The sequence below is a fragment of the Robiginitalea rubriflava genome, assembly GCF_052540725.1.
In genome coordinates this window covers 1,174,830-1,289,599 of the sequence record NZ_CP199309.1, presented here as the reverse complement: position 1 = coordinate 1,289,599, position 114,770 = coordinate 1,174,830, and the positions used below count along the sequence as shown (strand labels likewise).

Genomic DNA, 114,770 nt, shown 5'->3' with positions numbered 1-114,770 from the left:
GTTTTTAGGTTATTCCTGTTCAGCACAGGAAAAAGAGGTTTGGCTCGATGAGCTGGACCTGAGCAGTATGAGTTCTGGTTGGGGAAAGCCCAATAAGGGGAAATCCGTACTGGGATACCCGATTCAAATGGGTAATAAAAGATATGCCAGGGGTGTTGGGGTACACGCCGAGAGTAAATACATGCTTACATTAAATGGGCAGGCAACCGAATTTAGTGCGATCGTAGGGGTAGATGATACGGGAAAACCAGTCAGTTCTGTGCGATTTTATCTGATAGGGGACCAAAAGATTCTTTGGCAAAGCGACCTGCTTGGCAAAGGGGAATACCGGGAGGTCCGTATTGATCTTAAGGGAATAGAAGTTTTCGCAATGTATGTGTCGGATGGTGGCGATGGATACAACAGGGATTATGCCAATTACGCGATGGCAAAATTTAAAACGCGTGGCGAAATTAAGGTGTTCCTCCCGGAAAAGCCCATTTGTAATTCGGGTACACAAACAGAACTGAAAACCCCCCGAATTAATGGTCCTGAAGTAGTTGGATTTCGCCCTGGCTCTCCAGTATTATATCGAATTCCTACTTCTGGGGAAAGGCCAATAAAATTTAAGGTTAAAAAGCTACCCCCCGGGTTGCAAATCAATCGGGAAAAAGGAATTCTGTATGGGGCGATTTTAAAAAGAGGAGTATACAGATTAGAACTTACTGCCAATAATAAATGGGGTACGGCCAGTAGAACTATAGAATTTAAAGTAGGCGATCAAATTGCCTTAACTCCACCTATGGGCTGGAATTCATGGAACGTTTGGGGAGAACATATCGACCAAAGTAAAATACAAAATGCAGCAAATGCTCTTATTAAAAGTGGGTTGGCTGATTACGGGTGGAACCATGTCCTAATTGACGATGGGTGGCAGGGAGACCGTGCAAATTTGCGGAAGGCCCTCTCTGCGAACAGCAAATTTCCCGACATGAAAGAGTTGGTCTCCAATATTCACGAGATGGGACTGAAATTTGGATTGTATTCCACTCCCTGGATTACCTCTTTTGCCGGATATTGTGGGGGTTCCAGTGCTGACCCCGACGGGAATTGGGAACGGGAGGTTCATGGGAATCGTTCCTACACCAAAATGGGGACATACACCTTTGAAAAACAAGATGTCTCTCAATTTACAGATTGGGGGATCGATTATCTCAAATACGACTGGAATCCCATTGATAGCCTTGCACTAATTCGTATGGGACAAGAAATAAAGGCAGCTTCACGGGACATTGTTTTATCCATTTCGAATTCCGGCAATCTGGAAGATGCGGAGCTTTATCGCAAATGGTCAAACCTCTGGAGAACCACTTCAGATATACGGGACATCTGGGACAACGGTCATGCAAATGGGCGTAATGCGCAAGGCATCATGGATATTTTCAGATACCACCCTAAATGGAGTCAATTCAATGGGCCTGGCAACTGGAACGACCCGGATATGCTGGTGCTTGGCAAGGTCGGGTGGGGCAGCCCCAGGCCAAATCGCCTGAATTGCCACGAATTGAGGACACATTTCAGTTTGTGGGCAATTTGGTCGGCTCCAATGATCCTTGGATGTGATCTGCAGGATTTAGACTCAGACCTCAAATCAATCTTGATGAATCCGGAGGTTATACAGATTAACCAGGATCGTTTGGGGAAACAGGGAGAACTAATTTTCGACCAGGAAGGAATTAGTGTTATCAAAAAAGAACTTTCTGATGGCAGTACGGCTGTAGCCGTTTTAAATCGCGGGAAATATGCAGATCAGGTGGTTGATCGCTTTGATTGGGGCCCACAACCCGAGAGGACTTTTACACTTTCGTTTGAATTATTGGACTTGAAGGGATCATTAATAATCAGAGACTTATGGAAGCAGGTAAATATAGGAAAACAGAAGCATGGAATAACCTTACGCATTCCGCACCATGGTGTATCTTTACTAAAATTTACCAAAACCGAATAGGAAATAGTTGCTCCATTCTTTAGTTTTAATGGCCAGCTCACTGGTAAACCTGTTCTCATGAAATGGCAATAAGGAGAGGTTTTTCATGAGATAAGGGCCATATATTTTATGTATGAAATTCAATCTGAATTATTATGGATTTGTGTCCCTGTTGCTGGTTTTTCTATACTACTGCCATGGGGATGCCTATCTCATTATATGGGTTGGAATTCCTTCAGTTATTTTCTTCCCGCTGATAGCTCTGCTAATAGCACCTGTACTGACAAAAAAAAATAGTCTTGCGCAACTTTCACGTAATCAGCTATTGCTGTTTTTTTTGGTTTTTACCGGTCTAATGCTCCTTTGGGTTGGGTTAGCGAGCCTCCCGGCTACCGAAATGGAGAACAATTATGCCTTTGTAAAAAAACAACTGCTCAATTTGGCCATTTTATTGGTTTGTTTAGTATGGCTGACAAGTGAAAAAGCAGTTATTCGGGTCAGGCATTTTTTATTTTGGGGGCTCATTCTGGGGATAGTACTAAATCTATACGATGCCACCCATATTGGTTCATATGACCTTATGAATGACCCTGTAGCCCGTTCAACATTTTCTATGATTTATGCGCGTGCAGCCGGGTTTTATCTGGATCCAAATGTTTCAGCCATTACTTTAACCTTTGGCCTGATTTTGACTGAGAAGACAATCGAGAATAAAACATGTAATCTAATCTATGTCTTAACCGCCGGTTTAGCTGTTTTATTAACTTTATCAATCTCCGGCGCACTGGCCTTTGGTATTTTTATTTACAGAAAATACTTTCTGGGACGACTTAAGTTAGGATCAGTCCTTACAATCCTTATGGCTTTTGTGATCCTTTCTTTTTCCATTAAGGAATTGATGCAGCGCAAGATTATTGAGTTTGGCCCCGGGATCACCCAAAGGATAATGGCAGTCGTGGATCCGTTTAGCACAGAAGATGAGTTAGTAACAAAAAACAGTCGCGCAATCCTTCTAAAGAATGCAGTTAACAAGTTTTGGGACCATCCCATACTAGGAAATGGGATTGGGCAACATCAGTTTATTGAAACAGAACAGGCTGCTGATACACGCGCAGGAACCCACGCCGGTCCTCACAACCAATGGCTGGCATTTTTGATCGATTTTGGGTTGCTGGGCCTTTTGCTGTATGCTTCTTTATTTTTATTGCTTCTACCCAAGGTAAATTCCATGTACAGGGAAGAGGTAATGACGTTTCTTGTAGTATATTTCGTATACTCCCTTTTTTCTCATACAGCACTGATTAATCACTCTCTAATGCTCCTTCTGCCCCTGGTATATAGATTGGGCAGGATTGTAAAAACTGAAGAGGCCTATGGATAGTCTGAAAAAGATATATCCGATTTTGCTTGGTTTGCTTGCAGCATCAATTGCCTTACCAACAGCAATTTTCAATATAATACTTCCGCTAAGCCTATTGACAGCTTTATTGATAAGCTCCAGAGAGGAGCGCCTGGATATAATCAGAAATAAAGCGGCACAGCTGCTATGGGTTGCATTTGCAATCACCCTGATCGGATTGTTGTATACTAGCTCGCAAAACCTCGACAAAGGGCTGGATTTATGCTCGAGAAGACTTCCATTTTTACTTGTCCCCTTTCTTTTTGCCCCCAGGGGGATAGGTTATTTTAAACCAATTTTTTCTGGATTGCTGTTGGGCGTACTGCTTGGCTTCGCAATTTGCCTTTACAATGTAATTGCAACGCCGGGGGTATACGGACATTTAGAACAAATTTATATCAGTAACTGGTATTGGGCCGATATTTTACTGGATCCCATTGATAAACACCGTTCCTATTTTACCTTTTACTCGGTTTTATGTTTTTTTATTTCCTTTAAATATTTGCTAATGGCCAGCAGAAATAGGGAAAGAATATTGTATTTCCTGGCCATGATCTTGTATTGCGGGATAATATTGAGTTTGGAATCCCGGTTGTTTCTGATGGCTTTTCCCATCCTACTTCTGTTTTTTACATTGCTGTATTTCAGAAAAGTCAAAATCGCAATTCTGAGCGCCCTTTTGGCCATTTTAGCAGGAACTGTATTTTTCGTCCAGCATCCCGCCAGGTTTCACAATATCCGGTTGCTTCGTTTAGACGAAGCAGGTAGTGTCCGGATGTCTATTTACGGAAATACCTGGGAGGTTATAGAAGATAATTGGGCCTTCGGGACTGGAACGGGGGATTTTCACCAGGAATTGTATGCCAAATATGATGAAAATGAGTTTCAATACGGGAAAGAATTGGGGTACAACGCACACAACCAGTTTCTTGAAGAGTGGGCAAGGTCCGGTATTCCAGGATTATTGGCTTTAGTGGCGATATTGTGGGTGGGTTTATCCAACTCATTTACACGTAAACCAATATTTTTTGTATTTCTGGGCAGTGCTGTGCTTTTTTTCCTGGTGGAATCTGCTTTAAACAGACAACAGGGAATAAGCTTTTTTGTGCTGTTCTATTGCTTGTTTATTATCGGGGCATCCAGGATAAAACCAGAGACTACAGCAAAAAACCTCAATTCTATTTAAAAATCGTACATGCAAAACCTGTCTGAAATTAGTGCTGCTTTTTTACAATGGGAGGAAGAGGAAGGACTTTTAGGGGTGCTGCATAATGGATTTCCGATATACTTATTGATCCGGCCCCAAATTTATGAGGCTGTGCTATTGGGGACCGATCCTATTGAATTAATGACCAAAGATACCGGGCAGACCAAGGTTCAGCTCAATTATTTAAAATTGGGCCGGCAGGTGATTTCATTTTTTGTGAATTTTCGCAAACTATTTCGGGAGTTGCTGGTTATTTCACATACTGAAAACAGACGATTTGATGGACACAACTATTACGATATTTATTTCGACAGGATTACCGATACGCTGGACATCAGTGTCTGTATTGTTGAATTCCCGAAAATAGGATTGTACCATTATTCTGAAAACCATCGCAACGAAAAAGTGATAAAAGGCGATTTGTTTTATGTGTTGGAACGGATTATGAAATCAGGATTCGACAGTAAATTACTGGCGGTTCAAACAAGAGAAATTGTAGATAAATATTCCGTATTCTATCAGAGAGTCTTCAGGCGTAGTTTAGATGACAATACCTTGGAAGGTCTTTTTTACAAGAAGTTTGAACGCAACCTAAGGCGGATAGGCGTTTATGAAAGGCTTTTGAGGTTTTCAAAACCGAGGACCCTGATGCTGAAATCGTCATATTCACCAAAATCTCTGATTCTGATATTTCTGGCCAGGAAACTTGGAATCAGAAGCCTGGAGGTACAGCACGGGCACATCTATCCATATCATATAGGATACCTTCGCACCAGAAACCAGAATTCGCTATTTCCCGATCATATTTTTCTTTGGTCAGAACACTACAAAAAGACACTTTTGAGTAACGGGTGGAATGAAAAACAAATGACTGTTACAGGAGATTTCACACAATTGTCTCAGTTAAATACAAAAGATCGAGGGGATTTATCAGAGGCCCTGATGGATTTTATTGAAAGGCATGAGACGATCATTACTGTTATCGGCCAGCATTCAATTAACGAGGTTTTCGTTCGCTATCTGCTTGAAATCAGGAAACTACCAAAGGACGCAGGAATCATTTTTAAGTTCCACCCGAAGTTTGCGAAGCAACAACAAGCTTTTTTTGAAAAACATCTGGGATTGAACGATAATTTATTCTATCTATCTGAGGGCAACATCAGGCTATGTTTTGAGAAAAGTAATTTGGTAGTTGGAGTTTATTCTACTGCCGTTATAGAGGCAATCGAACTAAAAAAACCGGTCCACCTGATCGATTGTCCACAGGCAGAAATCTTCCAGGATTTTGTGGACGGGGGATTACTGCTGAAAAGCAGGAGTGTTCAGGAGTCGATTAAGTTATTGAAGAGTATGCCTGACGCAAAAACACAGCCACCTATTGGGCAGGACTTTGATGAACACTGGAGAAAAAAACAAGATATTCTTTAAATGATGAAACCTGAAGTTTCTATAATTACTCCTGTCTTCAATGCAGAAAAGCATATTATTAAATGTTTAGAATCTGTGTTGAATCAGTCATTTGAAAACTTCGAGCATATACTCATTGATGATTATTCAACAGATCGCAGTGGGGCAATAATCAACGAAAAAGCGGCAAAAGACGATCGGATACGCTACATCAGAATGGCTCAAAATGCAGGGCCGGCAGTCAGTAGAAACAAAGGGATAGAATCAGCAAGAGGCAGGTTTATTGCCTTTCTGGACAGTGATGACATCTGGCATCCAGAAAAATTGACCCGGCAGATATCCTATATGAAGGAGAATGAATACCATTTTACTTTTACATCCTATAATACGATGAATGAAGAGGGGATAAAATTAGATCGTGTAATGGAGGCAGCATCAAAAGTCACCTATAAAAAGGCCCTGTATAAAAACCCTATTGGATGCTTAACGGCTATATATGACACCCAGTTTTTCGGAAAGCAATACATGCCCGAAATTCGAAAAAGACAGGACTTTGCTTTATGGTTGAAGCTGCTAAAAAAGACAGACGCCTATGGTCTTCAGGAAGTGCTGGCAACATATCGCATCCAAAGTAATTCAGTTTCTTCAAATAAATTGGGATTAATCAAATACGAGTGGAGAATCTATCGGAATATTGAAGGATTTGGTTATTTCAAATCAGCCTATTTTCTTATTTCCGCTATCTTTATAAAGCTGAAGAGCTATCTTTGACCCCGATCTTTTATATGCCCAATGGCCCAAAGAACCATTCTAAATACAGTTGAACGTAAGTTTATATTGCTGCTGGGCGATTTACTGATTATCGTTGCATCCCTGAATGTATTTATCAATTATGCCATTGACCGGGAGTTTACTTCCTTTAGACTGCAAGCTACTATATACGCTGTGGGTTTGCTGACCTATCTAGGGTTGGCGTACTCACTTGATTTTTATAACATCCAGAATACTACAAAGAGACGGTTTATAATTACCCAGTCCCTTTACATCACTTTTCTGTTCGTCTTTTTTATTTTTCTTTTCTCAGTCCTATATTTTGATGCCAGCTTCTGGAGGATTCCTTTAATTTCTTTTTTGGTTCTCACACCCTTGCAAATTGCTTTGTGGCGATTGCTATTCCGGAACTTGTTTCAATTAATCCCAATAACAAAAAACGTCTTTTATATCTACGATGAGGTTTCTACGGAAACCTTTAAAGACGACATTGATAAGATTAATGGGGAAGGCCTGAAAACATTTTACAAGGTTAAGTTGACTTATTCGGTCAATCAGCAGGTTTCACTTGATAAAAAGATCTTTAGGGACGCCACAGACAAAATCGACACCTGGATTATAAATACCAAGAGTTACGACCTTTTACCCGAACCTTTGGAGCGGATCCTTCTGAAGTCTATGATCAAAGGCAAAGAAATCATATCCTTTACCTCATTCTACGAAAACACCTATGAGGCACTGCCCATCCGTTCACACAACGACAGCTTCCAGGAAATACTTAAGTTTCGAAACAATAAGATCCGATATCTACAGCGAATCTTCAGCTTTGGCGTAAATTTTGTCCTGTCCACCCTGGTTGGTCTTGTCTTTGTGATATCCATACCGTTCGTAGTACTCGGCAACCTTTTTTTTAACAGGGGCCCTCTTTTTTACGTACAGAAAAGGGTCGGGCAATACGGAAAAGAATTTAAAATATACAAGTTCCGATCAATGATCGTGGATGCAGAAGAAGCTGGGGCAAAGATGGCGACGAAGGATGACTCCCGGATAACCCCGTTTGGTAAAATACTCAGAGTGTTCAGGATTGATGAACTACCCCAGATTATTTCTGTTATTAAGGGGGATATGCAATTTATTGGCCCGCGCCCAGAGCGAAAAGTTTTTGTGGATCAGCTAAAAAAGATATTACCCTTTTACAATGCGCGGCATTTGATTAAACCTGGAATTACAGGCTGGGCCCAGGTAAAATACAAGTATGGTGAGAATTTGGAAGATTCCATACGGAAGCTGGAATACGACCTGTATTACATCAAAAACAGGTCCATTACTCTGGACTTAAGAATTATATTCAAAACGATAACCACAATTTTATTCTCGAGGGGAGTCTGATATTGATGAACACCTGGATGGGCCGCTACGTATTCTCTAAAACAGGATTGCTTTTAAATAGTTTCAGTAATTACCGTTGTAATAGGGGTCATATTTATCTAATATTGCAGTGGCATTGAGTTAAAGCGCTTAGAATATGAAAATTACTGTTATTGGAACCGGATATGTTGGCCTGGTAACTGGCACCTGCCTGGCCGAAACAGGGAATGAGGTAGTCTGTGTGGACATAGACGAAAAAAAGGTCAGGAAGATGCAGTCCGGGGAGGTGCCTATTTATGAACCCCATTTGGATGTATTATTCGAAAGGAATATTAATGCGGGAAGATTGACCTTTACAACTTCCCTCAAAGAAGGTCTGGATCACGGAGACATCATTTTTCTGGCCTTGCCAACACCGGAGGATGAGGATGGCTCTGCCGACCTGAAATATGTCCTTGGAGTGGCTGACGAGATTGGGAAACTAATAACCGATTACAAGGTAATTGTCGATAAAAGTACTGTTCCTGTCGGGACATCGGAAAAGGTGCATGCAGCTATTGCCAAGCATGCCAAATGCGAATTTGATGTGGTCTCCAATCCGGAGTTTCTCCGGGAAGGGTTCGCGGTAGATGATTTTTTAAAGCCCGAACGCATTGTTGTGGGGGCTAGTTCACAGCGCGCTATTTCCATGATGCAAAAGCTTTTTAAGCCTTTTGTACGGTCGGGGAACCCGGTGATCATTATGGATGAAAAATCAGCAGAGCTAACCAAATACGCGGCAAACGCCTATCTGGCCACCAAGATTACTTTTATGAATGAAATCGCGAATTTTTGCGAAAGGGTGGGAGCAGATGTGGACAAGGTGCGTATCGGAATGGGAACGGATTCCCGAATCGGGAAGCGATTCCTGTTTCCCGGGATTGGTTATGGGGGGTCCTGTTTCCCTAAGGATGTAAAGGCCCTTCATAAGTCCGGAAAAGACCACGAATACAATTTTCAGATACTGGATTCAGTTATCAGCGTTAATAAAAGTCAGAAACTTGCCTTGATTCCCAAGATCAGGAAATATTTTCAGGACGATTTGAAAGGAAAACAAATTGGAATCTGGGGTCTGGCTTTCAAACCAGAGACAGATGACATTCGTGAGGCTCCTTCTCTTGACGTGATTGCGGAGCTGCTAAAATCCGGGGCCTCCATTACGGCATTTGATCCTGAGGCCATGGATAATGTAGAGCGAAAACTAGGGGATAAAATAAAATATGCCAATAGTATGTACGAGGCGGTTAGGGGGGCAGATGCCCTGGTAATTTGCACCGAATGGGGGGTCTTCAGGAACCCTAGTTTTGGAAAAGTGAAGCAGCTTCTGAATAATCCGGTAATCTTTGATGGCAGAAACCTCTATGACACCCAGGAAATGAGGCAGGAGGGGTTTCATTACGAGTCTATAGGCAGGGAATTGGTTCAAAATAATTAAATTTTTGTGGGAAAGCGTGTATTAATAACCGGGGCGGCAGGATTTTTAGGCTCGCATTTATGTGATCGTTTTATAAAGGAAGGTTACGAGGTTATCGGTATGGATAATCTAATAACCGGCGACCTTAAAAATATTGAGCACCTTTTTCGCCTGGAGCGTTTCGATTTTTACCATCATGACGTCACCAGGTTCGTTCATGTACCCGGCAAACTGGATTACATCCTTCATTTTGCGTCTCCCGCCAGCCCGATAGACTATCTGAAAATTCCCATTCAAACCTTAAAAGTTGGGGCGCTTGGAGTCCACAACCTTTTAGGATTGGCAAAGGAGAAGGGCGCCCGAATCCTGATCGCTTCAACTTCGGAAGTTTACGGGGACCCCCTGGTCCACCCGCAATCTGAATCCTATTTCGGGAATGTAAATACGATCAGCCCCAGAGGAGTATATGACGAAGCCAAACGCTTCCAGGAATCAATGACCATGGCCTATCATCGCTTTCATGGCCTGGAAACGCGTATTGCCAGGATATTTAACACCTACGGCCCCCGGATGCGACTCAATGACGGGCGGGTAATCCCTGCTTTTATGGGGCAGGCCCTGAGGGGTGAGAACCTTACGGTATTCGGAGACGGCACGCAAACGCGTTCTTTTTGCTATGTTGACGATCAGATAGAAGGGATCTACCGGCTATTGCTTTCGGATTACAGTTTACCTGTAAATATTGGTAACCCGGAAGAGATAACAATTAAGGAATTTGCAGAAGAGATTCTGGGACTTACCGGCGCGGAACAGAAAATCGTTTACAAACCACTTCCTGAAGACGATCCATTGCAGCGCCAACCGGATATTACCAAGGCAAGAGAAATTCTGGGATGGGAGCCCAGAGTGGGCAGGGCAGAGGGTATGCGGAAAACTTTTGACTATTTCAAGACCCTGTCTGAAGAGGAGCTCAAGAAAAAGGAACACCGCGACTTTTCCACACGTAACAGGCGCTGATAAAAATCTCTCCATTCACAGGCCACTTTCCCTTTCAAAAGCTATTTTTGCTGAAAAGCCAGTAGATGAATATTCTCATATTGGGCTCTGGGGGTCGTGAACACGCCCTGGCCTGGAAACTCAAGCAAAGCAGCAAACTCAAACAACTATATGTCGCCCCGGGAAATGCGGGGACGGCTGCGATAGCCCAGAACATTCCGGTAAGCGTTGAAGACTTTGACGGGATAAAAAAGGCCGTATTGGAACAATCCATCAACATGCTGCTTGTGGGGCCGGAAGTTCCTCTGGTGAAGGGGATCCACGATTTTTTTGAGAAAGACCCGGAACTTTCTGAGGTGATGGTGATAGGGCCTACTGCAGAAGGCGCCATGCTGGAGGGGAGCAAGGAGTACGCAAAGGAGTTTATGAAACGCCATGCCATTCCCACTGCAGCCTACCAAAGTTTTGGGGCCTCGGAACTACATGAGGCCTATAACTTCCTGGAAACCCTCAGCCCGCCTTATGTCCTGAAGGCAGACGGGTTGGCAGCCGGGAAGGGCGTACTAATCCTGCAAGACTTGCAGGAGGCCCGGGAGGCGTTACGGGAGATGTTGGTGGAGGCGAAGTTTGGAAAGGCCAGTGCAAGGGTAGTGATAGAGGAATTCCTCAGCGGAATTGAACTGAGCTGTTTTGTTCTTACCGATGGGGAGCATTATAAAATACTGCCAACTGCAAAGGACTACAAGCGGATAGGAGAAGGAGACACCGGGCTGAATACCGGTGGCATGGGAGCGGTATCCCCGGTCCCTTTTGCCAGTGAAGCCTTTATGAAAAAGGTTGAAGACAGGATAATTATCCCGACTGTAAACGGCTTAAAAGAAGAAGGCATCCCTTATGTAGGATTCATTTTTATCGGCCTGATAAAGGTTGGTGACGACCCTTTTGTTATTGAATACAATGTGCGAATGGGAGATCCGGAGACAGAAGTGGTGATTCCACGTCTTGAAAGTGACTTACTGGACCTTTTGGCGGCGGCGGCCCGTGGGCAGCTGGATGAGGCAGATTTAAAAATTAAAGAGGAGGCGTGTACCACGGTAGTTGTGGTTTCCGGGGGCTATCCGGAAGACTATAAAAAAGGATATCCTATTAGTGGTCTCGAAAACATTGAAGGATCTGTCGTTTTTCACGCCGGAACTACTCGCGACAAGGAAAAAGGAACCTTAAGTAACGGCGGACGGGTGCTGGCCGTAACTTCTTTTGGTAAAGATTTTAAGCAGGCCCTTGGCCAGTCTTACAGCAATCTGGAAAAGATCGGGTTTACGGATGCTTACTTCCGAAAAGATATAGGATTTGATCTGTAGCCTCAGGGTATTCAGGTAGTCGCTACAGCCTGTAGGTTTACATATAGGAGTGAGCGGTAATACTGGTATCTTCTTCTCCGCTGGCGTCAAAAATACGCAACTGGCGAAGCCAGTATACCATAGCGACAAAGCCGATTACAACAAATACCCAATTAACCGAATTGGCCGTCCACCAATTCTGCATTTCGCGTAATAAATCAAAAGGAGCGAACAGTCCGTTGACAAATAAATCTTCAATGCCTTCAAAAAAAGCTCTCATTGTACCTATATTTACGATACAAACATACGAAAACCAGTGATGATTTCAAGTGTTTTTGGCAAAACAAAACCTATCAATTATGTGCTGGTATTATCTTTCCTTTTTGTCTTATACTGGTTTGTAAATGCTATTCGGTTCGGGCAACCCGTAGACGTGGATAACCTGCCCGGGCATCTGCTGCGGGCCACCTGCCTGCTGTTTACTGTCCTGATCATAAACTTTGTGGTACAAAGGAATCAATTAACCGGGACGCACTCCTATAGCCTTTATATCTACAGCCTTTTTTTCCTGGTTTTCCCGGATATTTTACTGGATGGAGATTCCATTTACGCCAGTATATTTCTACTGCTGGCCATGCGCAGGCTTATCAGCTTAAAATCGTTGCGCAACAGTAAATTCAAGATTTTTGATGGGGCTTTATGGATAGTTACCGCAAGCCTGTTCATCGATTGGGCCTTGTTGTTTCTGTTATTGGTTTGGCTGTTTGTCTATTTCTATGAACCTGAAAACTTCAGAAATTGGCTGATTCCCCTGGCTGCTGTGATAGTTGTGGGAATAATTACCTGGAGTTTCTCAATTGTAATAGGGAATCCTGACTTTCTAACCGAACATTATCGCTTCCGATGGGATGGGCTTTTATCTTACTGGCAGGATTGGGGCAACAGTTTCAAATTAGGGTTGTTCCTTTTGTTGGTCCTCATTTCGGGCTTGGTGTCATTCTTAAGACTCGGGAAATCCGGTCACGGGAAAATAATCAGTATGCGGCTTATTGCCTTAGCCTTGATAATAGCCTTTGCAGTGGTCCTTTTAATGAGTAATGAAAGGGAGGGAGCAACAATCTTTTTATTTTTCCCGGCGGCTGTATTTATTTCCAAGTATATCGAAACCCTTAAGAAAGAAGCTGTAAAAGAAGCTATGCTGACGGGGCTGCTTCTTGTGGGTATTTTGGTATTTGCGGGGGAGTGGGTTGCCAAATAAGCGGTATCTTTGCCGAAAAGAATACAATATGTTCAGTGACTTTGCCTTTGACATCTTTGAAAAAAGCATTGAAACCTATCACGAAATAGACAAGGTAGATCAGACTTTTACCAATCCTTACCCTAAGGATGAGGTGGGTCACCTGCTCTATAAAAAGAACTGGATCGATACCGTGCAGTGGCATTACGAAGACTTAATACGGGACCCGCAGATAGAACCGAATGCGGCACTGGAACTCAAGCGTAAGATTGATGCGAGCAACCAGGAGCGAACGGATCTTGTGGAATATATCGATAGTTATTTTTTAAAAAAATACCAAGGGGTATCTGTTAAGGAAACGGCCGTTATCAATACTGAGAGCCCGGCCTGGGCTATTGACCGGTTGTCAATTCTTGCACTGAAAATTTACCATATGCGGGAAGAGGCCGAACGGGAAGATGCTTCTGAGGCACACCGATCTGCCTGTCAGGCCAAATTGGATATTTTACTGGAGCAACGAAAGGATTTGTCTCAGGCAATAGACCAGCTTTTGGAAGATATTGCCAATGGGGATAAGTATATGAAGGTGTACAAACAAATGAAAATGTACAATGACGAGGAGTTAAACCCGGTCCTTCGTGAAAAAAAGCAGTGAAAAAAAGGTTCTGATCCTTCGGTTTTCTGCTATGGGGGATGTGGCTATGACAATCCCTGTTATCCTCGCCCTTGTTACCCAATACCCGCAGCTCCAAATTACTGTAGTAAGCCGGAAAGCCTTTGCCGCGCTTTTTGAGCGAATTCCCGGGATTTCATTTTATGCTGCTGATTTAAAAGATCGCCATAAAGGCCTTGTGGGATTGTGGCGGCTCTACCGGGAATTGAAAGCCTTGCAGCCAGATTTTCTGGCCGACCTGCACAATGTGCTGCGAACCAAGGTTATAAGGCTTTATTTCAGGGCTACCAGGCTTGGGGTAGCTGTATTGAATAAAGGCAGGGCCGAAAAAAGGGCACTAACCCGAACCAGGAATAAAGATTTCAGACAATTACGCACCACCCATCAGCGATATGCCGGGGTCTTTTCCTCCCTTGGATTGCCAGTAACATTAACTGCAGAAGCGCTGCTGCCAACAGAGCCCTGGCCTCTTTCATTTAAAGAACACCAACCCGCTTCCGAAGTAAAATGCATAGGCCTGGCGCCCTTTGCCGCTCATAGCGGGAAATGCTATCCTGAAGACCGCATTAAAGAACTGATCGGATTGCTGGAAGCATCCTCAGAGTATAAAGTGTTGCTGTTTGGAGGGGGGAAAGAAGAGATTATGCATTTAAAATTCTGGGAATCCGAATTCAGCAACTGCATTTGTGTGGCAGGGGAGCTTAGTTTTTCAGACGAACTTGCACTCATCTCAAATCTGGACCTGATGATATCCATGGATAGCGGGAATGGGCATCTGGCAGCTCTTTTCGGGTTGGCGGTTATCACCGTTTGGGGGGTCACCCATCCCTATGCCGGCTTCGCGCCCTTTAACCAGCCCGAGGAAAACTGGATCTTGCCAGACCTGCAGCAATTTCCAGAAATCCCAACCTCGGTATATGGCAATAAGGTGCCCGAGGGATATGAAAGGGTTATGGAGACCATTGCCCCACAGACTATTTATAATCGTGTCAGGCAAATCCTCCATTCCCTCTGATTTTAGGCGTTAACTTTCTGACTTAAGGACCTGAAATAGTTACGCATCTGTTGCAGGTACTGGTATCGCAACATTTTTGCGTTGCCGTTTACCATGAGCGTTCGGATTCCAAAGTAAGATGCCATGATATAGGTGGCCAGCGCCTCACTGTCTACATGCCTTTCTACATATCCATTGGATTTCCCTCTCTGCAGTAAGGTAACCAGGTTTACCTCCCATACCTTACAGATGTCTGTCAGGTTTTTCATTATAGCCTCATTTCTGCCGTTGAATTCGTTGATAAAATTGTTCAGGATAAATCCAAAATCCATTTCATTGTATTCAGCGGTTTCAAGGGCGTTGTCCAGACATTTTTCAATGGCCTGAAAAGGATCCTGCTGCCCTTCGAGAGGTTCTATAAGCATACTGTAGACCTTTCGGAATACGAGATTCTGGATAATGCTGATAAAAAATTCCTCTTTGGATTGGAAGTGATGGTAAAATGCCCCTTTTGATAAATCAAGGCTTTTAAGGATATCGCCAACGCTGGTATTATAGTAGCCATTTGCGTAAAATAACTCCAGCCCGGTCATTTGCATTTTGTGCATGGTAGCCATGCTTTTGAGGTTCTTTTCCATTTGGGTAACATTTGGGGTTTACAGACCATGTGGTCTCAAACAAAGAACCTGCAGATTGTGTTTTGGGTCAGGATATTAAGATAAAGCCGGGTAAAAAATCGATGAGATGTCAAATATCCGATCAATGACGTTCAAATACAAAAGTTTAACCGACCGCCCGGTCGGTTAAACCGATGTAAATTTCGGATAAAAGGCAGGCCGTTTGTCAGTGAACACCCAAGGATTCCTAGGTAACGGTGCCCTGGCAACTACTTCCGGCCCCTGCCGTACACCCATAGCAGTGTTGTGAGATAATAATATTCCGATCCTGGAGTACCGCTTCATTATAATCTTTAATATGCTTGACCTTACTGGCTACTTTCAGCCCCAACATCTGGTTAAAGTCACAATCATATAACCAGCCATCCCAGCTAACCGATATTGTATTGGTACACATTACGCTTTTTACGGCCTCAGGGTTATAGGCATCCACCAGGGCCGTCATATAGTCTTCATAGTTTTCAGATGCGATCAAATAATCCAGAAAGCGGGCAATGGGAAGGTTGGTTATGGCAAAGAGCGAATGAAAGGATATCCCAAAGTCTTCCATCAGGGCTTTCTTAAAATCCCGTTCCATGGCTGCCTGGTCTCCCGGGAGATATGCCCCGGATGGGTTGTAAACCAAATCCAGTTTCAGAGGGCTGTCCGGTATCCCATACCCAACCCGGTTTAATTCCTGCAGGGCCTTGATAGATTTATCAAAAACTCCGTCCCCCCTTTGCTTATCTGTTTTGCCACGGGTCCAGTGAGGCATGGAGGAGACTACGTGCACCTTGTACTTGGCAAAAAACTCAGGCAGGTCGTAATATTTCTTATTCGCCCGGATGATGGTAAGGTTGGAGCGGACTATAAAATCCTGTATGCCCGCCTTGGAAGCTTCCTCTACAAACCACCTGAAGTCCGGGTTCATTTCCGGTGCCCCACCCGTAAGGTCGAGGGTATGGGCGCCGGTATTGCGTATCACTTCCAGACATTGTTCCATGGTTTCCCTGGTCATGATTTCCTTGCGGTCCGGTCCTGCATCCACATGGCAATGTTCGCAGACCTGGTTGCACATATAGCCTACATTGATTTGCAGTATTTCCAGTTTCCCGGGCCTCAGGGGAGCCTGTCCACTTTCCGCGATTTTATCCCGGAAGTAGGGCAATTCCCCGGAGGCAAAAATGCCACCATTTAGAATTTCCATTTGCTTGTTTACTGTTCCCAGGGCTTCATTCCTAGCTTTCAGTGATTTCGTTGCCATAGTCTATTTTTATAATGATACAGGACTCCTTTCAGAATACAAAATTTATCCTACATCGAAAGTTTATTGTATTTATTCATCATTTGTACGCCGTGTACCAGGGTAGCACCGCTTTCTATGGCGGCACCTGCATGTACGGCTTCCATCATTTCCTCTTTGGTGATTCCGCGTTGCAGCCCATCTTTCGTATAAGCATCTATACAGTAGGGACACTTAACAACATGAGACACCGCCAGGGCAATAAGGGATTTCTCCCGGGCGGTCAGGGCCCCTTCTTCAAAAACCTTTCCATAGTAATCAAAGAACTTCGTTCCCAATTCTTCACTCCATTCGGTGATCTTGCCAAATTTTCTCAAATCGGCCGGATCGTAATAATTTGCTGCCATTTCTTTATTTGATTTATGATTATTGTCTTGTTTTTTATTGTCCAATTGCAGTGGGATTCCCTGTTGCGCCTGCTCCTTAGGGGGAAGGATTTCCATATTATCCCAAATTCCGGAAATCAAAGTATCTGCATAGGCTTCAGGTAGCCGGGCTTGTAACATTGCCCTGGAAGCGGCTTCTGCGTCATATTCCAATGATTGGTGGTGAAACCCAAGAGATCCCTCCTCTGTTTCGGAATCGAGAACCATGTACCATACACGGCTTGTGCCATCGTTGGCGGGTAACCCGATTACTCCTGGATTCAACCAGGTAGCGGAACCTATTTTCTTGACAAAAGGCAGCCCGCTGTGCCCGGCCACGATTACATCAGATTGTGTGCTTTCAAATTCCTCACGAAAGCGGTTTTCAGGGGAGGAAGCAAAGATATATTCGGAAACTTCCCGTGAAGACCCGTGAACTATTGTTACTTGACGATTACCATAGGTAAAGCGAATGTGCTCCGGGAGGGCGGCTACCCAGTTCATGGAATCCTTTGATAAATGCTCACGCGTATACGGGAACCATTGTTTTGAAAACAAGTCGCAACGCCCGCCTTCTTCAAAGTTACAACCGCAGTCATCTGAGCCTTCGGCCAGTTGTAATTCTACATTGCCGGCAATACTCCTGCCCCCCCAGCTCCTGAAGCGTTGCACTGTCTCTTCCGGGAAGGCACAATACCCCAGCAGGTCGCCGGTTGAGAGGCAATTTTCAGGAGGTATCCCTGCCTCTTCCGCAATACGGATCAGGGCCTCAAGGGCATGAAGATTGCTGTAGACTCCGCCAAATAGGAGGACCTTACCTCTTAAAGAACCAATATTATCTATATTCTTTTTAGCCATAATGGGATTAAATAAACAATAAAACAACTCAACAACCCCCACAGATTGATCCACAAAAGGGGAGCATACGCCCCCTTGGATAAGATCAGTCTTTCCGGAAACCAGTTAAGTACAAGGGCAAATCCAAAAAGCAAACCGCAGCCAATACTGAGGTAAAAGCTGGATTTGGGAGGCTTGGAGCGCCAGCAGATAAATACAGGGCAAAGTCCAATTACCATGGTCCCACTAATGGTGGTAGCTGAAAGTATGGATGCATCCAGGAATACCGGAATGGATCCCAGAATTGCAAGGGCAACCATGCTGGCACGACCCAGGCTTACGCGATTTCCCAGCCCCAGGTCCAGCGCAATAAGCTTGGAAAATGAGGCAAAGGTGGAATCCAGGGTGGAGGCGGCTGAGGTAATCATAATGATGTTTACAATCAGCAAAACGACTACACCAAAGGCCTGTCCCACCTGAACCGCAGCCTGTCCCTGCATTCCCTCAAAACGCGCATAAACACCCACCAGGCTGAATAAAACGATGCAGATAAACCCAATCACGGTTGCCCATAAAAATGCTTTAAGGGTCACTCGTGGGGAAGATATAAACCCTCTGTCTGTTAGTACCGGGTCGTGAAATGGATAACTCAAAGACTGTAAAATGGCAGCCAGCATCAGGTTTATTCCGGTACTCATTGTCCAGCTCCCGGACTGCAATGCCTCACCCATCCCATAAGAAGTGTCCGGACCAAAAATAGCGGCCAGCAGCACGAGTAAAAGCACTGCAAACAGCACCATCTGTATAAGGTCTGTAAAAATGGAGCTGCTTAATCCGCCTTTGAGGGCATACGCCAGGGTTAAGACCGTAAAGAGAATTATCGCGAGATAGTAAGCAGTATCCCCAACCGAACCAAAATACGATCCGATGACCATGGTGTTGCTCCAAACCTCGTTAAAAAGGCGGATAGCAATAAGCAAGGAAAATACCCAGCAGGCCTGCTTGCCAAAACGGGTATTGAGGAAGTGGTGGATGCTGGCAAAACCACCAATGGTGCGCAATCGGTAAATAATCCAGCCGGCGACCAGAAAGGAGAGATAGTAGCCTGCATAGGCCACCCCTCCCACAATACCGAATTCCATCCCCAGGTTGGCGGCATTGGTAATACTTTTTGCAAAGATCCAGGAAATGACCAGACTACCGGTCAGGGCCAGGACGCCCGGGGATCTTTTCGCAATCCGGGCTTTAAAAAACTGATTGGTATTTTTTGCATATGGAGCAAAGAAAAACAATGCCAGGCTGAGCCCTATCAGTATTATCCATTGCCATTCATTTACATTCATTACCTACAGGTTTACATCCCACCACACCGGGACGTTTATACTATTGCCTTCCGTATTTTCAAAAGCCTCCTGATAGTTGCTGTTGTTCAGAGCCTCCTCTTCTGCCGGATAGGGCATGCGCACGGGTATCAGGTCATTATTTAAACTGGCCGAAATGGTTTTTAACAGCGGGAACCCGGTTCTTCTGTATTCAATCCAACCCTCATATCCGTTAATGGTATTCCCGATCCACTTTTGTGTTATTATTTGTTGTAGCGGACTGCTATCCGGGTTGTTAAAAGATGCCGCACCGCTGAGATAGCCCACAGGCAAAGCAGCACCCCAGTACTCGAAGGCTTGTGCCACAGCCAATTCATAAAGCGCCTGTGCGTCGGCATTAATCAGGGATTTATGGGCAGCCTCTGCCAGAAGGAAGTTCGTTTCCCAGGCCGTTATAAAATTGGCATCCAGCCGGCCGCTTTCTTCCCTGAATACGGTTCCGGTAAGTGAATAATCTGCCAGGGCAATAGAGGTCTGGGAGGCGTCAATACCATTGAGCAAACCACTAAAACTGCCATCTGGACTATTGGCGAAAGGGCGATACAGGATTTCAAGCCGAGGGTCCTGCAGCCCGGTCAGGACTTCCTCCATGGTTTCCGAGAGGACAAAATTGTTGAAATCCCCAATCCGTAACCTGGCCAACCTGAAGTTATTGGGCTCCCCATCCGTAAAATCAAAAGTGGCATTCTGGCTGTTTTGCATTATAAAGGAAGCTTCGTCATAAAGGTCCTGTAAGGCTGGGGCCACATCTGCAACCGCAGAGATTCGTATCAGCGATTTAATCTTAAGGGAATTCCCGAAGCGCCTCCAGCCTTCCAAATCCCCGTTGAAGAGAATATCTCCTTCCAGAGCCCTAGAACCATTGTATGCGGAGATTGCGGCAAGGCCCAGGTCCAGATTCTCGAGGATGCCATCCTGGCCGGTGTAGATGGACTCCTGCGAATCGTATTCGGGTGTTACGGTCAGCGTTTTACCCTGAAAAGCTACCGAATAAGGTACGTCTCCGTATAAATCGGTAAGTACAGCAGCCATATACGCTTTCAGAATGCGGGCTGGTCCTTCATAGACGGTTGCAGAAGGACTCTCAAGGGCCTGCTGCAGTAATATTTCATTGTCACGGAGATTCTGATATAAGATCGGCCATGGGTTTCCTCCCAACTGGGGTGATTTCAGGTCGTGGCGATCAAAGAGGTTAAAGTCCAGGGCTGTCGTATACTGTCCCAGCAAATTCCCGGCAGTAAATCCTTCGTAAGACATTTGTTCCCCAAAGTCATAAATGACCTGACGCAATAATAGCTCCGGTTGTACCTGCAATGGGGCATTCGGGTTTGTATTGATCTCTTCAAAGTCCTTGGTACAATTGATCAGCGATGTTAAGGATCCCAGAAGGAAAGCACTGAAGAACAGTTTTTTTAGGGAGACCATATTTAGCGAGCTTGTTTTTTGCATCCTGATTTATTTAAAATTTCACGCTGGCTTTCATTCCAATACTACGTGTGGTGGCATAAGACATATCTTCTACCCCGCTGATAAAGCCTTGTCCCTGTACTGCGAATTGTTCGGGATCAAAGTGGGGGTTTTCGGTTATGGCAAATAAATTCCTCCCGATTAAGGCTATTTGCAACAAGGCATCCTTTCGGAAGAGTTCAAAATTCCGGAAGGTATACCCCAGTGAAAATTGCCGTAATTTCAGAAAGGAAGCGTTGTATATATTGTTTTCCTCGTGGTTGCGGTCATAGAATTGGCGGTAGTAACTTTCTGCGCTAACGGCCACAGTGTTGGGTTGGTAGACCGGATTTTCCGCTGAGCCAACATTTACGACCCCATCAGCGATAATACCAGATTCCGGACGGAAGGCTGTTTCAGCCAATTGGCCCCCTACGTTACCCAGGGCCCTTGTCCGTGAAACCAGGATACCTCCCTGCTGCCAGTCCAACAAAAAGTTGAGGTTCCAGTTTCCCAGGTTGAGGTCGTTGGAAAAGCCCAGGGTAAAGTCAGGATTGTAATTTCCAAGCTTTTTAAGGGTATTATCCGGTATAAAACGGCCTTCGGGAGTAAGCACGAATTGGCCCGAATCATTTTTTAAATAACCTGTCCCATAGAGGTCTCCAACGCGCCCACCTTCTTCTACCTGTAAAAATACCGTTTGGTTTTGTGAATCGTAAATCCTGGAATATGCCAATGTCAGCCGCCCTTCTTCTTGCGGAAGATCTGTAACTATCGCCCTGTTGGCACTAAAATTTAACTGAGTGTACCAGGAAAACCTCTCGCTGAAGACGGGATTGGCGTTCAGGATTATTTCAAGTCCCCTGGAGCGAACCCGCCCGCCGTTCACCACTTGTTGGGTATAACCGGAAGAAATACCGATGGGCAGGGAGATAATCTGGTTGCGTGTAATATTGTTGTAGTAGCCTATGTCTATACCAAGCCTTCCCCCGTAAAACCGCAAATCAGCCCCAAGCTCCAGTGCACTGGTTTGTTCCGGAAGTAGTGCCGAATTCGGTATGCTTGCCTGATCGCTGAAGGTGGGTTGCCCGTTAAAGGGGGTTTGAGCAATAAAGGTGCTGTTAGTCTGGTAGGGATTGGTATCGTTCCCTACCTGAGCCCAGCTGGCACGCAGCTTCACAAACGAAAACGCCTTTGGGAATTCCAGTAATTCGGAGAGGATTAGACTGGAAGAAAAAGATGGGTAAAAGAAATCAGTGTTTGCAACGGAAGTTGGGGTTGCAAGTGCACTGGACCAGTCATTTCTTCCGGTAATATCCAGAAATAACAGATCCCGATATCCCAGACGGGCTATGCCATACAGGCTGTTTATCCTTTTTCTGGCTTCGAAATCAAAAATCTCTACAGGGGAAGCGGCGTTGGATAGTCGGTATATTCCGGGCTGTGCCAGGCTGGTGGTTTGGGATTGTTTGTTGATTGCCTTCTGATCCAAACGATTGCCTCCAAATGAGAGGTCAACGGAAAGATCCCCGTAGTTGTTCCGATAATTGAACAGAAAATCCGTATTGACTTCCCTGTAAAAGACATCGTGTTCGGCATAGGCCCCATTGCGAAAGCGGTTGGAACTGTAAGCGCGTCGCAATTGCCTGGCCTCCGAAGAATAATCCATCCCGCTTCGTATGGAAACTTCCAGTTGCTCCGTAATTTTATATTTAGCGGAAAGGTTTCCAAAAACCCGGTCTCGCCGGAAGGAATTCCGATTCTCAAACAGAATAAAGTAGGGGTTATCAAAAAAAGTGTAGTTATAGGAAAACTGCTGTATATCTTCCAGGCCAGGTTGCCAGTAATCCTCTAAAATTCTGATGTTTAACGACCTTGGCCCCCAGGCTACAAGGGAGTAATTTACATTTTCAGAACCATACCCGTTGGCCGGGCGATTGTCGGACTGAGAATTTACATACATTACGGTGGCATTGATATTCAACCGTTTGTCTGGTTGAAAACCTAACTTTGCATGCAGGGTTTGTCGGTCCAGATTTACTCCCGGTATAATGGATTCTGATCGCAAATCTGTAAAGGAAAGCCGGTAATTTCCCTTGTCAAACGCATTGGAAACGGAAAGGTTGTTTATAAAAGTTGTTCCTGTCTCGTAAAAATCCTTCAGGTTGTCCGGATGTGAGACAAAAGGGGTAGGAGTGATAGGGAGTCCGTTGTAAAGGGAAGTGTCCCCTCCCCGAACAGTCCTGCCATCGGCTAGTATCACCGGGCTGTCAAACTGAGGGATCAGGGTGCCCTGATCCAGTCTGGGACCCCAACTATAGGTAATGTTGTCATTTACACCTCCCCCCAGGCCATCTACAAACTCAAATTGCCCGGAATTTCCCTGGCCGTAGGTATTTTGAAAATCAGGCAGGCGAAAGGCCCGGTCTACAAAAAAACTGCTGGAATAGCTGATCCCCATACCCGGTGTCTCAGCTCCCGATTTTGTTTCAATCAGGATAACCCCATTGGAGGCCCTCGTTCCATACAGGGCCGCTGCACCCGGCCCTTTTAATACAGAAACCTCTGCAATATCATCCGGGTTTACTTCCATAGCTCCGTTTCCAAAATCGATCTCCTGAAAACCTGCCGCGGCCTCGTTTGTAAAATTGATTATGGTGTTGTTGTTAATGGGAACCCCGTCTACCACAAACAGTGGATTGTTATTCGAAAAGGATGCTTCGCCCCTTATGCTGATTTTTGAAGAGGATCCCACTCCAGTAGCGCCCTGGCTAATGGAAAGCCCGGCCACCTTTCCGCTGAGGTTATCAAGGAAATTTATCGATTTTACCTCGCTAACCCCTTTAGGGTCAATGCTTTGAACGGAATATCCGAGTTTTTTGACTTCCCTGCGCTCCCCCAGCGCTGTTAACACAATTTCCTGTAGGACCTGGCTATCTTCCTGCAAAACGACATCGATACGATTTTTGCCTGAAATAGCTGCCCGGAAAGAAGTGTATCCCAGGGTTGAAAAAATTAATTCCCCTGAAAGTTTGGGAAGTTCCAATCGGTATACCCCATTTTCATCTGAGCTGGTACCCGTAGTGGTTCCGGCTAAAAGGACATTTACATAAGGAATGGGGCTCCCGTTGGAATCTCGTACAGTACCGCTTACAGTTTGCTGTGCGTATAATCCGGCGCCCAGGCCAAAGGCCATCAGGCAAACTAAGATTTTCATAAAATGAATTCAGAATAAATGAAATGGCAGTAAAAGCAACTACCCTAATTAAACAAAGCTTATCCTTAGCAGGTCCGGAGATCCTTTGTTTCTGAATATTCTGAAATAGATTTTCCGCAAAAATAGTATTACAGCGGAGACAGCTGTGGCGAAATGGGTCAAAATCAGCAAAAACAGCTTAAGCAGCCGCCTGCCCGATTGGGTGTTTAATTTAAGCCATACCTTAAAGTCCCATTCTGAATCCAGTTCCATTAAAGGAGTCAGGTTATATGGCTCAGCGCTTAATGTATTGAGCCACGATGTCATGGCCGTTCTTAGGCTACCCAGATTCCAGGGTAATTTGATAAACGCTTCAAAATGAAAATCGGATCGGTCTAAACCGATCAGGTAGACCCCTCCATCGTTTGAAGGACCCAATACCGGTTTTCCTGCATCTACCATATTCGCGGCCTGGATGAGGGTTGCTGTTTTCAGATCCGGGCTGTCATTGCCAATGACAATAAGCTTTTTATAGCCCTTTTCATAAATGCCCTGCATGGCATTGGTCAGACGTATCCCGAAATGGGCACCCACCTGTTGCTGTTCACCGATGTGGAAATATGGGAGGCCACTCCTTTTTGCTTTTTGAATCGCTTCCTGTGTCAGCTGGTCAAAAAGCAGCTCTCCTTTTAACACCCCTTTGTCAAGGGAATCTTTTTTCGCGGATTGGGCGAAGACTAGAATAGCTGTGTCCGGGGGTCTCAAAATGGCCTGCCTTATTTGTTGTGCTTAAACTTACGATAAAATGAACACCTATATGGTCGGGAAGGGCTTTTTTACATTACATCAGGATGTAATTTTAACAGCTTGCATAAGATATACTAAACAGACTACCCGGTTTGTCAATAGTATTAGAAAGCTCTGCCAACTCTGGAAAGTATGGTCAAAAGGTCTCTTGAAGCTGTTTAATGGCAGCCAGATTCGTCTTATTGGTATTCTAAAGCTAACTACCGACCACCCGGTACGTTTTACCTGCTATAACCAACAGGCAAAGCAGGCTTAAAAACGAGTCCTTCGGACCAAATTAAATGCCTTGTTGGCATTGATATGTAAAATCTACATAAATATTGATAGTTTTGGTTACTGAGCAAGCAAATAAGGATGAAGCTCCCGGAAGCAAAACAAATTGGAATGGTCTTTTCCGGTGGTGGCGTGCGCGGCATGGCCCATATCGGAGTACTTAAAGCCCTGCAGGAACACAATATTAGCCCTCATTGGATAGCGGGCAGTAGTGTAGGGGCACTGGTTGGAGCCCTTTATGCCAAGGGCAGATCCGTTTCAGAAATGCTTTCCTTTTTTAAGGAAACGCCTTTATTCCGGTATAATTTTTTCAGTTTTGGAAAACCCGGCTTGATGGATACGGACCGTTACCACAGGGTTTTTGAGGAATACTGGCCCGAGAATTCTTTTGAAGCGCTCCCCAAACCTCTTTTTGTGGTGGCTACCGATATACTAAGGGGAAAAGAGGCCTTTTTTTCCAAGGGCGAACTCATCCGTCCCCTTCTGGCCTCTGCCGCACTCCCGCCATTATTCAGCCCCGTCAGACTTAATAACCAACTGTATTCGGATGGTGGAATTATGAACAATTTTCCCCTGGAACCGATACAGGAGCGGGCTTCCTTTGTCATTGGCAGCAATGTTTCGGTGATCAAGGAGGTACAGGACAGCGAAATCCGATCTTCCTTTCAACTGGCCAATCGTACCACAGCCCTGATGCTCTACGCGATTAATCGGGAAAAAATTAATAATTGCGATTTGATTTTTGAACCAATAGCATTGGAAAAAATTGGGGTATTGGACAAAAAAGGAATTGAAAAAGCCTTTGAAATAGGCTATTCACACGCATCTAAAGTATTGGAGGAAAAGGCTTTGTGAGCAAAGAATCAGACGTCGTCATAGTCTATTTTCAGAACTGCTGAGGTCGGATGGGCCTGACAGGTCAGTATAAAACCTTCCTGCAGCTCACTATCGGTGAGGATCTGATTTTTCTCCATATGCGCCGATCCTTCCGTAACCCTGGCAATACAGGTGCTGCAAACCCCGCCCTGACAACTGTAAGGGGCATCGATCTTGGCATTTAATACCACGTCCAGCACCAAAGATTTCTGGTCCATTTCCAGCTGATGGATTTCATCATCCAATGTAACCTCCAGGCGGGTTGTTCCTTCCAGGGGTGTTTCTGAAGAGGCCTCAGCTTCGGGTTCGGTAAAGAGCTCATGGAAAATACGGTCTTCCGTCATCCCATTGGCTTTTAGAGAATCCCGTACGGCATCGATCATTGGCAATGGTCCGCAAAGATATGCGGCATCAAAATCCACACTTTTGTGCTTATTGCGCAAAACATAATTGACAGTACTGTTCTCAATGCGCCCAAATAAACTGTCGGATTCCTGATTGCGGCTAAAGAGATGATATAAATGAAACCGATCGTTATATTTTTCTTTGAGATCCTGAAGATCCTTGTAGAACATGGTCTCTTCCCGGTTTTGGTTTCCGAAAACAAGTACAAAATTGAGGTCTTGTCTGTCCTGAAGCGCTGTCCTCAAAATGCTCATTATGGGTGTGATTCCACTACCGGCAGCAAAAGCCAGCACATTTTTGTATTTGCTATCAGGCTTTAGGACAAACCTTCCTTCCGGGGGCATCACCTCCAGTACGTCTCCTGTTTGCAGTTGTTCATTTGCATAGACCGAGAAAGTACCCCCCTTTACTTTTTTTATCCCTATGGTTAGTTCTTCTTTTCGCGGAGCCGAGGAAATCGAATACGCTCTTCGGATTTCACTATCTCCATTTTTATGGCGTATGGTAATGTACTGTCCGGCATCAAAACGGAATGCTTCTCTGTGTTCAGCAGGTATTTGCAGGCTTACCGCTACAGAATTGGGAGTAAGTTTATCGATATTAGAAACTTCTAAGGGATAAAAGCTGCTCATTTTTTTTGCGAATTTTGCTGCAAAACTAAGCATTGCAGCGCTTTCTTCTAATTTTGACATTAATTTTAAGTCTTTTGTAACAAAAATTTCTATTCTGATACTAACTTGCTGAACGATTAGCACCAACCCTATGTTCAAACACTTTATCCGTCTTCAGTGGAAGGCGTTTTTTCGGTCTGCGTCTTTCGCAACCAATATCTGGTTTAAAATCCTGATGGCCCTGGGAGCCCTTTATTTTATCCTGGTCTTTTTATCCCTGGGAATTGGATCTTTTTTCATCATTGAAAAGGCAGGCCTTGGCGATCCCTTGCGGGTGGTTAACCGCTACATGGTTTATTACCTGGTTTTTGATCTCTACCTGCGGTATATGCTGCAGAAAATGCCGGTGATGAATATAAAACCCCTGCTGTACCTTCCCTTTAAGAAGGCCCAGGTGGTACAGTACTCTCTGGGGAAGACGGTGCTTTCTTTTTTCAATATCATGCACGCCTTCTTCTTTATTCCTTTTTCGGTAGTATTGCTGGTTAAAGGCTATGACCCGGTATCCGTTGTAGGATGGCACCTGGCGATGTTCGCACTGTTTTATTCCAACAATTTCCTGAATATCACCATGAATAATCAGGACCGGATTTTTTACCCAATCATTATTATCCTGGCCATTTTGGGGATCAGTCAGTATTACGGGTGGTTTGATATTACCCTTTACACTGCCCCGGTATTTGATCTGTTTTTTGACACCCCACTTACCGCCATACTGGCGTGGGGGCTGCTGGTAGCCATTACCTGGTATGCCTTCAGATATTTCAGGCAACACATGTTCCTGGATGGAGGTTTAGCAAGCAAAACGACCGAGGGTAAAACGGAGGATTACGTCTGGCTCAACCGCTTTGGAAACCTGGGAACTTTCCTCAAGAATGACATCAAACTCATTCGCCGGAACAAGCGCTCCAAAACTACAGTCCTGATGAGTGTCCTTTTCCTTTTTTACGGATTGTTATTTTTCTCAGGGGGCCTGGAAGTGTATGAGTCACCGGTATGGCAAATATTTGCAGGGATTTTCGTTTCTGGCGGCTTTCTCTTCAGTTTCGGGCAATTTGTCCCCAGCTGGGACAGTGCCTACTACCCTTTAATGATGAGCCAGAATATACAGTATCGCGAATATCTGAGTTCCAAATGGTATCTTATTGTGATTGCTACTGCACTGAGTACGCTGGTATCTGTCTTCTATCTCTATTTCGGTTGGAAGGCCTATCTCGCCGTTGTGGTAGGGGCTGTTTACAATATCGGGGTAAACTCCTACCTGGTCTTGTGGGGAGGGGCTTATATCAAAACCCCAATTGATCTTACATCCAACAAAAAGGCTTTTGGAGACAGCCAATCCTTTAATGCCAAAACCCTGCTGCTTACTATTCCCAAATTGCTTCTGCCCATACTAATTTACTGGCTGGGAGATTTTATTTGGGACCAGACCACGGGCTTTATCCTGGTTGCTCTGTCAGGTGTTATTGGCTATGCCTTTAAAAACAAGGTGTTCTCTCTGATCGAAAAGATTTACAAAAAAGAAAAATACAAAACCCTGCTGGCCTATAAACAAAAGGCCTGATCAAAAAGAAAATTATGATTGTCTCAGTAGACCTAACAAAAACATACGGGGCTCAAACCGTTCTCAATATTGAAAAGCTGGATATCCCAAAGGGGCAGTGCTTCGGATTGGTAGGGAACAATGGGGCCGGAAAAACAACATTCTTCAGCCTTTTACTTGACCTTATTGAACCCAGTTCAGGGGGGATTACCAACAATGGAATTGAAGTGCGTAAAAGTGAGGCCTGGAAACCCTTTACCTCTGCTTTTATAGATGAAAGTTTCCTGATCGGTTATCTCACCCCTGAGGAATACTTTTATTTTATCGGGGAATTAAGGGGGCAAAGCAAGCAGGATGTAGATGCGCTTATTGGAGGATTTGAAGATTTCTTTCACGGGGAAATCCTCAATCAGAAGAAATACCTCAGAGACCTTTCAAAAGGGAATCAGAAAAAAGTGGGGATTGTGGCTTCGCTCATCGGAAACCCTGAGGTAATCATCCTGGATGAGCCCTTTGCCAACCTGGACCCTACCACCCAAATCCGTCTGAAAAAAATATTGAAGGACCTGGCCGCCAACCGGGAAGTAACCGTGCTGGTTTCCAGTCATGACCTGATTCATGTAACCGAGGTTTGCGAACGTATTGTGGTGCTAGATAAAGGGGTAGTTGTTAAGGATATTGAGACCTCTCCAAAGACCCTGAAAGAGCTGGAAGCATTCTTTGATAACTAGCCCCTGCCAGGATAGCCCTGCAGCCGGTAAAAACTACTGCTAAAGAGCTTCTGAGAGGTTATTTCCTGAATAAGACATCAATATCTTCTGATTTGCAGTGTCCCGGCATACTAAAAACTGCCTTTTGTAGTTAAGGATACATAAGAATACCGGGAATTTTGAAGCTTCGTTTCAATTTTTTGTTTTACCTGTTGGGCGCGGGAGTTATGTTGGTGGGATGTTCCACCAAGAAAGACTCTTTTGTCAATAGGAATTGGCATGCCCTGAATACCAAGTATAATGTCCTTTATAACGGGAACCTGGCCTTTGAAGAGGGCCGTGAACAACTCAATGAATCGTACAGAGATAACTACTGGGAAATCCTTCCGGTAGAGCGCCTGGAAGTATCGGGCGAGATTAAACTGGATTCGGAGGATAACAACCCCAATTTCCTTAAAGCCGAAGAAAAAGCTGCCAAAGCTATCCAGAAACACAGTATGGATATTTCCGATTTGGAGCGCAATCCTCAAACCGATGAGGCCTTCTTGCTGCTCGGAAAATCGCGATACTTTGACGAGCGTTATATCCCCGCCCTGGAAGCATTTAATTATGTACTGCGGAAATACGAGGAAAGCGACAAGCTGAACGAGGCAACTATCTGGAGGGAAAAAACCAACATCCGCCTGGGTTATGAGGAACTGGCCATTGAAAACCTGAAACGCCTTTTTAAATTTGAACGGCTAAAAGACCAGGAATATGCCGATGCGAGGGCTATTATGGGACAGGCCTATATTAACCTGAATGCCCCGGACACTGCCATACAGGAATTAAAAACGGCTGTCGCCTATACACGCAAGCCGGCTGAAAGAGGAAGATATCTGTTCATCATCGGACAGCTGTTTAACCAGCTGGACTATAAAGACAGCGCCAATATTGCCTTTGATAAAATTATTGCGCTAAACAGAAGGATTCCCAGGGTATACCTTATCAATGCCCATTTGAGAAAAATACAGAATACGCCGGTAGATCCCGAAAATGAAGAGGACTTGCTGGAATACCTGACTGAACTCGAAGAAGACCGGGAGAACCGTCCTTTTCTGGACATTATTTACCGGCAATTGGCAGAACACCACCAGCAAACCGGATCGGACAGCCTGGCCCTGTCCTATTACAACCAATCGCTCAGAAAAACGCAGCTTAAACCTCAGCTGAACGCCCTTAATTATCAGGACCTTGCAGATCACTATTTCGACGAAAACTCTTACCGGACCGCCGGGGCCTATTATGACAGTGTTTTGCTGAACCTGGACGAGAATACCCGTACTTTCCGGGCCATACGGAAAAAAAGGGACAACCTGGATGATGTAATTGCCTACGAGGAAGTTGTTCAGTATACTGATAGCGTTATTCAGATTTACAATATGAGCCCGGTAGAGCGGGAAATTTATTTTCAGAACCATATAGACTCCCTGAAGGCTGTTGCCGAAGCAGAAGCCCTGAAGAAGGAGCAGCAGGCAAGTACAGGATTCGCTGCTTTTGCGGAAACCAAAGGAGGCAAACAGAACAAGGGTAAATTTTATTTCTATAATATCACCAGCCTGGGATACGGGAAAACAGCATTTACCAACAAGTGGGGGAACAGGGAACTGGAGGATAACTGGAGATGGAGCAATAAGGCTCGTATTCTGACAGAGCAGGAGGCCCTGACCGCCGATTTGGACAGCGGGGATGAGGCAGACCTTTTTTCGGAGGAGCAGCGCTATTCTCTTGATTTTTATCTGGATCGCATACCAAAAGACCCGCTCGTAGTTGACAGTCTTCAGCACGAGCGAAATTTTGCAAATTATCAGTTGGGGCTTATTTACAAGGAGAAATTCAAAGAGCTGATGCTGGCAGCGGGCAAACTTGAAAGGGTGCTTGCCTCCAATCCGGAGGAGCGCCTGATACTCCCTTCCAAATACAACCTGTTGAAGATTTATGAGGCAGTAGACAGTCCGCTTTGGGAAGATATGCGCTCCGATATCATCCAGAACCACCCAGATAGCCGGTATGCAGCAATCCTCACCAATCCCGAAATAGAACTTTCTGCCCTTGAAAACAGTCCGGACAGCAGATATGGGGAATTGTTCAGGGCCTTCCGCGAGCAACGCTTTCTGGAAGTGATAACCGGGGCAGAGAAGAGTATCAATCAGTTTACAGGAGATCCGATTGTTCCAAAGCTGGAACTGCTTAAGGCAAATGCAATTGGCCGTTTGCAGGGGTTTATTGCATTTAAGGAAGCCCTTAATTACGTGGCGCTCAATTACCCCAACAGCCCGGAGGGCAAGCAGGCCCAAACCATGATAGACGAACAGATTCCGCAATTGGAAAACAAAGAATTTTCAAGGGCAAATGACTCTAAAGGACGGGAAAACTGGAAAGTTGTTTTTCCCTTTAAGCGCTACCAGGTTGAGGAAGCTGAAAAGCTTGCAGGAAAACTGGAGAAATCCCTTAAGGACCTAAATTATAAAAACCGAGTATCCAGAGACATCTATGATCTGGAAGACGCCTATGTGGTGGTACATGGCTTCCCTTCACGTGACTTTGCTCTGGGATACCTGGAACTGCTAAAAAACAACAAGGATTATCTTATTGAGCGTGAGAATTTTGTAATTTTATCCTCCAACTATAAAATTATCCAGGTCCATAAGAATATAGACGATTACAGAAACACAATACAATCCCCAAAACCCTAATTACCATGTTTTCAGATAACAAAAAACCCAGAGCTATGAACGAAATTGGAGGACAACCCAACCGAATCGAAAAGAACACCAAAATCAAAGGAGATATTATTTCCGAAGCCGATTTCCGCATTGACGGAAAACTGGATGGAAATGTAAAAACTTCCGGGAAGGTAGTCATTGGAAAGGGTGGCTATATCCATGGAAAAGTAGAATGCGTGAATGCAGATATAGAAGGCAGCTTTAATGGAGAATTATTCGTTTCTGAACTGCTTTCTCTGAAGGATTCAGCGGTTATTGAAGGTAGCGTTAGCGTTTCCAAACTGGCCGTGGAACCCGGAGCTACTTTTAACGCCTCCTGCACCATGAAGGGGAAAGGCGCCGTTGGTACTGCCAGTGCACCCACTTCTGCTGCTTCCGGGATGAAACCATCCGGCGGAGGCCCTGCCAACACATCCGAACGTGCCAAAGCCTCCTGATAAGAAAAATAGGAACCCTATAAAAAACCTCGCAATCCTCTCAGGCATTGCCATAGAAATGGGGGTCATTATCTATTTGTTTGCCCGCGGAGGAATGTGGCTCGATAGTTATTACGCAACTGAAAAAAGAATTTTTACAGCCTTTGCAACCCTTTTGGGTGTCGGGATTTCCCTTTGGGTCGTACTCAGACAAATCAAACAGGTCAAATACTGATGAAGGATGCAGGTTTTCTGTTGCGTTACGCTGCAATCCTCTTGTTTAGCCTTGGCATAGCTTTTGGGATACACTGCTGGCTTCGCATTGAGTATGGGCTTGAGGTATTCGGTGAGGCCCTGCCGGGCACTTATCTCTTCAACTTTATTTTGGCCTTTGGAATTGTTGTGCTGCTCTATGTTTTTCGACAGAAACTCAAAAACCAGATTGGCTTTTTGTTTATTGCGGGCAGCCTCCTAAAATTTCTGGGTTTCTTTGTTTTCTTCTATCCGGGATATGCCTCTGATGGCAGCCTCGGCCGTTCCGAGTTTGCGGCCTTTTTCGTACCCTATGCAGTAGCCCTGATCCTGGAAACACTTTTTGCCTCCCTCCTGTTGCGGAATATGGAAAAAAACACCCCCTGATTCCGCTAGCTTCCAAAGCTTTAAAATAAAATTTAAATGCTTTTTTCTTTTTAAAGGAATGCCGTACATTTGCACCGATTTTTAGAGACCCTTAGATCCTAGAGACATGCATAAAATCCTGGTGAAGTACCTTTTTGCTTTTGTAATCCTTTTGTCGGGTCAAAATGCGATCGCCAAAGAAAGCAGCACAAATACGGGAGAAACTCCACAGAGCCGCAAGGAAATAGTAAAGGAATTTATTGAGCATCACCTTCGGGATTCTCATGATTTCACAATAACCTCCTGGACTAACGAGGAAGGGGAAGAGGTCCATTTTGGTTTTCCACTGCCTGTGATTCTCTGGGACGACGGATTGAGAATATTTTCCTCTTCGCAATTACACCACGGAGAAACTGTTGCAGAAGCAGGCGGGAATTATTATGCCCTGGAGCATGGAAAAATTTATCGCACAGACGCAGAAGGGACAATCAACTTTGACGAGGATCACCATCCTACCAATGTAAAGCCACTTGATTTTTCCATCACCAAAAACGTGGTGATGATGCTCGTAACCGGGCTTTTATTGATATGGTTATTCAGCAGCCTGGCCAGGAGCTATGCCCGTAATGGCAGCATTCCTAAAGGAGCAGGTCGCTTTTTTGAGCCTATTGTTTTGTACATAAGGGACGACATTGCCATTGCCAATATCGGGGAGAAGAAATACAAGCGATACATGCCCTTTCTGCTCACTGTATTTTTCTTTATCTGGTTTTTGAATATGTTCGGACTCACTCCACTGGGGATCAACGTTACCGGGAACATTGCCGTAACCACGGCCCTGGCGGTAATCGTATTTTTCATCACCAATTTCACAGGCACCAAAGACTACTGGAAACATATTTTTGACCCGCTGGGAGACGGAATGCCCTGGTACGGTAAAATGGTAATTTATATAATTCTCGTTCCAATTGAGGTTCTGGGGATGTTTATCAAGCCTTTCGCACTGCTGATTCGTTTGTATGCAAACATGACTGCAGGCCACGTGGTACTCATGAGTCTGATCGGGTTGATCTTTATTTTTAAAAGTTGGGTTGGCGGGCCCTTGTCTTTTGGACTGAGTTTCGCCATTTCCCTAATAGAGGTGCTTGTAGCCCTCTTACAGGCGTATATTTTCACCATGCTGGCAGCCTTGTATTTTGGTTTTGCCGCTGAAGAACACGAGCACGATCACGACGATGCAGAGCTCGCACATTTATAGTTGAATTGTTTAATTTTTTAATAATTATTTTATGGAAATTCCAAGTGTAGTAGGAGCAGGTTTAGCCGTGATCGGTGCCGGTATCGGTATCGGTATGATTGGTGGACGCGCAATGGAAGCAATTGCCCGTCAGCCTGAGGCCTATGGTAAAATTCAGACAGCGATGCTGATTGCAGCGGCGCTTATTGAAGGTATTGGTTTCGCCGCGATTTTCGCAGGCTAAACCAGCATCATACTCCGTCTGTTTATGCGGTTGGTATAAACGGGCGGAGTTTAAAGGAAAATTCATAAGGTAAAGACAAAGCAATGGAAAAATTAATTAACGAGTTTTCGATAGGCCTCTTTTTCTGGCAGACCATTTTGTTTATCCTGCTTCTGCTCTTATTGCGGAAATTTGCGTGGAAACCCATCCTGAAGGCGGTTAATGAACGTGAAGAAGGGATCAAAAATGCATTGGCGGCGGCTGAAGATGCCAAAAAAGAGATGCAGAATGTAACTGCCGACAGCGAAAAACTGCTGCAGGAAGCTCGTGCCGAACGCGAGGCCATGCTGAAAGAAGCCCGGGAAATTAAAGAAAGGATGATTGCCGAGGCAAAGGCACAGGCCGAGACGGAAGGTGATAAAATGATCGCAAAGGCCCAGCAAAGCATTGAAGGTGAAAAGAAAGCAGCGATCGCCGACATAAAAAATGAGGTTGCAAGCCTTTCACTGGAAATAGCGGAAAAAGTCCTCGCAGGGCAACTGGATAATAAAGACAAGCAGCTAAAGTTGGTTAACAGGCTGGTCGAAGACATCAAATTACGCTAGTAGTATGAGCGAGAGGAGAGTAGCTTATCGTTATGCCAAGGCGCTTATGGAACTATCCATAGAGCAGAAAGCAGTCAAGACGGTTGAAAAGGACATGCGCCTGGTGGCAGAAACCATTGAGGGGAATGAATCCCTTAATGATGTACTGAACAGTCCGGTACTGAACTCTGCAGATAGGGAAAAGGCAATGGAAGTTTTATTCAAAGGTTCTCAGCCGCTAAGCTTTAAATTGTTTAAGCTGCTTTCCAGAAATAAGCGGATAGGAATACTGGATGTAGTAGCCTCCGAATTTATTGCGCTATGCGAAAAGGCAAAAGGACAGGATATCGCAACAGTAGTGACTGCCGTGCCTCTTACAGCAGAGCTGGAAAAGAAATTGTTAAAACAAATCGAATCCATTACCGGAGGAGAGGTAAGTATCGAAAATACTGTTGATGAGAGCCTGATCGGCGGATTTATTCTCCGTGTGGGAGACCTGGAATACAATGCCAGCATTGCCAGCAAGCTCGGAAACTTAAAAAGAGAATTAATACAGAATTAATTGTATAACCCGATCCGGATGGCCGGATCGCCTTTATAAATAATAAAATGGCCGGAATTAAAGCAGCTGAAGTAACAGCGATCTTAAAGAAGCAATTGTCAGGATTTGAGGCAACGGCTACCCTTGATGAAGTGGGTACCGTACTTCAGGTTGGGGATGGTATTGCCCGAGTTTACGGATTATCCAACGCCCAGTACGGAGAGTTGGTGGAATTCGATGGAGGTTTGGAAGGAATTGTCCTGAACCTGGAAGAAGACAACGTTGGGGTAGTACTTTTGGGACCCTCCAGGCAAGTAGGAGAAGGAGATACCGTAAAACGTACCCAGCGAATAGCCTCTATCAATGTAGGGGAAGGCATCGTGGGACGCGTGGTGGATACCCTTGGAACTCCTATCGATGGGAAAGGAGCCATAGAAGGAGAGCTGTTTGAAATGCCTCTGGAACGCAAAGCACCCGGAGTAATCTTCCGTCAGCCTGTAAATGAACCCCTGCAAACGGGTGTAAAGGCGATTGATGCCATGATCCCTATCGGCCGCGGACAGCGTGAGCTGGTAATCGGTGACCGTCAGACTGGTAAAACCACCGTTTGTATTGACACCATCATCAACCAAAAAGAATTCTACGATGCAGGAAACCCGGTTTACTGTATTTACGTAGCTATCGGACAAAAAGCTTCAACTGTAGCGGCTATTGCCAAGACTCTTGAAGATAAAGGAGCCCTTGCTTATACAACTATCGTTGCAGCAAACGCATCCGATCCTGCACCTATGCAGGTATATGCTCCCTTTGCCGGAGCGGCTATCGGTGAGTATTTCAGAGATACCGGTCGCCCGGCTCTGATCATTTACGATGACCTTTCCAAACAGGCTGTCGCTTACCGGGAGGTATCCCTGCTGCTCAGACGTCCGCCAGGGCGTGAGGCGTATCCCGGAGACGTATTCTACCTGCACTCCCGTTTGCTGGAGCGCTCGGCAAAGGTGATTGATGACGACAAGATTGCCAAAAACATGAATGACCTTCCGGATACCCTTAAGAAGGTTGTTAAAGGAGGAGGTTCCCTTACAGCCCTTCCGATCATCGAAACCCAGGCAGGAGACGTATCGGCTTATATCCCGACTAACGTGATTTCCATTACGGACGGACAGATATTCCTGGAGCAGGACCTGTTCAACCAGGGGGTCCGGCCTGCGATTAACGTTGGGATCTCCGTATCCCGTGTGGGGGGATCTGCCCAGATCAAATCCATGAAGAAAGTAGCGGGAACACTGAAACTGGACCAGGCCCAGTTCCGCGAACTGGAAGCATTTGCGAAGTTTGGTTCCGACCTGGATGCGGCCACCCTGAATGTAATTGAAAAGGGAAGAAGAAACGTGGAAATCCTGAAGCAGGCCCAGAATGACCCCTTCACAGTTGAAGATCAGGTTGCGATTATCTATGCCGGTTCCAAGAACCTGCTCAGGGGTGTTCCTGTGGAAAAAGTAAAAGAATTCGAGCGCGATTATCTGGAATTCCTAAATGCGAAGCACCGGGATGTTCTGGATAGCCTGAAAGCAGGGAAACTGACCGATGAAGTCACAGATACCCTCACACAGGTGTGCAAGGAGCTATCGAGCAAATACAAGGCCTGAAGTTAATACCCTATACCAAATATTTTTGGTGGGGCGCTTAAATAGCATACAACACTATGGCAAACTTAAAGGAAATACGAAACCGGATTACATCGGTATCTTCTACCATGCAGATCACCTCTGCCATGAAGATGGTGTCTGCTGCAAAGCTGAAGAAGGCCCAGGATGCTATTACCGCTATGCGTCCTTATGCCGACAAGCTTACCGAACTGCTTCAGAATCTGAGTGCAAACCTGGATGGGGACAGTGGCAGTAAGTTTGCCGAAATCCGCGATGTAAATAAGGTTTTGGTTGTAGCAATCAGTTCCAACCGGGGTCTTTGCGGGGCTTTTAATTCCAATATCGTCAAACAGAGCGTTTCCCTGCACGACGGAACCTATGCCGGCAAAAAGGTAGACTTCTTCTGTATCGGAAAGAAAGCTCTTGATATCCTGAAGAAACGCTATACAATTGCCGCCAATCACAGTGAAATATACGATGACCTTACGTTCGAGGCTTCCGAAAGGATAGCCGAAGAACTAATGGAATTGTTTAACAACGGCACCTATGACCGCATTGATCTGGTTTATAACAAATTCAAAAATGCCGCCACCCAGATTGTGATGACGGAGCAGTTCCTGCCCATTCAACCGCCAAGTGATTCTGTAAACGAAAAGTCGGATTATATTTTTGAACCTTCCGAAGCGGAAATTGTGGAGCAATTGATCCCAAAATCTTTAAAAACGCAATTGTTCAAAGCCATCAGGGATTCTTTTGCCAGTGAGCACGGAGCCCGGATGACAGCCATGCACAAGGCCACAGATAACGCCGGAGAACTTAAGGAGCAGTTAACTCTTACTTATAACAAGGCCAGACAGGCAGCTATTACCAACGAGATACTTGAAATTGTTGGTGGAGCAGAGGCTTTGAATAAATAGCGCTGTCAAACAAACCAAAACAAGGCCCTGAATTCAAATTCAGGGCTTTTTTATTGTAACACGGTAATGATTGCTCCTATTTTCGGTCAGAAGCTGGTTTCTGGACCAAATTTGATTCTGGCATCAAATTTGGATAGCTATCTTTACGGGGTTAAGCATAAAAAAAATGAAAAAAATAATATACATCCTTTTTATAGGCCTTTTGGGGATTGTGGCCTGTACTTCCCAGAAGTCTCTGGTTTCAGAACCGCCCTTTACCGTAGACAGCCCCAGCCTTCAGTATTGGAGCGGAGGGATGGAGCGCAGTGGAAGGGGGATGAATTTTGCAGCACGCTGGAACCCTTTTGACCCGGAGGCTATAGTGATAGATTCCCTTTTCGTACGAGGCAGGATCATGAAGTTGGCCGTTGTGGAAACGGAGACCGGCTTTAAGCTTGAGGGTTCCTATAAAGATGCCCAGACAGAGCCTACAGATATCATTATGCATGCAGATTCCACAAAAGAGGTCGGCAATCAACTCCCAAGGCCGCTTCCCGATACCCGTAAATTTCCCTTTAAACTCAAGCCGGATGAGGCTGTTATGAGTTATTTGGTAAAATCGGAGGGAAAGAAATATTACTATAAAATAAAGGGGATAAAAGAAAAACCCAGCACCTTATATCCGGGACGTCAAAAAAACTGACTTTGCGGGTTCTGCCTAATTGCCTAATTTAGGACTTGCGTCTAATGCGTCCCTAGTTGAAGCTTTTCCAGAAATTATTTAAGCAAACATTTATCTACGGCCTGGCAACGGTATTGCCAAGGATGCTGTCTTTCCTGCTGGTGCCGCTGTATACGGCAGTAATGGCTCCGGGGCTATACGGAGAAGTATCGCTGATTTTTGTTTGGTTTGCCATCTTTAATGTAATCCTGGCCTTTGGAATGGAAACGGCATTTTTCAGGTTTTACAGCAAGGAAGTAAACAAGGAAAGTGTGTTGTCTACCTCGCTTTTATCGGTAGGCAGCAGCACCCTTATTTTTCTGATAGCTGCTTTTGCAATGCGGGAAAGCCTTGCAAACCTTCTCAATATCGAACTTCGGTATATTGGCTATTTTATTCTGATCCTCTGCCTGGATGCCTTTGTGATTATACCCTTTGCCAAACTCAGGGCCGAAGAACAGCCGGGGGTTTACGCGATTATAAAAATCGCCAATGTTTGTACCAATATCGGCTTTAACCTGTTCTTTCTGCTTGTATTACCCAAATTGGCCTCATCCGATTCAGAAGGGATCTGGAATGCCCTGTATGTTCCCGATTATGAAGTATCCTATATACTAATCTCCAACCTTATCGCCAGTGCCATAACCCTGCTGATTCTGAGCCCCAATTACTTTCGTCTGCAACGCGGGTTTGATACAGGCCTTTTTAAGCGGATGCTGCGTTACAGCCTGCCGGTAATGGTAGCCGGGATTGCCTTTACCATCAACGAAGTATTTGACAAATACCTGCTTACGGAATTGCTTCCTCCAGAAATCGCCAAAAGTGAAATGGGAACTTATGCCGCCTGTTATCGCCTGACCATGTTTATGACCTTGTTCGCTACCGCATTCCGGCTGGGGATAGAGCCCTTTTTTTTCAGTCACTCCCAATCAGACAACCCCAAAAAGGCCTATGCGCAGATAACGAATTACTTTGTTGTCCTGGGAAGTCTTATCCTGCTGTCGGTGGTGGTGTTTGCTGATGTGCTGAAAGTACTCTTTATAAGGGATGAAGCTTATTGGGAGGCTATGGCGATTGTACCCATAGTATTGCTGGCAAATTTTTGCCTGGGGATATACCACAATCTGTCTGTATGGTATAAGGTTACCGACCGCACCCGCTTTGGGGCTATTATCTCAGCAGTTGGAGCGGTCCTTACAATTGTAATAAACTTAATGTTTATCCCGCGGTACGGGTATCAGGCATCTGCCTGGGCCACCCTGGCAGCATATGGCACGATGATGCTCTTATCTTATGCGCTGGGGCGAAAATATTATCCAATTCCTTATAACCTGCGGAAAATCAGTTTTTATATGGGCCTGTCAATTGCCTTTTCTGTGATATCTTATTACGGTTTTAACAACAACCTTTATCTGGGCCTGGGTTTACTTTTAGTATTTTTGGGTATTCTTTACAGAATGGAGAAAGAAGTCTTATTGAAATTACTGCGGGGTAAATGAAGGTTAAAATCGTAAACAAATCAGGGAATGTGCTGCCACAATATCAGACTTCAGGTGCTGCCGGCATGGATCTAAGGGCTGAAATAGCTGAACCTATAACCCTGAGTTCTCTGCAGCGGGCAGTAGTAAAAACCGGCTTATTTATTGAATTGCCTGCCGGATATGAAGCCCAGATAAGGCCCAGAAGCGGCTTTGCAGCCAAACAGGGGGTTACCGTGCTCAACAGCCCGGGAACCATAGATTCAGATTACCGGGGTGAGATTGGCGTGATTCTTGTGAATTTATCCAAAGATCCGGTAACCATCAGCAAGGGGGACCGCATTGCCCAAATGGTGATTGCCAGGCATGAAAGGGCAGAATGGGAAGAAGTTTCGGCTTTAACCGATTCGCAGCGGGGGAGCGGGGGCTTTGGAAGCACAGGAAAAATCTAAGAAAAACAACATTATAGTGGCCAAATTCATACCTACATATGGGCTATTGACCTTGGCAATGTTATGTTTGTTAGCGCGAGTGAACGCACAAGAGCCTGCCAGCGCTGAAATATATACGGAAGCGTATACAGATCGTTTCCAGGAATTGTTTTTTGAAGCCCTTAAGGAGAAGGGAATAGAGAATTACGACCGTGCCCGTGCATTACTACTGCAATGCAAACAACTGGAAGAAGACAATCCGGTAATCGATCATGAACTTGCGAAAGTCCTGCTGCTTTCCGGGGAATTAGCTGCGGCAGAAACCTATGCCATTACAGCCCTGAACGCTGCTCCTGAAGAATACTGGTACCTCAATACACTCATGGAAATTTTATCCAGGGAATACCGGGATTTTGAATTAGTCAGAGCCGTGGTTCCATACGATTCGCCAAAACTAAAAATAAATCTGGCCAGTTGGTATCTGGATCATGGGCAGATTCAAAAGGCAGAAACAGCGCTGAATGGTCTTCCGGGCAGTCCCGGAATGCGGTTGCTTAAGGCCAGACTGGATCAATTGTCTAAGGCCGCCAATGCCGAGAAAAACGCAGTTCCAACACCAAAGGAGCAAGAGGCAGAAATTCTTGAAGGGTCAGTGGCAGATTACCGGCTGCGGCTGGAAATCAACGAAAGGGAACAGAATTGGGCTAAGTTACTGGATTTAAGCACCGAGGCTATTGAATTATTTCCATTGCAGCCTTACTTTTACTATCAGCAGGGAAGGGCCTACCTGGAGCAAAAAGATATCGACAGTTCCATCTCCAGCTTGCTGATGGGGGAAGAACTGCTCATTGGCCCATCGGATTTAAATGCCCTGATATACCGGGCATTGTCTGAGGCTTACTCCCTTAAAGGGGATATGGAAAAAGCCACTTATTATTCAAACAAATTGAAAGAAGGCCTATGAAGATTGCTGTTTGGAAACAGATTATGACAGGAGTGTTGGCTGCAGGACTATTGGTTTCCTGCAGCAGCACCAGGATACTGGCTGAGGGAAAGATAGATCAGAAATTGACCGCTGGTAAGATTATCCGAAACCATCTGGCCGCAGATGTCAACTTTAAAACGCTGAACAGCCGGCTGGGTATTGAGTATTCGGATGGAAGCAGTGAACAAAGCGTGAATGTAAGCCTGCGCATGAAACGGAATGAGGTAATCTGGCTGAGCGCTCCGTTAGGCGTTATAAAGGTTTATATAACCCCTGAGCGGGTATCATTCTACAACAAACTAAACAACGAATTCTTTGAAGGCGATTTCAGCTATCTGAGCAATTTGCTGGGCTCAGAAATAGATTTTAAAAAGCTTCAGAACCTGTTATTGGGGCAGGCTATTATCGATTTAAAGGACAGGCGATACGATGTGGGATATACGGCAACCGCTTACGAACTTAAACCAAAGATGCCACTGGAACTCTATAAACTATTCCTGACCGTAGAACCGACCTATTTTAAAATGGCCTCCCAGCAATTGGCCCGGCCAGAACAGAAACGACTAATGGAAGTGCGGTATACCAGTTACCAGAAAATTCAGGGTGAAATACTGCCGGACCAGGTGCATATAGCCGCCATTGATCAGGACGAAAGAATTACGATTGGGATAACCTACAAGCAGGTAGAGTTGAACAAAGAGCTGCGGTTCCCTTACAGAATACCTAGCGGTTATAATCCCATTGCTTTTAAGTGAGGCCCTGTATGAAGTACTCTTTCCTGGGAATATTGTTGGGGCTCCTGTTTTTAACGGGCCTGAACTCATTTTCCCAGACCGGGGAACAAAAAGCCCTGGAGTCAAAAAAGGAGCAACTCGAAAATGAGATCAGGGAAATTAACCGCTTGCTTTTCGCGGAGCGCAAGCAAAAGGGTAGTGTGCTGGATCAAATGGAGGCTCTCGACCAAAAGATCAATCGGCAGCAGGAACTGATACGGGTAACCAACCAGCAGTCCAACCTGCTTAATCGCCAGATTAATGCCAACATCCGAAACATTTCCAAACTGAGGGAGGAGCTCGAATCCCTTAAGACCGATTACGCCCGGATGATCCGCAAGTCTTATCAGAACAGGTCCCAACAAAACCGATTGTTGTTCCTGTTATCTTCCCAGAGTTTTTTCCAGGCTTTTAAACGATTGCAGTACATTAAACAATACACCCAATTTCGAAAAAGGCAAGGGGAGGAAATAATTGAAAAAACAGAGGCCCTGAGCGCTCTGAACCAGGACCTCACCCAACAGCGCAAGGAAAAAGATTTGCTGATTGCTCAGAACCGCAGGGTCAGGGATCAGTTAATGGTAGAAGTAAAGGCGCAAAAAGACCTTTTGCAGAGCATTCGCCAGAATGAAAGCGCGTATGCTAAGGAGATAGATACAAAACAAAAAGAAGCCCGGGCCATAGACCGGCAAATCGATCGCCTGATCCGGGAGGCTATAGCGGCCTCAAACCGCGAAAAGCGCGGGTCGGACAGAACTGCGTCGCGGTTTGCACTCACTCCTGAGGCTACCCTTATCGCCAGCAACTTTTCGGCCAATAAGGGAAATTTGATCTGGCCAGTCGAAAAGGGGGTAAAAAAGCAGGGATTTGGGGTTTATCAGGATGCCGTCTATCCGGGGATAAAACATCAGAGTAATGGGGTGATAATCGCTACGGACGAGGGCGCTAAAGCCAGGGCGGTTTTTGAAGGAGAGGTAATTGCGATTCTGGCCGTTCCCGGAGGCAATAAAGGGGTACAGATTAAGCACGGAAATTACATCAGTACGTATTACAATCTATCGGAATTGTATGTAAAAAAGGGTGACAAAGTTGAAGCTAAAGAGGCTCTGGGTGAGATATATACCAATCGGTCTAATGGATTGACCCAATTGAAATTTTATTTGTATCGCGACGTTACCCGCCTGAATCCGGAAGAATGGATCTATCGTTTATAAAAAACACGATCGGTATATATTATATACTCCCCCTTTAGTATTTACAGCAGTTTTCCGGATGCCTATTGGTCACCCATAAACAGGGCTTTTAATTCTGTGGCCTCATGAGGTTTCATTTTTCCCGCCAGCACCAGGCTGAGTTGTTTCCGTCTCAGGGCAGCTTCAAAGCGCTGTTTTTCTAATTCAGTTTCCGGCTGTATGGGTGGAACCTCGGTTGGGATTCCCGTATCATCTACAGCGACAAATGTGTAAATGGCTTCATTGGCCTTGGTTCGTTCCCCGCTAAAGCGATCCTCGATCCAGACATCAATAAAAACCTCCATAGATGTTCTGAAGGTCCTCGAGATAGCTGCTTCCACAGTTACCACACTGCCCAGGGGTACGGAACGGTTAAAGGCCACATGGTTTACCGAGGCCGTAACCGTAATCCGCCTGCTATGCCGGCGGGCGGCAATACTGGCCGCACGGTCCATACGGGCTAGTAATTCACCTCCGAAAAGGTTATTCAGTGGATTCGTTTCACTGGGGAGAACCAGATCAGTCATGATCGTCCGGGAATCGCTGGGTGTTTTAACCTTCATATTATCATTGATAAATTGCTGTTGCAAAGATACAGCCTGGCAGTCAGGAATTGAAGAAAAGGCTAAGGAACTATCTTTCTGAAAGTAACCAGGCGTCTGGTGATTCCGTACGTTTGATTTCCCTCAATTGCTGGAGGGCTTCTGAGGGATCGGTAAAACTGCCATAGGTTACCTGGTGTAAACCATAAGCATTAGCTCCGAGGTAGCGGGCACTATACCCTTTAGCCTTTAACTGTGCGATCTTTTTATCTGCATTCTCCCTGAAACGGAATGCCCCTGCAATAATGTGGTGATTTCCCTTTTGCTTGTGAACTATTTCCAGGGTAATGGAAGGCAACTCAAGGGGATGGGATTTAAAAAAGGTAGCTTCCTGAATATTCCTGGAGACCACTTCCTGGGCATTTGCCCGAACCAGGGCATCCGAATATCCTTTTTGCTGATAAAACATATAGCCACTGATACCTGCTGCCACGGACAGGAAAACCACGGCCGCGTACTTGAGTAAGGGGCGAATACCTGAGCTGGACCTTTTTTCCGGGGTAATAATAAATGGGATTTCAGATTCAAGGGCTTCCACTTCCTCCTTCATTATTTCCCTGCTTACCGGGCTGGCAATAACCGGACTCAGACCGAATGCAGCCGTCAGGTAGTTTATTTTTTCTTCCGGGATGAACAGTATTTTCCCCTCATGGTTCAATTTGAAGGTGCCGAGGTCAGCCAGTTCCAGTTTTCCTTCCGCTCGGAGTGATTTCATCCACAACTTCGCCTGCTCCTCAATTGCAGTGAGGGCTTCCTCATAGGATAGTTTTTCTATTTCTGCAATATGGGATGCCAACAGGCCGTCGTTGGAATTGAGCTGTATGTTAAAGGAAAGCTGTTTTCTGGGCGGAAAAAAACTGTTGCTATCCTTTTGCAGGAAAGCAGGCTTTATTTGGGTCAGGAATGCACCAAAAGTGGGCATAACTACACACTGATACCTGTATAACAGCGATGATATGTGATTTTCAATTCCCATTTTCACAAATATGACAATTTTTAACAGTTTCACCAATTCAGATTATCAGCTTTTTATCAACATCGGGAAATGCCTGAAATGAAATATGAATCAAATGCCTGAAGATGAATTGATTTCATTAATGCGGCTACAGCGAATTCCGGGCCTGGGTCCTGTTCGGGCACGGAAACTCATCCGATATTTCGGAAGTCCGTCGGCCATTTTTTCCCCGGGTTCCGAAGACAGCTTTCAAAAAAAGAAAGGGGGGTTCCTGCTCAGGCAGAAACTACGCGATAAATCTTATTTGCGTGCTGCAGAAGCCCAGTATCGCAAAATGATGGCTATGGGCGTTCATTGTTTGGCCTATTGGGATGAGAACTATCCTTTTTATCTGGCCCAATGCCAGGACGCCCCATTATTACTATTTCAAAAAGGCAGTTTCGCGTTAGAAAATCGACCCTGTATCAGCATAGTCGGTACGCGGAGTATGACAACTTACGGCAGGGACTTTTGTAGAGAATTCCTCCCCGGAATCGCACATATTAACCCTGTAATTATCAGCGGCTTTGCCTATGGGGTGGATATCTATGCCCAACGGCTGGCTGTAGATTTGGGACTTACCACCATAGCTTGCCTGGCACATGGGCTGGATCGGATTTACCCCAGGGAACACTATAAATATGTTGAAGATGTAGTGGCAAGGGGTGGATTTCTTACCGAATTCTGGACAGGAACGCGCCCGGAAAGACATCATTTTTTACAGCGCAACAGGATCATTGCCGGTTTAAGTCAGGTCACTATAGTTGTCGAATCGGCAGTTAGCGGGGGGAGCCTGGTGACTGCAGACCTGGCGTTCAATTATCAACGGGAGGTATTCGCGGTTCCGGGTCGGGCAGGGGATAAAAAAAGCGAAGGATGCAACCGGATTATTTTTGAGAACAAAGCACAGCTTTTTTACAGTACTGAGAAATTCCTGGAGTCCATGAACTGGGAAGGCCCCGGACAGGATATTAAAACAGACCCCTTGCCTGACCTGGCCGGGCTGGACAGGTCGGAAGCTAAGATTATGGAATTTGTGGCTCAAAATAAGGGGGCTTTTCTGGATGATATCGCCTTTAATGCAAAATTATCCATCGCAGAAACGGCATCGAGGCTGTTACAACTGGAATTGAAAGGACTGCTGCGTTCCTTGCCTGGAAAGCGCTTTGATTCCAGGAATTAGGAATTGAACCTGGGAAGGGTTAGTAGCCCAATTTTTCCCGAACACGACCCAGCACATCTTTTGCCACTTTTCGGGCACTGTCTGCTCCGGTGGAAAGTGCCTGGTCAATTTCACCGGTATTGTTCATATAATAATGAAATTTCTCCCTGGCTTCACCGAAATTTTGGAGGATGCATTCGTAAAGGGCTTGTTTGGCATGGCCATAGCCGTAATTTCCATTCAGGTAGTTTGCCCGCATTTCGGCTTGTTCGGAAGGGGTAGCCAAAATTTTATACAGTGCAAATACCGTGTCCGTATCCGGGTTTTTTGGTTCCTCCAGGGGCGTACTGTCAGTAACAATCCCCATGATTTGCTTTCGCAGCTGTTTATCCGTCAGGAAAATATCTATGAGGTTACCTTTGCTTTTACTCATTTTCTGGCCATCGGTACCGGGCACATACATAGTGCTTTCCTGAACCCTGGCTTCCGGGATCACAAAAGTTTCCCCCATCTGTACATGAAACCTGGAGGCTACGTCACGGGTCATTTCAAGATGCTGTAACTGATCTTTTCCAACGGGCACAAATTCCGCGTCGTACAATAAAATATCCGCCGCCATAAGCATCGGATAGGTAAAAAGACCTGCGTTCACATCTTCCAGCCGATCGGCCTTGTCTTTAAAGGAATGTGCCAGGGTCAGCCGCTGATAGGGAAAAAAACAACTCAGATACCAGGCCAGCTCACTGACTTCCGGCACATCGCTCTGCCGGTAAAAAACAGTCTTTTCAATATTAAGACCGAAAGCGAGCCAGGTTGCGGCAGTTGCATAAGTGTTGCTGCGGAGCTGTTCCCCATCTTTTATCTGTGTGAGCGAATGCATATCCGCAATAAAAAGGAAAGAGTCGTTTTCGGGAGCAGCCGCCATGGAGATCGCCGGTTGTATGGCACCCAGAATATTTCCCAGATGTGGCCTTCCTGTACTTTGTATTCCGGTGAGTATCCGCGGCATTTGATATCTGATTTAAAATGGAAGCACAAAAGTAAAAGAAATACCAAAACCCTCCCAAAATTCTTACTTTTGAAAACATGTTAGGGGTTCTAAAGAAAACAGCTCGGGTACTTTACAGGTGCTGGTTTTATATATTGGTTACCCTTCCCATAATTGTTTTCGCCCCTTTTCTGATCCTGTTTACGCTATCTGAAAAAACCTATCCACAGTTCTTTTGGCTAGCCCGTAATATCTGGGCCTCTGTAATATTATTCGGAATGGGATGCTTTCCCAAAATACGCCGGGATGAGCCACTGGTACAAGGGAAAAGCTATATGCTTATCGCCAATCACACCAGTATGCTGGATATTATGCTGATGCTGCGGGTAAGCCGAAACCCCTTTGTGTTTGTAGGGAAGAAAGAATTGGTGAAGATCCCCATCTTTGGGTTTTTTTACAAGAGGGTCTGTATAATGGTAGACCGGGAAGATAGCCGAAGTCGTTCTGGAGTGTACAGACGGGCTCAAAAAAGGCTGGAAAGCGGCCTGAGCATCTGTATTTTTCCCGAAGGAGGGGTTCCTGAGGAGCAAGTATTACTGGATGATTTTAAAGACGGGGCCTTTAAAATGGCAATAGCCCATCAGATTCCCATTGTTCCAATTGTTTTTTTCGATGCAAAAAAGCGGTTCCCCTTTTCAATTTTTAAAGGCTCCCCTGGTGAGCTAAGGGTCCGGGTGTATCCATTTATTCAAACAAAACAACTGCACCATGTGGATACGGCTCCGTTAAAGAACCACGCTTACGAACTGATCCGTAATAGCCTTTTGCAAGGCCCCGGGTTTTAGAATACACTTGCCAGGGCCAGCAGGAATTAGAATTTAAAATTCAGCCCGCTGTATATACCTATGGAATATGGGTTAAAATTCCCAGCCGTCTCCGAAAAAGTATTGAGCTGGTACTTGAATATGGGTTGCATATTAAGCCGCATGCTCGGGCTCAGATTGTAATAGATGCCCAGGCCCAGGTTTGTGCTGAAATTCACCTCGTTCATATTGGTGGCCTCCCCAATCTCCGTTGCCGCTCCTTCAGATTGCAGGCTTATGCTGTTATTGATCAGGAAAAGGGAACTCATTCCCCCAATCAGGTTCAGCCCCCATTTTTTATCGACCAGGTTGTACTGCATTTCGAGGGGTAGCTCCAGATATCCGAATTCCTGAAGCATATTCCCTTCCCTTGCAGGGCTGGGCGCGGCCACATCGGCAGCCGCTGCATCTAATTGCGGGTTGCTGTTTGCGGCACTCTGTACCACCAGTGTTCTGGAATTTTCAGAGTAACTAATGGTTCGTATCAGGGAACTGGGGCCCGCACTCGGAGAAGAGGTAAAGGCGACTTCACCTGTATTATAGCCATAGTCTACACGATGAATACCGGTACGGATACTCAGCTTTTTAGAGACCTCATAAGACAGGTTTAAGCCGTAACTCATATTTACAGTCCCGGATTTTGAATTGGCCACAAAGCTTTGAGAAATAGGCGAGCCATTCCCAAAGGAACTAAAAAATACGGGGGCCAGGCTGGGGCCTACTGACCAGCGCTTATTTGAATCATCCGGTTCAACGATCTTTTCTTCCTCATCAGCCTTCCCCAACAGCTCTTCTTTAGCCTGAGATTCGACCAGGGCACTCTCCTTTTGAGACTCCTTTTCAATTAATTCCCCAATGGCTTTGTTTGAAAATTCCTTGCCACTTTCGGATTTTGTTTCTGCAAGTGTTTCGGCCGGTACTTCCTCGCCAGCACTTTCTTTGTTCCCGATTTTCTCTTTTTCAGGAGTGATTTCCCTGTTACTGGCGATCCCTGACTGCTGAGCAGGTGGCGGAAGTTCCCTCAAGGGAGAAGCAAACTTTTGGTTTTTATGTCCAGTGTCAGCTTCGTTTTCATCCGCCACAAGACCCCAGGCATTTTTGTTATCAGGATTCTCAGCCCCCTGAATGGATTGGGTAATAACCTCTTCCTGCCCTGGTGAAGAACTCTCATTTTCCGTTTGGGAATCCAGAGGAGAGACGGGAGCAGATTCTTCAGAATTGGTGATGGACGGAACATCTTCTTGTAGCTCTGATTCCGGGGAAAACAGATAGACCGCAAGAAGCAGTATTGCTGCAGCACCCCCTAATTTCCACCAAAATGGAATGATTTTCCTGCGTTTCCTTTTTTGGTCCAGGGATTCATTAATGCGGTCCCAAACAGCAGCCTCCGGTTCCTGTTGGAAACCTTCCAGTTGCTCGCGGAATATCCGGTCTGTATTTTTTGACTTCATATCTCTGGTATTAAGCTATATGAATATTTGTATTTTTTATTTTTTCCTGGAGGATCATCCTTGCCCTCGATAAATTGGACTTGGAGGTACCCACTGAGGTTCCCAGCGCCTCGCTGATTTCCCTGTGAGTATAGCCATCCAGCACATACATATTGAAGGTGATCCTGTATTTGGCAGGAAGCTCCTGTACGTATTTTAAAAGGGTTGCCAGCGGGATGTCCTGCATCTCACTGGTCTCTTGATGCTCCCCGGCATCTTCTACTTCCGTAATCAGCGTGAGGGGCTCCTCACGACGGTACTTTTGCAATACCGTATTCACAGTGATGCGTTTCATCCAGCCTTCAAATGACCCTTTGAATCGATACTGATGTATTTTCTCAAAAATGGTCATAAAACTATCGTGTAAATTATCTTCTGCTTCCGTCTTGTTCCTGGAGTATTTCAGGCAAAGGCCATACAGAACTGCGGAGTAGGCCCGGTACAGCTTTTCCTGTGCAGCCCTATTCCCTTTTTTGCATTTATGTATGAGGTCTTTCTGCTTCAAAATGTTGGTTGCATTAGCGGAAAATTCGCCTGCATCTCAGGGGGTTACCGGAACCTCTATCTCAAGGAATTGCGGTTCACCTGCTTCGTTCTGTCCAGTCCAGAATTTAAACAGGTAAGTCCCGGAATACAGGCACAGGAATTCGAAACTACTGTCTACAACTTCAATGGCCTCAGTGCAGGCAATATTGTCCCGCTCTGTTCCGATTCCTATTACCCGGCGAATGGTTTCCCCTTCTGAAGTTACATCAAATCCTTCAAAGGAGGTACAGCCATTCGGGATCAAAAGGGTAACTCCTATTGTGTAGGTTTCATTGAGGGTAAATGATTCCGGCATATCCACTGCCTGGACTGGAACCGTAACAAAGTGAAAGCTCGCGTCATCATTGCTGATATCACAGGATGAAAACAACAGTAACAGCGCCAAAGCAGGCAGCATTTTCCAAAGAAAGGTCTTCATACGCAACATTTCCTTTAAACTCCATAAAGACAGATGGGAAAGCCGGTTAAAGGTTGCTTGGAAGTACTAAGGCAATAAATGGTAGTTCCTTTACTTAAGGATTGAAATAGCCTCTTTGATTTTCGCCTCCAATTCCTCCAAAAGTTCGGGGTTGTCCTGTAAAAGTGTTTTGACAGCATCCCTTCCCTGTCCAAGTTTTGTATCTCCGTAGCTGAACCACGAACCACTTTTCTTAATGATTTCATAGGCTACTCCCAGATCCAGTATTTCACCAATTTTGGAGATACCTTCCCCATACATGATATCAAACTCGGCAGTTTTAAATGGGGGTGCCACCTTGTTTTTAACAACTTTTACGCGGGTTTTGTTCCCCTGAACGGAACCGTCGCTATCCTTTATCTGGGTGGACCTGCGGATATCCAGACGGACAGATGCATAAAACTTCAGGGCGTTTCCACCTGTTGTGGTTTCAGGGTTGCCGAACATTACCCCGATCTTTTCACGCAACTGGTTGATGAAAATAACGGTACAATGGGTTTTACTGATAGACCCGGTTAGTTTTCGAAGGGCCTGTGACATCAGGCGGGCGTGCAACCCCATTTTGGAATCGCCCATTTCGCCTTCAATTTCGCTTTTAGGCGTTAAAGCGGCTACCGAATCGATGATAACTATATCTATGGCGCCCGAGCGAATCAGGTTATCTGCTATTTCCAGAGCCTGCTCTCCGTGGTCAGGCTGGGAAATGATCAGGTTGTCTATATCCACCCCTAATTTTTCTGCATAGAAACGATCAAAGGCGTGCTCGGCGTCAATAAAGGCAGCGATACCACCAGCCCTTTGCGCTTCTGCAATAGCATGAAGTGTAAGGGTGGTTTTTCCTGAAGATTCCGGCCCGTATATTTCGATAACGCGACCCCTGGGATAACCTCCTACCCCGAGGGCAATATCAAGGCCAAGGGAACCGGAAGGTATAACCTCAACGTCCTGTACCACACTGTCTCCCATCTTCATAACGGCCCCTTTTCCATAGGTTTTATCCAACTTGTCAAGGGTGAGTTTCAGGGCTTTTAACTTGGCGTCTTTTTCACTGCTCATATCTCTCAATCTTTTTTTTATTCGGAAGGCTAAATTACCACTTCTTTTACTAGTATCACAATTGGAAAAGCAACCTTTTTCCGATCTGCGTATCTTATGGTTGACTGTCCGTTTTGGACCGGCAAGTAAATACCTGAGACCGCAATTCGGTTTCATCAGAATACTGTGAAAAAGAAAAATTGCCGAGATCCCTTAAAACCCTGTAACCACTACAGGGTTTCTTTTTTTGAGTCCTTTCCGCAGATTAATTACCTTTGCCGGGAATTTTCTTCTAACTTTTCAAATTGGTATAGCATGCAACTGTACAATACGTTAAGTGCAAAAGAAAGAGAAGCGCTTATTGACCAGGCCGGAAAGGATCGCCTGACCATCTCTTTCTATAAGTACGCCCATATCGGGAATCCACAAATTTTCCGCAATCACTTGTTTATCCATTGGGACGAGTTGGAAGTCCTCGGGAGGATATATGTAGCCAAAGAAGGGGTAAATGCCCAGTTATCTGTGCCTGCGGATAATTTTAAAGCCTTTAAGCGCCACCTGGACAGCATTTCCTTTCTGAAGGGAGTAAGACTGAACATTGCCATTGAACAGGACAACAAGTCCTTCCTGAAATTAAAGGTAAAGGTTCGCCGCAAAATCGTTGCGGATGGCCTGGATGATGGAAGTTTTGATGTGACTAAGAAAGGCGTGCATGTAGACGCTCTTAAGTTCAACGAATTGATAGAGGATCCCAATGCGATAGTAGTGGATATGCGAAACCATTACGAGAGCGAAATTGGTCATTTTCAGAATGCAATCACTCCGGACGTAGATACCTTCAGGGATTCCCTAGATCTGATAGAGGAGCAACTAAAGGATCACAAGGAAGACAAAAAACTGGTAATGTATTGTACCGGGGGGATCCGTTGCGAGAAGGCCAGCGCATACTACAAACACAAAGGCTTTAAACAGGTTTACCAGTTGGAAGGGGGGATTATTGAATATACCCGGCAGGTAAGGGAAAAGAAGCTCGAAAATAAATTCAGGGGAAAAAACTTTGTTTTTGACCATCGCAGGGGAGAGCGTATCTCCGATGAGGTCATTGCCAGTTGCCACCAATGCGGGAAACCCTGTGATACCCATGTGAACTGTGCAAACGAGGCCTGCCACCTGCTTTTTATCCAATGCGAGGATTGCGCCCGGGAAATGGATAATTGCTGCTCGGATAACTGCAAGGAAATTCACGCCCTGCCGTATGAAGAACAGAAAAAGCTGCGCCAGGGCAAAGAGGCAAGCAATAAGATTTTTAAGAAAGGCCGGTCTGAGGTTCTGAAATTCAAGAAAAGCCCGGAAGCTTTTTCAAGTTAGTACAACCCTATTCCTTCTGCTTTTTCAGGCGGCTTTATGAGACGAAGGCTTCGCCTGCCTTCAATATTTATCCTATCTTTACGATTGAAAATTAATTATGAACCTTTTTTGGCCCCCTCTTTGTTTGAGGGAGTCAAACCAAGATATTAAATATGGGGTGTAGCAGTTGTTCAACCGGTTCGGGAGAACAGCCGCGCGGATGTAGGAACAATGGTACCTGCGGTACGGATGGCTGTAATAAACTTACTGTGTTTGACTGGCTTTCCAACATGTCTTTGCCCGGCGGGCAGGAGACATTTGATGGGGTGGAAGTTCGTTTTAAAAACAGCAGGAAAGAATTTTTCAGAAATACAGAGGGCCTGACCCTTTCAATAGGAGATGTGGTTGCCACTCAGGCAAAATCAGGTCACGATGTCGGGATCGTTACCCTTACCGGGGAGCTGGTTAAAGTCCAGATGAGAAAGAAGAATATTCCTCCGGATTCCGAACTACCCAAAATTTATCGAAAGGCCACTCAAAAGGACGTCGACAAATGGCAAAAATGCCGGGGCAAAGAAGAAGAAATCAAAAAGAGGTCCCGGGAAATGGCCATTATCCTCAAGCTGGAAATGAAAATTTCTGATGTGGAATTCCAGGGTGACGGGTCCAAGGCAACTTTCTATTATACTGCAGAGGATAGGGTCGATTTCAGGCAACTAATCAAGGATATGGCCAAGGCCTTTGGTATTCGCATTGAAATGCGACAGATTGGCTATCGGCAGGAGGCACAGCGCCTGGGGGGAATTGGTTCCTGTGGCAGGGAACTTTGTTGTTCAACCTGGTTAACAGATTTCAGGTCAGTAAGTACGGCAGCGGCCCGCTATCAGCAACTATCCCTGAATCCTCAGAAGCTTGCAGGACAATGCGGAAAGCTTAAATGTTGCCTGAATTATGAACTGGATACTTACATGGATGCCCTGAAGGACTTCCCGCCTGCAGACAGCAAACTTTTTACGGAAAAGGGGGTGGCTTTTTGTCAGAAAACAGATATTTTTAAAGGGATTCTATGGTTTTCCTATAAAGATGATCCCGGAACCTGGCATACCCTTTCCAGGGAGCAGGTACAGGAAGTACTGGAGCTCAATAAAAAGAAAGCTAAAGTAACCAGCCTGGAGGAGTATGCGCTGGAACATGCAAGGGAAGAAAAGGTTACTTTTGAAAATGCAGTGGGGCAGGATAGCCTGACGCGCTTTGACCAGCCCAAAGGAAAACGCAGAGGAAAACGAAAAAAAGGAAGGAACCGAAAAAAAAGAAATAGTAAAAATGCATAGAGTTCTGATTGCAATGGTTTTCCTGTTTGTTTTTTCCGGATGCAAAGACCAGTTGTACTACGCTTCTTTTCAGAGCACCCTGGATACTTCATGGGATAGGGATGAAGTTTTTGAATTTACTTTTTCAGACCCGGATACAATTCGTGCACATCAGTTGTTTATCAATTTGAGGAATGATAATAATTATCCGTACAGTAACCTTTTTATTATTGCTGAAATAGAATTCCCTGATGGTAAAACCCAGAGGGACACCCTGGAATACGAAATGGCAGATGCTTCCGGCCAGTGGCTGGGCTCCGGCTTCGGAAGCGTAAGGGAAAATAAATTATAGTATAAGGAAGACGTCGTTTTTCCCACATCTGGCGTATATACCGTAAACCTGTCTCATGCGATGCGTAAAAACGGGCAGGTAGAAGGGATTCAATCCCTTCCCGGTATTATAGATGTAGGTCTTCAGATAGAAAAGATAGAATAATTCGGATATGTCCAAAAAAACGCAAAAGAAGAACACTAAAGGGTTCTGGCCTTTTATAAAATGGTTCTGGATACTCTTTGCAAGCGGGATTCTGGCTGTGGTATTGATATTTCTCCTGGCATCCTGGGGGGCTTTTGGTGAAATGCCCACTTTTGAACGTTTGGAAAACCCTCAGACCAATCTGGCCACGGAAATTATTTCCAGTGACGGCAAGACCCTCGGAAAATATTACCTGGATGACAACCGCACCCCGATTGCTTATGAAGACTTACCAGAAAACCTGGTGAACGCCCTGGTGGCCACAGAAGATGCCCGATTCTATGAACACTCAGGTATCGATGCGAGGGGCTTCCTCAGAGCATTATTCTTCTTGGGCACCCGCGGAGGCGCGAGTACCATTTCCCAGCAATTGGCCAGACAATTGTTTGTAGGGGTCCGAAGCCGTAACGTCTTCGAAGCCGTAACTCAGAAAATCAAGGAATGGGTGATTGCCACCCGTCTGGAACGCAATTATACCAAAGAAGAAATTATTTCGATGTATCTGAACATCTATGATTTTGGGAATAATGCCGACGGGATACGCTCGGCAGCCCGCATCTACTTTGGAAAAGAACCACCGGAACTGAAGACAGAGGAATCAGCAATGCTGGTTGGGATGTTGAAGAATTCGTCCCTTTTTAATCCGCTCAGACGGGAGGAAATGACCAAGGACCGTCGCAATACGGTTCTGGCCCAAATGGCTAAATACGACTATATAACCGAGGATGTCAGGGATTCCCTTATCGCCTCCAAAATGGATATTAATTACAATCCTGAAAGCCATAGCCAGGGTCCTGCAGCCTACTTTAGAATGTACCTGCAACGCTGGCTTAAAGAGTGGATTGCTGAAAACCCCAAACCGGCTTTGAAAGGCGAAAGGGATACCTGGAATATCTACCTGGACGGGTTAAAGGTTTACACAACCATAGATTCCAGGATGCAGGCAAATGCCGAAGCAGCCGTACAGGCACACATGAACAAACTCCAGAAGGAATATTTTGTACAGAATACGCAACAGAGAAACCCAACCACCCCCTTTGTAGACCTCAACTCGGAAGAGATAAAAGGAATTATGGAACGGGCTATGAAGAACTCAGCCCGCTGGCGCGGAATGAAAGACGCGGGCAAATCTGAGAAGGAAATCAGGGAATCCTTCAATGTGCCAACCGAAATGACCGTTTTTGACTGGAATGCATCCACCAAGGAAAAAGACACCCTAATGACTCCTTTGGATTCCATTCGTTATTACAAGACTTTCCTAAGGGCAGCCATGATGTCTATGGAGCCCCAGACCGGACACGTGAAAGCCTGGGTAGGTGGCTTGAATTACAGGCATTTTCAATACGACAATGTTATTCAGGGAGCACGGCAGGCAGGGTCAACATTCAAGCCCTTTGTTTACGCTGCGGCCATTGACCAACTCAGGCGATCGCCCTGCGATACACTTCCCGACACGCAATATTGTATTGAAGCCGGGAAGCACGGTAATCCGGAACCATGGTGCCCTAAAAATTCGGATGGAAAGTATTCAGGAAGGACTTATACCCTTAAAGATGCGTTGGCTAATTCAGTCAATACTGTAACCGCCCAATTGATAGATGAGGTTGGCCCCAGACCGGTGGTTTCAATTGTGAAAAGCCTTGGGCTTACCCGGGATATCCCGGAGGTGCCCTCAATAGCACTCGGAACTCCGGATTTCAATGTTTACGAAATGGTTGGGGCTTACGGGGCTTTCGCCAATCAGGGAGTTTACGTTAAACCTGTAATGGTTACGCGCATTGAAGATAAAAATGGGACCGTCCTTTATGAATATACCCCGGAAACCAAGGATGTTTTGAGTAAGGAAGTTGCCTATGCAATGATTGATCTTATGAAAGGCGTCACCGAGGGGGGGTCAGGTACCCGTTTGCGCCACAGTATGAATAAAGATAATCGGGTGTATCAAGAAATCATGACCGGATATCCTTATCAATTTACCAATCCGATAGCCGGAAAGACAGGTACCACCCAAAACCAAAGTGACGGTTGGTTTATGGGGATGGTCCCCAACCTGGTTACAGGGGTCTGGGTAGGAGGTGAAGACCGGGCCACCCATTTTAAGAGCATCCTCTATGGTCAGGGAGCATCCATGGCCCTGCCTATATGGGCCCTTTATATGAAAGAGAACTACGCGAACAGCGATCTGAATATTTCCAAAGAAGATTTTGTGAAGCCTGAGGAAATGTCCATCCGAATTGATTGTGATATAAGTGAAGAGGAGGCCGAGCAGAATAAAGAGTTGGAAGACGATTTGGATGATCTGGATTTTTAACGCACTGCAGGGGTTTTAGCTCCTGTATTATTTGAAAACAAGATGATATTAAAAAAAGTAAGCACTGTTAAAGAGGCCCTTAATGGGGTTTCCGACGGCATGACTTTTATGCTTGGAGGATTTGGTCTTTGCGGAATCCCGGAGAATATCATTTCGGAGCTGGTTAACCTTGGGATCAGGGATATCACCTGTATCAGCAACAATGCCGGGGTGGATGATTTTGGACTGGGCCTGCTTTTACAAAAAAAGCAGATAAAGAAAATGATTTCTTCCTATGTTGGGGAGAATGACGAGTTTGAACGGCAGATGCTCAGCGGGGAACTGGAAGTGGAGCTGACCCCGCAGGGGACCCTTGCGGAAAAGTGCCGGGCTGCTCAGGCCGGGATCCCTGCTTTTTATACACCTGCGGGCTTTGGTACTGAAGTGGCCGAAGGCAAAGAGACTCGCGAATTCCATGGGAAGATGTATGTGATGGAAAAGGCCTACGAAGCGGATTTTGCTTTTGTAAAGGCATGGAAGGGAGATGAAGCTGGGAACCTTATTTTTAAGGGGACGGCTCGTAATTTCAATCCCTGTATGTGCGGAGCTGCCAAAGTAACAGTGGCTGAGGTGGAGGAATTGCTTCCAGCGGGTAGTCTGGACCCTAATCAGATTCACATTCCCGGTATTTTTGTTCAGCGTATTTTTCAGGGAGCGCATTACGAGAAAAGGATTGAACAACGGACCGTACGAAAAAGATAATTATGCTTGACAAGAACGGCATCGCAAAGCGGATTGCAAAGGAAGTAAAAGATGGCTATTATGTTAACCTGGGAATTGGTATTCCTACTCTGGTAGCCAATTTTGTCCGGGAGGATATTCAGGTAGAATTTCAGAGTGAAAATGGTGTTCTCGGGATGGGACCTTTTCCCTGGGAAGGAGAGGAAGATGCAGATATTATCAATGCCGGAAAGCAGACCATTACAACACTATCGGGAGCTTCCTTTTTTGACTCTTCCCTCAGCTTTGCCATGATCCGGGGGCAGCATGTAGACCTCACCATACTCGGGGCCATGGAGGTAGCCGATAACGGAGACATCGCCAATTGGAAAATTCCCGGGAAAATGGTTAAGGGAATGGGAGGGGCAATGGATTTGGTAGCCTCTGCAGAAAATATTATTGTGGCCATGATGCATACCAATAAGGCAGGACAGTCCAAACTCCTTAAAAAATGCAGCCTGCCGTTAACAGGAGTTCGTTGCGTAAAAAAGATTGTTACTAACCTGGCTGTTCTGGAAGTAACCGCCGATGGTTTTCTCTTGCTTGAAAGAGCACCCGGGGTATCAGTACAGACCATTCGGGAAGCCACAGAAGGCAGGCTTACAGTACCTGAAGAGGTTCCGGAGATGGCACTTTAGATTCACCAATTTGCACAGCTTTTTACTTTAACTATTGCAGTATTTAATTTTCACAACAATTTAACGAACGTTTACAACAAATTATCGGATATTCCGTTCCTAAATTTTAAGTTTATACTGTATTTGAGCCTTTTTCCCCAAAGCAAGACTCACAAACCTAAAAACAACTATGGAAGCCCAAATCAATCAGATGCCACAAAAAGATGAAGTAAACATCTACCGCAACGATTTTTTAAGCGGGATGCTGCTCTTGGCAAAGAAATTATTTATGCTTTAAGTGTTTAGTTAAGGCACAAAAAGAGCCCCTTAAAGGGGCTTTTTTTATGCCTTTTATTTACATTTAAAGGGTGATGCCCATTCGCCTGCAAAGATGTACCATAGCTGACCTGGCCCAACTTCGGGAGGTATCTGTGCAAACGTTCAGGGATGCCTTTGAAAAGCAGAACAATCCTGAAGATTTTCAGTTGTATCTTCAGAAAGCCTTCAATACAGATCAGCTGAAAGGGGAGCTTCTCAATCCTGAAACAACATTTTACTGGGCTATTGTGGGTAATGAGCGGGTAGGTTATTGCAAAATCAATGAAGCATCTGCTCAAAGCGAACTTCAGGACCCTGATGCTCTGGAACTGGAGCGGATCTATATTTTCAAAGGATATCAGGGGAAGGGTTTCGGCAGAAGTATGCTGAATGAAATACTGCACCTGGGTCGGGAAAAAGGCAAAAAATACATTTGGCTGGGGGTATGGGAGCACAACCTGGGGGCTATCCGATTTTATAAGGAATACGGATTCACTACATTTGACAAACACCCCTATTACATCGGTTCTGATCGGCAGATGGACTGGATGATGAAAATAGAGCTGAACGGGGATTCGAATAATAAGGAACACTAATTTTTTAAGATGAAAAGAAATGTAATGCTAATTGTTTTTCTCAGCCTGAATATCATTTTGCTTCAGGGACAGGAAACCATATTTTATCCCGATCAGGGGCAGCAATGGGAAGAACGTTCCGCTGAATCATTCGGGATATCCGGCAGCAGCCTGCAGGATGCCGTTAAGTTCGCCATGGCAAATGAATACTCAGGAGATCGTGATTTACGCCGTGCGATTCTTAAAGGCTTTGCAAGGGAACCCTACCACGAGCTTTTAGGGCCTGTTAAGAAAAGGGGAGGGCCAGCCGGAGTGATTCTGAAGAACGGATACCTGCTGGCATCCTGGGGAGATATCAAAAGGGTGGATATGACCTTCAGTGTAACCAAGAGTTTCCTCTCTACAGTAGCGGGCCTGGCAAAGCAAAAAGGCCTGATACCCTCCATGGAAGATAAGGTGGCAGATTATATCTGGGATGGCACTTTTGAAGGTGAGCACAATAAACAAATAAGCTGGGCCCACCTACTACAGCAGAATTCAGACTGGTCTGGATCCCTGTGGGGATTGCACGACTGGGCAGACCGCCCGCCTGCAGAGGGGGGAATAGATCAGTGGAGGAACAGGGAACTGCGGGAGCCCGGCACAGTAATGGAGTATAATGATGTTCGTGTCAATGTACTTGCCTATTCGCTAACCCATGTCTGGAGAAAACCGTTGCCTCAGGTCCTGAAAGAGGAACTGATGGACCCTATAGGAGCCTCCTCATCATGGCGTTGGTTTGGATATGACCACGCCTGGACAATAATAGACGGATTGAAAATGCAGTCTGTTACGGGAGGCGGCCATTCCGGAGCGGGGATCTTTATTAGTGCCGAGGATATGGCCCGTTTTGGATTGCTTTTTATGGGAGATGGTAAATGGAAAGGGCAATCTGTCATTTCAGATGGGTGGATACAGGAAGCTATGACTCCTTCTGTACCGAATACAAATTACGGCTATATGTGGTGGCTGAACCGAAAAGGTCCCCGACAGTGGGAAGGAGTCCCGGAACATGTTTTCTATGCGGCTGGCTTTGGAGGTAATTTTATTATCGTGGACCAAAAAAACGAGCTTGTTATGGTACTGCGATGGCTGGAACCCTCTCAAGTAGGCGAATTTGTGGCTAAGGTTTACCACGCCATGCCCTAGAGGGTCGACAGAATTTCCGTAGCCCGCTTTAAGGTCTCATCCGTTTTGGCAAAGCAGAAGCGCAGCTGGTGGTGGTCTGCCCGGTTAACGTTGAAGACGGAAATGGGGATACTGGCCACACCCTGTTCAACAGTAAGTTTTTTGGCGAATTCCAAATCCGGATCCTCGGAAATTTCAGAATAATCCAGCAATTGAAAATAAGTCCCTTCGGAAGGGGTAAACCGGAATCGTGAACCTTTTATTCCCTGTAAGAACAGGTCGCGTTTTTTCTGGAAGAAGCTCCCTAAGTACTGGTAGTGTTCAGGATTCTTCAGATAGTTGGCAATCGCCTTTTGGGCCGGATGGTTTACGGCAAACACCACAAATTCGTGTATTTTCCGAAACTCCCGCATCAGCGTTTCAGGTGCCAGGCAATAACCCATTTTCCAGCCGGTTACATGGAAAGTCTTTCCAAAAGAGGCGCAAATAAAGGAACGCTCCTTCAGATCTGTATACTTGCAAACACTTTCATGCGTATAGCCATCAAAGACCAGGTGTTCATAAACTTCGTCGCTCAGGACTAAAATATCGGTTCCCCTGAGGATCTCCTGAAGCTGTAACAGGTCCTCGGCCTTTAACAGCGTGCCGCTGGGATTGTGGGGGCTGTTCAGCATAATCATCCTCGTTTTGGGGGTTATGGCCTGCCTGAGCGCCTCCCAATCTATTCTGAAATCCGGCCCTTTAAGTTGTAGCACAACAGGAATTCCTCCCTGGGCAATTACGGAAGGTTCGTAGCAATCGTAAGCTGGTTTAAACACAATCACTTCATCTCCAGGATAGACAACCGAAGCAATAGCCGTATAGATGGCCTGGGTAGCACCCGCTGTAACCGTTATTTCTTTTTCGGGATGGTAAACTGCCCCGTACAGGGCTGCGGTTTTTTCGGAGATAGCTTCCCTCAGGGAAAAAATACCGCCCATTGGGGCGTATTGGTTGTATCCATCGGCGATTGCCTCTCTGTAGAGATCGAGTAATTCAGGGTCTGCGCCAAAGTCCGGAAACCCCTGGGAAAGGTTAATGGCCTTTTCCTTATGGGCCATCTGACTCATGACCGTGAAGATTGAGGTTTCGAGATTGGGTAATTTAGATTTTAGACGGACTTTCATACGGGCATAAATTTAAGGATATTGGGCGTTATGCCATAAAAAAACCCGGAAGCACACGCTCCCGGGTTTTACTGAATATGTAAATATTTTAACCCTTGGTAGTAGCCATCAGGTATTCCCGGTTCATACGGGCGATGTTTTCAAGTGAAATCCCTTTAGGACACTCCACTTCACAGGCCCCCGTATTGGTACAGTTCCCAAAACCTTCCAGGTCCATCTGCCGGACCATATTCTGTACGCGTTCCGTTGCTTCAACTCTCCCCTGGGGCAATAGGGCGAACTGAGAAACCTTGGCAGATGTAAAGAGCATGGCACTCGCGTTTTTACAGGCTGCCACACAGGCCCCGCATCCGATACAGGTGGCTGCTGCAAAGGCGTCGTCTGCATGATTCTTTTCAATCGGGATGGCATTGGCATCAACAGTATGGCCGGAAGTATTTACAGAAATGTAGCCTCCTGCCTGTTGAATGCGGTCAAATGCTGAGCGGTCTATCATTAAGTCCTTGATCACAGGAAAAGCAGTAGCTCGGAAAGGCTCAATTACAATGGTGTCCCCATCCTTAAACCTCCTCATATGCAGCTGGCAGGTGGTAACCATCCGATCCGGGCCATGCGGCTCCCCGTTAATCTGCAGGGAACAGCTTCCGCAAATCCCCTCCCGGCAATCGTGATCAAATACAACCGGTTCCTCACCTTTTTCGATCAGCTCCTGGTTGAGTACATCCAGCATCTCCAGGAAGGACATGTCTCCTTCTATTCCGCTGATAGGGTACTCCACCAGTTTCCCTTTGGATTGGGTATCTTTCTGTCTCCAAATTTTTAAGAGTAATTTCATAGCATTTATTTTAGCACACCTCAAAAGGACCTTTAAGACCTTTTGAAGTTCCTGTCCTATTTATAACTTCTAGTTTTTAATTCTACATTTTCAAAGACCAGCTCCTCTTTGTGGAGTTTTGCATCCTTGGGCTCGCCTTTGTATTCCCAGGCCGCCACATAACGGAAATTCTTATCGTCTCTCAGGGCTTCCCCCTCTGGCGTTTGATATTCCTCCCTGAAGTGCCCCCCGCAAGATTCGTTCCTGTGCAGGGCGTCTTTGGCAAAAAGTTCTCCCAATTCAAGGAAATCTGCTACCCTTCCGGCCTTTTCCAGTTCCTGGTTGGGCTCTTCCATATCCCCGGGAACCCGTACGTTTTCATAAAAGTCATTGCGGAGTTCGGCAATCTCTTTTATAGCTTCCTTGAGTTCCTTTTCGTTACGGGACATCCCACATTTGTTCCACATGATCTTACCAAGTTTTTTATGGTAGTAATCCACGGGATGCTTCCCTTTGGCAGACATGAGTCGCTGCAGACGTTCACGAACATCTGCTTCAGCTTTATCGAAGGCCTCACTTTCGGTTGAGATTGGGCCCGTTCTGATGTCGTCAGAAAGATAATCCCCTATGGTGTAGGGTAGCACAAAATAGCCATCGGCCAGGCCTTGCATCAGGGCGGAAGCTCCAAGCCTGTTGGCTCCGTGATCACTGAAATTGGCCTCCCCGGCGCTGTAACAGCCCGGAATGGTCGTTTGCAGGTTGTAATCGACCCATAACCCACCCATGGTATAGTGTACTGCGGGATAGATCATCATGGGGGTCTTATAAGGGTTTTGATCTACGATTTTCTCGTACATCTGGAAGAGGTTTCCGTATTTGGCAGCAATAACCTCTTCCCCCAATCGGGTAATGGTTTCCGCATCCGGATCTTTTATACCCGAGGTGAGCGCTTTTTCCTTTCCGTATCGCTGAATAGCTGATGAGAAATCCAGATAGACAGCTTCACCTGTTTTATTGACGCCAAACCCGGCATCGCAACGCTCTTTTGCGGCACGTGAGGCCACATCCCGCGGAACCAGGTTTCCGAAAGCAGGATACCTGCGTTCCAGGTAGTAATCCCGGTTTTCTTCTGAGATTTCTGTGGGTTTCAATTTGCCTTCCCGTATGGCTTGCGCATCTTCCGGATTTTTGGGCACCCAGATACGTCCGTCATTTCTAAGAGACTCGGACATGAGGGTAAGTTTTGACTGGTGGTCTCCGGAAACCGGGATACAGGTAGGGTGTATTTGGGTATAACAGGGATTCGCAAAAAATGCTCCGCGCCGGTGTGCCCGCCAGGCAGCCGTAACGTTGCTTCCCATAGCATTGGTGGAGAGATAGAAGACATTTCCATAGCCTCCGGAAGCCAAAACCACGGCATGGGCGGAGTGCCTTTCAATCTGCCCGCTAACCAGGTCCCTGGCAATAATACCCCGGGCCTTGCCGTCAATCAGGACCAGATCCAGCATTTCATGCCGGTTAAAGGCCTTTATTTTACCGCGGTTTATTTGCCGGTTCATGGCGGCATATGCCCCCAAAAGCAGTTGTTGCCCCGTTTGTCCTTTAGCGTAGAAGGTGCGGGAAACCAATACTCCTCCAAAAGAGCGGTTGTCCAGCAGGCCTCCATATTCACGGGCAAAGGGAACCCCCTGAGCCACACACTGGTCTATAATATTTACCGATTCTTCGGCCAGCCTGTATACATTGGCTTCCCTGGAACGATAGTCCCCCCCTTTAATGGTATCGTAAAATAGCCGGTAAGGGCTGTCACCGTCGCCCTGGTAATTCTTGGCGGCATTGATCCCGCCCTGGGCAGCAATACTGTGCGCACGCCTGGGGGAATCCTGGTAACAAAAGGTCTTTACATTGTAGCCCAGTTCTGCCAGGGTAGCAGCGGCAGCACCACCTGCCAGACCTGTACCCACCACAATAACATCGATGTTTCGTTTGTTGGCCGGGTTAACCAGGTTAATGTCGTTCTTATGTTTAGTCCATTTCTCAGCCAGCGGGCCGGAAGGAACTTTTGAATCCAAAATTGCCATAATTAATGCGTTATTGGGTTAAGGTGATGGTACAAGGCGATGAAGACGAACAATAATGGAACTACGATCGCGTACAAGCGCGTAAAGTTGCGTATCGCCGGGCTGTATTTGTTGTTAATCCCCATGCTCTGGAAAGAGGATGCAAATCCGTGCCACAGGTGAAGGGAAAGCAGTACGAAAGAAACCACATAAATTGCAGTCCTCCAGAAAGGCACAAACTTCTCAACGGTTTCAGCGTAATAGCGTGTCGGGTCTTCCGGGTTTGCCTCAACATATTTATAGGCCATTTCATGAACCCAGAAATCGTAAAAGTGCAGCCCCAGAAAAGCGAGCACAACTAAACCGGTAACGATCATGTTCCGTGAAACCCAGGGGGCGTTGGCCCCTCCTTTATATTTCACATACTTGACGTTCCTTGCCTTGTTGTTTTGATATTCCAGCACTATACCCATCACAAAGTGCACAATTACCCCTGCAATAAGGATCGGCTGCATCAGGAATTGAACCACCGGGTTATACCCCATAAAATGCGACCAGGTGTTAAAAGTTTCCGGGCTGATCACGGAACTGAGGTTGATGGTTACGTGCAGGGCGAGAAAGAGTACCAAAAATAGTCCGGACAGGGCCATGATGACCTTCCGGGCAATAGACGTTTTAGCGATTCCGCTCATAGGGAGTTGGTTTTTATAAAGCAGGTACAAAAATACTTCACAGGTAACTGAATAACAAACCTAAAGCCGCATTCTCGCCTTCATTTAGAATCGTTTTAAGCAGATTTCGGGGAAATGACTCTTTAGCCTGGAAAAATATTGCTTTACTTGCCCTCCATATCTGAAAGCTGGACCTCCAGAGAGCGGGTGGAGAGCTGCACTTCTATAAAACTCAGCACCAAAGAAACCATTAGGGCCAGCAGGCTGATCCCGAATACCAGATTGGCCCAGAAGCGCCATTCGATGTATATTAAAAACATACTGATGGCGCTGAACAAAAAGCTCAGAATGGCAATTGCCTGCATTTGTTTGATAATACCCAGGCGTTGCTGGAGCTGGCGTACCTGCTGGCTGAGGGTGGGACTCGCCTGTTGCTGATAGGCCTTGTGCAATTGCCTGATTAGTGCGGCGATGGCCAGGTACCTCGCGTTGTAGGCGAGCATACTCAGGGATATAGCCGGAAATAAAAGGGCCGGGATACTCAGGTTTAGTTCCATGCTTATTTTACCTTGAATGATTGATCCATACTGTTGTTGCCTAGTTTTAATTCGATCTTATAACTTCCCTTGGGGAGATATGTTTTGCCATTGGAAGCCTCTTTCAGGGGGACTTTATACTTCTTGAGGTAATCGCTTTTTCCTGTTTTTGAAAAGGCCAGGTCATAAGAAAGCACATTCAGCCCCGGGTCTGCCTGCATCTCAGTTTCAGATAGGGTAATCCCATCTGCGGTTTGAATGCTGGCCGTAACTTTTCCGCCATTCCGGCTGTAAAAAACAGCATCTATTCCAGGAGTTGACGGCTCACTCCAGGGGGAAAAGCTATTCCCCCAGCGACCGGAATGCAGGATATCTTCCAATTCAAATATCAATAATTCTTTTTGGAGGGCGTCAGGGGTTAACTTCTGGAGCGGAGCAATGTCTGCCCTGAAGATACTGCGGCCATGGGTTCCAACCAGCAAATGTTTTTCCCTTTCCTGAATGACCAGGTCATGAACGGCTACATTGGGCATGCCGTTTTGCATCATCTCCCAATTCTCACCTTTGTTAAAGCTAACATAGAGGCCGTTATCGGTACCTGCAAAAAGCAAGTTTTCATTCACAGGATCTTCCAGAACCACATTTACCGGGGATGCCGGGATACCTCCGGAAATAGATTTCCAGCTGTTTCCAAAATCTTCACTAAGGTAAATATAGGGGGTAAAGTCATCCCAGCGGTAGCCATTCAAGGCCACATAAACCCTTCCCTTGCTGTGCTTTGAAGCTGCTACACGGCTTACCCAGAGCGACTGAGGCAAATTATCTGAGATACGCTCCCATGACGCCCCGGCGTCCTTGCTTACATGAACCAGGCCGTCGTCACTTCCGGTATATAACAAACCAAATTGCAAAGGCGATTCTGAAATAGTGCCAAGGGTACCGTAGGGAACATCCCCTTTCTTTCCACCGGTGGTCAGATCCGGCGACAGGGTGGTCCAGTCTGCACCCTGGTTCATGGAACGGTGCAGTCTATTGCTCCCAAAGTACAGGATATCCTGATTATGGGGGGAAAGTAAAATGGGGCTTTGCCAGTTAAAACGGTAAGGAGCTTCCCCCAGTTCATGCTGGGGTTTAATCCTGCTACTTTCTTCATTTTCCAAATCCAGGCGGAAGTAATTCCCAAACTGATACCCGGTATAGACGATATTGGCGTTTCGCTTATCTACCTGGACCTGCATCCCGTCTCCGCCCATAATGGACTTCCAAGGGTATTCCCCGCTTTGATGCCAGCGGTCAGATTCAGATGCATTGTGGGCACCCATCCAGACCCCGTTGTCCTGCAAACCACCGTAAACCCGGTAAGGTTGTTGCTGGTCTACCTGAATAGCATAAAATTGTCCAACCTGCGGGTTGTTGTTTTTAATCCAGCTGGCCCCGTAATCATAGGAAATATTAACACCTCCGTCATTCCCATTGATCAGGTGGCCGGCGAGGTTCGGGTCAACCCATACAATATGATGGTCTGAATGCACATTTTCCCCATCGATAGAATTAAAGGTTTTACCCCCATCCCCAGAACGCAGCAGGGGGACCCCGGAGATATAAATTTGATTCTTGTCGTAGGGAGCAACGGAAATCTGCCCGAAATAATAGCCATAACTGTAATACAACCCATCTATATAACCCTTATGGGTCTTTTTCCAGCTTTTCCCGCCATCTTCTGAGAGATATACCTCAGCTCCTATCACAGGGGCATCAAACAAAAGGGAGTTGGGATCTTCCAGATAAAGTGCCAGGTCTTCTGGCTTTACCGAACCCTTCCTTACCAGATCCTTCACATTTTCCGCCCGGTATTTTCTGGGAAAGTTATTCTCCTCCAGAAACCTATTCAGTTTATGACGGTCCAGGGCCATAAAAGCAGTTACATTCATGTTCCTGAAATCATCTTTTTCCAGCCTTTCCTCGTCACTACCCTCCTCATCCACGGCTCTTCGGTTCTGATTGTCCAAAACAGCATAAATGGTATGCTGGTCAAAGGCAGCCAACCCAATTCTGCCCGTACCTTCCCCTGTTGGAAACCCTAAACCCGGCCCGCTTACAAGGGTCCAGTTGTTGCCCCCGTCTGCAGACTTATATATTCCCGAGCCCCGGCCAGCCTCTGTAAAATTCCAGGCGTTGCGTTCCCGCTCCCAGGTTGACGCATATAAAACGTCCGGATTGTCGGGAGATCGTACCAGGTCTATGGCCCCGGTTCCCTCGTCTATATATAATACCCGTTTCCAGCTTTGCCCTCCATCTGTGGTTTTGTAAAGCCCGCGCTCAGGATTATCTGAGTACAAGTGTCCTGATACAGCCACCACCACTTCATCCGGCTGCTGTGGATGTATTGAAATCCTTCCTATATGATGGGAATCCGGAAGGCCACTATAGCTCCAGCTCTTTCCCATATCGTTTGATTTTAAAAGGCCAATTCCCGCGTAGGAAGACCGGGAGGAATTGTTCTCCCCCGTACCTGCCCAGACCGTTCCTGACGGCCAGTGTACGGCAACGGCTCCCAGATTTTGTGTTGGGGTCTGGTCCATAACCGGGCTGAAGCGTATGCCATTGTTATTTGTGTACCATAGGCCACCTGAAGCATAAGCAACGAAGAACTCTGTGGGTTTATCAGGATTTACCGCAAGGTCTACAACACGGCCACTCATAATACTAGGGCCTATATTGACCAGGGAGAGGTTTTTTACTATAGAATTTTCAGCCATTTCAGCCTTGGCCTCAAGCGCAGCCTGTACTTTGGAAGCTTCAGTTGGCGAGGTTTGTGCCAGCAAGAATGTTGTCGTGAAAATCATCAGAAGAGTAGCGTTCCATTTCATAGATAATGTTTTATCGATTAGCTTCGTTGAAGCGAGAAAAGTAACAAAACTATTGCACAGGAACTTAAAATTTTGTTAATTTATTGAGGATTTAATAAGACTTATTAGGAATCCAAAGGATTGTCATAAGAAAGGTGCAATACCTGAACGAATCGATAACTTTGTACGTGCCAGCGCAATCCGGATGAACTTGAATCAATTAAACTAACCAACCTAATTTTATGGGGGCCTTTGTAGCCCCCTTTTTTTTTAGCATCAGGATCCGGTTATGTACCTTTGAAAAAAGGTTTATTCTATGAAATACCATCCGATCAACTTTAAGTTATTTGTGAAGAATCGCCAGAAGTTTATGGCTCAGATGAAACCCGGGAGCCTGGCGGTTTTTAATTCCAATGATATCTATCCCATCGGGGCAGACAGTACTATGCCCTTTCATCAGGCACCGGACCTGTTTTACCTCAGCGGGGTGGATCAGGAAGAATCTATCTTGCTGCTTTTCCCGGACGCCCTCAACCCGAAACACAGGGAGGTTCTTTTTGTGCGTGAAACCAATGCGCATATTGCGGTATGGGAAGGCGAAAAACTGACCAAAGAACGCGCATTTGCCGTATCCGGGATAAAAACGGTTTACTGGTTATCCGAGTTCGATAAAGTATTCTTTGACCTGATGACAGAAGCGGAAACTATTTATTACAACACCAATGAACACTACCGGCAGGCAGTGGAAACAGAGACCCGCGAGGCGCGCTTTATAAAGGCTTCAAAAGAAAAATTTCCAGCACATGCGGTGGCCAAAAGCAATCCTATATTACAGGAGATCCGCGGGATTAAGGAACCCGAAGAACTGGATTTGATGCAGACGGCCTGCGGGATTACCGAAAAGGGATTCAGGAGGGTGCTGGACTTTGTAAAACCCGGGGTCTGGGAATACGAAATTGAGGCGGAGTACCTTCATGAATTTATCCGGAACCGCTCCAGAGGATTTGCCTATACTCCTATAATCGCCAGCGGGAATAATGCCAATGTCCTCCATTATGTAGAAAACAACCAACAGTGCAAAGCAGGAGACCTGATCTTGATGGATGTAGGGGCCGAATACGCAAATTATTCCAGTGATATGACTCGTACTATCCCTGTGAGCGGGAGGTTCAGTAAAAGGCAGAAGGAGGTTTACAATGCGGTTTTGCGGGTAAAAGACGAGGCTACAAAAATGCTGGTGCCCGGAACGCTTTGGGCTGAGTACCACAAAGAGGTTGGGAAAATAATGACAGCCGAATTACAGGGCCTGGGCTTGTTGGATAAGTCAGATATAGCCAACGAAAACCCGGAGTGGCCGGCCTATAAGAAGTATTTTATGCACGGGACCAGTCACCACATAGGTTTGGACACCCATGATTACGGCGCCCTGAAGACGCCTATGAAACCCAATATGGTATTTACGGTGGAGCCCGGGATTTATATACCGGAAGAGGGGTTCGGGATACGCCTCGAAGATGACGTGGTGATACAGCAAAAAGGGGAGCCCAAAAACCTGATGAAAAACATACCTATTGAAGCGGATGCTATTGAAGAGCTTATGAACTTGTAAGCTTTTATATTAAAACCCGTTAATTATAAAGACTATAAAGCAAAAAACCCCGGCCAAAAGGCTGGGGTTTTCTTTTGAGTACTCCCGTATCATTCTTCTATAAAAAGATAATTCAGGCTCAATTCATTAAACGACTTGTTAAAGGCCGAGATCTCGTCATCCACCAATTGGTCAAAGGCCTGCAGTTGGGTATTGATTTTGGCCGTAAGTTCATTTTTCACGGCAATGGCCTGGTCTGTGGGCCGGAAATCATCAAAACCGGTAAGGCTGTTCAGATGGGCCAGTTTGTTCGTTAGGCGGATTGGGAAATTCAGCGGGTCCTGGTTGCTTCGGTTCTGAGTCTGGTAAAGAGCCTTTTCGATTTCCCCGAAGTCTTCTTTCATTTTTTTCGCCTTTTCAACCAAGTCAGTGGTGGCTTCATTTCCTTTGTATTGTTTCATAAATGCATCCAGTTGTTCGGTCACCTTCCTGATCTTTTTGATGGACTGGTGGGCCCGGTCTACGGTTTTGTTAATATCTGTAATGAAATCATACTGTGCCTGCATATCCGAAACACTGGCTTCGGCCCGGGGGTCCGGAAGGATTGCAAAGGATTCGCTTTGCGACTCGCCGTTGACATTCAGATGCACCCTATATGTTCCGGGAACGGCCTTGGCCCCGTCCAGATTAGCTGCCCAAAGGATCATGCCTTGCAGGCGTTCAGCTCCTTCTCCTCGGGTATCCCATACATGTGTATTACCCCCTTTCTCAGGTTCCAGTTTTTCGGATTTTTCCTTGGAATAGGTGCTGAATTTTGCAAGGGTGTCCCCGGCCATAGTGGTATAGGTAAGCGCAAGGCTATCTTTTTCACCAAACTCCTTTAGATAGAAATGGGTTACAACCCCGGCCGGGTGGTTCTGACCGGCCGTCAGGGAGGGCGTACTGGAGGCCCTGCCTTTTGTGCGATAGGAATCCTTGGGTTTATAAAGAATAGCTGCTGCTGAACGGTCTGCCTCGTTTAATTGATGTAAGACCGTCAGGTCATCCAGAATCCAAAGACTCCTTCCCTGGGTAGCTACAACCAGGTTGTTATCCTTAACCGCCAGATCCGTAATTGGGACAACTGGAAGGTTTAGCTGGAAAGGCTTCCAGGATACTCCGTCGTTAAAGGAGATATACATCCCGGTTTCAGTCCCTGCATAAAGCAGACCTTTTCTTTTGGGGTCTTCCCTAAGCACCCTGGTGAAATGTTCACTGTCTATGCCGGCGGTGATTTTTTTCCAGCTTTTACCGTAATCTGTGGTTTTATATAAGTAAGGCTGAAAATCCCCCAGTTTATAGCGGGTGGCTGCCACGTAGCAGGTGCCTTCATCAAAAGCTGAGGGCTCGATACTGTTTACCATACTCCACTCCGGCAGGTTGGGCGGGGTCACATTTTCCCAGCTTTCCCCTCCGTTTCGCGATAGGTGGATCAGGCCGTCATCACTCCCTACCCACAGCAAACCTTCTTTTAAAGGGCTTTCATTTGCCGCAAAAATGGTACAATAATATTCCACCCCGGTATTGTCCTGGGTTATGGGGCCACCGCTGGACACGAGTTTGTCAGGGTCGTTGCGGGTAAGGTCACCACTTAATAACTCCCAGCTTTGACCTTCATTTGTACTGAGGTGTACATGGTTAGAAAATGTATACAGTTTTTTGGGATCATGCTTGCTGAAAATGATGGGAAAGTTCCACTGAAAACGATATTTCATCCCTTCCGCACCATAACCCATTGGGTTGTCTGGCCAGACATTGATTCCGCGAACCGTATTGGCTTCGTGGTTTACGCGGGTGAGGAAACCGCCATAGCTGCCGCCGTAAACAATATCATTATTGTTGGGGTCTACGGCAATGTGGGCAGATTCTCCCCCGGCCGTTTCTTCCCAGTCATCCTCATCTATGGACCGCCCGTCTGAGCGGTGTCGGATACGGATAGTGGAATTGTCCTGTTGGGCCGCATAGATACGGTACGGGAAGGAATTGTCTGTGGTTACCCTGTAGAATTGTGCAGTAGGCTGGTTGTAATAGGTGCTCCAGGTAGTACCGCCATCATAGCTTACCTGTGCCCCGCCATCATCTCCTATTATCATCCGATTGGGATCTTCTGGGGCAATCCATAGATCGTGATGGTCGCCGTGTGGGGCATTGAAGGTGTTAAAGGTTTTTCCTCCGTCTGTAGATTTATGATATCGTACATTCAGTACATAGACTACGTCTTCGTCCTGGGTATCTGCATAGACCCGTGTATAATACCAGGCGCGTTGCCGAAGTTTCCGTTCGCTATTTACCTGGCTCCATTTTTTGCCTCCGTCTTCTGATCTGTAAAGCCCGCCTTTGTCTTTGTTTTCCACAATGGCCCAAACCCGTTGCGAATTCACCGGCGAAACGGTAACACCAATAATCCCGAGCGTTCCCTCAGGAAAACCTTCGTTTTTGGAAATTTCAGTCCAGGTTTCCCCGCTATCGGTAGACTTCCATAATGCCGAACCCGCACCGCCACTACTCAGGCTATACGGAGTGCGCTGTACGCGCCAGGTACTCGCGTATAAAATGCGCGGATTGTTAGGGTCAAAGGTGAGGTCTACAGCCCCGGCCTGCTCGTTTACAAAGAGGACCTGATTCCAGGTTTTTCCACCGTCAGTACTTTTATAGATTCCCCGCTCTGCAGTGGGCTTATAGATATTACCCAGAACAGCTGCAAAAACAATATCCGAATTTTTCGGATGCACCTTTAGCCGTGGGATATGCCTGCTTTTTGCAAGGCCTGCCTGGGTCCAGGATTTTCCGGCATCTTCAGTCTTCCAAACCCCATAACCACTGGATACATTTCCGCGGACGGTTTTCTCACCCCCTCCAGCGTATATTACATTAGGATCGCTCTGGGATACCTCAACGGCACCTATACTACCCCCGAAGAATCCATCGGAAATATTTTCCCAGCTACGACCACCATTGGTTGTTTTCCAGACACCGCCTCCTGTGGCCCCGAAATAAAAGAGATTGGGTTTTCCGGGCACCCCGGTTACAGCTGCTGATCGCCCTCCGCGGAAGGGTCCCACAAGCCGGTATTCCATGGAGGAATACAAGGATTCAGGATAGGATTCGGTTGCTGTGGCATTTTTTCGTCTTTGTGCCTGATTGGAATGTGGCAACAGGCAAAGGGCCAGCAGGAGCAGGCCCATTTTAAGGCAAGCGTTTCTCATGATCTGTAGTCTTCGAATTAGTCGGATTAAATGTACCAAAAAAAAGGGATAGCCATACAGCGGCCAAATCCATACAGTCAAAGGCGATTAACAGAGCAAAATACCCCAATGCAATTTTAAGATTTCAGGATTGCCTGCATTCAATTTTAATTGTACCTTTTTTACCACTAAGTAATCTGATAATCAGAATCTTATAATAATTTATGATTGAAATATATGCCTTACAAACAATGAATAAAATTCGTACAAATAGTTGAGATAATTCTTTGTTTTACGATCTATAGCCCACTTGGATATAGTCTTTTAAAGGTATTTTATTTCTTGAGGGACCATAATCAACATACCATGAAAAACCAGACTAAAACAAAAGAGAATTTTATGAATTTAAATCAGGCTGAACATCAGAGTTACGCATTAATAGCGACTTGTCTCTTGGTTGTTTGCCTTTGTTTTGGCTGCGGGGATACGCAAAGTGGTCATTCAGGTGATGGCGCTGTTCTTCAGGTGGGTCATATTAACACCCATGATGGATACTCGGAAGCCGTTACAACCGAATACAATGGGGTTAAAACAGTATACATCTCCGGACAGGTAGGTGACGGAGATACTTTTGAAGCGCAGATGCGTTCTGCCCTCTCAAACCTGGAGGCAAGCCTCGAGGCGGCTGGGGCTACTATGAACGACGTTGTTAAAATGAACACTTATATTGTAGCTTACACCCCTGAAACTTTAGAAGTTTTCCGCAGGGTCCGGAAGGAGCTTATGGGGGAATTAAAGATGCCGGCCAGCACCCTGGTAGGGGTAGAGGCCCTGGCCCTGCCGGACTGGATGATTGAAATTGAAGCCATTGCGGTGGTGCAGCAATAAATAGGGGGATGAAGCTCAATGATATCCCAGAGAAATGGCTACGGATTGCTTTTATCACAGCCATAGTATTATTCCTTCTGGGGACATTAGATCCAATGGAAGGAAGCATCCTGATTGCCGTGGGCAGCTTAATGTTAGCCTTTACCACTTATCTCTTTAAGGATCCGCAACATCCGTATTTCAGAGCTGCAGCTGTCTTAATTCTTTTCGGGGTTTTGAGTTTATGGATCCTTTCGTCTATGGGTGGTTTTGGGGGCGATTCCGATAATCCGTACTGGTGGGGGTTGTTTATTTTGCCCTATCCACTGGGGTGGATCCTGACCCTGTTTTTATTCCTGATTCGTTTATTTAAGGGAAGTTGGGGAGGCAGATCTGAGTAGCATATTTTATATTTAAATAGTTTGACCGCACCCGCCCCCACCCCTGTTCTCAATTTAGGGTAATATTCCGCAATTCCATTTCAATCCTTTTTAATTCTATAGAGGATTTGACCAATTTCAGTACCTTGTTACCATCATGTACAAACGAGTATCTATCATTCTTTTATTAGTAATGACAATCGGACCTCATTCTCAAATGCAAAGCCAGCAAAAACGAATACGCGATTATGGCATAGAATTAGGGGTCTTGTCTACCGGCCCCCTGAATGCAATTACGGACGTGCCTGGGGTACGGGTTGGCCATTCCACAATGATTTCAGGTGATTCCGTACGGACCGGTGTAACGGCTATTCTGCCCCATCCCGGAAATCTCTTTCAGCAAAAAGTGCCCGCAGCCATTTACATTGGAAATGGATTTGGCAAACTGGCCGGATACAGCCAGGTTGACGAACTCGGGAATCTTGAAACCCCAATAATACTGACCAATACGCTGAGCGTGCCAGTGGCCATGAATGCACTGATCACCTATACATTGGGTCAACCGGGGAATGAACAGGTTTTTTCGGTTAATGCAGTAGTGGGTGAGACCAATGACGGCAGGCTCAATGATATCCGCGGACGACATATAACCGAAGAGCATGTTCTAGAGGCCATTAAAAAGGCAGGCAGCGGCCCTGTGGCTGAGGGAAATGTAGGGGCCGGAACCGGTACCATGGCATTCGGATATAAGGGTGGGATAGGAACCGCTTCCAGAGTAACCCCGGAAAAAGCAGGAGGGTATACGGTTGGGGTTTTGGTGCAGGCTAATTTTGGCGGGATACTCACCCTGAATGGGCAAAACCTGGCCAATCTACTGGACAAGGTGCCTTCTTCCTTTAAGGAGGATACGGATGGTTCCTGTATGATGGTGGTCCTTACCGACGCACCCCTGGATGTCCGTAACCTGAAACGCCTGGCCAAACGGGCTATGCTGGGCCTGGCCCGCACAGGAGGGATTGCTTCCAACGGCAGTGGGGATTATGTTATTGCCGTTTCTACAGCTGTTGAAAATCGAATCTCCTATGTGTCTGCAGGAGTAACAACGCAGACTAAATCAGTACATAATGACCATATGTCTCCCTTGTTCCTGGCCGCTGTTGAGGCTACAGAAGAAGCCATCTGGAACGCCTTGTTTATGGCTGAGGAGATGATGGGATATAAGGGCAGGAAAGTAGAGGCTTTACCTGTTGAAAAAATAATCGATCTGGTTCGTAAATAGTAAGTGTATGAAGAAAAGGGAATTTCTTAAGAAAAGTAGCCTGGGGGCTCTAGGGGTAGCCCTCTTACCGTCAATCATTAATGCCAGACATTTTCAGAGGCAACTGCGGACGGCCCACATAGGTGTCGGGAATATGGGATTCGAAGACCTGAAAGCCATTTCTTCCCATAAGGCCGTTAAGGTGGTTGCGCTTTGCGATGTGGACGGTAAGCACTTATCGGTAGCCCATAAATTACACCCTGGAGCCCGCGTTTATTTTGATTACAGGGCCATGCTCAGGGAAATGGGGGACGAGATAGACGCTGTGATCGTTTCCACCCCGGACCATACGCACGCTCCCGCCTCGCTTTTGGCTATGGACATGGGCAAACCGGTATATTGCCAAAAGCCACTCACCCACCACGTGAGCGAGGCCCGTGCCATGAAAAAGATTGCAGCAGAAAAAAATCTGGTAACCCAGATGGGGATACAGGTGCATTCCTTTTACGATTACAAACTGGCTACACTGCTTATTCAATCCGGAATTATAGGAAAAGTTCATACTGTCAGGGCCTGGTCTCCGAAAAACTGGGGCTACGACGGACCTCCACCCGAGGGTTCAGACCCGGTTCCTGCAGAGCTGGACTGGAATCTGTGGCAGGGGACGGCCACCGAACGGCCTTATAAAGAAGGGTATTACCATCCGGGAAACTGGCGAAAACTTATGGACTACGGATGTGGAACCCTGGGTGATATGGGCGTTCATATTTTCGATACGCCCTACAATGCCCTGGCCCTGGATGTCCCTCAAACGGTCCGCAATGATTGCAGGCCGCCAAGCGGGTTTGGGTATCCGGAGCAGAACAGGGTTACCTATGAATTTCCGGGCACGCCCTACACGGATAAAACCCTAAAATGGGTCTGGTATGATGGCCCGGGAGCCCCAGAAATGCACGAAGACCTGATCTTGCCAGGAGCTGCCAGGCGCATGGAAGTAAAACAGGACAAGAAAGATCTGAAAGATAAAATTTCGCTGGATGCCAAAGTTGCTGCAGAAAATGAGCTCCCGGAACAGGGGGCCATGTTTGTTGGGTCCAAAGGGAGATTATTACTCCCTCACTTTATGCAATTGCCCAGAAAGATCGTTAGGGGGAAGTACGTGGATATCAGCAAAGAAATCAAAGCCTTGTCTGAAAAACATAAGCTGGGCATGCCTGTACGCAATTACGATTCAGAAGGGCCCAAACACTATCACCAATTTGTGGACGCCTGTTTGGGCAGGGCAGAATGTTCAGCTCCTTTTGAATATGCTGCCCGCCTTACCGAGACTATCTTGCTGGGGGTAATCGCAGGGCGTTTTCCGGGTAAAACCCTGCACTGGGACGCCGGGAAAGCGCGTTTCGCAGAGACCGAAGCAAATGCCTATCTGGAAGGGAATTACCGCCAGTTTTAAGGGTTAATCCGCTCCGGGCAGAACTTCTGGTAACATATTTGTAATTTAAGAGATATGAAGTATTTAAATATTCTGTTGATAGCAGTGTTAGCCCCTATGGTGAACCCCGTCTTTGCCCAGGATTTTACTTACACCTACACGGAGGATGCGGTAAAAATTTTTGCAGACGGGAGTTTTCTGAGCGGGCTTAAAGCAATCGAGCACTATACTAAGGGGATGGATAGCCGGATACAGGACTATGAAATTCTGAAAACGGTTCCCTCCCATATCCCGGATCGATATCGGTATGAGCTGTCGAGAATCATCAGGCCAAATGGAAAGGCATTCTTGCAATTGCGCATCTGGAATACAGAACAACAGCCTGACAGATGCGAGCTGGAAATGGTAGTGCCCGAACAGCCTTCGGAAAATAATCTTGCCGAAATCAGTAAAAGGCGGGATCTGTGGATGCAACTGTGCAACACCCATAAAATTGAGGAACTGGTTAATAACCTCTATGCGGAGGAGGCTCTCTACTATAACCACAGGCCACTTACTGTTGGCCGGGAAGAAATTATCCCCACTTACGGTTATATGAAAAGCCCACAATACCGCTTAACCCTTACCCCAATTGTAGTGGTACCGGTGAATCCGAATATGGTTTACGAAATCGGTCAGTGTTCGGGGTCTTATCCCGGGAAATATGTTCTGGTATGGAAAAAAGGGTCTGATGCAGTTTGGAGGATCCTCCTGGATTCAAACATATAATTGCAATAGCCTCAAGGTTATAAATAGCGTATTTACATCCATAAGAAACACATAGATGCTTGCACCTTAAACGAAAATTATGTAAATCGCATAGCAATAAAGGAATCTGGCTATGCGCATTTCCCTGACAACCTTGGTACAGGATCCGGCCTCCAGGTACGGTCGGGTATTCGATACCATTATACAAGTCTTGATATTTTTATCACTGGCTGCCTTCGCTATTGAAACCATACCGGACTTACCGGAACAGTTGGTCTGGGGTCTGAATATTTTCGAATATATCTGCGTGGCGGTATTCAGCCTGGAATATTTTCTTCGAATCTTCACGGCTCCCAAACCCTTACGCTATATCACCAGTTTTTATGGGATCATTGACCTGCTGGCGGTTTTGCCCTTTTACCTGAATTTGGTAATAGACCTGCGTTCCCTCAGGGCCTTTCGCGTATTCAGGCTCTTCAGAGCCTTTAAGCTGGTGCGCTACAATAAAGCCTTACAAAGAATGCACATTGCGGCGGGCCTGATCAAGGAAGAAATGATACTCTTTCTGATGATCACCCTTATCACCATTTTTTTAGCGGCTGCCGGGATTTACTTTTTCGAAAATGAAGCTCAACCCGAAGTCTTTTCATCCATTTTTCATTCAATTTGGTGGGCTATTGTTACGCTAACAACAGTGGGTTACGGAGATGTCTATCCCATAACGATGGGGGGTAGGATATTTACCTTTTTTGTCCTTTTAGTGGGAATCGGGATCGTAACCGTTCCGGCCGGGCTTATGGCCTCTGCCTTATCCAAGGCCCGGAAGATTCAGGATAAAGAGTTGAGTGATTTGGAAAAGGAACGGGTTTCAAGGGATTAAGAATATAAAGGCTATAACTGGCATGACCTACCTGGTAATATTCCTCTCCAGGATTTTCCAAACCTTTTCACTATTCCAATTCACAGCCCCCTGTTCTTTTACCAAAATCTTTCCCTGTGCGTCTATAATGTAATTGGTCGGGATACTCCTCTCAAAAAGCACTTCCGGCGGATTCATTCGTGGCAGGTAAACCGGTAGACCGTAATTTTTCTTGTCCAGAAAACGATTTACAACTTCCGGGTCTTCATTGGTTATCAATACAAACTCAATACGGTCTCCATAGCGACTATATAATTCCTGAATACTGGGCAATTCAGCAAGGCAAGGCGGACACCAGGTGGCCCAGTAACTCAGAAAAGTAACCTTCCCATTTCCGATGTCCAGTTCCAGGGGTGAGCCATTGAGGTTGTAAAGTTTATAGGAAAAAGGAGATACCTGTAATTGCTCCCTGGTTTCCAAGGCTGACGGTGAAAGCAACAGCACCCTCACTTTATTGAGGCCAACCTGTATTGGCTTTCTGGCTTGTGGAATGATCAGTAAAACCATAAAAACAACAAACAGAATATTGCTGAGGCTGAAGTACTTCTTTTTCATCTAATGCAAATTAGCTAATAAACAGGAGCCACTGGGGTGCTTATCTATTAAACAAGAAATTAATCAAAAGTGAGGCTCTTGCCTCATCAAACGATACCCTTCCCTCATTATACCTTTTACCAAATGCTGCCAATGTATAATTTGAAAAAAACATTAATCATGAGGCAATTTAAAATTACCATCCCGGAACCCTGTACCGAAAAATGGCAGGAAATGAGCCCCACGGAAAAAGGGGCCAATTGTGAAAAATGCAGCAAAGAAGTGATTGATTTTACACAGGTTTCGCAAATGGAACTCAGCCGAAGGCTTGCTTCAGTCGATGCATTATGTGGTCGCTTCAGAAGGGATCAATTAGACAGGCCCCTCCCAGTTTTATCCAGAAACAGCTGGAAGCAAAAAGTAGCCGCCCTGGGTTTCTCGGTCCTGCTTTCGGCCTCCTGCAGTAAGGAATCGATAGTCCCGAATCCGGGGATTGAAACTCAGCAGGCTGCTCTTTCCGCCAAACCCCTTTACATTGAAGTGGGTATTCCGGAGGCAACAACAAATACAATGATTATATCCGGAACCATAACGGATGGGGAAATGCCTTTGCCCGGGGCCTCGGTTGTCTTAAAAGGAACCCAATTAGGGGTTCAGGCAGACTTGGAGGGATTTTTTGAACTGGAAATTCCCCCTGAGCAGGCGCAAAATGCGACTGAATTGATTGTAACGTATATTGGCTTTGAAGCCTATTACCATAAAATTGAGGAAGGGGTTGATGAATTGAATATTGTCCTGGAGCAGGAATTGACGATTTTAGGGGAGGTGATAATTGTGGCATCCAAACAGTGATTTCTTCGATTTACGCTATTTCAACAGGCTTGGCTGAGATTGTAAAAATTAAGAGCGTTTATACAGCTTCAACCAAATCCCGGTCTATTTCCCTTTTCAGAAAAAACCCTGTCACGGCGGTCGACAATACGTCGGCGATCATAAAGCTGATCCAGACGCCCATTTCCCCAAAAAAACGGGGTAGCACCAAAATTAATGGAATAAAGAAAAAGCCCTGCCGGGTGAGGGTTAGCAATAAAGCCGGAACTGCTTTTCCGATCGCCTGGAAATAGGCGGCCCCTATCAGCTGCAGGGCGATGATTGGGGTAGCTGCAAACACCCAGCGCATGGCGGCAGGGGTATGCTGTAATACAAAGGCGTTGGTTTCCAGTTCGGCAGCAGACATATCCGGGCGGTCTGAGAGGAAAAGCCCTGCGATCTCAGCAGGGAAGACCATCAGAACAATAAACACCAGGCTGGCAACCAGGGCGGCGTATTTTACAGCCGTGTAAATACTTTCTTTTACCCTGGCGTATTTATGGGCGCCGTAGTTAAACCCGGCAATGGGTAAAAAACCCTGGGTAACCCCGAAGACAGGAAAGAGGGCGAACATCAGCATCCGGCCAATAATGGCATACACGGCAACCATGGGTTCTCCCCCCAGGTCAAATAAAATATTGTTCATCAGCAGGTAGGTGATGGAGGTCACCGCCTGTCTCGAAAGGGTAACGAAACCAAGGCTTCCGATTTCTTTGAGGATTGGCAGCTGCAGCCCAAAGTGGTGAAATTGGATTTTTAGCTCCGAATTTTTGGAAAGGAAAAAATACAGTATATAGGAAAAACATAGCAGGTATCCGGCCGTAGTAGCCCATGCCGCCCCCTCCATCCCCCAGTCGAACACGTAGATAAACACATAGTCCAGGACCAGGTTTCCCACAGAGGGGATGATCATGGCGATCATCGCGAATTTGGGCTTGCCTTCTGCCCTGATTACTGTATTTCCCATCATGCACAGGGCCAGGAAGGGCACCCCGTATAAAACGATGATGTAGTAGATCTTAGCCGGGTCAAAAATGGCGCCCTTCCCGCCGAAAGCCGGAATAAGGGAATCTACGAAATAAAGCCCCAGCCCTACCATGGAAATGGTTACCAATAAGGTCAGGGTTATCTGGTTGCCAAAAGTCCGGAGGGCTTTCTCCTTATTTTCTGCACCAAGGGCCCGTGAAATAATACTGCTACCGCCAATCCCGATGGCCATCCCCAGGGCTGCTATAAAAAAGGAAACGGGTAGGACCACATTGATGGCCGCAATAGCGATGGAACCGATCCAGTTTCCAACGAAAATGGTATCTACCAAAATATTCAGGCTCATCACCAGAATCCCGATGGATGCCGGTACGGCCTGGCGAATCAGGAGCTTTCCAATGGGCTCGGTTCCTAGTTGTTCTGAAGAGACTTTTGCCATAGGCTTCGAAGCTCCTGACTGATCAAAATTAGATTATGTATTTCTTAGTATCGCAACGGTTATAGGAATAACCTGAAGGGTGGTCTTCTTAATAACCGGCTGCCTGTCCGTCCTTACGGCTTTCCGAGGCACCGCGGTACACCCCGTTTTTGGCGTCCCACATAATTGCCTGGTAACCTCCATAAACCCCTCTTGCAAAGCGTACCTGGTGGCCCCGATCCATGAGCCCCCTGATGGTTTCATATGAAATGCCGGATTCTATCCGAACGGCACCCTTGCCGCCCCGCTCTCCTGTTGGGGCTGAACCACCGGTATGGTTCCATCTGGGAGCATCTCCGGCTTCCTGCAGGCCCATGCCAAAATCTATGAGGTTCATCACGATTTGAGAATGTCCCTGTGGCTGGAAATCGCCACCCATGACCCCAAAACTGACCCAGGGCTTGCCATCTTTGGTAATAAATGCCGGGATTATGGTATGGAAAGGCCTTTTCCCGGGTTCATAGGTATTGGCCTGTCCTTCCGTAAGGCTGAATAATTCTCCGCGGTCCTGTAGCATAAAACCAAGTCCGGGAGGCACCATTCCTGAGCCCATTCCCCGGTAATTGCTTTGGATTAGGGAGACCATATTCCCTTCGCTATCGGCAGTTGTCATGTAAATGGTTTCCCCGGCACTGATTTCTCCGGCCGAGTATTCCCCGGCCCTGTCGGAGATCAGTTCGCGACGGGTATTGGCATAACTGTCAGACAGAAGCTTCTCAACCGGAACCTTCGCAAAGTCCATGTCTGCGTAATATTTTGCCCGGTCCTCAAAGGCCAGCTTTTTGGCTTCTGTAAAGAGATGAAGGTGCTCCGCGCTGCCAAATTCAATTTTCGAGAAGTTGTATCCTTCCAGAATTTGCAACATCTGCAGGGCAGCAATCCCCTGTCCGTTTGGAGGCAACTCCCATACGTCATACCCCCTGTAGTTTACCGATACGGGGGTAACCCATTCAGAACCATGCTTTGCCAGGTCTTCTGTTGAGAGAAACCCACCCTGAGACTGAATAAATTCTGCAATGGTTTTGGCGATTTTCCCTTTATAGAAGGCATCCCGCCCTCCTTTGGCCATGGCTCTGTAGGTGTTGGCCAGAAAAGGATTCCGGTAGATTTCCCCGGCATCTTTAAGCTCTCCCCCATTTTGTGCGATATACGTTTCCTCAATATTGGGGAAGCCCTTGGACTGGTAGAACGGAATAGATCGCTGCATGTACCATGCGATCAACTGGCTAAGTGGAAACCCCTTTTCAGCGTAGTCAATGGCCGGGGCAAGGAGTTCTGACATGGGTTTGCTTCCAAATTTCTCATGCAGGGAAAACCATCCGTCTACCGCTCCGGGAACACTCACAGGCAGCGGTCCATGCGAAGGAATTTCAGTCATTCCCTCTTTCCTGAAGTATTCAAGGGTAAGGGCTTCAGGGGAGCGACCGGAGGCGTTAAGGCCGTACAGTTTTTGTGTTTTGGCATCCCACACTATGGCGAATAAGTCCCCGCCAATCCCGCAGCCTGTTGGCTCCATAAGGCCCAGGGCAGCATTGGCCGCTATGGCCGCGTCAATTGCGTTTCCGCCCTTTTTCAATACTTCGAGGCCAATTTGAGTGGCCAGAGGGTGGCTGGTTGCCACCATTCCATTTTGGGCCAGTACATCTGAACGGGTCGCATGCAGCGCGCCTGTAATTCGGTCCTGTGCCATTCCAATAGCCTGCAGGCCGCAAAGCAGTAGTATGATCAATCTGTATTTCATCCTGTTTAATTTAAGATTAAGGTCTCCTTATGTGATACTTATTGCACCTTTAATTCCGGCAGGGACTCCTTCTGGTTCCATTGGTCAATCCATTTTGCCATCAGCCCCACCCAGTCTTCCCGGTCGTTGAGGCAGGAAATATGCTTATAAGCAGTTCCGCCGGCTTCCATGAATTCTTCTTCTCCCTCCATGGCTATTTCCTCCAGGGTTTCCAGGCAATCACTTACAAAAGCAGGGGTAATTACGGCCAGCCGGGTTTTCCCTTCCTTCGCAAGGCGTTCAAATTCGTAATCCGTATAGGGCTTAAGCCATGGATCTCCGGCAAGACGGCTTTGGAAGGAAGTACTTACTTTATCCTCTTCAAGGTTCAGCGCTTTTTTAACTTTCTCGGTGGTATCATAGCACTGATGGCGATAACAGGTATGATGGGCTACCGAATTCGTTTTACAACACTGTCCATCTATTTTACAATGATAGCGGGTAGGGTCAGACTTTCGGATATGCCGCTCCGGAATTCCGTGGTAGGAAAACAGTACATGGTCATATTCGAAGTCTTTCAGCCCCTCGGCTATAGAGTCTGAAAGGACTTTTATATAATCCGGATTGCTGTAGAAAGCAGGCAGGGTAGTAAGCTTTATTTCAGGAAATTTGGCGGCCTGTACCTCCAAGGCTTTTACCACAACGGTCTCATAGGAACTCATGGCGTAATGCGGGTAGAGAGGAACCAGGAGCACCTCAGATACGCCCTTATCCTGCAATTCCTGCAGGCCCTGCTCAATACTGCCGCTTCCGTATCGCATCCCAAGGGCAACCGGAATGGAAACCTGCTTCTGTACTTTTTCTTTAAAACGCTCGGAAATGATAATAAGGGGAGAGCCTTCCTCCCACCAGATTTTCTTGTATGCCTTGGCAGATTTTTTTGGACGGGTTTGCAGAATGATTCCCCTGACCAGCAGGGTTCGCAACCATTTGGGCGCATCAATAACGCGCTCATCCATCAGGAATTCGTCCAGATAAGGTTTTACGTCCCTGGCGGTTGGACTATCCGGGGAACCTAAATTGACCAGTAAAACACCTTTCATAGGGGTTGAGTTGTTTTTGGGCAGGGTTGTTTGAAAGTGATACAAAAATAAGGCTTCATCCCGGAAGATTGGGCATAGGCACCTGCCAATTGTCGATAGAGCTATAATTAAAACTAATTTAACCTGCCCGTTCTGGTTTATACCCTTGAATTTTCATAGATTCAGAGCTTATAATTGAGATATGCTTAAAGGAATTTTTCAGGATCAATCACAGCAATCGCTGTTTATTTTGATTTCTACCCTTCTGGCATTGGTGGTGCTTTATTTAATAGCAGCCCGTTTGCTTAGACATTACGGGAAGAATCCGAAATACCTCTTACCCTCAGGGACGGTTAAAAAGGTAGCATGGCCGCTCTTCCTTATAATGGCCTCATTGCTGATTCGCCTGCAGTCCCTTCGCACCTTACTGGGGCTTGAAGACTACGCCTACTTTTTCCGGAAGAGCAGTACCCTGCTGTTTATATTCGCCTTTACATGGCTAATAATCAGATCGTTGCGCGTAATCAAACGATTGATAATAGAGCGATACGACATAGAGGAGGCCAATAACCTGAAAGCCCGGAAGGTCTATACGCAATTTACAATTCTGGAGCGGATTATCATTTTTATTGTAGTGGTATTGGCCATGGGCCTCGCCCTGATGAGTTTTGAAGAAATCCGGGAGATCGGGGTCAGTGTTTTTGCATCTGCAGGGGTTGCAGGGATAATTATCGGATTCTCCGCCCAGAAACTTATAGCCACTATCCTCGCAGGGGTACAAATAGCTCTTACCCAGCCCATCCGAATGGATGATGTGGTGATTGTAGAGGGAGAATGGGGAAAAATTGAGGAAATCACCCTAACCTTTGTGGTGGTTCGAATCTGGGACAAAAGGCGCCTGGTTCTTCCCACCACCTATTTTATAGAAACCCCTTTTCAAAACTGGACCAAAACCTCTTCCGATATCCTGGGGGCGGTATTTCTGTATACCGATTACAGGGTTTCCTTTGAGGCTATTCGGAAAGAACTACAGCGAATTGTAAAAGACAACCCCCGTTGGGACGGGGAGGTAGCCAATATTCAGGTAACCGATTCCAAACCCGGCCACGTGGAGATCCGGGCCCTGGTCAGCGCCGCGGATGCAGGTACCGCCTGGGAACTGCGGGTTGAAGTGAGGGAAAAACTGATCAGCTTCCTGCAGCGGGAATACCCAGAAAGCCTGGCGCATACCCGTATCCTCTTAAAGGATGAATCCGTCGCAGGACAACCGGACAAACCGAAAACAAATTGAGAGCCCATTTCCACAGAGTATTGATAATTTTTGCTACTTTCTTTCTTTCGGCAGGACAGGGGGTTGCACAGAAAGTTACGGTAACCCCGTTGGATCATGCTATATTCCAAAGCCTGCAGGAAAGTCTGAATGTGGACAAGCCTGAAACCCTTGACGGCGCAATGATCCGGGTGGGAAAGGCACTTATAGGGACACCCTATAAGGAAAAAACCCTGGAGGTGGGCGAAAAGGAGCATTTAGTAGTGAACCTGAGGGGAATGGATTGCACTACCTATGTTGAGAATGTTTTGGTTTTAGGCCGGATGCTTCATAAAGGCGAAAAAGGCTGGAATTACTATTTAGAGGAGCTTCAAAATGTTCGTTACCGCAACGGCAAAATTAAAGGATACCCTTCCCGCTTGCATTATTTTACAGACTGGATCCGGGAGAACGAGCGCAAGGGATTGGTGATGGACGTTACCGAAGCCATAGGCGGGGTAACACTTTACAAACCCATAAATTTTATGGGGACGCACAGGGATCTCTATCCTTACCTGGCCTCTAAGGAGAATTTCAGGCAGATCCGAATGCTCGAAGCCGAAGTTTCGGCAGCGCCAATTTGTGTGCTGCCTGCAAGTGAGGTGACAACTGCGGAAACCAAAATACAACAGGGGGATATCATTGCGCTGGCCACAGATATAAAAGGCCTGGATGTTACCCATACAGGAATCGCTATCCGGATGGGTGATGGCCGGATACACCTTTTGCACGCTTCTACAAAAGGGGCCGTTATGATCAGCGAACAGCCAATTTCAGACTACCTAAAGGGAATCCGAAACAATATTGGAATTGTAGTGGCACGGCCGCTTCCCAATTTCTAACCGGCACTCTGGCCCTCTTTAATTTGCACCGAGACAATAAAGGATTCCTCCCCTGAGATGTTCCAGAAACAATGGATTGTCGAAAGCTTCGCGGGTATGCCCCAGACCGGTGTAGAACATCCTACCCCCGTCGAATTCTCTGAACCATGCAATGGGGTGGTTGGGGCCGTTTTCGCCACCCTTGTAGCTGCCTTCATCCAGATTAAGAAGCACCTGAATTCCGGGTTGTATCTCTTTAAAATTATACCATTCATCAAAATGCTCCCAGTTCTCTTCAAGGTGTCTGGTAGATGGGTGATCCCGGTTTACCACCTGTAGCCTTGCCTGCTGTTGACTGGGGTGAGATTTGAAATAGGCGCCTACCAATTCCCCGTACCAGGGCCAGTTGTACTCCGTATCTGTGGCGGCATGTATTCCCATAAAACTCCCTCCATTCCGGATAAAGTCTTCAAAGGCCTGTTCTTGTTCAGTTCCCAACACATCCTGGGTGGTGCTCATAAAGACTACGAGTTGGAATTGCGCCAGGTTTTCAGGATTAAATTGCAATGAATCTTCTGTATGCTCCATAAAAACTCCTTCAGCTTCCGCTAATTTTTCCAGTGCCCTAACTCCCTGCTCAATAGACTGGTGCCTGTAGCCATTTGTTTTAGTGAACACCAGCATTCGGACATCGTTTTGGACCGGAGGTTCCTGTGTGCTGGATTTACAACAAACCAGAAAAGTAAGCAGGACCGGTATAATCATCAGGCGACGGGAATGTAGCAGCTTAATCATTTTACAAAAGGGTTTTATATTTCAGTAGTACTAAGCACCCTGCTGTGCCAGGGACATCAGGTATTTTTTTGGGGTGGTATGGTATTTCTTTTTGAAGGCAGCAATAAAATGGCTGGCGGTACTGTATCCTATTTTAAGGCCTACCTCATTTACGTTATACTTTCCGCTTTCAAGCAGCTTTCGCGCAAACTCCATTTTGTAATCGAATAAAAAGCTGAAAACAGAATCCCCGTACACCTGTTTGAACCCCTCCTTTAGTTTTTTAAGGCTCAACCCGACTTGTTGGGCCAGTTCACCAAGCCCGGGTGGCTCGGCCATTTGTTCAATAATTATGTCCTTGGCCTTTCTGATTTTACTGAGGTTTTCCTCATCTACCAAAAAGGGGCATTGAGCGGGCAGGTTATCGGCATTGCGGTTAAAAAAGAGGGAAAGCAGTTCGTACGCCTTGGCTTTACAGTATAATTTACTTACCGAAGGATGCATATGCTGGTTAGACAGCTGGCTTAAGACCAGGGAAATAGAAGGATTAATGGGTTCCTGCTGATAGTATTTTTTGTCCCGGTATTCCTCACTCAAAAAGGGGATATACCCGGCCTCACTGGTAAACAAGCCGTGAAACTTACGAATGGTCATCAGCAGGCTCAGGACCTCACTATTGGGCATAAGTTCCAGTTGTAATGGCAGGTCTGTCTGGGGATTATAGAGTAACAGGGACTGATCCTGAGGGACTTCCAGGGAATAGCGATTTTCATTATAGTGGAACAGCCCCCTGCCTTTAATACAAAAATGGAATTGTACGTAACGGCGGTCTACCTTCCGTTTGAAAAGGGCCTTTTCAGCAGATTCATTACGCGCCTGCAGCAGCAGAAACGACTCCTCTATTTCAATCTCAAATAATGAACCGCCAGCGATATTTTTTTCCATACGCTTATGAAGGTTTTGCATCAATCTATTTAGAATCTTTCTAAATAGGATGGCATTCAGCCCTTTAATTTTGGGTAAAAGTAATGAATTTGTCTAAATGAGGCCTTTAATGAGTATTTTATACGCCGAACGGCATTTATAGAACTTCTGGCGTTATTTTTAATAATCTATTCCGGTTATTTTTGTGCGGCTTAAGCGATTTATGAAGAAGTACCATATTTCCAGACACCATCGTTTTATTACAGTTGGACTTTCCTACCAGAAGGCAGATGCTGAAATTCGCGGAACCTTTGCGCTGGATCCGCAGAGTACTGAGAGGCTTCTGGAGCAGGCCCTGGAGGAAGGCATAGACGGGCTGCTGGTTTGCAGCACCTGTAACCGAACAGAACTTCACGGTTTTGCGGCTGCCCCTCAACATCTTATCCGCCTGCTTTGCAAACATTCCAGAGGGACGGAGGAAGATTTTGAAAAGGTAGGCTACGTTTACCAGAACCACGATGCGATAACCCATTTGTTCCGGGTGGGAGCGGGGCTTGATAGCCAGATTTTAGGAGATTTTGAAATTATCAGCCAGCTTAAAAAGGCGTTTACCCTTTCCAGGGATAAAGGAATTGCAAACCCCTTTCTGGAAAGGCTTACCAATGCGATCATACAAGCCAGCAAACGGATCAAAAATGAAACGGGGATATCCTCAGGTGCCACCTCTGTGGCCTTCGCTTCCGTACAATACTTACTTGCCCGTGTTCCCAATATAGAAGAAAAGAACATTCTGTTATTTGGTACAGGGAAAATAGGAAGGAATACCTGTGAAAACCTGATTAAGCATACCCGAAACCCGCATATTACCCTGGTTAACAGGAGCCAGGCCAAGGCAGAAAGTGTTGCGGGAAAATTTAAACTAAATGTTCGGCCGTACGAGCAACTCGGGGATGAAATTTCCCGGACGGACGTACTGATCGTGGCAACAGGGGCTAACAATCCAACCATCACCCCGGATTTAATCCCAAAAGGCCAAAAAATGTGGATCCTGGACCTGTCAATCCCCATGAATGTGGTTTCAACGCTGAGCGAAAGACCGGAACTGACCGTGGTGCATCTAGACCAGCTTTCATTAATTACAGATAACACTTTAGAGGAGCGAAAAAAACATATACCTGAGGCCGAAAGGATTTTGGCTGAAGTGCAGGATGATTTCAATCAATGGTTGGAAAGCAGGAGATTTGCACCCACCATTCGTGCTCTGAAGGAAAAACTACAAACACTCAAAGCAGAAGAACTGGATTTTCAGTCAAGGAAACACAATGGCTTCGATCACAGCCATGCAGAAGTGGTTTCGGATCGGATCATCCAAAAAATTACCCGGCAGGTTGCCAGCCATCTGAAAGATCCGGACAACGACCCCGATGAGTGCCTGGAGCTCATTCAGCGGCTATTCAGCCTCGAAATTAAAACCCCATGAAAAAACTTTTTAGGATAGGTACTCGCGATAGTGAACTTGCACTGTGGCAGGCGATAACTGTTCGCAAAGGGCTGGAATCGCTGGGGTATGAATGTGAATTGGTTCCGGTTAAGGCAACCGGGGATCTGGTGCTTGACAAACCATTGTACGAGCTGGGGGTGACCGGAATATTTACCAAAACCCTGGATGTAGCCCTTCTAAAAGGTGAAATAGACCTGGCGGTGCATTCATTAAAAGATGTGCCCACCATGCTTCCGGAAGGGTTGGAACAGGCCGCTGTTTTAGCCAGGGCAAATCCAACAGACATTCTGGTTCATAAAGGGACCGACTTTTTAAACTCTGAAGGGGTTGTGGCAACCGGCAGCCTCAGAAGGAAAGCCCAATGGTTGCGCAGGTATCCGCAGCATGAAATAGTGGACCTCAGGGGAAATGTCAATACCCGTTTACAGAAATTGCAGGATGAAAACTGGAATGCGGCCATTTTTGCAGCAGCAGGTCTGGAACGCATAAACCTTTTGCCGCGGAACCACCACTCACTGCATTGGATGCTACCCGCACCGGCACAAGGAGCTATGGTGGTTGTGGTTCGTTCCGACGATACCCATAGTAAGAAGGCTGTTTTACCTTTAAATCATGCGGATAGTGCACTTTGCACTTCTGTGGAGCGGGAATTTCTGCGTGAACTGGAAGGCGGGTGTACAGCTCCAATTGGGGCGCTGGCCAGTTTTGCTGATGATCAGCTCCGTTTACGAGCGGGCTTGTTTGCCCTGGATGGCAGCGAGGCTATTTTGATTGACAAAGAGACGGAAAGAAATACGGCTGAGGGCTTTGGGAAGAGCTGTGCACAAGAAATATTGCAAAATGGCGGGGAAGCATTGATGAAAGCTATCCGAAAAGATATGGTGCGGTGAAACGACTCCTTTCGACCAAGATTCTGGATCCGAAAGCAGAAGCGCTCCTGAAGGGGGCAGGTTTTTTCCTGCAGCAATACGACGCTTTGGAGATTGAATTTATGCCTGTGCACATGGAAAGCCTTCCGGCTATTTTTAGCAGTCGCAATGCAGTAAAGGCTTGCTTTGGAAATCCAACTGCTAAGCCAGCTGAAATAGTACCCGAATGTTTTTGCGTTGGGAACAAAACAGCAAGCTTATTAGAGCAATACGGGCAGCGGGTAATTGCGCAAGAGGCAGACGCCAGCCGTCTCGCCAGGCTGATCGTAAAAAAACATGCCCATAAATCTTTTATCTATTATTGCAGTGACCGCAGACTGGATACCCTGCCGGATGAATTAAAAGCAGCCGGTATCCCTCTGGAGGAACGTATCGCCTACAAAACCAAATTCAGAAAACAGAGCTTTGAAAACCCATTTGACGGGATACTGTTTTTCAGCCCAAGCGGGGTGCAAAGCTTTCTGGAAGGAAATGAGCTTGGCGATGCCTGGGCCCTTTGTATAGGTTCTACTACTGCCGGGGAGGCCAAGAAATATACCGATAAGATTAAAATAGCGAAACAACCCGAAGCAATGGCTTTGGCGGAACTGGCGATACAGTTCTTTTCGAAAAACACAACAGACATCCATGAGTGAAAATCTTCAAAATGATTTGTTTTTACGTGCCCTGAAGGGAGAATCTGTGGCCCGGCCACCTGTCTGGATGATGCGACAGGCCGGGCGATACCTTCCTGAATTTATGGAAATAAAGCAGAAATATGACTTTTTTACCCGTTGCAGGACCCCGGAACTGGCCTCTGAAATAACTGTTCAGCCCATCCGAAGGTTTCAGCCGGATGCCGCTATCCTCTTCAGTGACATCCTCGTTATTCCACTGGCAATGAATATTGAGGTTGAAATGAAAGCCGGGCTAGGCCCCTGGTTACCCAACCCCATTCGCAAGGCAGCCGACCTGGACAGTGTGATCGTGCCTGATATTGATTCTACCCTTGGATATGTTATGGAGGCCATTAAAATGACCAAGGAAAAACTGCAGGGGCAGGTACCCCTTATCGGGTTTGCCGGATCTCCCTGGACCATTTTATGTTATTGCGTACAGGGGCAGGGCAGCAAGACCTTTGACCAGGCCAAGGCATTCTGTTTTACACAGCCTGAGGCCGCCCACCAATTGCTTCAAAAAATTACCGATACCACAATAGCCTATTTAAAAGCTAAAGTAACCTCTGGGGTGCATGCGGTACAAATATTTGATTCCTGGGGAGGGATGCTCTCTCCTGAGGATTATCAGGAATTTTCCTGGCAATATATACAGCAAATCATAGATGGGTTAAAAGCGATGGCCCCGGTTATTGTCTTTGGCAAGGGTTGTTGGTTTGCCCTGGACAAAATGGCCGCCAGCGGGGCTTCCGCCCTGGGGGTAGACTGGACCTGTAGCCCTCAGATTGCCCGAAAATTGAGCGGAGGGAAGATTACGCTGCAGGGCAATTTTGACCCTGCCCGATTGCTTTCACCGCCTGCAACCATCCGCAGAATGGTGCATAAGATGATTGATGAATTTGGTACCGATCGTTATATTGTTAATCTGGGGCATGGAATTCTCCCGAATATCCCGGTTGAAAATGCAGGAGCGTTTATCCGGGCTGTAAAAGAATATCATGAAGGATAAGTTCTATCAGTACATACAACAGTTACAGGACCAGATCTGTTCTGCCCTGGAAGCGGAAGACGGGAAAGCCCGTTTTAAAGAAGACCTCTGGCAACGCGAGGCAGGTGGTGGGGGGCGTACCCGTGTAATTGAGGACGGAGCCGTATTTGAAAAAGGAGGGGTAAATATCTCAGCAGTACACGGCCCTTTGCCCGAAAGTATGCAGGCATACTTCAAAGTTGGAAAGGTAGACTTTTACGCCTGTGGCCTGAGCCTGGTCTTGCACCCAAAAAGCCCGATGGTGCCTACCGTCCATGCCAACTGGCGGTACTTTGAGATGTACGATGCAAATGGGAATGTGGTAGACCAATGGTTTGGAGGCGGTCAGGACCTGACCCCCTATTACCTTTTCGAAGAAGATGCCCGCCATTTTCATGCTGTATGCAAACAGGCTTGCGATAAACACCACCCTGAGTTCTATCCGGAATACAAGAAGAAGTGCGATGAATATTTCTGGAACCACCACCGGGCAGAAGCTCGGGGAGTAGGAGGCTTGTTTTTTGATTATTGCCGGGCAACAGATTCCTTCAGTATGGATAACTGGTATGAATTCGTAACCGAGGTGGGAGATTCTTTCCTTAATGCCTACCTTCCTGTTGTAAAACGACGAAAGGAATTTCCCTACACTGAGCAACAATTAGACTGGCAGCAGATTCGCCGGGGGCGTTATGTGGAATTCAACCTGGTACACGATAAAGGGACCTTGTTCGGCTTAAAGACCGGGGGTCGGATAGAGAGTATCCTGATGAGCCTCCCCCCGCAGGTACAGTGGAAATACGATTATACTCCTGAAGCGGGAAGCCCTGAGGCTGAATTGGTAACCGTTTTGAAAAACCCAAGGGAATGGCAGTAACAAGACAAAAAATGTATCAGGTAGACGCTTTCACTTCAGAACTCTTCCACGGAAACCCGGCAGCAGTATGCCTGTTGGAGGAATGGTTGCCGGATCCGTTGATGCAGGCCATTGCAGCTGAGAATAATCTGGCGGAAACGGCCTTTGCTGTTCAAACAGGCAGCATATACGAATTGCGCTGGTTTACACCGGAGACCGAGGTAGCCCTCTGCGGGCATGCAACCCTGGCCACTGCCCATGTTATTTATTCCACAAAGGCAGATACCACTTCGCCCATTAAATTTAAAAGCCGGGAGCGCGGCATCCTTGAAGTACATAAAGAGGGGTCCTGGCTGGTACTTGACTTTCCATCGGAAAAACCTGAAACCGTTGACGAGCCCACCGGGCTGTTTGAAGCAATAGGGTTAAACCCGACAGCACTTTATAAAGGCCTGACCGATTATATGCTCATTTATGAAAATGAGGATCAGATCCGTAGCCTGCAGGTAGATTTTACAAAACTAAACCGGATACCAGCACGCGGGGTTATTGCTTCGGCCCCAGGCGATACCGAAGACTTCGTTTCCCGTTTTTTTGCTCCGCAGTCCGGCGTTCCCGAGGATCCGGTAACGGGGTCTGCCCATACCCTGCTGATCCCGTACTGGGCTAAGCGACTTGGGAAAAATAAACTCAGTGCCAGGCAGCTTTCTGCCCGCGGAGGGGAACTCAAATGTGAGTTCCATGGAGATCGCGTGCGAATCGCAGGCCAGGCCATCACTTATATGACCGCAGATATTTATCTGCCCCATTAAATTTACCATTATGTATCCATCTATCCGAAATCGCAGACTCCGCACTAACCCGGCCATAAGGGATTTAGTGCGGGAGACATCATTGAGCCCCAATGATTTTATAGTACCCCTGTTTATAGTGGAGGGGACTGGCATAAAGGAAGAAATAGCGGCAATGCCGGGATATTTCCGCATAAGCCTGGACGTCTTAAAAGGCGAGGTAAAAGAATTGTGGGGCATGGGGTTGAAAGCTGTATTGCTATTTGTAAAAGTGGCCGATTCCCTGAAGGATAATTCCGGAAAAGAAGCCCTTAACCCGGATGGCTTAATGCAAAGGGCCATTAAAACTGTAAAGGAGGGCTGTCCGGAAATGCTGGTCATGACTGACGTGGCATTGGACCCCTATTCCAGTTATGGTCATGATGGCATTGTAGCGAACGGCAAAATCCTGAATGATGCGACTACAGTAGTTTTGGGGGAAATGAGCCTTTCCCACGCCGTGGCCGGGGCAGATCTGGTAGCCCCCAGCGATATGATGGATGGCAGGGTAGGCGTTATCAGGCAGGCTTTGGATACAGGAGGGTTCACCGATACGGGCATAATGAGCTATAGTGCCAAATACGCCAGCAGCTTTTACGGCCCTTTCAGAAGTGCGCTGGATTCCGCTCCGGTGGCAGAAAAGGATATCCCGACCGATAAAAAGACCTATCAGATGGATCCCGGCAACCGTTTGGAAGCGATAAGGGAAACCACTTTGGATATAGAGGAGGGGGCCGATATCGTAATGGTTAAACCCGGCCTCTGCTACCTGGACATCGTCAGGGATTTACGCGAGGCTTTTGAGGTTCCTATTGCGGTATACCAGGTTTCCGGGGAATACGCCATGCTAAAAGCTGCCGCCTCCAGGGGTTGGCTGGATGAAGAAGCCGTAATGATGGAGCAACTGTTGTCTATCAAAAGGGCAGGAGCTGATCTTATTGCCACCTACTTTGCCAGGGAAGCGGCAAAGTTACTGGGCTAAAGGAATACTTTGATTTTATTGTATCTTAGACACCATATTATCGTATTATGGGGCTGTTAGTTTTCTACGCCATACTTTCCATTTTCTTTTCTTTTTTGTGTTCCATTCTGGAAGCGGTATTGCTCAGTGTTACCCCAACCTTTATCAATGTTAATAAGAAAGAGGGTAAGGGCTTTGCCGCTACCCTGGAAGAACTAAAGAAGGATGTGGACAAACCGCTTATTGCCATTTTGACCCTCAACACAATAGCCCATACAGTAGGAGCTATCCTCGTTGGGGTACAGGCAAAGGTTGCCTATGCCGAGATATATGGCCAGACCCAAAGGAGCTTTTTGGGGATTCCTTTTACGGAAGACCTTATGGTAGGAGTAGTCTCCACCCTGATGACCATACTAATACTGGTGGCTTCCGAGATCATTCCGAAAACCATTGGGGCAACCTATTGGAAACAATTGGCTGGTATATCCACTGTAGTACTGAATATTTTAGTTTGGACTTTGCGGGTAACAGGCCTCTTATGGGTATTACAGCTTTTTACCCGCCTGATTGGAAAGTCTCATCAGGGAAGCGTACTGAGCAGGGAAGATTTTACGGCCATGGCCGATATTGCGCATGAAGAAGGCGTTTTTGAAGAATCGGAATCCAAGGTTATTAAAAACCTGTTGCAGTTTGACAATATCCGTGTAAAGGATATCATGACCCCCCGGGCGGTCATGAAAATAGCCCCGGAAAGCCAGACGATTTCCAAATTTTTTGAATTAAATCCAAAGTTGCGCTTTTCACGGATACCGGTCTACGGGGAACGGGTGGATATTATCACCGGATTTGTGCTTAAAGACAACGTGCTGGAGGAACTGGTCAACGAGAATGGCAGCCTCCCCCTCTCCGAAATCAAACGGGAGATCCTGGTGACCCGAAGGACCACGCCCATCCCACAGCTTTTTGATACCCTCATCCAGAAGCGGGAACACATTGCCCTGGTGGTGGATGAATACGGCTCGGTAAGCGGCCTGGTAACCATGGAAGACGTTATTGAAACCCTCCTGGGCCTGGAGATCATGGATGAGAGTGACAATGTGGAAGACTTGCAACTGCTGGCCCGCAAAAAATGGGAAGACCGTGCCAAAAGAACCGGAATTATTGAATAAGGTAGAAGAGGCCTGTCTTGAAACGCCATTGGGGACAGCTATTTTGAAAGGTGGCCCCAACGGTCTGAAGTCGATCAGCGTAACCGATCGCAGCATGGCCCAACAAAGCATTCCCGATTCTCTGAAAGAAGCATATACGCAGTTACAGGAATACTTCGAAGGGGATCGAAAGGAGTTTCAGCTAAAACTGGATCCGGAGGGAACACCCTTTCAGCAAAAAGTATGGGCGGCCCTGCTCCAAATCCCCTTTGGCAAAACCCTTTCCTATATGGAGCTCTCAAAGCAATTGGGAGACCCGAAGGCTATCCGGGCAGTGGCCGGCGCCAATGCTAAAAACCCCTTGTGGATTGTTGTTCCATGTCACAGAGTTATTGGTTCTGACGGGGAATTAACAGGCTATGCCGGGGGTATTTATCGGAAAAAATGGCTGTTAAACCACGAAAGCGCCAGTCCGCAGCAGAGCCTTTTTTAGTTGCCACCGACCGGGTGGTCTGTTACCGCTTGCAAAGTACCTGCATAAACACTTTTTTACGTATTTTATCCGAACAAGCGACGGCTTATCGGGATTAACCAAAACTTGCTGTGTCCCGCACCAAAAGGCAGGCAGACCGGGTGGTCTGTGCCGGGATGATTGGTTTATAAAACCGGTTAAATGAAAAGAAGGGGCAAAAGATGCCTGCTTTGAAGTTGCATTGCGGATATTCATTTTTAAACTAAATGAGGAACATGCTCCATAAAATACGCCTGGAAAATATTCTGTTTCTGGACATTGAAACGGTACCCCAGGCTGCTGCCTTCGATGAACTTTCTGATGAGGCCAGGGAATTATGGGCTCTGAAGACTCAATTTCAGCGTAAAGATGAATTTAGCCCCGAGGAATTCTATGAACGAGCCGGGATCTTTGCTGAATTTGGAAAGATCATCTGTATCTCAGTAGGCTTTTTTGCCAACAGGAAAGGGAAAAAGGAATTCAGGGTCCGGACGTTTTCTGGATCTGAAGACGTCCTGCTCCGGGATTTTATAGAATTGCTGGAATCCCATTTTAGCCATCCCTCCAATTTGCTGTGCGCCCATAATGGAAAGGAATTCGATTTTCCATACCTGGCCCGGCGGATGGTTATTAACGGGATTTCAATCCCCTCCAAATTGACGCTTTTTGGTAAAAAACCCTGGGAGGTTCCCCACCTGGATACCATGGAACTTTGGAAATTCGGAGACTATAAACATTTCACATCCCTGCGCCTGCTGGCCCATATACTGGACATTCCCTCGCCTAAGCAGGATCTGGACGGAAGTAAAATCCGATCGGTATATTATGAGGAATGCGATTTGGAGCGGATTGTTAAATACTGCGAGCTAGACGTAATTACAACGGCCCAGGTTTTATTGAGGTTCAGGAATGAGGAGCTGTTGAATCCTAGCCAAATTGTATACGTCTAGAGGCAGGGTACCGGAACTTTATCTGAAGAAAATAAAAATATAAATTTCTATTGAGAGCTCATATAAGCTAACTCGGCGTTTTTTTAATTATCAATCAATTCGCCATTATTCTCAGCATACTGATTTCCCCATTCGGTAATTAATGCTATAATCGGAATTAAACTCTCACCCAATTCCGTCAGAGAATACTCCACTCTGAATGGAGGTTTTTTTCCAAACTTTTTACGTTTAACAAGGTCATTACTTTCCAGGGCGGAGAGCTGGATACTCAACATCTTATCGGTAACATCCGGAATTAGTCGTTTAATCTCAGAAAAGCGAAGTTTTCCATTTCTGAGATACCAAAGTATTATTGACTTCCATTTACCGCCAATGAAACTGAAACCCACGGCAGTTCCGCAGTGAAAAATTTCATTGTTAATTCGGTAAACTTTTTCTTTATTATCTAAGATCATGGCATCATTTTAAACTGTCAATGATAACAGCTATTGTACTTCAAAGATATTAAATATAATTTTATACTATAAAAAGTATAGTATACATGAATGCATATGATCTGTTAGGTTACATAGGTTTGGCTTTAAACCTGTATTCCATGTACACTAAAGGTGAATACAGTTTGCGACTCTTTTCACTAATAGCAAACATCGTCTACATTTTCTATGGCCTACTAATATCCGCAATGCCTATTGTGATCGGTTGTGCTATTGCAGTTATGCTCCATCTGTACAGAATAAAAAATTTAAAAACCTATAAACATGCTGAAGATTCGAAAAGCAAAAACAACTGATGCCAGGTTTATTGCCTTATTAGGAAGAATCACTTTTAGCGAGTCCTTTAAGTATTTATTTCGCGATAAGGATGACCTGCTGGCATATCTCGAGATAACATTTTCGGTAAACAAGATTAAGAGTAGTCTTCAGAAGGAGAATAACATCTATTGGATTGCATTATATAAGGATCTTCCGGTTGGTTATGCAAAACTGAAACTAAACTCCCGCTCAGAATTTCTTGAACAGGAAGAAGTTTGTCAACTTCAAAAAATCTATGTTTTAAAGGACTACCTGTCTATGAAAATCGGGTTTAAGTTACAGAATTTGTTATTACAAGAGGGAAAAAACAGGGGGTTTCGAAATATATGGCTATCCGTTTATGACGGTAACCTCAGGGCTATTAATTTTTATGAAAGAAATGGCTTCAAGCCGATAGGAACACACAATTTTCAAATCGGAAAAGAAAATTTCAAATTTATAGCTATGGCAAAAGAACTACTACAGAATTAATAGTCTGTATTAGTAACTTGTAGAGTCTATGCTCCGGCTTAAATCCAAAAAATCTTAGGCTTCAATTCGATTGATTCTATTGTTTCTCCCTGCTTTATGATTGTATAAGGCATGTATTATAGAAGGCCGTTTGCTTTTATTAAGTTGATATGCGAAAAAGTTGTCAATCTTTGATAACCACACTTCTTGAATTTCGATTACTACAAATATTTCATCTCCCTGTGCTGGCTCTACCTTGCATAAGCGTTCTCTGGACATATCAGGAATGATAAAAAATAAAAACAAACGGTATATTGTTTAAAAACGTACCGATCGTTATTTGTATTTTTCTTAATAAAAGGGCCATCCACAAATTCTTAAGACTTCCATCCAATTCCGTAGCTTTGCAAAAGAGAAGTGAGCTATGCTGGAAAAGAAAACCATAACATTTGAGAGGGCCGTATTAATCGGGATCATCAACAGGGAACAACCTGAGGAAAAGGTAAAGGAATACCTGGACGAACTGGAGTTCCTTACCTATACAGCCGGGGGAGAGGTGATCAAGCGCTTTGTACAGCGTATTGACGTTCCCAACCCCAAAACCTTTATCGGTAGCGGGAAGCTGCAAACAGTGGAGCATTTTGTAAAGGAACACGATATTGGTGCGGTTATTTTTGACGATGAGCTCAGCCCGGTGCAGCAACGAAACATAGAAAAACAGCTGCGCTGCAAAATCCTGGACCGTACCGGTCTGATCCTGGATATTTTTGCGCAGCGTGCTGCTACCAGTTATGCGCGGACCCAGGTGGAACTGGCCCAATACGAATATCTGCTGCCCCGCTTAACCGGACTCTGGACGCACCTGGAGCGTCAAAGGGGAGGTATTGGGATGCGCGGGCCCGGGGAAACGGAAATTGAGACGGACCGCAGGATCGTTCGGGACCGGATCTCGCTGTTAAAAAAGAAGCTGGCCAAAATAGATAAGCAGATGGAAACCCAAAGGGGTAACCGCGGTTCATTGGTCCGGGTGGCCCTGGTCGGATATACCAACGTGGGAAAATCTACCCTGATGAATGCTATCAGTAAAAGCGAGGTTTTTGCCGAGAATAAACTCTTTGCTACCCTGGACACCACGGTCCGCAAAGTAGTTTTAGGAAACCTGCCCTTTTTACTCAGCGATACAGTAGGATTTATACGGAAACTGCCGACACAGTTGGTAGAGAGTTTTAAGAGTACCCTGGATGAAGTGCGGGAAGCAGATTTGCTCCTGCACATAGTGGATATTTCACATCCCAGCTTTGAAGATCACATAGACTCTGTAAACCGTATTTTGGGGGAGATTGACTGTGCAGACAAAAAAACCCTGATGGTCTTTAATAAAATAGACCTGTACAAAGCCGAAGAACTGGAGGAGGATGATCTGATCACGGAACGAACTACAAGCCACTACAGCCTTCAGGAATGGCGGGACACCTGGATGCAGCGAATGGACGGGAATTCGGTTTTTATCTCGGCCCTCGAAAAAGACAACCTGGATGAATTCCGGTATAAGGTTTATCAGGAAGTTCGAAAAATACACATCAGCCGCTTCCCGTATAACAATTTCTTATATCCGGAAAATCTGGATGAGTACAGTACCGAATCCTGACAGGGGAAAATTTCAACGATATTTCCGCACCCCTTGTCGGACACACAACAACTTCGACGCAGTTTGCAACAAAATTTATGGCCTTTGAGATTTGTGGCCTAAGTTTACCATGTGTTTAAGTGATAGTGTTGAACCCCAAATCAAAACCTGAGCTTGCACATTATCTAACCAGATATTTAACCTACCCCAATGAAAAAGCCCCGAAAAGTCGGGGCTTTTTTAGTTTATATTGGTCTGCCTCAGAACTTATAGCTCAGACCAAGGGTCCAGTAGGTTTGGAGGTCATTGTCCACGTTGTCAAAGGTGGCCCCGGTATCGCCCAGGGTATTGATTGCGTAGTTAAGCGCCTCCTGCTTGTTGCTCCTCAATCCGAAATCGAACCCAACGCCTATCATTTTCCACAGCGTATAGCTGAAGGAGTTGATCCATGTAAGGTTGCTGAGGTTTGAATCTTCATAGCTCTGGAACATGGAAAGGTTGGTCTTGAAATTTATGGCCCCAATTTCCCTTGTATAATCCGCAACTATTTTGGCACCAGCCGAAGATTCGAAAATGTTGTCTTCACTGCTGAATACAAAGTTGTAGTTGAGCGGATGGATCACCACCACCAGGTTGTCAATTGGTGTCCAGGTGGCTCCAATACCTAAATCCAGGTAACCCGGGTCGTTAAAGTTGCTCAGGATAGTGGTTCGGTATTCCCCCAGAGCCGATGCGGCAAGGGTCTTTGTCAATTTGTAACCGTAGAGGGAAGTGATATTGAATACATCTACTGTTTCCCGGAACCCGTCATCATCGTTAGGGTCGTCTTCGTCGTCAAGCTTCACCCAGCTAAGGTTGATATTAGCTGCATTCCTCCAGAAGAATTTTTCCTCTTTCAGGTTGGCATACGCATTTACGGTAAACCCGATATTCCCTGAGGAGTTGTTCGGGATTCCCTGGGCATACCAATTGCTGAAATTGGATATGCTCCCTCCAATGGTACCAAAAGCCCCAACTTTCCAGCCAGGCAGGGCATCGATTTGTTTTTTAATGGCATTGGCCCTTCCCTGAATAGCATTAATGGAATCTTTTTTCTCGGCCAGTGAAGCTTTTAATTCTTCCTCCGTCTGCCCGTAAAAAACAGAAGTGCCCAACAGGCACAACAGTATGGTAAAAACTTTTTTCATTATGTGTCCATGTTATGATTACGGAACAAATGTATAAAATGTTCCTTTATTGAGAGGTAAGTTTATTGCTTAGCGCTTATACAGAGGGACAGATGAGCAGGCTTCCCCATAGAGGAGTCTGGAAGCAACATCCTGTAACTTCTGCAAAATCCAGATGTAGGCAGAGGGGGGAACCGGCAATTTGCTGCACCCTTTGATGATAACCGGTTTGTCCCGGTAGGCTTCCAGATCCGCTTTTGCCAGTTCTTCCTGGAAGATGGCCGTCTCTAATTGAACAGCATCCCCCACCACAATTTTACGGGCAAAAGAATTCAGGTAAGTGGTAATAAGCATGTATGCCCAGGCGGGGACAATGGCATCCGTAGAGCAGAACAAATACACATAGGTGTCCTTATAGTCATCCCATTGATGCTCCTTTAAAGAATCCCTGAAGGGCTTTTCCCTTAATAAAAAGCCAGATTCCAGCCACTGGCTGATATCGACTCCAACCCGAACCCCTTTGGGATAATACTCCTCAAGGTCAAAGGTTTTAAGTACGCTATTGGCAACCCGGTTTACTATTTCCCCTTCCATTTTTTGTCCTTTAAAGCAGCCCCAATTCCAATTTGGCTTCCTCACTCATGAGTTCCTGCGTCCAGGGGGGGTCAAAGGTGATTTCGACCTCCGCATCCTTTACCAAATCCAGGGATTTAACCTTTTCCTCCACTTCCACCGGGAGCGTTTCGGCAACCGGGCAGTTGGGCGAGGTCAGTGTCATCAGGATTTTGACTTCAGATTCCTCATTGACAAAAACATCGTAAATAAGCCCGAGTTCGTAAATGTCTACCGGGATCTCCGGATCGTAAATGGTCTTTAATACCCTTACGATCTTTTCGCCTAACTCCTGTGTATCTATATGTGTTTCCTGTTCCATTTTTTGTATCTATTTTTCTAATTGAGACTGATAAGCCACTGCATACAATTTTAATTGCTTGATCATGCTCACCAAGCCGTTCGCCCTGGTAGGGGAAAGGTGTTCCTTCAACCCTATCTCGTCAATAAAATCTGTATTGGCAGCCAGGATGTCCGATGGACTCTGATTGTTAAAAGCCCGTATTAAGATAGCGATTATTCCCTTGGTAATAATGGCTTCGCTATCGGCTGTAAATTGCAGTTTGCCGTCCTCCATATCTGCGTGTACCCAAACCTTGCTCTGGCAGCCTTTAATAAGGTGATCTTCCCGCTTGTATTGTTCATCAATTTGCGGGAGGGATTTCCCCAATTCGATCATATACTCGTAGCGCTGCATCCAATCATCGAACATTGAAAATTCATCAATGATCTCCTGTTGTATCTCTGCTATCTCCATCAATCTAAAAATTTGTACAAAAGTACGATAAGATATCTGCTCATTCAACAGTCTTGGCCAATTGCGGTATTGGTTCTACCAATGTTTACGGGGTTCCTGTAGAAACCTGCAAATCAAGCCAACATCTGGCGGGCCTTCTCTACCCCTTCCACCAAACGGTCCACTTCATCCAGGGTATTGTAAAAGCTAAAACTGGCACGGACCGTTCCCGGGATTTCATAGAAATCCATAATGGGCTGAGCACAGTGGTGCCCGGTACGCACCGCTATTCCCATCTGGTCCAGGAGGGTGCCCACATCGTAGGGGTGTATGCCTTTGAGGTTAAAGGAAACCACCGCCGTTTTCTGTGCGGCTTCCCCATAGATTTTTAATCCAGGGATCTCCTTCAGTTTTTTGGTGGCGTACTCCAGCAGGGCTTCTTCGTATTCCGCGATGGTGTCCATTCCTATGCCGTTAACATAATCCAGGGCTGCTCCAAAGGCAATGCCCCCACAAATATTAGGAGTACCTGCTTCAAATTTATGGGGCAGGCCGGCATAGGTCGTTTTTTCAAAAGTTACTTCAGCGATCATCTCGCCACCACCCTGGTAGGGAGGTAATTTTTTCAGCCAACTTTCCTTGCCGTATAATATACCAACTCCGGTGGGCCCGCACAGCTTGTGGGCAGAAACGGTATAGAAATCCACATCCAGCGCTTGCAGATCGGCCCGGATATGCGGTGCGGCCTGGGCCCCGTCAATCAATATGGCAGCCCCAACGCTATGGGTGAGCTGTATAATTTTCTCTATAGGGTTAACGGTGCCCAGTGCGTTGGAAACATGGTTACAGAAAACCAGCTTTGTCTTGTCAGACAGCCCTTCTTCAAAGATATCCAGCAGGAGCTCCCCATTTTGGTTCATGGGGATAACGCGTAATTTGGCCCCCGTTCTTTCGCAAAGCATTTGCAAGGGTACAATATTGGAATGGTGCTCCATGGCAGAGACCCAGATTTCATCTCCCTTTTTTATAAAAGAGGTAAATCCCTGAGCAACCAGGTTGATCCCGTGTGTGGTTCCTGAGGTAAAGAGGATTTCATGTGAATGTGCCGCATTAAAATGCTTTTGGATCTTGATGCGGGCCTGTTCATAGGCATCAGTAGCTTCCTGGGACAAGGCATGTACCCCACGGTGGATATTGGCATTGTAACGGGAATAATAATCCACTATAGCATCGATAACCTGTTGCGGGGTTTGGGAGGTTGCCGCATTATCCATATAGATCAATGGATAGCCATTGACCTTCCTGTTGAGAATGGGAAAATCCTTTCGAATTTTTTGGATGTCCAAGGCAATTTTTTTCATAGGTTACAAAGATACCTTTGCCAGGCGAAATGCAGGGCATCGGAAAATGAGGTGAAGAAAGTTAATCCTGAAACAGGTTAAAGGTCAAAGCCCAGGTGAACCCCCAGTTTCTGGGCAATCAGCTTATTGATGCGGGCCTTTACTTCCGGGATCCGGACACTTTCCAGTACGTTATTGGCAAAAGCATACATAAGCAGTGCCGCTGCCTCCTTCTTAGGGATTCCTCTGGATTGCAGGTAAAACAAAGCGTCTTCATCCAACTGGCCTATGGTACAACCGTGGGAACACCGCACATCGTCCGCAAAGATCTCCAGCTGTGGTTTGGTATTGACCGTTGCCTTGTCGCTGATCAGCAGGTTGTTGTTCTGCTGGAAAGCATTGGTTTTCTGCGCTATCTTGTCCACTATGATCTTACCGTTGAATACACCTGTAGACTTTTCACCGAAAATGCCTTTGTAATCCTGGTGGCTTTCACAGTTGGGTTTTTGATGATGTACCAGGGTATGATGGTCTACGTGTTGTTTTTCCCCCAGGATGGTAACTCCTTTAAGGGTAGATTCAATGCGCTCACCATCCTGATAGAAGTTCAGGTTGTTACGACTCATTTTCCCTCCGAAGGAAAAGGTATGTACGCTTACATTACTACCGTTTTTCTGGTCAATGTAAGTGTTGTCGATCAGGGTTGCGGTCTTGCGGTCATTCTGGACCTTGTAATAGTCCACGATGGCATTCTTGGCGGCAAAAATTTCCGTCACCGAATTGGTAAGCACTTCATTGGAAGTTAAGCTCTGGTGCCTCTCCAAAACCTGTAGTTCTGCGTTTTCCTCAACAATAATGAGGTTTCTGGGCTGTAGTAAAAGGGAAGCCTCATTCCCGGTTGAAAAATGCAGGATTTCCACAGGTTTCCTCGGGGCCTTGTTCTTAGGGATGTAGATATAGGCACCCTCCCGTGTAAATGCAGTATTTAAGGAGGTTAGCGAGTCTTCGCCTCTGGCGGCCTTATTGAAATATACATCTATAATAGGCTTGTACATCGGTTTGGAGATGGCGGAACTCATCAGGCAAATATCCACCCCGTCATGCGTTGTTTCTGATAAATAGGAGCTGTAGATACCATCTACGAAAACAATTTTGTAGGTATCTATCTCGTGAAGGAAATATTTCTTTACGTCCTTGTATTCAATAGTGTTTTCCTCTTTGGGGAAAATACTGAAGTCTACTTTTTGAATAGGCGCAAGGGAAGTATACTTCCAGGCTTCCATTTTTTTATGTGGAAAGCCTTTTACTTCAAAATTCTTAATGGCTTCTGAGCGAATATCATGGACAGGATTGTCTATGTCCACCTCATTTTCGAAAGCCATAAAAGAAGCCAGTAATTTTTCTTTTAAATCCATTTTCTTGTTCTTATGCTTCTTCTGTTACTACAGGTTTACAGGACCGCTTCCTGCTTAATCCAGTCATAGCCTTTTTCTTCCAGTTCAACTGCAAGATCCTTGCTGCCGGACTTGACAATTTTCCCGTTGTGCAGTACGTGAACAAAATCGGGTACGATATATTCCAGTAATCGCTGGTAGTGTGTAATAACGATAACGGCGTTGTCTTTGCTCTTCAGCTTGTTGACCCCATTGGCCACAATGCGCAGCGCATCGATATCCAGTCCGGAATCCGTTTCGTCCAGGATGGCCAGTTTGGGTTCCAGCATGGCCATTTGGAAAATTTCATTTCGCTTTTTCTCTCCTCCGGAAAAGCCTTCGTTAAGGGAACGCGAAAGGAATTTTCGATCAATCTCCAACATTTCTGCCTTTTCCCTGATTCGTTTCAGCATCTGGTTGGCGGGCATCTCGGGAAGCCCCTGGGCCTTGCGCGTCTCGTTTATGGCTGTCTTCATAAAGTTGGTTACCGTAACCCCGGGAATTTCCACAGGGTACTGGAATGAGAGGAAAATCCCCTTATGTGCCCTTTCTTCAGGGGCCACCTCTTCCAGGTCCTCTCCTTCGAGCAGTATTTTGCCTTTGGTAACTTCAAACTCTTCTTTCCCGGCAATAACCGAGGCCAGGGTACTTTTACCAGAGCCGTTCGGGCCCATTATGGCATGTACTTCGCCTGGATTCACTTCCAGGTTGATCCCCCTGAGGATTTTCTTGTCTTCAACTCCTGCGTGCAGGTTTTTGATCTTTAGCATATTCTTTATTTTTATAATCTGGAGACTTGGACTTTTTTTAAATTATTTGGCTTATCCAACAGAACCTTCTAAACTAATCTCAAGCAATTTCTGGGCTTCCACTGCAAATTCCATGGGCAGCTTGTTCAGCACTTCCTTGCTGAACCCATTTACGATAAGCGCGATGGCTTTTTCGGTATCAATACCACGCTGGTTACAGTAAAAGATCTGGTCTTCGCCTATCTTACTGGTAGTGGCTTCGTGCTCTACCTGTGCAGATTTGTTTTTGGCCTCTATATAGGGGAAGGTATGTGCTCCGCATTCATTCCCCATCAGCAGGGAATCACATTGCGAAAAGTTCCGGGCATTTTCTGCCCTGCTGCCAATCTGAACCAGCCCCCTGTAGGAATTCTGAGATTTTCCGGCCGAAATCCCTTTGGAAATAATGGTGCTACGGGTATTTTTCCCCAAATGTATCATCTTGGTACCCGTATCTGCCTGTTGAAAATTGTTGGTGACCGCTATGGAATAAAATTCCCCGATAGAATTGTCACCCTTCAGGATACAGGATGGATATTTCCAGGTAATGGCGGAACCGGTTTCCACCTGGGTCCAGGAAATTTTGGCGTTGCGCTCGCATATCCCTCTCTTGGTTACAAAATTGTAAACCCCTCCTTTCCCCTGGTTGTCTCCGGGATACCAGTTCTGTACGGTGGAATATTTGATTTCGGCATTATCGAGGGCTATCAGTTCTACCACTGCGGCGTGCAACTGGTTTTCATCCCGGGAAGGAGCAGTACAGCCCTCCAGATAGCTCACATAACTTCCTTCATCCGCAATTACCAGTGTACGCTCGAACTGTCCTGTTCCGGCCTGATTGATTCGGAAGTAAGTAGATAGCTCCATGGGGCAACGGACGCCTTTCGGAATGTAACAGAAAGATCCGTCTGAAAATACTGCTGAATTAAGGGCTGCATAGTAATTATCCCTTTGGGGAACTACTGAGCCGATATATTTTTTAACAAGTTCCGGATGCTCTTTTATGGCCTCCGAGATCGAACAAAAGATAATACCCTTTTCGGCAAGTGTTTTCTTGAAGGTCGTGGCAACGGAAACAGAGTCCATTACGATGTCTACAGCCACTCCGGCCAGTTTTTTCTGCTCATCAATCGAAATACCCAGCCTTTTAAAGGTATCCAGCAATTCCGGATCAACTTCGTCCAGGCTATTGTATTTTGGCTTTTTGTTGGGAGCGGAGTAATAAGAAATATTTTGAAAATCCGGTTTTGTGTAATGGATGTTGGCCCATTCGGGCTCTGTCATTTCCTTCCAGTAGCGAAAGGATTCCAGCCGCCACTTAGTCATCCAGTCCGGTTCCTCTTTTTTCTTGGAAATTGCAATAACGATCTCCTCGTTCAAACCCTTTGGAAAGGTGTCCGATTCAATGTCTGTATAGAAGCCGTACTCGTACTCTTTGGTTTCGAGTTCTTTTTTTAATTCTTCTTCTGTATATGCCATCCTTACTTTTCTTTTTTCCTTTACCTGCTGTTAGGCTTTCTGAGAGGCCATCTCTCAGAGCCTGTTTAAAGTGAGAAACTCTCACCGCAGCCACAGGTGCGCTGCGCATTTGGATTATTAAAAACAAAGCCCTTCCCGTTCAGCCCTCCTGAATATTCCAGGGTAGTGCCTATCAGGTACAGAAAACTTTTTTTGTCTACAATTATCCTTACGGAATTGTCTTCAAATACTTTGTCCGATTCGTCAAGCTGCTTGTCAAAGCGCAGTTCGTAAGAAAGGCCACTGCATCCCCCGCTTTTGACCCCAACGCGAACGTAGTCCGTACTGGCGTCGTAGCCCTCTTCCTGCATCAGCATGATGACCCTCTGTTTAGCCGTTTCCGATACTTTGATCATCTTTAATTGGATTTATTCTAAATAGTTTACAAATATAGGAAGTACAGTGCATTTTAACACTATTCCTAACATTATTATAACGTATGGGAGTATTATATTTCTCTATGGGTTCAGGAGATATCTCTATCGGATTTTCATCAGGATAAGATCCGTCATTCCGAGGGCATTTAATTCGGGATTACCCGGAGGGCCTAATTCTCCAGTCAGAAGCAGTCCACCATCCGATGATTCTATCAGGTCAAAGCCCAGATCTACTCCGCTTCCGCCAAAGGTATATTGCCAGAGTAAATTCCCGGAAGCGTCAATTTTCAGGGCGATGAGGTCATTCTCGCCTGCGTTTTGCAGGTCTGCAGCCGCACTTCTGCTGGTCCCGCTGATCAGGAACCCGCCATCACGGGCAGGGCTGATACTCTCCGCCGCATCAAAGGCGGTTCCTCCAAAACTGTTTTCCCAGAGGAGCTCCCCTGTTTCGGAAAGCTTAACCACCCATATGTCTGCTTCCCCTGAATTCCGGGACACATCCCCGTCTGAGCTAAAACTATGCCCGGTTACCACGTATCCTCCACCGGGGTTGGCTGTAATATCTGAGGCTATCTCAATCCCGGACCCTCCCAGGGATTTCTCCCATACCAAAGAGCCATCGGCATTCAGTTTAATAACCCAGAAATCATAGCTCCCCCTGGAGGCACTTATATCAAAATCTGTACTCTCGGTAAAGCCGGCCAGTACAAACCCGCCATCCGGGCTGGCGGTCACGGCATGGGCCCTGTCGTTATTCGTCCCCCCGAAATACGATTGCCAGAGCAGCTCCCCTGAGGCACTGATTTTGCTACACCAGAATTCCCCAACCCCGTGCCTGCTCAGGTTTACCCCTTTGGCCTCAAAGCCGTCTGCCCGGGCTGCTGTCAGATCCAGGAAACCGATAAATAACAATGCGCCCTCATCCGTTTCGACAATGTCATAGGAGTGATCATGGCCGGAGAACCCAAAACTCCTTTGCCACAGGATGTTGCCCTGTGCGTCCAGTTTCAGTACCCAGTTATCGTGAAACCCACGGTTTAATGAGGCATCGCCGTCGTCACTCATGGCGTAACCGGTTATCGCAAACCCCCCATCGCTGGTCTGTATAACGGCCTGCCCCCTGTCATCTGCACTGCCCCCATAGGTCTTATTCCATTGCAATTCACCTGAAGCGTCAAATTTCAGCAACCAGTAGTCATTCTCAACGCTTGTCTTCCCTTCAATGTCCCCATCTGTACTGGAGGTAAATCCAAATACAGCAAAACCCCCATCTGAGGTATTGATGAGAGAGCGGGCAGATTCGTCTGAACTTCCGCCAAGGGTTTTGGCCCAGACAACGGTACCCTCCGGAATATCCGGCAGAAATCCGGCATCGTCATCACTACAAGCGGAATGGATAATAAAACAGCAAGCAAGGAGGATTCGTAAACCGGCTTTATGTTGTATGAATTTGCTGAAAAATGCAGACATAGCTCTTAATTCTACATGTTAAGGAATACCTGAAGCAGCACGAACCACAAAGAAGCCACTGTTGATATCATTGATCAGGATGTTCCCACTGCTGAAGTATGGATATACGCTCCAAACCCCGTTAAAACTGGGTCCGTTATTTGCCGGGTAGGTGTCAAAAAAACCTTCTTCTGAGATACTTTGTCCGCCAATACCGCTGATATCAATTACGCGAAGCCCGGCCGTATAATTCGCCAGGTAAAAACGGTTGCCACGCACATAGCCGTTGTGATCTATCGCAGTTGTGGGCCCTGAGTAACTAAAGGAAAGCTGGGGATTATCCAGGTCTGAAAAATCAAAAACCAGGGTCCTGGAATTAAATCCCAGGGAGATTTCATCGAGCTCATCCCCCAACAAAAAATAGCGCTGGTCTTCCGTAAACCAGCCCTGGTGTGTATATCCTAGGTTCGGATAAGACAGGGAAGCAATGACGACAGGCAGGGCACGGTCAGTAATATCCACAAGGACCACCTGTGTCTCATTGGCGCCGATCAGGATCTCACGCCCTGCATAATCCGGATCCGGCCCGTTATAGGTGACCACCTGGGCATCGTGGGTATAACCATTGGCGGAAAAACCCCCGGCGGCCTGCGGGTTGGCAGGGTCGCTGAGGTCGATAAAATGCGGGCCACCTGAAAAGGTGCTGGTACCAACCGCTACGGCCAGACCCGTTTCTTCATTGATGACGATATTGTGGGCATTGCCAAAGGCCGTATAGGTATTGGTGGCCGCAAAGGTTTGAGGCGAGCCGCTGAGGCCGCGTAGCTGGGTAAGGTCAAAAACCTGCATCCCGTGGCCACTGGCCTCGGATACAATATAGGCATGATTCTGATACACTTTGATGTCTCGCCATAGAATGCTTCCACCATTGGAAGGTAATTTTCCCAAATATGCTGGGGTTTCCGGGTCTGCCAGCGAGATAAAGGCCGTGCCATTATCCAGCCCTACGAGAGCGTATTCCGTGCCGTCGGCCGGATCGGTCCAGCCCCAGATATCATTTCCCGACTGGGCATTAAGGCTACTTAGGCCAATGTGGGATACCAGGTCGTATCCGTCACAAGGGTAGTCTCCAGCCATGCCATTTTCACAGGGGGTGAGGTTTCCAACCACATCCACAGGGGGGTCCGGGATGTTATTATCCGGCTCAAAAGAGTCGTCCCCACCGGAGCAGGAAAGCAGGAATGTGATCGCCAGGGAGGCGAGTACCTTCCCCATTAAGGGCTTCTTTCTTCTCATCTGCTGATTTTTGATTTAAAGATATACTATAATAACGATCCTTCTTACTTTTGCGGTATGTTTGAAAACAAAGATTCTGAACGTACCACGCTCGAGCAGCTGGGAGAGTTTGGCCTGATCGATCACCTTACCCGAAACCTGAAGCCCCTGCAGCAAGGGACCATAAAAGGTATTGGGGATGATGCAGCCATACTTCAATTTAAAAAAGGGCAGGTAGGTGTCAGTACAGATATGTTGGTGGAAGGGGTTCATTTTGACCTGGGGTATACCCCTTTAAAACATCTAGGCTATAAGGCTGTTGTGGTAAACTTAAGCGATATCTACGCAATGAATATGCAGCCTACCCAGCTTACCATATCCCTGGCGGTATCTAACCGGTTTCCCCTGGAGGCGCTGGAAGAACTGTACGAAGGAATTACCCTGGCCAGCCAGATCTACGGGGTGGACGTGGTTGGAGGAGACACCACCTCTTCCAATAAAGGCCTCATTATCAGCGTAACGGCCATCGGACAGGGGGAAAAAGAAAATGTTGTTTACCGCAAGGGCGCAAAGGAAAACGACCTGCTGGTACTCAGCGGGGATCTGGGAGGGGCCTATATGGGCCTGCAGGTACTCAAACGCGAACAGGAAGTTTTTAAAGTGAATCCGCAGCATCAGCCAGATCTGGAACCCTATAGTTATTTGGTGGAGCGGCAATTGAAGCCGGAAGCTCGCAAAGATATATTTGAATTGCTCGCTGCGCTTGATGTACACCCCACTTCCATGATCGATATCAGCGATGGCTTATCGTCTGAAATTCTGCACCTCTGTAAATCTGGTAATGTTGGCTGCAATGTATACGAAGAGAAAATCCCACTGGATCCCACGGTCATTTCTGCCTGTGAGGAATTTAAACTGGATAGCAGCCTGGTGGCTTTAAGCGGGGGGGAAGATTATGAATTACTCTTTACTATAGACCAAAAAGAATTCCCGAAAATTAAGGGTAATCCAAACCTGACCGTAGTGGGGCATATAACGGACCAGGCTTCAGGGGCACACCTCATTTCCAGGAATGGCTCTAGCATCCCTTTAACTGCTCAGGGATGGAATGCTTTCGGACAGCAGTGATCAGGCTACCTGATGATGCGCCTCCGGATGCCTTTTCTGATAAATATGTTCCAGGGTTTCGTTGATCTCTTTCAACTCAGGGGTAAGAATGGAGAGGTTTCCGCTAACATCCGTGGTAACTTGTTTCCCGCAGTGAACACAGGAGTATTCTTTGATGTGTGAAGTAACCTTTCTCGAGACCGAGTAGTGGTGGCCGAAGATGGAGCAAAACAGTTTCTTCATAACAGTAGGTTTTAGGGTTCATGGGGATTCCGGCTTTGAGGATACCGGAATACCATGGGGTTATATTAATTGTTGTTGTACGCTTTTATAAAGAACTCAACGAAAGGACTTACGCATTTATTGAGCAATTCAGATGTTTTTTTAAATATTTTCGATAAACAACTTCTTTTTTTCCCGGGTTGAGTATCTTTTGACCTTTTCGGACTAACATAAAAAACAGATTTGTAAATTCCAAATGGGGAAAAAATCTCAGTTTATTCTGGCCCTGGCCCTGTTCTCACTTTTTTTTGGTGCCGGAAACCTGATCCTCCCGCCGCAGCTCGGTTACCGGGCAGGAAACTCCTGGTGGCTGGTGGTTCTGGGGTTTTGTTTATCGGCAGTTTTAATTCCCATGCTCGGGATCCTGGCACATGCCAGATTACAGGGCGGGATGTTTGATTTTGCCAAAAAGGTTTCCAGCCGCTTTAGCCTGGCTTACTGTTTTTTGGTTTATGGCATTTCCATTGCGCTGCCAGCTCCCAGGACGGCCTCAGTTACACATGAGATGGCCATAGGGCCCTATCTGGGGAGCAGTCCGCTGTGGACCAGCCTGCTCTATTTCGGTCTGGTGTTTGTTTTTGTGTTGAATCGTTCCCGGATCAGCTCGCTGATCGGGAAATGGCTTACGCCCATAATACTGCTGGTGTTACTGGCCCTGATCGGAAATATTGTCTTTGATTTTGGGGAAGGCCTGGAACCCGGGGTGCTTGAGGCCCCCTTCTCGGAAGGGATCCTGGAAGGGTATCAGACCTTCGATGCCATTGGGGCAGTGGTGGTTGGAGGGGTAATCCTGATATCCCTGAACCTTGAAGCACCTGAGCTGGATGCCAGGCAGCGTTTCCGGCAGATTTCAGGTGCTGGCTGGCTGGCTGGGGCAGGCTTGCTTATTCTCTACACTGGCCTGGTCCTGTCTGGGGCCCTGATTCATGCAGATTTGGACGGGACAGAATCCCGAACGGAAATCCTCAGAATGCTCAGCGATCTGGCCCTTGGTCGTAATGGAAACCTTTTCCTGAGTATCTTAATAAGTTTGGCCTGCTTTACCACTGCGGTTGGGATTGTAACAGGAACTGCCGATTTTGCCAGTTCCCGTTTTGGGAATTCCGGGCTGGCTTATAAACTTACGGCCCTTATGGCGTCTTTATTGGGGGTGATTATGGGTCAGCTGCCTGTGGACTACATCATTTTGGTAGCATTACCAGCCCTGATGTTTATCTATCCGCTTACAATCGTATTGATTCTCTTAAATGTTCTACCGAATTCCTGGACTCCTGCCCCTGTTTTCAGAGCAGTAGTTTTTACTACCCTGCTCTTTAGCGTGCCCGATTTTATGGCGACTATAGGCTTCGATTCTCTAAAGGAGTCTTTAGGGGGCAGCATTCCGCTGATGCAATATCAATTGAGCTGGGTCTTGCCGGCAATCCTGGTTTTTGCGGTATTTCATTTAGGTTCGGCTAAATCCGGCCGGGTGAAACCTTAAATGGTATTTTCAGGGCTCAACAGTAAGCTGTAATTT

The 114,770-nt window shown here is 46.2% G+C and carries 107 protein-coding genes and 2 pseudogenes (1 of these 109 only partly in view); 65 read left to right on the top strand and 44 right to left on the bottom strand.

Going from position 1 to position 114,770, the window contains the following annotated elements:
- Both ACT6NU_RS05955 and ACT6NU_RS05950 read left to right on the top strand, forming a co-directional pair.
- Window positions 1–1,987, top strand: partial view of an NPCBM/NEW2 domain-containing protein gene (locus ACT6NU_RS05955; protein WP_445383546.1) — the 3' portion only. It extends 32 nt beyond the left edge of the window; 1,987 of the gene's 2,019 nt are visible here — the last part of the coding sequence; its start codon lies off the left edge, out of view; the stop codon is at window positions 1,985–1,987.
- A 112-nt stretch (window positions 1,988–2,099) separates the two neighbouring features.
- Window positions 2,100–3,347, top strand: a complete 1,248-nt coding sequence (locus tag ACT6NU_RS05950; RefSeq protein WP_445383545.1) for an O-antigen ligase family protein — start codon at window positions 2,100–2,102, stop codon at window positions 3,345–3,347.
- Window positions 3,348–3,830: 483 nt separating this feature from the next.
- Here the strand turns inward: ACT6NU_RS05950 and ACT6NU_RS05945 are convergent, their stop codons facing one another.
- On the bottom strand, window positions 3,831–3,980 hold the full coding sequence (locus ACT6NU_RS05945; protein ID WP_445383872.1) for a hypothetical protein: 150 nt from the start codon (window positions 3,978–3,980) through the stop codon (window positions 3,831–3,833).
- Here ACT6NU_RS05945 and ACT6NU_RS05940 point away from each other — a divergent pair.
- The 7 genes from ACT6NU_RS05940 to purD all read left to right on the top strand — a co-directional run bounded on the left by ACT6NU_RS05940 (window position 3,916) and on the right by purD (window position 11,928).
- Window positions 3,916–4,551, top strand: a complete 636-nt coding sequence (locus ACT6NU_RS05940; protein WP_445383835.1) for an O-antigen ligase family protein — start codon at window positions 3,916–3,918, stop codon at window positions 4,549–4,551. The genes ACT6NU_RS05945 and ACT6NU_RS05940 overlap by 65 nt on opposite strands.
- 9 nt (window positions 4,552–4,560) lie before the next feature.
- Window positions 4,561–6,000 (top strand): capsular polysaccharide export protein, LipB/KpsS family, encoded by a 1,440-nt coding sequence (locus ACT6NU_RS05935; RefSeq protein ID WP_445383544.1) that lies wholly within the window; start codon window positions 4,561–4,563, stop codon window positions 5,998–6,000.
- The gene (locus ACT6NU_RS05930; RefSeq protein WP_445383543.1) at window positions 6,001–6,750 is read left to right on the top strand and encodes a glycosyltransferase family 2 protein; all 750 of its coding nucleotides are present in this window, start codon (window positions 6,001–6,003) and stop codon (window positions 6,748–6,750) included.
- Window positions 6,751–6,771: 21 nt separating this feature from the next.
- The gene (locus ACT6NU_RS05925) at window positions 6,772–8,139 is read left to right on the top strand and encodes a sugar transferase (RefSeq protein ID WP_445383542.1); all 1,368 of its coding nucleotides are present in this window, start codon (window positions 6,772–6,774) and stop codon (window positions 8,137–8,139) included.
- 136 nt (window positions 8,140–8,275) lie between these two features.
- Window positions 8,276–9,592 carry a UDP-glucose dehydrogenase family protein gene (locus ACT6NU_RS05920; protein ID WP_445383541.1) on the top strand — a complete coding sequence of 439 codons (1,317 nt, stop codon included), beginning with the start codon at window positions 8,276–8,278 and terminating at the stop codon, window positions 9,590–9,592.
- A 6-nt stretch (window positions 9,593–9,598) separates the two neighbouring features.
- Window positions 9,599–10,588, top strand: a complete 990-nt coding sequence (locus ACT6NU_RS05915; protein WP_445383540.1) for a UDP-glucuronic acid decarboxylase family protein — start codon at window positions 9,599–9,601, stop codon at window positions 10,586–10,588.
- 65 nt (window positions 10,589–10,653) lie between these two features.
- Entirely contained in the window at window positions 10,654–11,928 is a 1,275-nt protein-coding gene (gene purD, locus ACT6NU_RS05910; RefSeq protein ID WP_445383539.1) for a phosphoribosylamine--glycine ligase, read from the top strand.
- A gap of 37 nt (window positions 11,929–11,965) precedes the next feature.
- Here purD and ACT6NU_RS05905 read toward each other — a convergent pair whose 3' ends face one another.
- Window positions 11,966–12,187, bottom strand: a complete 222-nt coding sequence (locus ACT6NU_RS05905) for a DUF6341 family protein (RefSeq protein WP_445383538.1) — start codon at window positions 12,185–12,187, stop codon at window positions 11,966–11,968.
- Window positions 12,188–12,226: 39 nt separating this feature from the next.
- Between ACT6NU_RS05905 and ACT6NU_RS05900 the strand changes: the two genes are divergently transcribed.
- From ACT6NU_RS05900 to ACT6NU_RS05890, 3 genes are read left to right on the top strand one after another with little or no spacing between them, the layout of a single operon-like run.
- A complete protein-coding gene (locus ACT6NU_RS05900) occupies window positions 12,227–13,165 on the top strand; it encodes a DUF6427 family protein (protein ID WP_445383537.1) in 939 nt (312 codons plus the stop codon).
- 28 nt (window positions 13,166–13,193) lie between these two features.
- Window positions 13,194–13,799, top strand: coding sequence for a DUF4254 domain-containing protein (locus ACT6NU_RS05895; RefSeq protein ID WP_445383536.1), 606 nt, complete (start codon window positions 13,194–13,196; stop codon window positions 13,797–13,799).
- Complete coding sequence (locus tag ACT6NU_RS05890; protein ID WP_445383535.1) at window positions 13,783–14,832, top strand: glycosyltransferase family 9 protein; 1,050 nt, start codon at window positions 13,783–13,785, stop codon at window positions 14,830–14,832. Before ACT6NU_RS05895 ends, ACT6NU_RS05890 begins: the two co-directional genes overlap by 17 nt.
- A 2-nt stretch (window positions 14,833–14,834) precedes the next feature.
- Here ACT6NU_RS05890 and ACT6NU_RS05885 read toward each other — a convergent pair whose 3' ends face one another.
- From ACT6NU_RS05885 to ACT6NU_RS05850, 8 genes and pseudogenes are all read right to left on the bottom strand, one after another.
- Window positions 14,835–15,449: a TetR/AcrR family transcriptional regulator gene (locus ACT6NU_RS05885; protein WP_445383534.1), complete on the bottom strand. Its 615-nt coding sequence runs from the start codon at window positions 15,447–15,449 to the stop codon at window positions 14,835–14,837.
- 226 nt (window positions 15,450–15,675) lie between these two features.
- Window positions 15,676–16,731, bottom strand: coding sequence for an arsenosugar biosynthesis radical SAM (seleno)protein ArsS (arsS, locus tag ACT6NU_RS05880; RefSeq protein ID WP_445383533.1), 1,056 nt, complete (start codon window positions 16,729–16,731; stop codon window positions 15,676–15,678).
- Between the two features lie 50 nt (window positions 16,732–16,781).
- Complete coding sequence (locus ACT6NU_RS05875) at window positions 16,782–17,117, bottom strand: arsenosugar biosynthesis-associated peroxidase-like protein (protein WP_445383834.1); 336 nt, start codon at window positions 17,115–17,117, stop codon at window positions 16,782–16,784.
- 240 nt (window positions 17,118–17,357) lie between these two features.
- A pseudogene (locus ACT6NU_RS05870) lies at window positions 17,358–17,993 on the bottom strand (metallophosphoesterase family protein); the annotation flags it as partial.
- A complete protein-coding gene (locus tag ACT6NU_RS05865) occupies window positions 17,975–19,315 on the bottom strand; it encodes a sodium:solute symporter family transporter (protein ID WP_445383532.1) in 1,341 nt (446 codons plus the stop codon). The pseudogene ACT6NU_RS05870 and the gene ACT6NU_RS05865, both read right to left, overlap by 19 nt.
- Window positions 19,316–19,318: 3 nt before the next feature.
- Window positions 19,319–20,803, bottom strand: a complete 1,485-nt coding sequence (locus ACT6NU_RS05860) for a SusD/RagB family nutrient-binding outer membrane lipoprotein (RefSeq protein ID WP_445383531.1) — start codon at window positions 20,801–20,803, stop codon at window positions 19,319–19,321.
- A gap of 10 nt (window positions 20,804–20,813) precedes the next feature.
- Window positions 20,814–24,017, bottom strand: a complete 3,204-nt coding sequence (locus tag ACT6NU_RS05855) for a SusC/RagA family TonB-linked outer membrane protein (RefSeq protein ID WP_445383530.1) — start codon at window positions 24,015–24,017, stop codon at window positions 20,814–20,816.
- Window positions 24,018–24,065: 48 nt separating this feature from the next.
- Complete coding sequence (locus ACT6NU_RS05850) at window positions 24,066–24,761, bottom strand: DUF2064 domain-containing protein (protein ID WP_445383529.1); 696 nt, start codon at window positions 24,759–24,761, stop codon at window positions 24,066–24,068.
- Window positions 24,762–25,157: 396 nt separating this feature from the next.
- Here ACT6NU_RS05850 and ACT6NU_RS05845 point away from each other — a divergent pair, with 396 nt between their 5' ends.
- The gene (locus ACT6NU_RS05845; protein ID WP_445383528.1) at window positions 25,158–25,931 is read left to right on the top strand and encodes a patatin-like phospholipase family protein; all 774 of its coding nucleotides are present in this window, start codon (window positions 25,158–25,160) and stop codon (window positions 25,929–25,931) included.
- Between the two features lie 8 nt (window positions 25,932–25,939).
- Here the strand turns inward: ACT6NU_RS05845 and ACT6NU_RS05840 are convergent, their stop codons facing one another.
- Window positions 25,940–27,049: a 2Fe-2S iron-sulfur cluster-binding protein gene (locus tag ACT6NU_RS05840; RefSeq protein ID WP_445383527.1), complete on the bottom strand. Its 1,110-nt coding sequence runs from the start codon at window positions 27,047–27,049 to the stop codon at window positions 25,940–25,942.
- Window positions 27,050–27,119: 70 nt separating this feature from the next.
- Here ACT6NU_RS05840 and ACT6NU_RS05835 point away from each other — a divergent pair, with 70 nt between their 5' ends.
- The 18 genes from ACT6NU_RS05835 (at window position 27,120) to ACT6NU_RS05750 (ending at window position 43,812) form a co-directional block, all read left to right on the top strand.
- A complete protein-coding gene (locus ACT6NU_RS05835) occupies window positions 27,120–28,592 on the top strand; it encodes a DUF5687 family protein (protein WP_445383526.1) in 1,473 nt (490 codons plus the stop codon).
- 14 nt (window positions 28,593–28,606) lie between these two features.
- Window positions 28,607–29,302 carry an ABC transporter ATP-binding protein gene (locus ACT6NU_RS05830; protein ID WP_445383525.1) on the top strand — a complete coding sequence of 232 codons (696 nt, stop codon included), beginning with the start codon at window positions 28,607–28,609 and terminating at the stop codon, window positions 29,300–29,302.
- Window positions 29,303–29,460: 158 nt separating this feature from the next.
- Window positions 29,461–32,016 carry a type IX secretion system periplasmic lipoprotein PorW/SprE gene (porW, locus tag ACT6NU_RS05825; RefSeq protein WP_445383524.1) on the top strand — a complete coding sequence of 852 codons (2,556 nt, stop codon included), beginning with the start codon at window positions 29,461–29,463 and terminating at the stop codon, window positions 32,014–32,016.
- Window positions 32,017–32,021: 5 nt separating this feature from the next.
- Entirely contained in the window at window positions 32,022–32,483 is a 462-nt protein-coding gene (locus ACT6NU_RS05820) for a bactofilin family protein (protein WP_445383523.1), read from the top strand.
- Complete coding sequence (locus tag ACT6NU_RS05815) at window positions 32,467–32,697, top strand: AtpZ/AtpI family protein (RefSeq protein ID WP_445383522.1); 231 nt, start codon at window positions 32,467–32,469, stop codon at window positions 32,695–32,697. The genes ACT6NU_RS05820 and ACT6NU_RS05815 overlap by 17 nt, the downstream gene beginning before the upstream one ends.
- A complete protein-coding gene (locus tag ACT6NU_RS05810; RefSeq protein WP_445383521.1) occupies window positions 32,697–33,101 on the top strand; it encodes a DUF6168 family protein in 405 nt (134 codons plus the stop codon). The genes ACT6NU_RS05815 and ACT6NU_RS05810 overlap by 1 nt, the downstream gene beginning before the upstream one ends.
- Before the next feature lie 106 nt (window positions 33,102–33,207).
- The gene (gene atpB / locus ACT6NU_RS05805; protein ID WP_445383520.1) at window positions 33,208–34,338 is read left to right on the top strand and encodes a F0F1 ATP synthase subunit A; all 1,131 of its coding nucleotides are present in this window, start codon (window positions 33,208–33,210) and stop codon (window positions 34,336–34,338) included.
- A gap of 31 nt (window positions 34,339–34,369) precedes the next feature.
- Complete coding sequence (atpE, locus tag ACT6NU_RS05800) at window positions 34,370–34,561, top strand: ATP synthase F0 subunit C (RefSeq protein ID WP_015753297.1); 192 nt, start codon at window positions 34,370–34,372, stop codon at window positions 34,559–34,561.
- A gap of 83 nt (window positions 34,562–34,644) precedes the next feature.
- A complete protein-coding gene (locus tag ACT6NU_RS05795; RefSeq protein ID WP_445383519.1) occupies window positions 34,645–35,145 on the top strand; it encodes a F0F1 ATP synthase subunit B in 501 nt (166 codons plus the stop codon).
- A gap of 4 nt (window positions 35,146–35,149) precedes the next feature.
- Window positions 35,150–35,686: an ATP synthase F1 subunit delta gene (gene atpH, locus ACT6NU_RS05790; protein WP_445383518.1), complete on the top strand. Its 537-nt coding sequence runs from the start codon at window positions 35,150–35,152 to the stop codon at window positions 35,684–35,686.
- A 47-nt stretch (window positions 35,687–35,733) separates the two neighbouring features.
- Window positions 35,734–37,314 (top strand): F0F1 ATP synthase subunit alpha, encoded by a 1,581-nt coding sequence (gene atpA / locus ACT6NU_RS05785; RefSeq protein ID WP_445383517.1) that lies wholly within the window; start codon window positions 35,734–35,736, stop codon window positions 37,312–37,314.
- A gap of 56 nt (window positions 37,315–37,370) precedes the next feature.
- The gene (gene atpG, locus ACT6NU_RS05780) at window positions 37,371–38,231 is read left to right on the top strand and encodes an ATP synthase F1 subunit gamma (protein ID WP_445383516.1); all 861 of its coding nucleotides are present in this window, start codon (window positions 37,371–37,373) and stop codon (window positions 38,229–38,231) included.
- Window positions 38,232–38,397: 166 nt separating this feature from the next.
- Complete coding sequence (locus ACT6NU_RS05775) at window positions 38,398–38,913, top strand: hypothetical protein (RefSeq protein WP_445383515.1); 516 nt, start codon at window positions 38,398–38,400, stop codon at window positions 38,911–38,913.
- Between the two features lie 56 nt (window positions 38,914–38,969).
- Complete coding sequence (locus ACT6NU_RS05770) at window positions 38,970–40,430, top strand: lipopolysaccharide biosynthesis protein (RefSeq protein ID WP_445383514.1); 1,461 nt, start codon at window positions 38,970–38,972, stop codon at window positions 40,428–40,430.
- On the top strand, window positions 40,427–40,861 hold the full coding sequence (dut, locus tag ACT6NU_RS05765) for a dUTP diphosphatase (RefSeq protein ID WP_445383513.1): 435 nt from the start codon (window positions 40,427–40,429) through the stop codon (window positions 40,859–40,861). The genes ACT6NU_RS05770 and dut overlap by 4 nt, the downstream gene beginning before the upstream one ends.
- 79 nt (window positions 40,862–40,940) lie before the next feature.
- A complete protein-coding gene (locus ACT6NU_RS05760) occupies window positions 40,941–41,804 on the top strand; it encodes a tetratricopeptide repeat protein (protein ID WP_445383512.1) in 864 nt (287 codons plus the stop codon).
- On the top strand, window positions 41,801–42,580 hold the full coding sequence (locus tag ACT6NU_RS05755; RefSeq protein WP_445383511.1) for a DUF4292 domain-containing protein: 780 nt from the start codon (window positions 41,801–41,803) through the stop codon (window positions 42,578–42,580). The genes ACT6NU_RS05760 and ACT6NU_RS05755 overlap by 4 nt, the downstream gene beginning before the upstream one ends.
- An 8-nt stretch (window positions 42,581–42,588) precedes the next feature.
- On the top strand, window positions 42,589–43,812 hold the full coding sequence (locus tag ACT6NU_RS05750) for a murein hydrolase activator EnvC family protein (protein ID WP_445383510.1): 1,224 nt from the start codon (window positions 42,589–42,591) through the stop codon (window positions 43,810–43,812).
- A gap of 62 nt (window positions 43,813–43,874) precedes the next feature.
- Here the strand turns inward: ACT6NU_RS05750 and ACT6NU_RS05745 are convergent, their stop codons facing one another.
- Together ACT6NU_RS05745 and ACT6NU_RS05740 are read right to left on the bottom strand one after the other, a co-directional pair.
- On the bottom strand, window positions 43,875–44,393 hold the full coding sequence (locus ACT6NU_RS05745; protein WP_445383509.1) for an acyl-CoA thioesterase: 519 nt from the start codon (window positions 44,391–44,393) through the stop codon (window positions 43,875–43,877).
- A 70-nt stretch (window positions 44,394–44,463) separates the two neighbouring features.
- On the bottom strand, window positions 44,464–45,408 hold the full coding sequence (locus ACT6NU_RS05740) for an HU domain-containing protein (protein ID WP_445383833.1): 945 nt from the start codon (window positions 45,406–45,408) through the stop codon (window positions 44,464–44,466).
- 94 nt (window positions 45,409–45,502) lie between these two features.
- Between ACT6NU_RS05740 and dprA the strand changes: the two genes are divergently transcribed.
- A complete protein-coding gene (gene dprA, locus ACT6NU_RS05735; protein WP_445383508.1) occupies window positions 45,503–46,609 on the top strand; it encodes a DNA-processing protein DprA in 1,107 nt (368 codons plus the stop codon).
- Window positions 46,610–46,628: 19 nt separating this feature from the next.
- On the opposite strand, the gene trpS is transcribed toward dprA, so the two are convergent.
- The gene (trpS, locus tag ACT6NU_RS05730; protein WP_445383507.1) at window positions 46,629–47,597 is read right to left on the bottom strand and encodes a tryptophan--tRNA ligase; all 969 of its coding nucleotides are present in this window, start codon (window positions 47,595–47,597) and stop codon (window positions 46,629–46,631) included.
- A gap of 77 nt (window positions 47,598–47,674) precedes the next feature.
- Here trpS and ACT6NU_RS05725 point away from each other — a divergent pair, with 77 nt between their 5' ends.
- A complete protein-coding gene (locus tag ACT6NU_RS05725; RefSeq protein WP_445383506.1) occupies window positions 47,675–48,421 on the top strand; it encodes a lysophospholipid acyltransferase family protein in 747 nt (248 codons plus the stop codon).
- Window positions 48,422–48,447: 26 nt separating this feature from the next.
- On the opposite strand, the gene ACT6NU_RS05720 is transcribed toward ACT6NU_RS05725, so the two are convergent.
- The 4 genes from ACT6NU_RS05720 to recA all read right to left on the bottom strand — a co-directional run bounded on the left by ACT6NU_RS05720 (window position 48,448) and on the right by recA (window position 51,988).
- Window positions 48,448–49,890 (bottom strand): outer membrane beta-barrel protein, encoded by a 1,443-nt coding sequence (locus tag ACT6NU_RS05720; protein ID WP_445383505.1) that lies wholly within the window; start codon window positions 49,888–49,890, stop codon window positions 48,448–48,450.
- 10 nt (window positions 49,891–49,900) lie between these two features.
- Window positions 49,901–50,434, bottom strand: a complete 534-nt coding sequence (locus ACT6NU_RS05715) for an RNA polymerase sigma factor (RefSeq protein WP_445383504.1) — start codon at window positions 50,432–50,434, stop codon at window positions 49,901–49,903.
- Between the two features lie 36 nt (window positions 50,435–50,470).
- A complete protein-coding gene (locus ACT6NU_RS05710; protein ID WP_445383503.1) occupies window positions 50,471–50,893 on the bottom strand; it encodes a hypothetical protein in 423 nt (140 codons plus the stop codon).
- Between the two features lie 90 nt (window positions 50,894–50,983).
- Window positions 50,984–51,988: a recombinase RecA gene (gene recA, locus ACT6NU_RS05705; RefSeq protein WP_445383502.1), complete on the bottom strand. Its 1,005-nt coding sequence runs from the start codon at window positions 51,986–51,988 to the stop codon at window positions 50,984–50,986.
- 294 nt (window positions 51,989–52,282) lie between these two features.
- On the opposite strand from recA, the gene trhO reads away from it, so the two are divergent.
- The 8 genes and pseudogenes from trhO (at window position 52,283) to ACT6NU_RS05665 (ending at window position 60,927) form a co-directional block, all read left to right on the top strand.
- Window positions 52,283–53,335, top strand: a complete 1,053-nt coding sequence (gene trhO / locus ACT6NU_RS05700) for an oxygen-dependent tRNA uridine(34) hydroxylase TrhO (RefSeq protein WP_445383501.1) — start codon at window positions 52,283–52,285, stop codon at window positions 53,333–53,335.
- 152 nt (window positions 53,336–53,487) lie between these two features.
- On the top strand, window positions 53,488–54,645 hold the full coding sequence (locus tag ACT6NU_RS05695) for a PSP1 domain-containing protein (protein WP_445383500.1): 1,158 nt from the start codon (window positions 53,488–53,490) through the stop codon (window positions 54,643–54,645).
- A pseudogene (locus ACT6NU_RS05690) lies at window positions 54,638–55,120 on the top strand (gliding motility lipoprotein GldH). Before ACT6NU_RS05695 ends, ACT6NU_RS05690 begins: the two are co-directional and overlap by 8 nt.
- A 7-nt stretch (window positions 55,121–55,127) precedes the next feature.
- Window positions 55,128–57,470: a penicillin-binding protein 1A gene (locus ACT6NU_RS05685; RefSeq protein ID WP_445383499.1), complete on the top strand. Its 2,343-nt coding sequence runs from the start codon at window positions 55,128–55,130 to the stop codon at window positions 57,468–57,470.
- Window positions 57,471–57,512: 42 nt separating this feature from the next.
- Window positions 57,513–58,211 carry a CoA transferase subunit A gene (locus ACT6NU_RS05680; RefSeq protein WP_445383498.1) on the top strand — a complete coding sequence of 233 codons (699 nt, stop codon included), beginning with the start codon at window positions 57,513–57,515 and terminating at the stop codon, window positions 58,209–58,211.
- 2 nt (window positions 58,212–58,213) lie between these two features.
- Window positions 58,214–58,867 (top strand): 3-oxoacid CoA-transferase subunit B, encoded by a 654-nt coding sequence (locus ACT6NU_RS05675; RefSeq protein ID WP_445383497.1) that lies wholly within the window; start codon window positions 58,214–58,216, stop codon window positions 58,865–58,867.
- Window positions 58,868–59,217: 350 nt separating this feature from the next.
- The gene (locus ACT6NU_RS05670; protein ID WP_445383496.1) at window positions 59,218–59,760 is read left to right on the top strand and encodes a GNAT family N-acetyltransferase; all 543 of its coding nucleotides are present in this window, start codon (window positions 59,218–59,220) and stop codon (window positions 59,758–59,760) included.
- 9 nt (window positions 59,761–59,769) lie between these two features.
- Window positions 59,770–60,927: a serine hydrolase domain-containing protein gene (locus ACT6NU_RS05665; RefSeq protein WP_445383495.1), complete on the top strand. Its 1,158-nt coding sequence runs from the start codon at window positions 59,770–59,772 to the stop codon at window positions 60,925–60,927.
- On the opposite strand, the gene ACT6NU_RS05660 is transcribed toward ACT6NU_RS05665, so the two are convergent.
- From ACT6NU_RS05660 to ACT6NU_RS05635, 6 genes are all read right to left on the bottom strand, one after another.
- The gene (locus tag ACT6NU_RS05660) at window positions 60,924–62,072 is read right to left on the bottom strand and encodes a methionine aminotransferase (protein ID WP_445383494.1); all 1,149 of its coding nucleotides are present in this window, start codon (window positions 62,070–62,072) and stop codon (window positions 60,924–60,926) included. The genes ACT6NU_RS05665 and ACT6NU_RS05660 overlap by 4 nt on opposite strands.
- Before the next feature lie 88 nt (window positions 62,073–62,160).
- Complete coding sequence (locus tag ACT6NU_RS05655; RefSeq protein WP_445383493.1) at window positions 62,161–62,907, bottom strand: succinate dehydrogenase/fumarate reductase iron-sulfur subunit; 747 nt, start codon at window positions 62,905–62,907, stop codon at window positions 62,161–62,163.
- A 56-nt stretch (window positions 62,908–62,963) separates the two neighbouring features.
- On the bottom strand, window positions 62,964–64,967 hold the full coding sequence (locus ACT6NU_RS05650) for a fumarate reductase/succinate dehydrogenase flavoprotein subunit (RefSeq protein ID WP_445383492.1): 2,004 nt from the start codon (window positions 64,965–64,967) through the stop codon (window positions 62,964–62,966).
- A 2-nt stretch (window positions 64,968–64,969) separates the two neighbouring features.
- Window positions 64,970–65,638: a succinate dehydrogenase cytochrome b subunit gene (locus tag ACT6NU_RS05645; RefSeq protein WP_445383491.1), complete on the bottom strand. Its 669-nt coding sequence runs from the start codon at window positions 65,636–65,638 to the stop codon at window positions 64,970–64,972.
- Window positions 65,639–65,781: 143 nt separating this feature from the next.
- On the bottom strand, window positions 65,782–66,174 hold the full coding sequence (locus ACT6NU_RS05640; RefSeq protein WP_445383490.1) for a DUF2721 domain-containing protein: 393 nt from the start codon (window positions 66,172–66,174) through the stop codon (window positions 65,782–65,784).
- 2 nt (window positions 66,175–66,176) lie between these two features.
- Window positions 66,177–69,023, bottom strand: a complete 2,847-nt coding sequence (locus ACT6NU_RS05635; RefSeq protein ID WP_445383489.1) for a glycosyl hydrolase — start codon at window positions 69,021–69,023, stop codon at window positions 66,177–66,179.
- A 295-nt stretch (window positions 69,024–69,318) separates the two neighbouring features.
- Between ACT6NU_RS05635 and ACT6NU_RS05630 the strand changes: the two genes are divergently transcribed.
- Complete coding sequence (locus ACT6NU_RS05630; protein ID WP_445383488.1) at window positions 69,319–70,611, top strand: aminopeptidase P family protein; 1,293 nt, start codon at window positions 69,319–69,321, stop codon at window positions 70,609–70,611.
- Window positions 70,612–70,700: 89 nt separating this feature from the next.
- Here ACT6NU_RS05630 and ACT6NU_RS05625 read toward each other — a convergent pair whose 3' ends face one another.
- A complete protein-coding gene (locus tag ACT6NU_RS05625; protein ID WP_445383487.1) occupies window positions 70,701–73,835 on the bottom strand; it encodes a VPS10 domain-containing protein in 3,135 nt (1,044 codons plus the stop codon).
- Between the two features lie 378 nt (window positions 73,836–74,213).
- Between ACT6NU_RS05625 and ACT6NU_RS05620 the strand changes: the two genes are divergently transcribed.
- The 6 genes from ACT6NU_RS05620 to ACT6NU_RS05595 all read left to right on the top strand — a co-directional run bounded on the left by ACT6NU_RS05620 (window position 74,214) and on the right by ACT6NU_RS05595 (window position 79,378).
- Window positions 74,214–74,702, top strand: coding sequence for a RidA family protein (locus tag ACT6NU_RS05620; protein ID WP_445383486.1), 489 nt, complete (start codon window positions 74,214–74,216; stop codon window positions 74,700–74,702).
- A gap of 8 nt (window positions 74,703–74,710) precedes the next feature.
- Window positions 74,711–75,082, top strand: coding sequence for a hypothetical protein (locus ACT6NU_RS05615; protein WP_445383485.1), 372 nt, complete (start codon window positions 74,711–74,713; stop codon window positions 75,080–75,082).
- A 172-nt stretch (window positions 75,083–75,254) separates the two neighbouring features.
- The gene (locus tag ACT6NU_RS05610) at window positions 75,255–76,340 is read left to right on the top strand and encodes a DmpA family aminopeptidase (protein ID WP_445383484.1); all 1,086 of its coding nucleotides are present in this window, start codon (window positions 75,255–75,257) and stop codon (window positions 76,338–76,340) included.
- A gap of 7 nt (window positions 76,341–76,347) precedes the next feature.
- Entirely contained in the window at window positions 76,348–77,772 is a 1,425-nt protein-coding gene (locus ACT6NU_RS05605; protein ID WP_445383483.1) for a Gfo/Idh/MocA family protein, read from the top strand.
- A gap of 54 nt (window positions 77,773–77,826) precedes the next feature.
- Window positions 77,827–78,519, top strand: a complete 693-nt coding sequence (locus ACT6NU_RS05600) for a hypothetical protein (RefSeq protein ID WP_445383482.1) — start codon at window positions 77,827–77,829, stop codon at window positions 78,517–78,519.
- A 112-nt stretch (window positions 78,520–78,631) separates the two neighbouring features.
- Entirely contained in the window at window positions 78,632–79,378 is a 747-nt protein-coding gene (locus ACT6NU_RS05595) for an ion transporter (protein WP_445383481.1), read from the top strand.
- 27 nt (window positions 79,379–79,405) lie between these two features.
- Here ACT6NU_RS05595 and ACT6NU_RS05590 read toward each other — a convergent pair whose 3' ends face one another.
- The gene (locus tag ACT6NU_RS05590; RefSeq protein WP_445383480.1) at window positions 79,406–79,972 is read right to left on the bottom strand and encodes a redoxin family protein; all 567 of its coding nucleotides are present in this window, start codon (window positions 79,970–79,972) and stop codon (window positions 79,406–79,408) included.
- A gap of 159 nt (window positions 79,973–80,131) precedes the next feature.
- Between ACT6NU_RS05590 and ACT6NU_RS05585 the strand changes: the two genes are divergently transcribed.
- The gene (locus ACT6NU_RS05585; RefSeq protein ID WP_445383479.1) at window positions 80,132–80,803 is read left to right on the top strand and encodes a carboxypeptidase-like regulatory domain-containing protein; all 672 of its coding nucleotides are present in this window, start codon (window positions 80,132–80,134) and stop codon (window positions 80,801–80,803) included.
- A gap of 58 nt (window positions 80,804–80,861) precedes the next feature.
- Here the strand turns inward: ACT6NU_RS05585 and ACT6NU_RS05580 are convergent, their stop codons facing one another.
- The 3 genes from ACT6NU_RS05580 to hemH form a co-directional block, all read right to left on the bottom strand.
- Window positions 80,862–82,247: an MATE family efflux transporter gene (locus ACT6NU_RS05580; RefSeq protein WP_445383478.1), complete on the bottom strand. Its 1,386-nt coding sequence runs from the start codon at window positions 82,245–82,247 to the stop codon at window positions 80,862–80,864.
- Window positions 82,248–82,335: 88 nt separating this feature from the next.
- The gene (ggt, locus tag ACT6NU_RS05575) at window positions 82,336–84,027 is read right to left on the bottom strand and encodes a gamma-glutamyltransferase (protein WP_445383477.1); all 1,692 of its coding nucleotides are present in this window, start codon (window positions 84,025–84,027) and stop codon (window positions 82,336–82,338) included.
- 38 nt (window positions 84,028–84,065) lie between these two features.
- Window positions 84,066–85,109, bottom strand: coding sequence for a ferrochelatase (hemH, locus tag ACT6NU_RS05570; protein WP_445383476.1), 1,044 nt, complete (start codon window positions 85,107–85,109; stop codon window positions 84,066–84,068).
- A gap of 181 nt (window positions 85,110–85,290) precedes the next feature.
- On the opposite strand from hemH, the gene ACT6NU_RS05565 reads away from it, so the two are divergent.
- Both ACT6NU_RS05565 and ACT6NU_RS05560 read left to right on the top strand, forming a co-directional pair.
- Window positions 85,291–86,379, top strand: a complete 1,089-nt coding sequence (locus ACT6NU_RS05565) for a mechanosensitive ion channel family protein (RefSeq protein ID WP_445383475.1) — start codon at window positions 85,291–85,293, stop codon at window positions 86,377–86,379.
- Window positions 86,376–87,239, top strand: a complete 864-nt coding sequence (locus ACT6NU_RS05560) for an N-acetylmuramoyl-L-alanine amidase-like domain-containing protein (RefSeq protein WP_445383474.1) — start codon at window positions 86,376–86,378, stop codon at window positions 87,237–87,239. Before ACT6NU_RS05565 ends, ACT6NU_RS05560 begins: the two co-directional genes overlap by 4 nt.
- 18 nt (window positions 87,240–87,257) lie before the next feature.
- On the opposite strand, the gene ACT6NU_RS05555 is transcribed toward ACT6NU_RS05560, so the two are convergent.
- Together ACT6NU_RS05555 and ACT6NU_RS05550 are read right to left on the bottom strand one after the other, a co-directional pair.
- Window positions 87,258–88,013: a ThuA domain-containing protein gene (locus tag ACT6NU_RS05555; RefSeq protein WP_445383473.1), complete on the bottom strand. Its 756-nt coding sequence runs from the start codon at window positions 88,011–88,013 to the stop codon at window positions 87,258–87,260.
- A 30-nt stretch (window positions 88,014–88,043) separates the two neighbouring features.
- Complete coding sequence (locus tag ACT6NU_RS05550) at window positions 88,044–88,937, bottom strand: helix-turn-helix transcriptional regulator (RefSeq protein ID WP_445383472.1); 894 nt, start codon at window positions 88,935–88,937, stop codon at window positions 88,044–88,046.
- Window positions 88,938–89,139: 202 nt separating this feature from the next.
- Between ACT6NU_RS05550 and hemA the strand changes: the two genes are divergently transcribed.
- From hemA to ACT6NU_RS05500, 10 genes are all read left to right on the top strand, one after another.
- Window positions 89,140–90,396 carry a glutamyl-tRNA reductase gene (gene hemA / locus ACT6NU_RS05545; RefSeq protein WP_445383471.1) on the top strand — a complete coding sequence of 419 codons (1,257 nt, stop codon included), beginning with the start codon at window positions 89,140–89,142 and terminating at the stop codon, window positions 90,394–90,396.
- Window positions 90,393–91,307 carry a hydroxymethylbilane synthase gene (gene hemC / locus ACT6NU_RS05540; protein WP_445383470.1) on the top strand — a complete coding sequence of 305 codons (915 nt, stop codon included), beginning with the start codon at window positions 90,393–90,395 and terminating at the stop codon, window positions 91,305–91,307. Before hemA ends, hemC begins: the two co-directional genes overlap by 4 nt.
- A complete protein-coding gene (locus ACT6NU_RS05535) occupies window positions 91,304–91,981 on the top strand; it encodes a uroporphyrinogen-III synthase (RefSeq protein WP_445383469.1) in 678 nt (225 codons plus the stop codon). Before hemC ends, ACT6NU_RS05535 begins: the two co-directional genes overlap by 4 nt.
- Complete coding sequence (gene hemE / locus ACT6NU_RS05530) at window positions 91,974–93,011, top strand: uroporphyrinogen decarboxylase (RefSeq protein ID WP_445383468.1); 1,038 nt, start codon at window positions 91,974–91,976, stop codon at window positions 93,009–93,011. The genes ACT6NU_RS05535 and hemE overlap by 8 nt, the downstream gene beginning before the upstream one ends.
- Window positions 93,001–93,903, top strand: a complete 903-nt coding sequence (gene hemF, locus ACT6NU_RS05525; RefSeq protein WP_445383467.1) for an oxygen-dependent coproporphyrinogen oxidase — start codon at window positions 93,001–93,003, stop codon at window positions 93,901–93,903. The genes hemE and hemF overlap by 11 nt, the downstream gene beginning before the upstream one ends.
- Window positions 93,894–94,694: a PhzF family phenazine biosynthesis protein gene (locus ACT6NU_RS05520; RefSeq protein WP_445383466.1), complete on the top strand. Its 801-nt coding sequence runs from the start codon at window positions 93,894–93,896 to the stop codon at window positions 94,692–94,694. Before hemF ends, ACT6NU_RS05520 begins: the two co-directional genes overlap by 10 nt.
- A 10-nt stretch (window positions 94,695–94,704) precedes the next feature.
- Complete coding sequence (gene hemB / locus ACT6NU_RS05515; protein ID WP_445383465.1) at window positions 94,705–95,694, top strand: porphobilinogen synthase; 990 nt, start codon at window positions 94,705–94,707, stop codon at window positions 95,692–95,694.
- Window positions 95,695–95,741: 47 nt separating this feature from the next.
- Window positions 95,742–96,842, top strand: a complete 1,101-nt coding sequence (locus tag ACT6NU_RS05510; protein WP_445383464.1) for a CNNM domain-containing protein — start codon at window positions 95,742–95,744, stop codon at window positions 96,840–96,842.
- A complete protein-coding gene (locus ACT6NU_RS05505) occupies window positions 96,814–97,314 on the top strand; it encodes a methylated-DNA--[protein]-cysteine S-methyltransferase (RefSeq protein WP_445383463.1) in 501 nt (166 codons plus the stop codon). The genes ACT6NU_RS05510 and ACT6NU_RS05505 overlap by 29 nt, the downstream gene beginning before the upstream one ends.
- A gap of 254 nt (window positions 97,315–97,568) precedes the next feature.
- Window positions 97,569–98,282 carry a 3'-5' exonuclease gene (locus tag ACT6NU_RS05500; protein WP_445383462.1) on the top strand — a complete coding sequence of 238 codons (714 nt, stop codon included), beginning with the start codon at window positions 97,569–97,571 and terminating at the stop codon, window positions 98,280–98,282.
- Between the two features lie 83 nt (window positions 98,283–98,365).
- Here ACT6NU_RS05500 and ACT6NU_RS05495 read toward each other — a convergent pair whose 3' ends face one another.
- On the bottom strand, window positions 98,366–98,737 hold the full coding sequence (locus ACT6NU_RS05495; protein ID WP_445383461.1) for a winged helix-turn-helix transcriptional regulator: 372 nt from the start codon (window positions 98,735–98,737) through the stop codon (window positions 98,366–98,368).
- Between the two features lie 303 nt (window positions 98,738–99,040).
- Between ACT6NU_RS05495 and ACT6NU_RS05490 the strand changes: the two genes are divergently transcribed.
- Both ACT6NU_RS05490 and hflX read left to right on the top strand, forming a co-directional pair.
- The gene (locus ACT6NU_RS05490) at window positions 99,041–99,565 is read left to right on the top strand and encodes a GNAT family N-acetyltransferase (RefSeq protein WP_445383460.1); all 525 of its coding nucleotides are present in this window, start codon (window positions 99,041–99,043) and stop codon (window positions 99,563–99,565) included.
- Window positions 99,566–99,968: 403 nt separating this feature from the next.
- On the top strand, window positions 99,969–101,192 hold the full coding sequence (hflX, locus tag ACT6NU_RS05485) for a GTPase HflX (RefSeq protein ID WP_445383459.1): 1,224 nt from the start codon (window positions 99,969–99,971) through the stop codon (window positions 101,190–101,192).
- Between the two features lie 239 nt (window positions 101,193–101,431).
- Here the strand turns inward: hflX and ACT6NU_RS05480 are convergent, their stop codons facing one another.
- The 11 genes from ACT6NU_RS05480 to ACT6NU_RS05430 all read right to left on the bottom strand — a co-directional run bounded on the left by ACT6NU_RS05480 (window position 101,432) and on the right by ACT6NU_RS05430 (window position 111,886).
- A complete protein-coding gene (locus tag ACT6NU_RS05480; RefSeq protein WP_445383458.1) occupies window positions 101,432–102,358 on the bottom strand; it encodes a DUF3078 domain-containing protein in 927 nt (308 codons plus the stop codon).
- 69 nt (window positions 102,359–102,427) lie between these two features.
- Complete coding sequence (locus ACT6NU_RS05475) at window positions 102,428–102,931, bottom strand: DUF2480 family protein (RefSeq protein WP_445383457.1); 504 nt, start codon at window positions 102,929–102,931, stop codon at window positions 102,428–102,430.
- A 10-nt stretch (window positions 102,932–102,941) separates the two neighbouring features.
- A complete protein-coding gene (locus tag ACT6NU_RS05470) occupies window positions 102,942–103,271 on the bottom strand; it encodes a DUF59 domain-containing protein (protein ID WP_445383456.1) in 330 nt (109 codons plus the stop codon).
- Window positions 103,272–103,280: 9 nt separating this feature from the next.
- Window positions 103,281–103,706 (bottom strand): SufE family protein, encoded by a 426-nt coding sequence (locus tag ACT6NU_RS05465; RefSeq protein ID WP_445383455.1) that lies wholly within the window; start codon window positions 103,704–103,706, stop codon window positions 103,281–103,283.
- Window positions 103,707–103,819: 113 nt separating this feature from the next.
- On the bottom strand, window positions 103,820–105,046 hold the full coding sequence (locus ACT6NU_RS05460; protein ID WP_445383454.1) for an aminotransferase class V-fold PLP-dependent enzyme: 1,227 nt from the start codon (window positions 105,044–105,046) through the stop codon (window positions 103,820–103,822).
- A 77-nt stretch (window positions 105,047–105,123) separates the two neighbouring features.
- Window positions 105,124–106,440 carry a Fe-S cluster assembly protein SufD gene (sufD, locus tag ACT6NU_RS05455; RefSeq protein ID WP_445383453.1) on the bottom strand — a complete coding sequence of 439 codons (1,317 nt, stop codon included), beginning with the start codon at window positions 106,438–106,440 and terminating at the stop codon, window positions 105,124–105,126.
- Between the two features lie 35 nt (window positions 106,441–106,475).
- Window positions 106,476–107,228: a Fe-S cluster assembly ATPase SufC gene (gene sufC, locus ACT6NU_RS05450; protein WP_445383452.1), complete on the bottom strand. Its 753-nt coding sequence runs from the start codon at window positions 107,226–107,228 to the stop codon at window positions 106,476–106,478.
- A gap of 51 nt (window positions 107,229–107,279) precedes the next feature.
- The gene (gene sufB / locus ACT6NU_RS05445; RefSeq protein WP_445383451.1) at window positions 107,280–108,725 is read right to left on the bottom strand and encodes a Fe-S cluster assembly protein SufB; all 1,446 of its coding nucleotides are present in this window, start codon (window positions 108,723–108,725) and stop codon (window positions 107,280–107,282) included.
- Between the two features lie 65 nt (window positions 108,726–108,790).
- Window positions 108,791–109,120 carry a HesB/IscA family protein gene (locus ACT6NU_RS05440; protein ID WP_445383450.1) on the bottom strand — a complete coding sequence of 110 codons (330 nt, stop codon included), beginning with the start codon at window positions 109,118–109,120 and terminating at the stop codon, window positions 108,791–108,793.
- 123 nt (window positions 109,121–109,243) lie between these two features.
- Entirely contained in the window at window positions 109,244–110,611 is a 1,368-nt protein-coding gene (locus tag ACT6NU_RS05435; RefSeq protein WP_445383449.1) for a hypothetical protein, read from the bottom strand.
- 18 nt (window positions 110,612–110,629) lie between these two features.
- Window positions 110,630–111,886: a choice-of-anchor B family protein gene (locus ACT6NU_RS05430; RefSeq protein WP_445383448.1), complete on the bottom strand. Its 1,257-nt coding sequence runs from the start codon at window positions 111,884–111,886 to the stop codon at window positions 110,630–110,632.
- Between the two features lie 57 nt (window positions 111,887–111,943).
- Here ACT6NU_RS05430 and thiL point away from each other — a divergent pair, with 57 nt between their 5' ends.
- Window positions 111,944–112,993: a thiamine-phosphate kinase gene (thiL, locus tag ACT6NU_RS05425; protein ID WP_445383447.1), complete on the top strand. Its 1,050-nt coding sequence runs from the start codon at window positions 111,944–111,946 to the stop codon at window positions 112,991–112,993.
- Here the strand turns inward: thiL and ACT6NU_RS05420 are convergent, their stop codons facing one another.
- Complete coding sequence (locus tag ACT6NU_RS05420; RefSeq protein ID WP_445383446.1) at window positions 112,994–113,215, bottom strand: hypothetical protein; 222 nt, start codon at window positions 113,213–113,215, stop codon at window positions 112,994–112,996.
- Window positions 113,216–113,450: 235 nt separating this feature from the next.
- Between ACT6NU_RS05420 and brnQ the strand changes: the two genes are divergently transcribed.
- Complete coding sequence (gene brnQ, locus ACT6NU_RS05415) at window positions 113,451–114,734, top strand: branched-chain amino acid transport system II carrier protein (protein WP_445383445.1); 1,284 nt, start codon at window positions 113,451–113,453, stop codon at window positions 114,732–114,734.
- Window positions 114,735–114,770 lie beyond the last annotated feature (36 nt).

Excerpts from the sequence above, each read along its gene's own strand:
- arsS (WP_445383533.1), bottom strand. The coding sequence starts at position 16,731 with ATGGCAACGAAATCACTGAAAGCTAGGAATGAAGCCCTGGGAACAGTA.
- ACT6NU_RS05930 (WP_445383543.1), top strand. The coding sequence starts at position 6,001 with ATGATGAAACCTGAAGTTTCTATAATTACTCCTGTCTTCAATGCAGAA.
- ACT6NU_RS05660 (WP_445383494.1), bottom strand. The coding sequence starts at position 62,072 with ATGAAAGTCCGTCTAAAATCTAAATTACCCAATCTCGAAACCTCAATC.
- purD (WP_445383539.1), top strand. The coding sequence starts at position 10,654 with ATGAATATTCTCATATTGGGCTCTGGGGGTCGTGAACACGCCCTGGCC.
- ACT6NU_RS05830 (WP_445383525.1), top strand. The coding sequence starts at position 28,607 with ATGATTGTCTCAGTAGACCTAACAAAAACATACGGGGCTCAAACCGTT.
- ACT6NU_RS05645 (WP_445383491.1), bottom strand. The coding sequence starts at position 65,638 with ATGAGCGGAATCGCTAAAACGTCTATTGCCCGGAAGGTCATCATGGCC.
- ACT6NU_RS05580 (WP_445383478.1), bottom strand. The coding sequence starts at position 82,247 with ATGGCAAAAGTCTCTTCAGAACAACTAGGAACCGAGCCCATTGGAAAG.
- hemC (WP_445383470.1), top strand. The coding sequence starts at position 90,393 with ATGAAAAAACTTTTTAGGATAGGTACTCGCGATAGTGAACTTGCACTG.
- trhO (WP_445383501.1), top strand. The coding sequence starts at position 52,283 with ATGCAACTGTACAATACGTTAAGTGCAAAAGAAAGAGAAGCGCTTATT.
- trpS (WP_445383507.1), bottom strand. The coding sequence starts at position 47,597 with ATGCCGCGGATACTCACCGGAATACAAAGTACAGGAAGGCCACATCTG.
- ACT6NU_RS05895 (WP_445383536.1), top strand. The coding sequence starts at position 13,194 with ATGTTCAGTGACTTTGCCTTTGACATCTTTGAAAAAAGCATTGAAACC.
- ACT6NU_RS05940 (WP_445383835.1), top strand. The coding sequence starts at position 3,916 with ATGATCTTGTATTGCGGGATAATATTGAGTTTGGAATCCCGGTTGTTT.
- ACT6NU_RS05795 (WP_445383519.1), top strand. The coding sequence starts at position 34,645 with ATGGAAAAATTAATTAACGAGTTTTCGATAGGCCTCTTTTTCTGGCAG.
- ACT6NU_RS05630 (WP_445383488.1), top strand. The coding sequence starts at position 69,319 with ATGAAATACCATCCGATCAACTTTAAGTTATTTGTGAAGAATCGCCAG.
- sufB (WP_445383451.1), bottom strand. The coding sequence starts at position 108,725 with ATGGCATATACAGAAGAAGAATTAAAAAAAGAACTCGAAACCAAAGAG.
- atpH (WP_445383518.1), top strand. The coding sequence starts at position 35,150 with ATGAGCGAGAGGAGAGTAGCTTATCGTTATGCCAAGGCGCTTATGGAA.
- ACT6NU_RS05775 (WP_445383515.1), top strand. The coding sequence starts at position 38,398 with ATGAAAAAAATAATATACATCCTTTTTATAGGCCTTTTGGGGATTGTG.
- ACT6NU_RS05655 (WP_445383493.1), bottom strand. The coding sequence starts at position 62,907 with ATGAAATTACTCTTAAAAATTTGGAGACAGAAAGATACCCAATCCAAA.
- ACT6NU_RS05555 (WP_445383473.1), bottom strand. The coding sequence starts at position 88,013 with ATGATTAAGCTGCTACATTCCCGTCGCCTGATGATTATACCGGTCCTG.
- ACT6NU_RS05565 (WP_445383475.1), top strand. The coding sequence starts at position 85,291 with ATGCTTAAAGGAATTTTTCAGGATCAATCACAGCAATCGCTGTTTATT.
- atpB (WP_445383520.1), top strand. The coding sequence starts at position 33,208 with ATGCATAAAATCCTGGTGAAGTACCTTTTTGCTTTTGTAATCCTTTTG.
- ACT6NU_RS05480 (WP_445383458.1), bottom strand. The coding sequence starts at position 102,358 with ATGAAAAAAGTTTTTACCATACTGTTGTGCCTGTTGGGCACTTCTGTT.
- hemB (WP_445383465.1), top strand. The coding sequence starts at position 94,705 with ATGTATCCATCTATCCGAAATCGCAGACTCCGCACTAACCCGGCCATA.
- ACT6NU_RS05600 (WP_445383482.1), top strand. The coding sequence starts at position 77,827 with ATGAAGTATTTAAATATTCTGTTGATAGCAGTGTTAGCCCCTATGGTG.
- ACT6NU_RS05435 (WP_445383449.1), bottom strand. The coding sequence starts at position 110,611 with ATGTCTGCATTTTTCAGCAAATTCATACAACATAAAGCCGGTTTACGA.
- ACT6NU_RS05745 (WP_445383509.1), bottom strand. The coding sequence starts at position 44,393 with ATGAAGGTTAAAACACCCAGCGATTCCCGGACGATCATGACTGATCTG.
- atpA (WP_445383517.1), top strand. The coding sequence starts at position 35,734 with ATGGCCGGAATTAAAGCAGCTGAAGTAACAGCGATCTTAAAGAAGCAA.
- ACT6NU_RS05920 (WP_445383541.1), top strand. The coding sequence starts at position 8,276 with ATGAAAATTACTGTTATTGGAACCGGATATGTTGGCCTGGTAACTGGC.
- atpE (WP_015753297.1), top strand. The coding sequence starts at position 34,370 with ATGGAAATTCCAAGTGTAGTAGGAGCAGGTTTAGCCGTGATCGGTGCC.
- ACT6NU_RS05460 (WP_445383454.1), bottom strand. The coding sequence starts at position 105,046 with ATGAAAAAAATTGCCTTGGACATCCAAAAAATTCGAAAGGATTTTCCC.
- ACT6NU_RS05710 (WP_445383503.1), bottom strand. The coding sequence starts at position 50,893 with ATGAAGACCTTTCTTTGGAAAATGCTGCCTGCTTTGGCGCTGTTACTG.
- recA (WP_445383502.1), bottom strand. The coding sequence starts at position 51,988 with ATGAGCAGTGAAAAAGACGCCAAGTTAAAAGCCCTGAAACTCACCCTT.
- ACT6NU_RS05725 (WP_445383506.1), top strand. The coding sequence starts at position 47,675 with ATGTTAGGGGTTCTAAAGAAAACAGCTCGGGTACTTTACAGGTGCTGG.
- ACT6NU_RS05750 (WP_445383510.1), top strand. The coding sequence starts at position 42,589 with ATGAAGTACTCTTTCCTGGGAATATTGTTGGGGCTCCTGTTTTTAACG.
- ACT6NU_RS05640 (WP_445383490.1), bottom strand. The coding sequence starts at position 66,174 with ATGGAACTAAACCTGAGTATCCCGGCCCTTTTATTTCCGGCTATATCC.
- ACT6NU_RS05810 (WP_445383521.1), top strand. The coding sequence starts at position 32,697 with ATGAAGGATGCAGGTTTTCTGTTGCGTTACGCTGCAATCCTCTTGTTT.
- ACT6NU_RS05840 (WP_445383527.1), bottom strand. The coding sequence starts at position 27,049 with ATGTCAAAATTAGAAGAAAGCGCTGCAATGCTTAGTTTTGCAGCAAAA.
- ACT6NU_RS05550 (WP_445383472.1), bottom strand. The coding sequence starts at position 88,937 with ATGGAAAAAAATATCGCTGGCGGTTCATTATTTGAGATTGAAATAGAG.
- ACT6NU_RS05755 (WP_445383511.1), top strand. The coding sequence starts at position 41,801 with ATGAAGATTGCTGTTTGGAAACAGATTATGACAGGAGTGTTGGCTGCA.
- dprA (WP_445383508.1), top strand. The coding sequence starts at position 45,503 with ATGCCTGAAGATGAATTGATTTCATTAATGCGGCTACAGCGAATTCCG.
- ACT6NU_RS05420 (WP_445383446.1), bottom strand. The coding sequence starts at position 113,215 with ATGAAGAAACTGTTTTGCTCCATCTTCGGCCACCACTACTCGGTCTCG.
- ACT6NU_RS05820 (WP_445383523.1), top strand. The coding sequence starts at position 32,022 with ATGTTTTCAGATAACAAAAAACCCAGAGCTATGAACGAAATTGGAGGA.
- ACT6NU_RS05680 (WP_445383498.1), top strand. The coding sequence starts at position 57,513 with ATGATATTAAAAAAAGTAAGCACTGTTAAAGAGGCCCTTAATGGGGTT.
- ACT6NU_RS05925 (WP_445383542.1), top strand. The coding sequence starts at position 6,772 with ATGGCCCAAAGAACCATTCTAAATACAGTTGAACGTAAGTTTATATTG.
- ACT6NU_RS05685 (WP_445383499.1), top strand. The coding sequence starts at position 55,128 with ATGTCCAAAAAAACGCAAAAGAAGAACACTAAAGGGTTCTGGCCTTTT.
- ACT6NU_RS05865 (WP_445383532.1), bottom strand. The coding sequence starts at position 19,315 with ATGAATGTAAATGAATGGCAATGGATAATACTGATAGGGCTCAGCCTG.
- ACT6NU_RS05665 (WP_445383495.1), top strand. The coding sequence starts at position 59,770 with ATGAAAAGAAATGTAATGCTAATTGTTTTTCTCAGCCTGAATATCATT.
- hemA (WP_445383471.1), top strand. The coding sequence starts at position 89,140 with ATGAAGAAGTACCATATTTCCAGACACCATCGTTTTATTACAGTTGGA.
- ACT6NU_RS05510 (WP_445383464.1), top strand. The coding sequence starts at position 95,742 with ATGGGGCTGTTAGTTTTCTACGCCATACTTTCCATTTTCTTTTCTTTT.
- ACT6NU_RS05900 (WP_445383537.1), top strand. The coding sequence starts at position 12,227 with ATGATTTCAAGTGTTTTTGGCAAAACAAAACCTATCAATTATGTGCTG.
- atpG (WP_445383516.1), top strand. The coding sequence starts at position 37,371 with ATGGCAAACTTAAAGGAAATACGAAACCGGATTACATCGGTATCTTCT.
- ACT6NU_RS05610 (WP_445383484.1), top strand. The coding sequence starts at position 75,255 with ATGACAATCGGACCTCATTCTCAAATGCAAAGCCAGCAAAAACGAATA.
- ACT6NU_RS05675 (WP_445383497.1), top strand. The coding sequence starts at position 58,214 with ATGCTTGACAAGAACGGCATCGCAAAGCGGATTGCAAAGGAAGTAAAA.
- ACT6NU_RS05475 (WP_445383457.1), bottom strand. The coding sequence starts at position 102,931 with ATGGAAGGGGAAATAGTAAACCGGGTTGCCAATAGCGTACTTAAAACC.
- ACT6NU_RS05835 (WP_445383526.1), top strand. The coding sequence starts at position 27,120 with ATGTTCAAACACTTTATCCGTCTTCAGTGGAAGGCGTTTTTTCGGTCT.
- ACT6NU_RS05590 (WP_445383480.1), bottom strand. The coding sequence starts at position 79,972 with ATGAAAAAGAAGTACTTCAGCCTCAGCAATATTCTGTTTGTTGTTTTT.
- hemE (WP_445383468.1), top strand. The coding sequence starts at position 91,974 with ATGAGTGAAAATCTTCAAAATGATTTGTTTTTACGTGCCCTGAAGGGA.
- ACT6NU_RS05875 (WP_445383834.1), bottom strand. The coding sequence starts at position 17,117 with ATGGCAGCAAATTATTACGATCCGGCCGATTTGAGAAAATTTGGCAAG.
- ACT6NU_RS05615 (WP_445383485.1), top strand. The coding sequence starts at position 74,711 with ATGAAGCTCAATGATATCCCAGAGAAATGGCTACGGATTGCTTTTATC.
- ACT6NU_RS05720 (WP_445383505.1), bottom strand. The coding sequence starts at position 49,890 with ATGAAGTCAAAAAATACAGACCGGATATTCCGCGAGCAACTGGAAGGT.
- dut (WP_445383513.1), top strand. The coding sequence starts at position 40,427 with ATGAAGGTTAAAATCGTAAACAAATCAGGGAATGTGCTGCCACAATAT.
- ACT6NU_RS05430 (WP_445383448.1), bottom strand. The coding sequence starts at position 111,886 with ATGAGAAGAAAGAAGCCCTTAATGGGGAAGGTACTCGCCTCCCTGGCG.
- ACT6NU_RS05945 (WP_445383872.1), bottom strand. The coding sequence starts at position 3,980 with ATGGGAAAAGCCATCAGAAACAACCGGGATTCCAAACTCAATATTATC.
- ACT6NU_RS05950 (WP_445383545.1), top strand. The coding sequence starts at position 2,100 with ATGAAATTCAATCTGAATTATTATGGATTTGTGTCCCTGTTGCTGGTT.
- ACT6NU_RS05620 (WP_445383486.1), top strand. The coding sequence starts at position 74,214 with ATGAATTTAAATCAGGCTGAACATCAGAGTTACGCATTAATAGCGACT.
- hemH (WP_445383476.1), bottom strand. The coding sequence starts at position 85,109 with ATGAAAGGTGTTTTACTGGTCAATTTAGGTTCCCCGGATAGTCCAACC.
- hemF (WP_445383467.1), top strand. The coding sequence starts at position 93,001 with ATGAAGGATAAGTTCTATCAGTACATACAACAGTTACAGGACCAGATC.
- ACT6NU_RS05845 (WP_445383528.1), top strand. The coding sequence starts at position 25,158 with ATGAAGCTCCCGGAAGCAAAACAAATTGGAATGGTCTTTTCCGGTGGT.
- ACT6NU_RS05635 (WP_445383489.1), bottom strand. The coding sequence starts at position 69,023 with ATGAAATGGAACGCTACTCTTCTGATGATTTTCACGACAACATTCTTG.
- ACT6NU_RS05605 (WP_445383483.1), top strand. The coding sequence starts at position 76,348 with ATGAAGAAAAGGGAATTTCTTAAGAAAAGTAGCCTGGGGGCTCTAGGG.
- ggt (WP_445383477.1), bottom strand. The coding sequence starts at position 84,027 with ATGAAATACAGATTGATCATACTACTGCTTTGCGGCCTGCAGGCTATT.
- ACT6NU_RS05860 (WP_445383531.1), bottom strand. The coding sequence starts at position 20,803 with ATGCAAAAAACAAGCTCGCTAAATATGGTCTCCCTAAAAAAACTGTTC.
- ACT6NU_RS05470 (WP_445383456.1), bottom strand. The coding sequence starts at position 103,271 with ATGGAACAGGAAACACATATAGATACACAGGAGTTAGGCGAAAAGATC.
- ACT6NU_RS05520 (WP_445383466.1), top strand. The coding sequence starts at position 93,894 with ATGGCAGTAACAAGACAAAAAATGTATCAGGTAGACGCTTTCACTTCA.
- sufD (WP_445383453.1), bottom strand. The coding sequence starts at position 106,440 with ATGGATTTAAAAGAAAAATTACTGGCTTCTTTTATGGCTTTCGAAAAT.
- ACT6NU_RS05670 (WP_445383496.1), top strand. The coding sequence starts at position 59,218 with ATGCCCATTCGCCTGCAAAGATGTACCATAGCTGACCTGGCCCAACTT.
- ACT6NU_RS05440 (WP_445383450.1), bottom strand. The coding sequence starts at position 109,120 with ATGATCAAAGTATCGGAAACGGCTAAACAGAGGGTCATCATGCTGATG.
- ACT6NU_RS05490 (WP_445383460.1), top strand. The coding sequence starts at position 99,041 with ATGCTGAAGATTCGAAAAGCAAAAACAACTGATGCCAGGTTTATTGCC.
- ACT6NU_RS05695 (WP_445383500.1), top strand. The coding sequence starts at position 53,488 with ATGGGGTGTAGCAGTTGTTCAACCGGTTCGGGAGAACAGCCGCGCGGA.
- ACT6NU_RS05905 (WP_445383538.1), bottom strand. The coding sequence starts at position 12,187 with ATGAGAGCTTTTTTTGAAGGCATTGAAGATTTATTTGTCAACGGACTG.
- ACT6NU_RS05585 (WP_445383479.1), top strand. The coding sequence starts at position 80,132 with ATGAGGCAATTTAAAATTACCATCCCGGAACCCTGTACCGAAAAATGG.
- thiL (WP_445383447.1), top strand. The coding sequence starts at position 111,944 with ATGTTTGAAAACAAAGATTCTGAACGTACCACGCTCGAGCAGCTGGGA.
- ACT6NU_RS05495 (WP_445383461.1), bottom strand. The coding sequence starts at position 98,737 with ATGATCTTAGATAATAAAGAAAAAGTTTACCGAATTAACAATGAAATT.
- ACT6NU_RS05465 (WP_445383455.1), bottom strand. The coding sequence starts at position 103,706 with ATGGAGATAGCAGAGATACAACAGGAGATCATTGATGAATTTTCAATG.
- brnQ (WP_445383445.1), top strand. The coding sequence starts at position 113,451 with ATGGGGAAAAAATCTCAGTTTATTCTGGCCCTGGCCCTGTTCTCACTT.
- ACT6NU_RS05740 (WP_445383833.1), bottom strand. The coding sequence starts at position 45,408 with ATGGGAATTGAAAATCACATATCATCGCTGTTATACAGGTATCAGTGT.
- ACT6NU_RS05500 (WP_445383462.1), top strand. The coding sequence starts at position 97,569 with ATGCTCCATAAAATACGCCTGGAAAATATTCTGTTTCTGGACATTGAA.
- ACT6NU_RS05935 (WP_445383544.1), top strand. The coding sequence starts at position 4,561 with ATGCAAAACCTGTCTGAAATTAGTGCTGCTTTTTTACAATGGGAGGAA.
- ACT6NU_RS05595 (WP_445383481.1), top strand. The coding sequence starts at position 78,632 with ATGCGCATTTCCCTGACAACCTTGGTACAGGATCCGGCCTCCAGGTAC.
- ACT6NU_RS05885 (WP_445383534.1), bottom strand. The coding sequence starts at position 15,449 with ATGGAAAAGAACCTCAAAAGCATGGCTACCATGCACAAAATGCAAATG.
- hflX (WP_445383459.1), top strand. The coding sequence starts at position 99,969 with ATGCTGGAAAAGAAAACCATAACATTTGAGAGGGCCGTATTAATCGGG.
- ACT6NU_RS05855 (WP_445383530.1), bottom strand. The coding sequence starts at position 24,017 with ATGAAAATCTTAGTTTGCCTGATGGCCTTTGGCCTGGGCGCCGGATTA.
- ACT6NU_RS05625 (WP_445383487.1), bottom strand. The coding sequence starts at position 73,835 with ATGAGAAACGCTTGCCTTAAAATGGGCCTGCTCCTGCTGGCCCTTTGC.
- sufC (WP_445383452.1), bottom strand. The coding sequence starts at position 107,228 with ATGCTAAAGATCAAAAACCTGCACGCAGGAGTTGAAGACAAGAAAATC.
- ACT6NU_RS05650 (WP_445383492.1), bottom strand. The coding sequence starts at position 64,967 with ATGGCAATTTTGGATTCAAAAGTTCCTTCCGGCCCGCTGGCTGAGAAA.